The organism is Algoriphagus sp. Y33, assembly GCF_014838715.1.
Taxonomy (GTDB): Bacteria; Bacteroidota; Bacteroidia; order Cytophagales; family Cyclobacteriaceae; genus Algoriphagus.
This window is the reverse complement of sequence record NZ_CP061947.1, coordinates 6,175,482-6,289,679: the sequence shown is the minus strand read 5'-3', so window position 1 is coordinate 6,289,679 and position 114,198 is coordinate 6,175,482. Positions and strand designations below refer to the sequence as shown.

Here is a 114,198-nt window from a genome sequence, read left to right as displayed (position 1 = left end):
GTAGTCTCGGGGCTCTCTCCTTCAAAAGTCACATGGGTCACAGGCCCATGAATCGTCAATTTCTCCTTATAAATTCCCGGTTTGATATAAACCGTGTGCGGCTTGGGAAGGTAAACCCGAATCGCATCGAGTGCTTCCCCAATGGTTTTGAAATGTCCTGAACCATCTTGAGCCACGACTATATCATGCTCGATTTTTCCTTTCATCACTTCTGAGTCCAGAGGCTGGATATCTACATTTTGAGAAAAAGAAGGTAAACAAAGAGTCAAGAATAAACCCAGAATCCATACTGATTTCAAATAGTTATTTCCCATGGTTTCATCTATTTTTCTCAATATTTTAATATCATCATTCCTACAAGTCAGGTGTAGATTAAGCATTATAAGCGATAATTAACTCTAACCTTGAGGCAACTTCGGTCAGTCGCTGTCGGTCTTCCGCCTTATAAAGCAAGGAGAACACTGTTGCTTTCAATGTTAAGTCGCCAAACGAAGCGACGGTTAGTAAGCAGGTATTGTACATTAATTCCCTTTAATGATACCTCTTTCTGAGCATTTAATGAAATTAATGATTTTATCTCTTTCAATTGTTTCCTTAAAATTACTTTCTATGAAATCTAACGCTAGAGATGTATTTCGTTTTTGTTGAAAAATTATTTTATAAATTCCCCTAATCTCGTTAAGTTTAGTTTGTTCGAAGCCTTTTCTCTTTAAACCAACAACGTTTATCCCTGAATAGGTAAGAGGTGCTTTTGCAGCCATTATATATGGGGGGATGTCTTTGATAATTCTGCTCAACCCAGTAACCATAGAATGTTCTCCGATTCTGGTAAACTGATGAATGCCAGTCAATCCACTTATATTTACAAAATCTTCTATTATTACTTCGCCAGCAATCCCAACATTAAAACCAATAATACAATTATCACCTATTGAACAATCGTGCCCGATATGTGTATTTGCCATAATCAGATTGTAGTTTCCGATTTTTGTAATCTTTTTGGAATTCGTACCCTTATTTATAGTTACATATTCCCGAATGACATTATTACTTCCAATTTCCAGAGTTGTATATTCACTGTTATACTTTAAATCTTGTGGGATTCCCGAAAGAATCGCACCAGAATGAATGAAGCAATTTTCCCCGATTCTTGCTCCGTTTAGTATTGAAACATTATTGGCTATAATTGTATTATCACCAATTACAACATCATCTTCTATGGTGGAATAGTTTCCGATCGTTACGTTTTTTCCTATCTGAGAATTATCCCCAATTTTTGAGCTTGTTGAAATCATTTTGCAATTTTTATTTGCAAATCTCATTTAACTGAACGACATTTTTATTGACATAAAGTCAATAAATTCCAGCTCGAATCCTGCTTAATGTTTCTTGGCTGACATTCAATAGCGAGGCTATGTTTTTTTGTTTCGCCCTTTGAATAATTAAAGGAAAATTTTCAATAATATACTTATATTTTTTTTGAGCTGTCATCGAGTCCAACACAAAATGGAACTCATCGAATGCAGCCAAAGAAAATCTTAAGAACTTGAAATGAAATTGAAGAAAAAGAGGGAATTTTAATAATTCTTGTTCCTTTTCCCTAGATAAAAAATAAACGACAGTATCTTGATCTGCTTGTAAGCATTCAAATGATGGCTTATGATTAAAGTAGCTGGCTAATGAAGTTAACCAATGATTATCATGATAAATCCACTTAGTTATTTCTTCGCCATCAATAACATAAAACCTTCTAACCAGTCCAGTTTTTATAAAGAATATCTTAGAACAAGTCTCTCCTTCTTTGAGCAAATAGTCATTCCTTTTGTATAATCTCTCCTGAAAACTATTTTTTACAGCTTCTGTAGTTACCTGATCTAAGTGCTGAAAGTCACCTATAAATTGGATTAGTTCTTTCATTTTTTTAATACTAGCTACTATTATGGCGATTAATCATCTATATATCAATCCTTCAGATATTTCTTCAATTCAGGCAATTCCCGTCTCAATTCCCCGACAGCCAAGTCGCTTACTTTGAAAGCGCCTGTAGGGGACAAATGTGTATCGTCTTCTCTACCTTCGGGAAATTGGGAATAATCACCTGGCCGATAATGCAGGAATAGCTCTTTCGATTTCTCTATTCCAAATTGCTCGATCACTTCAACAGTTTTGGCATGAAGATCGAAAAGAGGCACTTCCATTTCGGCTGCCACTTCTCGTACTACAACAGAGTAACGTCCGTGTGAATCTACCAACACTCCGTTTTCATCAAAACTCCTTCTTGAAATCGGAGTAGCCAATACCGGTTTCCCTCCTTTTTCCCGAACTTCCTTTACAAAACGGATCAGATTATCCCGATAATCTGAATCGGCATTAGCATAGCGGTCTTTTGCGTTGATCTTCTGATCATTGTGACCAAACTCAATTATCACATAATCCCCAGGCTTGAGACGCTTCATTACCGCCTTCCAGCGCCCCTCTGTACGGAAACTCTTCGTGCTTCTTCCATTCTTTGCATGATTTTCGAAGCGGATTCCCTCTTTGAAATACAAGGGAAAAACCTGCCCCCACCCTTTTTCAGGATTACTTCCAGCGTATGGTTTATCTGCCATGGTAGAATCACCGACTAGGAAAACGGTGATTTCTTCCTGTGCTTTTTGGAATGAGACAATACCAAAAAACAGCATTCCCAAAATGATTATTTTAATCTGTTTCATTTAATTCTTTGTTTATTTCGGTCAGAATATTCGCAATAAAAGAAATATCTTACCTGCTGTCGACCATGGACTATTGGCCATTAACTCCTGCCTATTTCAGTTTAACAGCTGATTCCAAAGCCCCGTTTCCAACCGAAATTTCAGTTTCAGATTTAAAGTCTTTTTTATCAAAAGTGATGTCAGAAGTTTTACTTCCCAAAACCCTCACCGGGGCTTTTCCATTCTCTTCGAATAAAAAGCCTCTCACATTCACTTGCTCACTGTTGTAAATCGTCAGCGGAGTATCTTTTGTTCCCAATACTTTTACATTGCGGAGTATCATGCCTGAAGCATCGATAGCCGTGATTCCTTTTTCAGCCTCCAAGACGGAATTTTCCAAGCTCACATTCTTCAGCTTCATCTCAGGAAGTCCCATAAAAAATCCTGCGGTTCCCGATCCGGAAACATAAATATTTTTCATACTGATATTTTGGAAGGAAGGAGTCTCTTCGGTTATAGGAACTAAAGCTTCATCTCTTACTTCGTCATCCGCATTTTGATCATCTTCCAAAATAGGTGAATTGCCACTGTAAAACATATTGAAGCGGATCGCCTCTGCAGGAATATCGATCATATGGATAGTTGAAATCCAAATATTCTCTACTATTCCACCTCTGCCACGGGTGCTTTTAAATCGCAACCCAACGTCTGTTCCGATAAAAGTACAGTTTGAGACATGGACATTTCTCACACCACCGGACATTTCACTTCCGATCACAAATCCCCCATGCGCATGATAGACAATGTTGTTTTTTACGATCACATTCTCCGTAGGCATGTCCCGATCACGTCCATCCTTATCTTTTCCTGACTTGAAGCATATCGCATCATCTCCCACATCAAAGGTATTGTTGTAGATGAGGACATTTTTGCAGGATTCCAGATCCAGCCCGTCACCATTCTGGGAATACCATGGATTACGCACATTTAGATTTCGGATGATCACATCCTCGCTCATCAGCGGATGGATATTCCAAGCAGGAGAGTTCTGGAAGGTGGGGCCGTCCAATAGCACCCGCTTACTTTCACGAATACTTACCATCACCGGGCGTAAAAAGTCTTTCATTTTCTCCAATGTTTCTCTATCCTTGGTGTCAGGCACATTGAAGCTGGAGCTGGCATTGTAGCCATCCAAAGAAGCTTGACTAGGAAACCAAATCTGCCCTTTTGCATCCAAGACTCCACCGGAATTCACCAGCGTTTTCCATTGTCCTTCGGTCAACTTTCCTTTCTTTACAAACCTCCAAGCATCGCCATTTCCATCTATCGTACCTTTGCCTGTTATCGCAATATTTTCTACCTGATAGGCATTGATCGGGGAAATACAGCGAACGGTATTCAAACCCTCGAAACTCGTCTCCACCAGCGGATAATCATCAAAATCCCGGCTAAAAAGGATCAATGCACCATCCTCCAAATGAAGATTGACATTGCTCAACAATGTAATCGGGCCAGTCAACCAAATCCCCCTTGGCACTATGACTCTTCCTCCACCGTCTGAATTCACAGCTTCTATCGCCGCTTTGAACGCTTCGGAGTTTTTGAAGATCCCATCACCTACAGCACCATATTCTAGAATGTTTTTTTCAAAATCCGGAAAACTTGTTTCCTTCACTTTGGGCATATCGAATTCCACTCCTTCGTACATACTTTCCAGCGTATGCTGCGCAAAAGCAGGCAAAATCAGCCAAGTCAAAAGAAGCGACAAAACCGCTCGTGTTACGTTAAATTGCATATTTTGGATATTCATATTTATTGTTTTTCAATCTAATTTTTACTTCTCAATCGAGAATTCTACTTTGGGGATTCCACCCATCCTCTCCTGCCAAAACTGCTTTTGCAGTGTAGATTTCCGCTTCCTCTTCAGTTAATTGATGTGACCAGGAAACCCGCTCAGCTACATTTGCTCCTGGCCCTCTAGAAGCATATTCTGCATAAAAAGCTGTTTGCTCTGCATTGGGTTTGTTCCAATTGTGCCAGCCTTCGGGCTTGATATGATCTCCCATTTCGGTGTTGATAAAGACTGTCTTTGCATAATCTCTCCATGGCCTGCCAAGGTAAACTGAAGCAGGCTCTCCATCACTTGTCAGCTTACAGTCGATAAATACAAAGCCATGTTTTGTGACTTCTCCCGTGGATGCAGCAGTCACGTAGCCGCCTCCTTTTTTGGAGAAAATCTCACAGTTTTCAAACACCACTGTGGACCATCCGAAGATAAAATCGACTGTGCCTTCTATGTAGCAATCCTTATAGTATTGTCGGCTTCGGTCTCCATGGGGATACAGTGTATCCTGAAAACCCAGAAATCTACATTTCTCGAACATAACTTTATCACCGTCCACCCGAACAGCCACTGCCTGTCCTACCGGTCCTGATGAATTCTCAAACGTGATATCTCTGGCATAAAACCCATCCCCAAACACAAAGAAACCGGTGGAGCCGGTGGTACCCATTTCTTCTCCGAACTTATTTTTCTTCTGTGCAAAATCATCGTAAGTCACCAGGGTATTCTCAGCATTTTCACCGATCAGTGACACATTTGTTTTGGAAGTAGCCAGCACTAATTTTTCCTTATAAACACCTGCCTTCAACAGAATCCTTGTTTCATTTTTCCTAAAATCAGGAACTGCATCAAAGGCCTGCTGAATGGTAAGAAAATCACCGGATCCATCTTTAGCTACCACAAAGTCGAATTCTTGACCTTGTGCCGACAAAGAAAAAAAGCCCAATACAAGGATTAATGCTAATCTCATCATCCCTTATTTACTTAGCGCTTCGTATTCTAAAGAAGCAAGGATAAATGGCCCAACTCCTTTCGGATCGTTCACCCGGATTTCTTCCCCTACATAATATTCGAAAGAGCCATCACGGTAAGGATTGCCACCCAATCCGGCAACTCCACAGACATTTGTCAAGCTGATCCCTCCATCTGCATCTTCACGGACAAACTCAGCCAGCATCCCTTCATAAGCTTTTTTGCCTGCGGCAAGATCATCCTGATCCAAATATCCCTTTTCAGCTCCTTTCAAAAGAAAATATGTAAACATCCCCGAGGCTGATGATTCGAGGTAATTCCCCTCCCGTGTACCCTGATCTACGACCTGATACCACACTCCCTCCGGAGTCTGATAGCGTTGAATTCCTTTGGCAAGCTTTTGTGTAACAGCTATTACATCGTTTCTTTTTGGATGATCATTTGGGAGAAAATCCAGTACATCCACCAGCGCCATCGCAAACCATCCTATGCTCCTTCCCCAATAATTTGTAGAGAGCCCAGTCTCCGGATCTGCCCATTTCTGTTCCTTGCTTTCATCCCATGCGTGATGAAAAAGCCCTGTTTCTTCACTGTAGCCATAGTTGTCCATCACTATAATCTGGTTTGCCACATCATCAAAAAGTGCCGGTTCATCGAATGTAGCTGCATATTGTGCCAAGAACGGAGATCCCATATAGATGCCATCCAACCACATCTGATGTGGATAGACTTTTTTGTGCCAAAAACCGCCTTCCTTATTTCGGGGATGGTTGCGCATCTGATCCCGCAATTCTTCTATTGCCAATCTGTATTTTTTCTCTCCTGATTCTTCGTAGAGATTGATCAGAAACTTACCTCCATTGACCCGGTCAATATTGTAATCCGTCTTCTTGTAAGTCAGGATATTGCCTGTACTGTCCACCATGAAATCAGCAAACTTCTTGGTATAGTCATAAAAGCGCTGCTCTCCTTTTTCCTTCCATACAGCCTGCATGGCTGACATAATCAAACCATGGGTGTACTCCCATTTCGGCTTTTTATTGAAATCTATAGTCCATCCTTCCGGATTGCGGACTATTTCAGAATCCGCCATCCAAATGGAATAGGCTTTTTCTGTAGTGTTTTCCGCTTCCGGAAGGTCTGATTCTTGTGATTTTTGATTACAAGAAGAAACCCAAGCTGTCATTATAACAAGTAGGAGTGATCGTATTGGTAGAAATTTCTTTTTCATAGGGAGAACTTCGAAGGTTATATCGGGGAAATATGGCCTTGCAGACAGTCTGCAAGGCCAATAAAGTTATTGCTTAAACAATCGGATATTAGAAGTATCCTTCGTTTTGAAGAAACTCATCCTTATTTGTGATTGCGTCCAGCTGCTGTTGCGGGATTGGTCTCAGATTATGAAAAGACTGGATATTTGGCGCAGCATCAGGATTAAAAGCTCTTACACGCTCCACAAGCTTACCGGTCCGCTTTAGGTCAAACCAGCGAATTTGCTCACCTGCAAATTCTCGTGCTTTCTCATCCAGAATCATATCAATAGTCAAATCCCCCGCAGATACTTCCATCGCTTGCTCTTGTCCGGGAAGAGCTGCTCTTCTTCTTATAGTATTAAAGTATTCCAATGCCTCAGAAACATTCCCTTGGTTCAGTTCTGCTTCTGCCACAGTCATGTACATTTCTGCAAGTCTTATCACAAATGCATCCCGCTTACCTTGTTGCTGAGCAACTGTGGGCCGGCTCGGGTCTAAGAATTTCTTCAGGGAAATGTACCGATCTCTAACACGCGGCGAACCATCCGTGTTATATGTTCTGTTTCGGTCGATCACAGTATATGGAAGTGCATCTTTTTGAGCATCCGTAAGGGCATATTTAGTAGCTAAAATTGCCGTATCCCCTTCGTTAAACGTCACTGATTTGGTTTCCGTACCAGAGGTTAATGGTAAATCATAGGTTCCCGGGTTATTGCTGTACCATGCTGTCTGAAAGGTGACATCATATCGGCTGTCTATTGATTCATCAAATAAATCCAGCAAAAATGCAGTAGGCATAAATCTTGCAAATGGACGTCCATTTTCGATATCACGGACCATTCCAGGCAATTGGTCATAAGTCATTAAATAGAATAGGTGGGAATTGTTCCCCCCATCTCTTATGAGAATGTCGTTACCCGGAGTCTCAAGTTCACGGTTAAAGATCAAATCAGAAGTGAAATTCACAATCCAAACAGCCTCAGAATTTCGCACGTTATTGATACTCCATAGCTGCTCATAACTTTCCACAAGAGAAAAATCATATTCATCAATAACTCTCTTGGCCAGTCTTGATGCTTCGGCATCATTCCCTCTTGTCAAATGCATCCTGGCAGCAAAAGCCTCTGCAGCAGGTTTTGTCGCACGTCCATATTGATCCGGGTTTGCAGTGAGATTATCCATCGCAAACTGAAGATCTTCGAAAATCTGGGTATAGAATTCGTCTACCGAGCTGCGTTGCGCCGTAGTCTGGACCGAAGTCACTTCCTCTAAGGACAAATGAACCCCACCCCATGTCTCCACAATATGCCAAAGGTAAAACGCCCGCAAGAACCTTACTTCTGCCATTCTCAATGTTTTTTCATTTTCAGACAGAGGCGAATCCGGGATTCTTCCAATAGCGGCATTAGTAGAGTTTAATGCTGAATACAATCTGGTCCAATAGAAATTGATTTGCCCATTTTCTCCGCTTAGATCAGCATTATAAAGGGCTACCGCAGGATTTTCCATTCCGTTTGCTCTGGTAAAGATATCTGTACCCATATCAGATAGGGTCATACCATGCTCCTTTCCATACCAAAATCGCATCGGTGTATAACAGGAGTTTACCAATGCCTCTATCCCTTGAAGGGTATTGTAATAGCCGTCAGCCGTCAAGCCTGTTTTATTTTCTTCTTCGAGAAAATCTGCACATGAAGTCATTCCCAAGGAAAGACTCAATGCTAAGATTATTAAGTTTATTTTTTTCATAATTTTCAAATTTTGGGTTTAGAAAAAATCAAAGTTCAATATTGACACCGAACAGCAACTGACGAGTCATCGGAAAACTCAAATTCCCCCCACGCTCGGGATCGTATCCGCCCAAGTCACTCCAGACAAAATAATTTTTGGCAGTGGCATACACCCGAACCCGTGAAATTGACAGATTATCGATCAGTTTCTGAGGCAGATTATAACCAAGTGTGATATCCCGTACTTTCACAAAAGAACCATCCGCATATCTCAAAGTGGAGAAATACCTAGCATTCCCGGTACTGGTACCGGCATTAGGTCTAGGGTATGCATTAGTAGGATTTTCGGGAGTCCAATAATCCACTCGTGGTCCATTTTCACGGGCATCTATCTTATAGGATCCATTTGCCTCACTGACAATCATATTACCCTGCCGTGCAAATACAAACACGCTCAGATCAAACCCTTTGTAAGAGACTCTATTGTTAACTCCCAGATTGAATCTTGGAACATTACTTCCCAAAATAGTTCTGTCATCAGGAGTGATAATACCGTCACCATTCTGATCCCTAACTTTGATTTCCCCCACTTCCTGCTGGTTTTCTCTGGCCTGATCTTCTTCTCCCAACTGCCAAACACCGATTTTCTCATAATCAAAATGAGTAGAGATGGGGTAACCCACAAACCAACCATTTGCCAAGTCACGATCACCTTCTACCAGTTCTAAAATTTCTTCTTTATTATGGGTGAATGTAAAATCTGTACTCCATTTAAATCCGCTCGGCTGATCAAGATTAATGGTACTCAGCAAGAGTTCTATACCTCGATTTCTTGTCTTGCCGACATTGTCCCATGCAGTGGTAAAACCTGAAGTCGCAGGAACTGCACGCTCAATTAAGAGGTCGGTGGTATTTTGTTCGTATATATCAACTGATCCTGTAAGTCTGTTGTTGAACAACCCGAAATCCATACCAAAATTTAGACTGGCAGTCTCCTCCCATCCCAGGGAGGCTGCTATCAGCGAAGGATAATAGCCAAATGCAGCTGCCTCTGAAGTACCCTGATCCCATGCATAGGTACTTTTGCTCAAGCCTCCCAATGTCTGATAAGGCGATACCGCAGAATTGCCTGAAATCCCATAACTCAGCCTGAACTTTAACTCGCTTATTGTGGAATTATCCACCAAAAATCCTTCTTCCTTGGCTATCCATGAAACTGCAGCTGAAGGGAAGAAACCCCACTTATTACCTGCAGCCAAAACTGACGACCCATCTGCTCTCACCACACCATTGAAGATGTATTTATTTTTGAATTTATAATTGACACGGGTAAAAAACGATGCCAGGGAAGTTTCTGTAAGCGAACTATTGATTCGAATCCCATCTTGGGAAGCCCCTAAATTGTGAAAAAGCATCGTAGGTGATAACAAGTCAAGCCCCTCTGCAAAATACTCTTCATTACGGGTAGCCCACATACTTTGTCCCAACAACACCTGAAAATCATGGTCTGTACTGGCTTTGGAGTAAGTAGCGAAATTTTCCCAGGTAATCCTAGAAGCCATATTATTAGTAGCCCTGCCGACCGTACGCCCATCAGGACCGATGTCAATGGTGTTTTCTCCCAAGAACACGCCTCTACGGGAATTTGAATTGTCCAAACCTAGTCTAGAGGTAAAATTGACTGAAGTAACCGGCTTCCACTCCAGACTCACATTTCCAAAGAATCTTCTGTTGATTTCATTGTCCATGTAGTTCCCCGGAATCTGGTCATTGAGGGGATTGACTGTGGTGCCGTCACCAAGGGGAAGGGTTATTATTTCTCCTGCCTCATCGTAAGCGGGGCCAAGAGGGCTGATTTTATTCGCCCAGTTGAGCGGATCTCTTCTTCTATCCTGTTCCCTGACAGTATACATAATATTGGTAGACAATTTAAGCTTGTCACTTGCCTTATAATCCACCGCCATTCTCCCACTGTATCGCTTAAGTTCATCATTTTCAAACAAGCTTTGCTCGTCAAAATACTCCATGGAAAAGTAATAATTCACCTTCTCATCCGCTCCGGCGACACTCACCTGATGATTCTGTTGAGACCCTGTACCTATAACCTCATTAGCCCAGTCTGTATAAACCCCGTTTCTGAAGTTCTCTAACTGGTGAGGAACAAAAATACTTCCATCATCTTCCGGATTATTCCATTCACCTACGGTTCTTCGTGATTCTCTTCTGAAGTTGACCCATTCAGGTCCCGTCATTATGTAATCATAGCCCTCTAAGCTCTGGGTACTATAGTAGCTGTTTATGGAGACTTTTGGCTTGCCTTGAGCACCTCGCTTGGTCGTAATAAGAATTACGCCGTTTGCACCTAACGTACCGTAAATAGCAGTAGAAGCAGCATCCTTAAGTACCTCAATAGATGCTATATCATTTGGATTGACATCCATTGTGCTCCCATAGATTATTCCGTCCACCAGCACTAGCGGGTTATTTCCTGCATTTAAGGACCGGTTTCCCCTCAGCCGGATATTCAGTCCTGCCCCTGCCTGTCCACTGGATTTGGTCAGGTCAAGCCCTGGAACTTTTCCCTGCATTACTTCTAGAGCATTCGTCACCGGTATGGCTGTCAAATCCTCATCTCTTACAGAAACCACTGATCCGGTAAGATCTGACTTCTTGACCGTACCATAACCTACTACCACTACTTCACCTAGATCTTGCATGTCGTATTTCAATTCGACATTTATTTGACTCTGATTATTGACGGCTACTTCTTGGGGAGCAAAACCAATAAATGAAAAAACCAACGTGGCTCCGTCTTCAGATACTTGTATTTCAAATCTACCGTCCAGATCTGTAGTCACACCACGTGTGGTGCCTTTTATCAGTACCGAAACACCGGGTAACGGTGCGGAATCCTGCTCAGTTACCGTTCCTGAAACAGTCCTGTTTTGGGTATGAGCAATCGATTGCACAGCTATACAAAAAATAAGAGCCATTACTACCCGATAATAATACTCCTTGTGCAGGACTCTTACAAATGGCTTTTTAGCCGAATTAATTAATTTTTTAAGCATGGGTTTACTTTGGGTTAATGTATTATAAACTATAATCATCTTACTTAATCTGTTTCCAGAATACCAGCCAATCTGAATTGACACCTTTATCGCTCCTCTAAGACGATAACACTACTTTAGTTCATTTATGAATTATCAAAGGGCTGGACAGTTTTCTGATTTCATCTCTGAGATATATCTCAAACTCTTCCTTATTTTGGATACCCTCTTTTTCTTGTTCCCAAGCTGCCAAGAAGTAATAACTCAACTTTCTCGTCCCGGAATTAAAGACCAATACATGTGACAATTCATCGGCTGTCACTTGGGTCAATCGGTCGGTAGGATATAGTATTGCGATTCCAAGCTTGTCACCGGCCAAACTCTGGGAGCCATACGTCGCCAGATAGCTGTAGGCTAAATCAGTATCGCTTTTCAACAGCTCCGCTTTGCTGTCTTTGATCAATCCGGTAGCAAAATTCGGGATATCGGCTGTGGAACTAAGATCCATTCTGGACAGACGGGTTCCTGCATGTATGGAAATAGCAGACAGAATATCCGTTTTGCCATCGGGCAAGTCCCAACCTGAATATTTCGTAAACACGGAAGAATAGACAGGCCCATTGCCGGTAATCTCAGCATAAAGGCTATCAGTCACATCTACTCTTCGGGCTTTGCCCCCTTCGAATGTCGCAATACTTCCCAACCCCAACGTCTTCCCTACTTTCAGCACGTCCATTCCCCAGGCAGCCGGCTCATGATAAGAGTCAAAACCATCCTGACCCACATCCTGCAATACGGGAGTAGTCACTTTCTTGCCGAATACATCAATGCCATTTCTCCAATCCAGGTAAAAACGGTAGCCGACTAGATCAGACTCCCAGCCGGGGCCTTCATAACGGATAAACCAAGAATGGTCAGTATGCTCAGCCGGCACATGAAGTGAATCCACATTTTCAAAATGCCCGCCTATGTATTCTCTGTCTTTAAATTCACCCCCGAATTTATGGGAGAGTTCCGCCTGGGTAAGTTTCGGGTAATTCGGAATTGATGAATCGGATGAGCTTCTCAGCTCAATATCCAGCCTTTGGTTGGCACCGATTTTAGGCAAAATAAAAATCAATCCTTTATCATTGCCCTTAGTGTTCCACTGAGAAGGAATCTCTTCCTCTCCCACAAATACCCGGTAATTCAATCCCTCAGAACACTGAGATTTGTCCATTAAATCCTCCGGGCTAATTACTATCTTCTCATTAGTCCTATCAATTGAAAGAGGATTTTCTACAGAAAAACGAAAGATCTCGGGCAGATCATCTGAGGTATTATTACTTTTTTGCTGTGCACAACTCAATGCAACAACTACCAGCAATCCCGACAATAATGTGGGAATTTGCAGTTTAGCCTTTTCTAGTATTTTGGGTTGTATTCTCATTATTACACTTAATTCCAATGAGTTGGACAATAACAAAGTTGGTATCTTGACCACAAGATCAAGACACTCAATTCTTTATTGAGCAATCGATTGCATATTAAAAATAAAATAAATAAGAAAAAATTTTTATCTGGATTTATTCTGTATTTAATGGATTTTAGATCAAAATTCATCTCTTTTACGAAATACTAATTTGCAATTTGTTGTTAAACCGATATGGACACCTCAGCTTGATATTCAAAAATAATACTATATTGCGCAAACGATTACATACCCCTTATGAGTACTACTATTGAAATGCGGTATTCCTCGCATCCTGAGGATTTCAAAAACTACCCCACCAAAGAAATTCGGGAAAAGTTTTTACTCGAAAACATTTTCGTTCCAAATCAAATCACCGGTACATACACCATGGAGGACCGGTTGATTGTCGGCGGAATCCACCCTGTGGACAAACCGGTGCATCTGGAAACTGTCGATCAGCTGAAGGCTCCCTACTTTCTGGAACGCCGGGAAATCGGTATCATCAACGTAGGTGAGAAATGCAGGATAGAGATGGACGGAGAATCTATCAGTCTTGGCCGCAAAGAGGCGCTATATATAGGAAAGGGAGTTCAGCAGGTGATATTCCATCCTGCCGCTGAAGGCAAGACCTTACTCTATTTCAATTCCGCCCCGGCACACTGCTCCTATCCTACCCGGAAAATCACACAGGACGATGCCGAAGTAGTCACCCTTGGCTCCTTGGAAAACTCCAATCACCGGACCATTTATAAGCTTTTGGTCAACTCCGTGGTAAAGACCTGCCAATTGCAAATGGGAATGACCGAGTTGAAACCAGGCTCTGTATGGAACACTATGCCTGCTCACGTGCATGACAGAAGGATGGAAGCCTACTTCTACTTTGATCTCAAAGAAGAAAATGTAGTTTCACACTTCATGGGCACTCCTGATGAAACGAGGCATATATGGATGAAAAATCATCAAGCAGTCATCTCTCCGGTCTGGTCTATCCATAGCGGAGCAGGGACCTCCAACTACACTTTTATATGGGGGATGGCCGGAGAGAACATGGACTACGGGGACATGGATATGGTAAAACCTTACGAATTAAAGTAATATGAAATCGAGCATGACTAAAAAGTCACACACTGGAATGATTACAATGCATGCGAGATTCCATGTGGCCGTTGAATAACAAATTATAAACACATGAAACCGAATTTCGAACTAAAAGGTAAAATTGCTCTTGTCACAGGAGCAACTCACGGTCTGGGCATGGCCATGGCAAAAGCGCTGGCTCATCAAGGAGCTACTTTGGTTGTCAATGGTCATACACCTGCTAAAATGGAGGGCGCAATTGAAGAATATGCTTCTGAAGAAATTATAGCGCGCCCTTATCTGTTTGACGTCAGTGATGTAAAGGCAGTAGATGCTGCCATCACCAAAATAGAAGAGGAAATAGGGGATATAGATATCTTGGTAAACAATGCGGGGATGATCCAGCGCATACCAGCATTGGAAATGGATCCTGAAGACTTTCGGAAAGTAATTGATATAGATCTTGTATCGCCATTTATCGTCTCTCAGCGAGTCGCCAAAACCATGGTGAAAAACGGAAAAGGAAAAATCATCAACATCTGTTCTATGATGAGCGAACTTGGACGCAATACGGTAAGCGCTTATGCGGCCGCAAAAGGCGGTTTGAAGATGCTCACCCGCAATCTAGCTACCGAATGGGCAAAATACAACATCCAAGTCAACGGCATTGGCCCAGGCTATTTTGCTACTGAACAAACTGCTCCCATCCGGGTGGACGGACATCCGTTCAATGATTTTATCGTGGGACGGACTCCCGCAGGTCGATGGGGTGACCCCAATGATCTGGGAGGAACAGTTGTATTTCTGTCCAGCCAAGCCAGCGACTTCATCAACGGTCAAATTATCTATGTAGACGGAGGAATTCTTGCTACCATAGGCAAACCAGCCGGTGAATAATTATCTTAGAACTTCCAAAACCATTTTTCCTTAATATTAAACAAGGCAATGAGAAACGGGAAAGCCACCATTCATGACATCGCTGAAAAGCTTCAAGTAACTGCTTCTACTGTCTCTAGGGCACTAAATAACAATCCTAGGATCTCAGATGCCACAAAGAAAAAAGTTTTAAAAGCCGCCAAAGAACTTAATTATCAACCGAACAATATCGCATCTGCGCTGAGAAGCGGGAGAAGCAGACTGATCGGAGTGGTAGTCCCCACTGCCAACAGAAATTTCTTCTCCTCCGTAATCCGTGGGATAGAAGAAATAGCCAATTCCCTGAATTACAAAGTGGTGATCACACAATCCTACGATGACTATGAAAAGGAAGTGCAGACTGTTGAAGCCTTGCTTAATGCGCAAGTAGATGGGGTAATAGCATCGGTAGGCAAGGCCACGGAGAATGTGGACCATTTTAAGAAAATCCTTAAAAAAGGAATCCCTCTGGTACTTTTCGACAGAGTAACCAATGACTTGGACGTAAGCCAAGTTGTGATTGACGATTATTATGGAGCATTTGAGGCCACAGAGCATCTGATCAATGAAGGCTGTAGGCGAATCGTGCATTTTTCAAGTTCCCAAAACATCAATATTTACAAAGAACGAAAAAGAGGCTATGAAGATGCTTTGCTGAAGCACGGAATGGCTATAGACCCCAAACTGATCCGCTTCAGCAAGATGCAACTGGAAGACGGAAGAGCATCCATGCAAGAGTTGATTGATGAAAAAATTCCATTTGATGCTGTTTTTTCGGCCTCAGACTACTCTATTATGGGTGCAATGCAGGTTTTGAAAGAAAATGGATACACACTTCCCCAGGATGTAAAACTGGTGGGTTTTGGAGATGAGCCATTCACTTCTTTCACAGAACCCACACTTACTACAGTCAATCAAAAAAGTATTCCAATGGGCAAAATTACCGCCGAGACCTTTTTTGAAATCCTTAGTCAAAAAGATCAAACAAATAACATCCCAAAAAAGACCATCCTTAAACCGGAGTTGATCATCCGCAATTCATCGATCAACCAAAAGAAAATCTAACCCTTTTAAGCCTCTTTACCTCAATGCAACTTCTTTCCCGATCCACCTTCCCCCCTTCTCAACGTCCAGTAAGAATCCTTCAGTTTGGCAATGGAAATTTCCTTCGGGGATTTACAGATTGGATGGTTGAGAAGTCAAACCAAGCCAATGTATTTGACGGAGCTATTCATATCGTCCAAGTACATAGTAAATCCGCAAACAATCCCATGAAAGATCAAGATTGTCTTTTTCATGTGATCGAGCAGGGCTTGAAAAAGGGGAAGTTGGTTCAGGAATCTACACTGGTCACCTGCATAGCAGGCATCACCAATATTTTCGAGGAATACAATGAATACCTGAAACTGGGAGAAAACCCGGATTTGCGTTTTGTGGTTTCCAATACCACGGAAGCAGGAATTGTCTTCGACCCTACAGATTCTTCTATAGACCGTATTTCCAAAACATTCCCAGGCAAACTCACTGCCTTACTTTACCATCGGTTCAAAACCTTCAACGGAGATGACTCAAAAGGACTGGTATTCCTTCCCTGTGAATTGATAGAAGGCAATGGAGAAGCACTGAAAGAATGTATCCAGAAATACATTTCCTTTTGGAAATTGCCAATGGATTTTTCCGAATGGATTGACTGGAAAAACATCTTCTGCAATACGCTGGTGGATAGAATTGTTCCCGGATTCCCTAAAGGGTCTATTGAAGAACTACAGGAGAAAATCGGGTACAAGGATGATATGGCTGTCATGGTAGAGCCTTACCATTTTTGGGCAATTGAAGGAGCTGGCACGATACAAGAGGAATTTCCTTTGGACAAAACCGGCCTAAATGTCAAGTTTGTGGACAACCTTGCTCCCTTCCGTACCCAAAAAGTAAGAATCTTAAACGGAGGTCATACGGCAATGGTACCTTATGCGTACCTCAAAGGTTTGAGAACGGTAAGAGAGGCTGTGGAAAACCCTGAAATCGGTACTTTCCTGAACGAAGCTATTTACGACGAGATAATTCCTACGCTCGATATGCCCCGGGAAGAATTGGAGCAGTTTGCCCATGCTGTATTAGAGCGGTTTGCCAATCCGTTCATCGTGCACGAGCTTAAGTCGATCGCTTTAAACAGCATCTCCAAATTCAAAGTGCGTGTGCTTCCTTCCCTCCTAGCCTACCATGAGTTGAAGAAAGAATGGCCGGAGAAATTAATTCTTTCTTTTGCAGCACTTTTAGTCTTTTACAAAGGGAGTTACAAAGGAATGGAAACTCCTATCAATGACAGTCCCGAGCTGATGTCCGAATTCAAAGCAGGTTGGGGACTTGGTTCTACCGAAGCGACGGTGACCAAACTATTGAGCGAAAGAGCATATTGGGGAGAGGATTTGAGAAGATACGATGGACTGGTAGAATCTGTATCAGAAGCAGTAGATCAACTTCTTCAAGGATAGCCTTTTCTTTTTAGTGGAAACCCTTATAATGGCATATCCTGTGGCGTGGTAGTCGGCCCATGGACTATCAAAGTGCCGTCAGGTTTGATTTCCATTTTATCCAGAAACACTACGCGCTCCTGCCCAGATTCTTTGGTACGACCATGGTATACGCAATACATCTCTCCATTGTCCATAAAGACGATATTATTGTGTCCCGTTCCAGTCACCTCCCCGCCTTTGTGTGTGTTGAGTTCCAAAACAGGATTATTCGCCGCTTTGGTAAATGGACCTAACGGGCTTTTAGAGGTGGCATATCCAACAGCATAATTTTCACCAGCATAATAGTTGCCAGAATACATCATGTAATAGGTTTCTTCATGTTTGAAGATCACAGAACCCTCCGTCCACCGTCTATTTATCTCCTGCTTAGTTACAGATCTGCTTTCCCATTCGGCTTGTTCATCATCCATTTTCACTGGAGGACGAAGGCAAAGTACAGGCTCTCCGATTACTCCAGAGAAATCAGGTTTCAGTTCCACACCATATACCCAGCTCTCTTCTATCTCATCATACCAGTCTTTTTCTCTTGCCCAGTCTGCCACTTCGCTTTCTACAGGATGCTTGTAGCATGCTCTAGAATAATAGAGGTAATATTTACCATCTTCCCAATAGACATTTGCATCAATAACCGGATAGCCAGGGTCAAAAATAGGCTTGTCGTACATCTCTGTAAAAGGTCCCATTGGACTATCCGATTCTGCCACGCCAATCATGAAATTCTCCTCTTCGTTTGTTGGATTGACTTTCCACTGGGCACTGAAAAACATGTAGTATTTTCCCTCAATTTTATAGACTTCCGGAGCCCAGAAGAATTTGCTTGCCCAGCTTTCTTCCGTGTTGCCCTGATAGACCTGACCTTCAAATTCCCAATCAACCAGATTAGCTGAGGAATAAGCCGCAAAGCCATCCTTTGCTCCTCCACCTGTTCCGTACATGTAGTACATTCCTTCTCCATCGTTCAATATAAATGGATCACCAAATGCTACATCCAGAGGATTTGAATAAGTTTCTTTGTCCGAAACCGTAGATGCCCCCTCTTTCTGCTTCTCCTTGGTGGTACAGGATACTAATCCAACCAAAGCTAGTAAGACAACCCCTAGATAAGTAAGCGACACTCTCATATATCGATTCATAATAAAACGTTCAAATCGCCAAAGTACATTTTTTTGTTAAAAACAGATTGATTCAGCTTAATTAAAGCAGGGTATAAACCACCTATTCGGTGTCCTCTGTCAAAAAGTTTAAGATATTCCTTTAACCCAAACCCTAGGATCCTGCTGCATCAGCCGAACCAAAGAACCGTAAAGCTCGGGATTGTATCCAAAAAACTCATGAGGCTTTTCAAAGAATGTCTCCAAAGCTACCGCAAAAAACTCATCCTCATTTATTCCTCCATTTGACCTAAATACGGTAATGTCCCCAGCATTAATTCTTATTACTTCCTCTTTAGCAGCGTTCTGAAAAGAACGGAAAGCTTCAGGATTGAAAAATTCAAATTCATCGTTGTAGTGAATCTGGTTCTCCAGTTTCAGCGCATGGGCTACCTCATGTATACCTAGATTCACTCCATCCTTCTCGTTTTCCATTCCATCTAAAAAACAATTCCATGACAACACTATCAAGCCATGTCTTGGATTTACTTCACCCCTATGATATTGCTTTGAAATATTACTGTAGTAGGTATCGGGATAGATTAGAATTTTGCTGAAATGGGAAAGTCGCAAATTCCTCCAACCAAAAGTCACCATTACAATCGTAGCTCCTATAAGTATTTTCATCTCCTGAGTCACCACCCTAACACCTGCCCTGCCAATGAATGATTTTACAGTGAGGATTACTTGGAGTTTTTCTCTGAATTCCCTTTTATGCTTTTCTGATAGTCTGCCATAATACGGGAATTGTTGCTCAAGAATCTGAACCTCCAGCTTTGTTAAGCGAATTCTCCCAAACAATATCCGAAGTTCCATGATCAAACTTGCAAGACTGTTCATCCTGTATAAAGGCATCATAAGCTTAAAATAAAAATGGCAGAAACCCGAAGATATCTGCCATTTCACTATTGATCAAGTTATTATTTTATGGACACCCACTTTTCTTCCAGCAAAGCAAAAGCATCATAGTGTTCAAATAACAATAGCTTAAAGGCTACTTCGGTCTTCCGCCTGCTGTCTTCCAGTCTCTATTTATCTTGCGTAATTCACCGCTCTCATTTCACGGATTACCGTGATTTTGATCTGACCGGGATACTGCATTTCCTTCTCTATTTTCTGGGAGATATCAAAAGAGAGCTTACCCGCAGTAGAATCATCCACGTTATCCGCATCCACTAATACCCGAAGTTCACGTCCCGCCTGCATGGCAAAGCATTTATTCACTCCATCAAAGCCCAAAGCAAGCTCCTCAAGGTCTTTGAGTCGCTTGATATAGCTATCCATCACTTCACGTCTTGCCCCCGGTCTTGCTCCCGAAATCGCATCTGAAGCCTGTACGATCGGGGAGATCATGGAAGTCATTTCGATTTCATCATGGTGGGCACCGATGGCATTACATATTTCCGGATGCTCCTTGTATCGCTTAGCCAACTCCATCCCCAATACAGCGTGGGGAAGTTCCTGTTCTTCATGCCATACTTTTCCTATATCGTGCAATAAGCCCGCACGCTTGGCCATCTTTGCGTTTAATCCCATCTCAGCAGCCATCGTAGCGCAAAGCTTAGCCACTTCTCTGGAGTGCTGAAGAAGGTTTTGACCGTAAGAAGATCTATAACGCATACGTCCTACCATTCTTATCAGTTCAGGATGAAGTCCATGGATACCGAGATCTATACAGGTTCTCTCGCCGATTTCGACGATTTCTTCTTCTATGTTTTTCTCGGTCTTGGCGACTACTTCTTCTATCCTAGCCGGGTGGATACGTCCATCCTGCACCAGTCTGTGAAGTGATAGTCTAGCCACTTCCCTTCTCACCGGATCAAAACCGGAAATGATGATTGCCTCAGGGGTATCATCCACCACGATCTCCACTCCCGTAGCAGCTTCCAGCGCACGGATGTTTCGGCCTTCTCTACCGATGATTTTGCCTTTGATATCATCGCTTTCGATGTTGAATACAGACACGCAGTTTTCTACCGCATGCTCAGTGGCGGTACGCTGGATCGTATCCAACACGATCTTTTTGGCCTGCTTGGTAGCAGTAAGTTTGGCTTCGTCAAGAATATCCTTTATCTGGGAAGATGCCCTGGATTGGGCTTCTTCGGTAAGCATAGTCACCAATTGCTCACGCGCTTCTTCACGGGTAAGGTTTGCGACTTTTTCCAAGTCTGCAATTCTTTGGTTAGTCACCCTGTCAAGTTCCTCTTTTTTGACTTTTACAGAATGTAATTGAGCGTTTAAGTTCTCTGACTTGCTATCCAGTTCAGCTTCTTTTCTTTTCACCTGCTCCAGTTCTTTGGAGACTTGCTGTTCTCTTTGCTTGACTTTATTCTCATTGGTGAGGATAATATTCTTCTTATTGCTCATCTCCTCATCAAACTCGGATTTCAGTTTGAGATACTTTTCCTTTGCTTCCAGAATGCGGTCTTTCTTGATAGCCTCCGCATTGATTTCCGCTTCGCGAAGCATGGATTTCACCCGCTCCCGGGTTTCTTCTTCCAGTTTAGAATTTTTATTTTTTATTAATGCGCCGGCAATAGCCGCTCCTGCACCAGTCCCAACTAGGGCTGCGAGGACAATATATAGCATGTCTCCCATAGGTATTTTGGATATAAATTAAACCTGGGGAATCTGAAAAATCTTCCGAATTTTGTGTTATAAATAATTACAAAGCCTTAGACAGCAAAGCATTGATATGAGAAATACTGGATTTTATATGCTCGGAATCTTCCGTATTCACCTGATTGGTTTCCAATGATTCCACCATGCAATCAAAGGCTACCATAGCCAGCAAATCCTGGTTGTCGTCCAGTCCGTACTCCTCTTTATACTTTTTTAATTTTTCATTAATCAACTTGCCCGCATGCCGGATTTTGGATTCATCCTCGATCTTCACGCGCATGGGATATTCTCTATCCCCTATTTTTAAACGGATGGCAAGTGTCTCCATATCACTCAGATAAGTAGGTGATTAAATGATCGATTTCTTGTATATAATTATTGATTAGGTCACTCATTTCAGTTGACTGTTCCGGATTCACCGGTTGGTTGTCTACAATGTTACTAATTTTAATTTTATTTTTAAAATGTTCGATTTCCTGCTCTTTTTTATCCAAAGCCGTGCTTATTTCAGATAATTTTTGCTTCAATTGCCGGTTTTCCTCACTTACCTCAAGCAATTTACTACTAGTTTGTAGAGCTAGTTTCTCTAATTTTTGCAGTTCCTCTTGAATCATTTCTATGTTCTTATCAAAGCACCTACCTCTTTCTCAAAGGCTTGAATCAATTTACTCATAGTTTTGTCAATTACCTTATCAGTCAATGTATTTTCCTGATCCTGTAGATGAAAACTTAATGCATAGGCTTTCTTGCCCGCATCAATTTTATCTCCTTGGTACACATCAAAAACCCCAATTCTTTTTAATAATTTTCCTCCAAACTCCACTGCGACAGATTTCACCTGGTCATAACTCACCGTTTTGTCTATCACCAGGGAAAGATCCCTGCGAACTTCCGGGAATTTTGAGATCTCCTCAAATTTCTTCAAACCCGAAGCTTTTTTGCAAAGCAGATCCCAATTCAACTCAGCATACCAAACTTCCTGCCGTACTTCCGCTTGCTTCAAAATCTTATCGTCAAGCAAACCTATAGTGGCCAGTTCCTTTTGTCCCAGCATGATCTTCAAGCCATAGGCATACGGCGCAGTCTCCACCATAGAAAGATCGCCCGGCTGCACATTTAGCTTTTCCAGAATCCCCTCCACTGTAGCGTACAAATCCGTGAATGCGAACCCTTTGGTTGGTTCCACCCAGCTTTCGGCTGTTTTCTTACCTGTAAGGAAAAGTGAAAGTCTCTTGCTTTCTGCATATCCTTCTTCGGACTTATGATAAACGGTGCCAAACTCGAAGTATTTCAAATCAGTCTGACGTCTATTGATATTCCTAGCCAGCACTTCCAAGCCGGAGTAAAGTAAACTCTGACGCATCACATCCAGATCTTCACTAAGCTTATTGTAGATGACTACGCTGTCCTTTGGATCCAAGAAACCGGATTTCTCCGCATAGGTAGATTTCGTCAAACTATTCGTAATCATCTCATAATAGCCCTGACCCGTCAAAATCTCTGTCAAGCGATACTGCAGCTTGCTCAGGTCTTTTGCAGGATGCTCTGCAAGGTAATCCGTTCTGAGATTCTCGGAAAGGGCCACATTGTGAAAGCCGTAAACCCTCAAAATCTCCTCAATAATATCCGCTTCACGGGTCACATCTACACGGTACGGCTTGGCAATCGCGGTAAAACCTTCTGCGGTTTCATTTTCAACTTTGATTTCCAAACTTTCCAAAATCGATCTCACCTGTGAGGGCTCAATTTTCTTTCCGATCAGTCGATTGATATGGCCATAATTCACCTCGATCACAAAATCCTCAATCGGCTCCGGGTAAATATCCGTCAACTCAGAACATACTTTTCCTCCTGCGATTTCCTTCAAAAGCTTGACCGCCATTTTCAGCGCATAAACAGGCATATTTGGATCAGTTCCTCTTTCAAACCGGAACGAAGCATCTGTCTTCAACCCATGAAACTGGCTTCCTTTTCTTACTATATCAGGAGAGAAATAAGCCGACTCCAAGAAAATAGTTGTAGTACTATCAGAAACTCCAGAATCTACTCCTCCAAAGACACCGGCGATGCAAAGTCCGCCTTTTGCGTCTTTGATCATCAGCTCTTCACCGGAAAGCTTGCGTTCTTTCCCATCCAATGTCACAAACTTGGCATCCTTTGGCATTTTGCCTACGATAATTTTTCCTCCGGAAATTTTCGCTGCATCAAACGCATGAAGAGGCTGCCCAAGATCATGTAAAATAAAATTGGTGATATCCACCACATTATTAATAGGCTCCAGGTCAAGCGCTTTCAAGAAATTCTGAAGCCAAGCGGGAGAAGGCCCAACCTTCAAACCGGTCATCACCACACCTGCATAGCGCGGACAATCGGCAGTACTTTCCACCTCCACCTCAATGGCAGGGCCTGAAGCCTCCACGTTCAATTCAGGAGCTGAATCGATCGCTAAATCTCGACCCAAAAGTGCTTTCAAATCACGGGCGACACCTAAATGCGAAGCTGCATCAGCCCGGTTTGGGGTCAAGCCAATTTCCAAAACCCTGTCTTGCCCTACTTCGATAAACTCAAATGCGGGAGTACCATTTGGCAAATCCGTGTCCAACACCATAATCCCTGCATGGCTAGAACCAAGGCCTAACTCATCCTCAGCGCAAATCATCCCTTCCGAAACTTCACCTCTGATCTTTGCTTTCTTAATCTGAAATGAATCGCCTTCGGAGGGGTAAAGCGTAGCTCCAACAGTTGCAACCAATACCTTTTGACCTTTGGCTACGTTGGGAGCTCCGCAAACTATGGGAGAGATGCCGCTACCAATATCAACCGTGGTCACACTTAATTTATCGGCATTCGGGTGTTTTTCACAGGTAAGCACCTCACCGATCACAATACCTTCCAGTCCTCCTTTGACTGAGACGAATTCTTCTATGCCCTCCACTTCCAATCCGGACTGAGTCAGCAAGGCAGCGATTTCCTCAGCCGATTCGGTGTGGGGTATATATTTTTTTAATCGATTTATTGAAATTTTCATGTGTTTATAATTTCTTTTTTAGCAGTCACCCCCGATTAGTCGGAGCAGGCTACGGAACCCCTGCCTGCCTTCAGTCAGGTCGCAAGATTATCATCTCAGTATGTGACACTTGAGTCATGCCTGTATGCCTCAGGCAGGCTCGATTTCATAAGTCATTCCTAATAAAGCAAACCAAATGATCTGCGAGATATACAAAAGGGGTTCGAAAACCCCTTTTTATTTAATAGTACGTACAAATTTAAGAGATTTGAGCTAGGCGGAAAGGCTATTTCCCGTAATTTTTCTCGCCCACGGGAATTGGGATCTCCAGTAAGTTTTCTTTGGGGGGGAGTGGACAGGCGTAATCCGGATTATAAGCGCAGTAAGGATTATAAGCCATGTTAAAATCTAGGGTAATGCTGTTTTTACCATCCTGACGGGCATTGATATATCTGCCGCCACCGTAAGTTTCCCCCGCACTGGTTTTGTCCGCAAATGCCAAAAAGAAATTTCGCTTATCCGGTTCATTGATTGCCTGCAATAGCAAAAGCTTTTCAGTCTTACCGCTCAGTTCAAACTCTGCCCAAGAATGCTCAATGTATTTCTCCTTACTTCCATCCGTCAATGGCACCTCCCTCACTTTCCTTTCTTCGATCGGCAAAAGTCTCGCTTTCACTTTGTAGGTAGGGTCAATCGGATAAAAATTCAATTTTGCAAAATTCAATTTTTGCTCTTCTGTCAGAGGCGAATCAAATTCAAAACGGAGGAATTTAAACTGCTTCTCACGTTCTTTCTCAATCCTTTCAATGTAATCCTCGGGACTCTCAGCACCTGTCAGTGTATAAACCACCGCAGCTAAAACCACCACGGAGACAATCAGAAGTATAATCGTGTTATTTTTCATGTGTTGATAATTTCTATTTCCAGGCCATAATCTATCCCGTGACGAAGAAAATGGGGATAGCCTCGGGCAGGCTCGATTTTATCGCATCAGAGTATGCCCTCATCGGCGAAGCTAAAGTAGCCAACATCTGTAAAAATCACATGATCCAACACCGGCAAATCCAATTCCCTGCCTATTGTGACCAACCGCCGGGTAAGCCGTTTGTCTTGGTCCGAAGGACCAAGGTTGCCACTTGGATGATTATGAACGAGGATGATGGACTGTGCCAGATGCTCAAGCGCAAGTTTGAAGACTATCTTGACATCCACGACGGTACCCGCAGTACCTCCTTGGGAAATCCGCTGTTTTTTGACGACTTGATTGCCCCTATTGAGCAAGATGAGATAAAAATGTTCTATTTGTTCGTCCAGCAAATCAGATCTCATCAGTTCATAAATATCCTGAGAAGAGGTAATGCGTGGTTTTGTTACGGGCTCCGAATCTTTCCTTCTTCGTCCCAGTTCCATGGCGGCAATAATGGAAATAGCCTTAGCTTCCCCTATCCCCTTAAATTTTTTCAAATCTTGGATGGAGAGCTTTGCTAGTGCTCTCAGGTCATAATTTATACCGGCAAGAATATGCTTGGAGAGATCCACAGCACTCACTGAAGGAGTGCCGGAACCGATTAATATGGCAATAAGCTCCGCATCAGTCAGAGCCGATCTACCTTTGATGAGAAGTTTTTCGCGAGGCCGGTCTTCTTCTGCAAGCTGGGAAATTTTGATCGAAGAGTAAGTATTCATAGTGGTCAAAAAAAGTGAGCTATGAATTTAATTACTTCAAGGCATAAAAAAAACCCCGTCTAGCAGGGTTTTAGAGAAATAAAATCTTAAAAGATCAACCTAGTGCGGATACGAACTTTGCCAATCTTGATTTTTTGTTACTTGCGTTGTTCTTGTGAATCACATTCTTCTTAGCCAACTTGTCCAACATAGAAGATACTTTTTTGTAAAGCTCAGAAGCTTCTACTTTATCAGTAGTTGCTTTCAATCTTTTGATGAAAGTTCTAGTTGTTTTAGCCTGATATCTGTTTCTCAAACGCTTAGCTTCGTTAGCACGAATTCTCTTCAGAGCTGATTTGTGATTTGCCATATCTTGATATTAATTGAATTTCTTTACGTGTCCCTATTCCGAATCGGAGTGCAAAGTTATTGTAATTTATTAATACTGCCAAAGGAATTTTAAACATTCCTATGGTAATCAGTCTTCTTTGGATTCAATAATTTGGCGTTTGCTCCTATATTTGCGCAAATATAGCTTATATTGAAGTATATACATCCTAAACATTTTGATTATTTTTAAGAATGAGATTTTTTCTAATCTGGATATTTTGGCCTTTTTTTATTTCCGATTCTACAGGTTACTGGGGATTCTACGCACATGCCTTGATAAACAGGCTTGCCGTCTTTTCACTTCCGGAGGAAATGATTGGGTTTTATAAACCTCAGATCCAATACATTACTGAAAATGCAGTAAATCCTGACCGAAGAAGATATGCGGTAAAAGGTGAAGCTGAAAAGCATTTTATCGATCTGGATTTTTATGGGGATTCTGCGCTTCAGATTTTGCCAAAATACTGGAATGAGGCAGTAGAAAAACTCACAGAAGACAGTCTTCGGGCAAATGGAATCGGCCCATGGTCTGCTTATTTCACCTTCCTAAATCTTACAAAAGCCTTCGAATCAAAAAACTCAGCCGCTATTTTGAGGCTCTCTGCTGACTTGGGGCATTATATAGGCGATCTGAATGTCCCGCTACACACTACGGTAAATTATAATGGCCAGCTGACCGATCAAATCGGAATACATGGTTTCTGGGAAAGCCGTGTTCCAGAGCTTCAGGCAAAGGATTATCCGCTATGGGTCGGGCAAGCGGAATATGTGGAAAAGCCCCAGTTGGCACTATGGGATGCCGTGGCGGAAGCCCATGGAAAAGTGGATAGCGTGCTGATGGTAGAAAGGGAATTGACGCAAAACTTTTCCCCCGACCGGAAATACAGTTATGAAGAACGGAACAATTTAACCGTTCGCGTTTATTCGCGAGAATTCACAGAGGCCTATGCTCTTGCTCTAAATGGCCAAATTGAACGTCAAATGAAAAAATCCATCAAAATGATTGCGGATTTTTGGTTTACCGCCTGGGTAAATGCCGGGCAGCCTGATCTGTCAGTTTTTCCTAAAAAAACTTTAGAAGAAGAAATCATCATCCCGGATGCAAAGATTAAAGTGAGAGACCATTGAAAGGAAGAAAGACCCTTCAAGGGCTTTAAGTCCCTTGAAGGGTTATCAATAATTATTCAGTTTAGTAACTTTTACTATGCCAAGACCTACAATACCATTTGAACCAGGTGGATATTACCATGTATGGACTCATGCAAATGGGATGGAAAACATTTTTCGAGAAGATGAGAATTACTATTTTTTCCTGTCGAAGTATTCCTTCTATTTATCCCCCGTAGTAAAGACTTTCGCCTATTGCCTCATGCCAAATCATTTCCACTTTTTGATTCAGGTAAATGAAGACCCAGCATCATCCACGAGCAAAGCCTTTTCTAATCTTCTTAATTGTTACTGCCAATCCTACAATAAGAAATACCATAGAAAAGGGAGCTTATTCATGTCTAATCTGAAAAGAAAAAAAATAGACAGTGACTCATACTTTACGAGATGTGTCACTTATATTCATCAAAATCCATCTCATCATGGATTTGTGAAAGATTTCTCTAAATGGCACTATAGTTCCTGGAATGCCTTTTTTTCTGAAAAACAAACCTTGCTGGAAAGAGAAAAAGTCATAGAATGGTTTGGAGGAAAAGAAGAAATGATTTCTGCTCACAAAACATCAATTGAATTAAAATTTGACACCGCTGAAAAATAACTAATTTTACAACCCCCCGAGGGTTTTAGAACCCTCGGGGGGTGGGTATCAAGACCTCAAATAACTCTCAATCGCCCTGCCAAGTCTCCTGAAAGTACTCTTAAACACCTCCTCATTTTCCTCCAAGAGCGTCACACGGAATCCCCTCAGATCTGAACAGAAGGAAGAAATAGGCACCACGCAAATCTGCTCGGCAGCCAATAGATTATAAACAAAGCGCTTGTCCAAAGGCATGTCCCTTTCTTCCAACCAAGAATCCAACAATCCTTTCAGTTTCTCATCTTTTATGGACAGAAACTGATCTTGCTTCAACACCCCTTCTTCAAATACTATGGTATTATAAAAAGCTCCTTGCGTGGGATTAAACTTGATTCCCGGGATATCACCCAAAATCTCCCGCATCCAGTCGCTTCGCTTTCCGATCTGGGCATTTGCTTCCTCTCTATACTTGAAGTAAGCGGGGTGCTTCATGATTTTAGGTATAGCCAGCTGCGGCAAAATAGTAGAGCAAACCTCGATCATTTTGGCATTTTCCAGTGTCTGGCAAAGCTTGGAAAACTCCTTGGAAGATTCCCTATTATAAAATTCCATCCAGCCACATCTAGATCCAGGCCATGGGAATTCTTTAGAAATTCCTTTTAGGGAAATCGCAGGTCTATCGCCGATTACCTCAGCCAATGGAACAGCTGTAATTCCATTATAAGTAATATTCCGGTAGATCTCATCTGTGATCAAAAGCAGGTTAAATTCCTCTGCAATTTTCACAAAAGCCTCCAAAACCTCTCGAGGATATACCATCCCTGTAGGATTATCCGGATTGATAATCAAGATTCCGACTATGGACGGATTATACCTGACTTTCAAATACAAATCCTCCATATCCGGAAGCCACTGATTGTCCGGATCAAGCTTATAGGTAATCGGGGCAGCATTGGCATGTGCTGCCTCGGCAGAACTATGGGTACTATATGCAGGAGAAGGGCCAATAATCCTAGCTGTAGGAATCAAAAACTGGTATAACTTGGCGATAGCATCCCCTAGACCATTAAAGAACAGAATATCTTCCGCTGTGATCTGCGCGCCTCCCCGTTCGTTGGTAAGATCCGCGAGGAACTTACGTGTTTCCAGCACACCTTTAGAATCCGCATATCCATAGGTCTTATCCTCCTTCAACAGATCGGCAATGATCTCCTTCATCCAGTCCGGCACATGGTTGCTCTTTTGGATAGGATCGCCGATATTTTCCCAGGTCATTGAGTAGCCCAATGCTTCTACTTGACGTGCTTTCTTGACGATTCCACGAATCTCATAGGATAATTCTTCCGCTCCGGGTCTGAGGAGTAACTGTCTCATAGGTATGTTAGGCTGACTTCCAACTATTTCAGGCGCAAAGAAACAAAAAAGAGAAATGAAAGTATCGTCAGGAGTTGAAATAATGAAATATATGATTGTCCCAAACGATCCCAGTTATCATAATTCCTTTGCTTACCCGGCGTCTTCCCCACCTGCCCGAAAGACAGGAGTAACCTCAATGCAGTGTTTACCCGATAGTGTATTGCAGTAAACTTTTTACTAGCCGATAATCAATTATTCTTCATAAAAAGAAATTAGACTATAGCATCAAGAATGACTACCCTGCCTATCCACTTTTGATGCAGAAATTCTTGCATCTATTTCAGCCAAGAAGGTGGTTTTTACGTACAGGGTTTATCCTAGTAATGTGTTAAGTCAAAACCTGTCAGGTTTACCCCACACATTTTACGCATAGCACTAGTTTGCCTTAGCTCTCGGCTAGTCATCTTATATTTTCTGGTTTTAAAAAATCTTCCGCCATTGATCCGCATTGTAATCCTCCTAGTCTTCGTATTTCTAATCGACTGGTATTCTTATCAGGCTTTTAAAACCGTATTTCCCGAGCAAAACTGGATTAAGATCGGATTTTGGATCTTTTCTGTTTTCGTTTATCTCTTTGTAGCCTATGGATTTCTGATCTTCAGCCGGGGTAATCCCGGTCCGAACTTCGGAAGAATGATCTCCCTATTGGTTTTGTCATTGATCCCAAAACTCATCGTTCTGGGCTTTATGTTTGGAGAAGATATCTTACGTTTTCTTACGGGAATATTTTATTCTGTCGCCGGCAATCAGGAAGGCGATTTTCTTCCGGATCGCAGAAAATTTGTCAGCCAAGCCGCCTTAGCACTATCCACAGTTCCATTTCTGGGAATCCTGCACGGGGTTTTGGTAGGCAAATACCGCTACCGAGTAATCAATCATACCCTGGAATTTGACGATCTGCCAGTAGAATTTGACGGCTTTACGATCACCCAGATCTCAGACATCCATTCCGGAAGTTTTGACAATAAAAAGAAACTGGAATACGGCATTGATCTGATCAACCAACAAGCATCAGATGTGATCCTATTTACCGGAGATCTGGTCAACAACCAAGCGAAAGAAATGGAACCCTGGATTGACACGTTCAAAAAGCTGAAAGCCCCCATGGGAAAGTATTCCATTTTAGGAAACCATGACTATGGGGACTATATATCTTGGCCAAGTCAGGAGGCCAAAGAAGCGAATCTGCAGCGTCTCTACGAAATCCAGGAAGAATTAGGCTTTACCCTCTTACGCAACGAACATGTAAAAATCACAAAATCCGGAGCCAGCATAGACCTGATTGGTGTAGAGAATTGGGGAAAGGGATTTGGGCAATACGGAGACTTACAGAAAGCCGCAGCAAATCTCAGCGATAAAAGCTTTAAAATCTTGATGAGCCACGATCCTTCACATTTTGATGAGCAGGTGAAAAATTTCTCCCAACTCATCCATCTCACCTTGAGTGGACATACCCACGGAATGCAGTTTGGGATCGAGATCCCCGGTTTTATCAAATGGAGCCCGGCTTCTCTTCGCTATCCGAAATGGGCTGGACTGTATGAAGAACTAGGCCAATACTTACATGTCAACCGTGGATTTGGATTCTTGGCCTTCCCTGGTCGGGTTGGCATTTGGCCTGAGATTACGGTGCTGAAACTTAAAAAGAAATAAAAGCTACATTCCTTTAGACTCCTCTGACTGTCCATATTTGCTTCCCTAAGCATACATCAAGGATTACAGATTCAGGTATATGAGATAAAAGCTTAGATAATTCCCATGCCCAAATCAAGTGGGATTCCCAATTCCATCCCAACACTACGCAGACTAAGGATGGCTATCGCCCAACTATCATTTGCCCTGACTTTGTTACGAAATTTTATGAAAAATGCCCTTACTTTGAGACAGTAATTACTAAATTTACCATTACTTTGTTACAAAAAATTACAAAAAATACCTTTACTTTGTGACAACACAAATCATAAATGAGCTTCAATAGACAGATTTACAACACATTAATATCCTGGAAATCAAAATCAGAAAGGAAGCCACTTATTATACGGGGCGCCCGACAGGTTGGAAAGACAACTCTGGTCAAGCATTTCGCAAAAAGCTTCCCGAATGCGATTTTGCTAAACTTCGAAAAAATGAGTGACCGGTCTTTCTTCGAAGACTTCGATGATGTCAAAACAATCGTTGAGGCGATATTGGTCAGCAAGAATTTACCATCAACCAATCTTTCTAATACGTTACTTTTTCTAGATGAAATTCAGGAATCTCCCAAGTCCATACAATTGCTCCGCTATTTTTATGAGGAAATGCCTGAAATGCCCATCATCGCAGCCGGATCACTTTTAGAATTCGCCTTAAAAGAAGTCAAGAGTTTTCCTGTGGGAAGGGTTGAATTTCTGTATCTCTACCCGATGAATTTCCATGAGTACCTCGAGGCCATTGGCCAAAAAGCTGCATTGGAACAATTCACACAAGTACCGTTAAAACCCTTTGCCCATAAGACGTTGATGAATTTATTTCATCGTTATGCCATCATAGGCGGGATGCCCGAAATCATCAAAGCAGATGTAGAAAAGCAAAATCTTGCCGACTTGCCGCCCATTTATGAAAGTATTTGGAGTGCTTATAAATCAGATATTGAAAAGTACAGCAGCAATGAAAATGAGCGTAAAATCATCCGCCATTTGATGAATTCGGCATATGTAGCCTTAGATCAACGTGTCAAATTCCAAGGCTTCGGCAATTCCAATTACAGGTCTAGAGAAATCGGAGAATCTTTCCGCATTCTGGAAGAAGCGAAGGTCATGCGGTTGATTTACCCAACTACAGATCTAGCTCCACCGCTTCAACCCGACTTGAAAAAATCTCCCCGAATCCAATTCCTTGACACTGGCTTGATCAACTATTCCCTAGGTATACAGGGGCAGATGCTGCGGATGGAAGACTTGAGCCAAGCCTATAAAGGTGCGCTGATTCCCCATCTTATCACGCAAGAATTAATCTCGACCACCCACCTGACCGATCACAAACCTAACTTTTGGGTGCGTGAGAAAAGGCAGTCCAGTGCAGAAGTAGATTTGGTAATCCCATATCAAGGCTGGGCTATACCTATTGAAATCAAATCCGGTGCCACAGGTTCTCTTCGCTCGCTACATCAATTTATCGATGCCTGTGACCATGGTTTTGCCATAAGGATCTATGGAGGTGAATTGAGAATCGAAGAGACATCTACTCCTTCGGGTAAAGCTTATAGACTGCTTAATCTACCCTATTATCTAGGGACGAGAATCAAAGAATATTTGGATTGGTTTATTCAATAAAGCTTGTAGATAGTTCAGAAAACCACTTATTCCCTAATCTTTACATGTAAACCGTGGGGTTGGATTTTTGGCCTTTCCAGGCAGGGTTGGGATTTGGCTGGAGATTACGGTGCTGAAGTTGAGGAGGAAGTAGTATCTGTTGGTTGGAATTTGTAATCCGTGTCACCTAGGAGGTGTCTAAAATCTGTATACTTTTTTAGGACGAATCAGGCTATCCCACTACCTTACCCCGAATCTCGGGAAAGAAGTACGTGTTAAAACCTTTAAATAGTTTACATATAACGAAATTGAGAAAGCCGACAAGATTAGAACGAATTACCTAAAAAGTAAAAAGAGATGAAGAGCTACAAATTAGACGAAGCAGAAGACCTTTTAATCGGGGAAAAGGGCGCAAAAGAAAGAGATGAATATGAGTTTGAATTAAAACTTGAACTCATAGGAGATATGATTAAAACTGCCCGTAAAGAACGAAAACTAACACAAGAACAACTGGGAGAGTTGGTAGGTGTAAAAAAAGCTCAAATATCAAGATTGGAAAATAGCACCGGAAATGTAACTTTTGAGACCGTGATGCGAATCTTTAATGCTTTGGGAGCTAAAATCAATTTGAGTCTTCAGATGTAAAAAACACTTTGCAGGTAGAATGGACGACAGTGAGCTGTAAAGCTCACGCTGCGCCTCACATATTTATGACCACCGTCTCCTGCTTCTTGGCACAGGCTGCATACAGCCGTTCGTAAAGCAAAGGATTATTACCCGGATTTATCAAGAGGGGAAAGGCTTATCTCCAATACCCAAAATGTGCCAGACTATACGAAGAACTAGGCCGCTACCTCCATGTCAACCGTGGGTTTGGTTTTTTGTCCTTTCCTAGTCGGGTCGGAATCTGGTCAGAGATTACGGTGTTGAAGTTGAAGAGGAAGCAGTAGTCTAGGCTTGAGGGTATTTTTAGGTGAGGTTAGTATGAAGCTTTGCTGGAGTCTTGGCCTTTTGCCTACCCGACAAGACGGGGTTATTTTCGGCTAAGCCAAACTGGCACAATTATCAAAATGTTAGATTCAATGCGACCATAAAAATAAACAGTGGAAGATGAGCTTTATTTATCGTCATAATGGCCATAAGCACCTAAAACCGTTACTACAATCTTAGAACCGTCTATGAGGTAAACAAGCCTGTGCTTTCTGTCGATCCTTCTCGACCAGGTGTTCTGCTGGTAGTATTTAAGTTTTTCGGGTTTACCCTTGCCTGTTTCGGGGTGTACTTTTAGTTCTTGGATTAATGTGAACAGCTTCTTTATTAGAATTTTGTTGCCAGTTTTCTTTAGTTTCTCAATATCTTCCAATGCTTCTGAAGTGAAAACAATCTCAAAAATCATAAGCCAAGAAGTTCCTTCAATTGATCGTCAGTTAACTTTACCGTTTTACCTTCATTGTAGGACTGAATGCTTTTTGATATCCGCTCTTGAATTGCAGGATCATCAAAGAAGCGATCATTTTTCACATTGTTTGATAGTTCATAAATTTTATCCTTGCCTCTCTGAATGATAACCCGCTCATTCTTATCAATCAAATCCAAATATTTTTTGAGATTTTGGCGAAATTCTCTAGTGCTTACTACAACCATGGTTTTTAATATTTGTATACACAATAAGATACACAAATATAAGCATTAGAGTTCAAAAATTATCTTGAAAAATTGACCTGATCGGGGTGGAGAATTGGGGTAAAGTATTTGGGCAATACGGAGACTTACAGAAAGCCGCAGCAAACCTAAGCGATAAAAGCTTTAAAATCCTGATGAGCCACGATCCTTCCCACTTTGATGAGCAGGTGAAAAATTTCCCCAAATTTATCCATCTCACCTTGAGTGGACATACCCACGGAATGCAGTTTGGGATCGAGATCCCCGGTTTTATCAAATGGAGCCCGGCCTCCCTTCGCTATCCTAAATGGGCTGGACTGTACGAAGAACTAGGCCAATACTTACATGTCAACCGTGGATTTGGATTCTTGGCCTTTCCTGGCCGGGTGGGGATATGGCCGGAGATTACGGTATTGAAGTTGAATAAGAAATAAAAAACATCCTTTGTTTAGACGCAGCGGCTCATAAGATTTTAAATCCGAGTAATTGTGATAAAAATTTGATTGGAATTATTGCTTCATAGGTATCTCCTCCTTACAACCAAAAAAGAATTTTGGACGATCCATCTGAGCAAAAAGTCTTAGCTCTCAAGAATATCGACACGACTACTTACTTCTCAAAAATGCTTAGCACTTGGGATGCATATTACCTCATCTTGTACTCTTAAAAGGCCATTCATTATTCCGTTTTTGGTGAAGAGGTCTCAGGGAATTTACCAAGAAAAAAATATTCAGGGCATAGAGTGCTAAATAATGAAGATTAATGATAAATTGAAACCACTAGCCAAATACAAACTGGGAGGAATAGAAGAGTATAGTTGAAAACTAACACACCCCATGCATTAACTTGACTACGTCGAATTCGGGGATGCCCTCGACATTTGCGTTCCTTGATGGAGGAATAGAGGTCTGTAATTTAATCAGAAATAAAAAAACTATCATGACAACTAAGAAAGATTTAATTAACCTTGGATATAATACTAAAACTATATTGGAGAATAACTCTGGAAAACTAATATCAACTGATTTTAGATATGGCAAGGTTGGGGAAAGGCCATATCTTGTTAATCTTTCTTTAACTGGAGAAGTAGATATAATTTTTCCTAATAATGCTAAAAACACAGGGGTATTAACAACCTCTGATTTATCTAAGTTTATAGATTGGCATAATAGTCAGTAATATCAATCAAATTAATCCAAAAACCACTTAAAATGCAACTACTACAACTGGAACCATCTATAATACTATCATTTCTTACAGAACCCGAAAATTAAAAAGCATTCCAGACTCGTTAATTACAAACATATGGAGGATTTAATGTATTACAATGAGATATCAAATATTATTGAAAAGGTTGAGAGAGGCCAAGATCCATATTCCTCTTCAAACGGATTTGCTATTCTCTTAAACTCTGTTGGAACAAACATTCACAAAGAATTATCTAACTCTTGTTTCATAAAGACTGATTATGCTTGTAAATTAGTACTAGAAAACTATCATAAGATGAATGTCATAAATAGCTCTTCAGCTATCAATGATGAAAATAAATGGAAAATAACGAGTGAGTTTACATACATGTCTTTTGCAAAAATATTAGACGCTATAGACTTTACACACCATGAGTATATTAGCAAAACAAAAACCTATTCATATAAATCAATAAACTCTTTTTCCTTAAAGTCAGAATACACAAAAATTCTAAGTAGAATTATAGAAATTATCTTGATTCTAAAAAAATTTTACAATCTAGTAGATATTAACAATCAACTATATAAAGAAAGTCAAAAGATATTTGAGCTTGCTCAATCCTTAGACATAAAAATCAATTCGAGAGAAGAAAATTTAGAATATTACTTATCAGTTAATATTGATGAACTTTCTAAAATTGACACTACTGATTCCGTAAAGTATTACAAATGTTTCGACTACTCTGTTATTTTTTCGTCATATACTGACTATTCATTTCAAGAAGCAAAACAATCTTTAGATAATGTTAAATCTTGGAAACCCTTTAGATCAAAACTTAAAAAAATGCATGAGATAGATGCTGCTACTCAAAATCTAAATAATGAACTCAAGAAGTTAAAATACAAAAGAGATAATTTAAAAAGACAGATTGAAAACGAAATTGTATTAATGAAGGAAGAGATTGACAGACTTATATCTTTTTCAAATGTTCAAAATATTGATTATCCATCCAATTCAATGGATAATTCCAATATTCTAGAAGTTAAAAAAATTGCCACTGCAAAGATTCGAAAAGCATTAGATAAAAAGGTAAAAGAAATAGATGGACCATTTGATCTATTCAATATTCAGATGGCTCAAAATGAATTGGTTTTAATGATTAATAATTACAAGGAAACGTTTAAAAGAAATCAACATAGGTTAAAATTATCAGAAATTGAAATTGAAAACCTTTTCAATGGTTTATTTAACGATTTACACGAAGAATACTTTAATTAATAAATCTATGCATTGAGTCCCCAAACACATAAGTAAATCACTTTTTGACAATAACAAATATTGACTCAAGAAATTCAGTTTCGTTTTTCTAACTATCAGGGATAATTTTCATTGACACAAAAACACTAAAACATCAAATAAACCGATCCTTCAAAATTAAGATTGTAATGTATTCCAACTAAATAAATTGAAACTTAAAATGCTAATAATTTTAATAGGAAACATAGCTACTGGAAAAACTACATACAGAAAAGAGAAATTCAAAAATAAAGAAATAATCATTTGCCCAGATGAATGGCATCAACTATCAAGTGAAGACCGAGAAGAAAAGTTTTATTCAGAATTGCATAAACATCTTTCCAAAGGAGAAATGGTGGTTATTGACGGAAATAACATTTGTAGAAACAGTCGAAAGAAATATAAGTCCTATGCGAGAACCTATGGACAGAAATTAGTCGCAATTGATTTTGGGCAAGGAAATGACGAAACTCTCAATAGACCACTATCACAAAAACCACAAGGGGAACATTCAAAATGGGTCATTTCTCATGAAGGTTATTTAAGCCGTTATGAAAAACCATCACTGGAAGAAGGGTTTAATTGTATTTTAGATGCAATTAATTACAAATAACCAAGAATCTTATTTATTAAACTTCTACTACCAACAGATTTTTATCTCCATAAATATTTTCTATTATCATAGCCATTTAATCCCACAAAATACAAGTAATTACCTATTTCAGCATTTTTACTAAATAGCTCAGATAGTTCAAATACAGAATCTATACTTTTTGATAAAACCAGACTAGACAAAAGAATTCCATCCACATTAAAAATCTCCATTTTCCTTTCATGAAAATCTATAAGGTTTGAAATTCCCTTAAAGGATTCATACCAGTCCTTGAAAATCAAATTTTCCATAATTCTCAAATCTAACAGTAGTATATTTTTTCTCGATCAGTTACCAAATTGGCGTCGGATTAGGCTTTGTTGTACACCCTCCAGCTTTCAAATCACAGAAGTATGAAGAAAACTCACTTCCCCACTATCCCCTTCAAAATTTCTACCTTTTCCCTTTCTGATTCCAAAAGCCGCTCATAGAGCTTCTTATTTTCCTCCATCGCTTCCATTAATTTATCCAATGGATTGAAGGAACAATAATTATTCACCGCATTCAAAGTAGAGCTATCGTGACTTTCAAAAGAATTATTGAAAATATGCATTGCTTCATCTTCAGAAAAGTTTTTCACAGCCTCAGCAGGAACCTTCAAGATCTCAGCCACCTGGCGAAGTAACTCATCCTCCACTTCCTCCTTTTGCTCGAGTTGGCTGATTTTCTTCTGGGACCAGTCCTCCCCCAGCTCAAAGGCCAAGGCCTCCTGCTTGATGCCCATCATTTCCCTGAAGCGCTTGATATTTCTGCCGTGGTGGATCTTTTCGTTCATTAGGTGAAGTGTTTAGAAAGGGAAATTAAGAATTTCTGCCGAATTCACTAAACTAAGATATTCTGCTGGATGATTATATCCAAGTATGTCCACACGAATCAAGACATTTGCTGTCTCTAATTCTTTTACCATTTCGGACTTTGTTGACGCTGCGGCGCAAAATTATTGCAGCGATGAGGGTTTGCCAGCCCCTGCTATATCGGCCATGCCTACGGCATTTACTGGAATTCTCAATCAATCATTCTTTCCAGCCATTGAAATGGCTGGCTATAGTATCGGTCATGCCTACGGCATTTTTCCATTACAGTCCCAGCGGGACGATCCATCTTCTTGCCAGAGGTTTCAACCTCTGGGGAATTTGATGTTAACCCAGTCTGGCAAAGTCCCATCGGGACGGACGATATAGGTTTATCTAATCATATGAGTTGACCGTAGTCCGTGGCCTGTAGACGAAAATCTGCATGAGCTTTCTAACCTAGATTTCTCTTCATGAAAGAATTGTAGATGTTTTTTTTGCAAGAATAATTTATTCCAAATCCTTTCTAAGCTATTCTTTCTTAGAATACCCTATCCCACTGAAGATCATCAATTTGGATGCACAATTCCTCCGAAAGGAGCGACCAAACGCACAAAAATGATCGAACGATGGAAAACACATTCAGCACCTGCCGCAAGGCCTTTCGATGTAAAAATCAGCACCAGGCTTTTGTCACTTTAAACTATGTCCTTCAAAGTGTAGCTGACATCTCTTACTGGATTAAAAAAATCGAAGAAATACAACTGGCTGTATTTGAACATGAAATTGATTTCGAGAAAACTCCTCCCAACGCACTGATCTATTCCGGTCAACTTATACTCCAAGTCATCTATGCCGGCATCCACCTGCAGGAATTCCCTCCAATAGACAAGAAGTCGCTTTGCTGGAGCCATCTAGCCGACTCCTGTATTCAAGGCCGGTGCAAAAAAGAATCCGAAACCCTCCTTCCTCTACAAATCCTCGAATACGGGCCAAAAAATCTAAGCCTAGAAGAAATCCTCGACCCCTCGGCTTTCATCAAGGTATTTTTCCAGAAACAGTCTCTAAAGAAATGGATTTTACGCTGGAATCAGCTCCGTGAGATGGCTTTTTATAGCTATTCCATCTTTGACGGAGACGAAGGAGAATACCTGGAGGACTTTACCTATTTCAAAAAGCTACTTGAAGCCTGCTACCTGATTCATGTTCGTTATTCTCCCCTTTAACCCCCAAATCCCATGCAAGTCAAAATCTCAAGAACCGATCAAGACCGTGCAGAGCACTTCAGAAACTTTCTGCAGTTGCTGGTCGAAAAATTCCAACCTACCCGGATCATCTCTTTTGGAGCCCAAACGCTCAAAAATGAGATCACAGGATGCTTCGCCAACAAGCAAGTTATTCACCAACACCATTGTCTGCTGGTCTGCACCGAATCCTCAGCCCGCATCGAGTATGAGGTACAGGACTTTGCCAATACCCACTACCACAACGGTCAGGTCACCATCCTATGTCATGGAGAAGCTGCCGTCCAAGAAGGAATCGAATCCAACAACCGCTTCTTCTCCACAGTATTGGCGCATGGTAAGCCGCTCTATACCAGAGACGGTTTCTTTGATCTCGAATTCAAACCCTCCCTTGACCCTGCCAAAACTCTTGAGAAAGCGGAAAAGCATTTCTTTCACAGGACTGCTTTGGCCAGAGGATTTTTGGAGTCAGCACATGCCAGTCTTCAAAAGGAACAGTATAACGTCGCAACATTCCTCATGCATCAGGCAGTAGAGCAGTCCAGCATTCTTCTGATCCGAGTTCATATCGACTACCGCTCCGAATTTCACAACCTCCACCGACTTTTGGGACTGACCCGTTGTTTTTCTGATACTCCTCACGAGCTGATGATCGGAGATCGACCTGAGGACAAAAAGCTGTTCAGCCTTCTCACAAGCAGCTATGGACAGGCTCGCTATGCCCCCAACTTTCAGGTTTCCCAAAATGACGCCGAAAAACTCTACAAAAAAGCCTCCGCTCTTTTTGAGTTGACCAAGACCATGTGTGCCAACAAGATGGAAGCTATGGCCACTGAGGTCCCCGATTTCAATTCCCAAACCGCAAACGACTGAAACCATGACAAAAGCAAGCCAAATTCCAAATCCAAAAAACTTCTATCGTCTGCCCTTTGAGAAGGGCACCTTTGAGCTGACTGAACAAACCCTTAACCTGAACTCCGATTTTCGAAAACCGAATTACTTTTACAGCATCAAGGTTCGAAATATCCATTTCCGAAATGAGATCCTAACGCTAGGAGTCAAGCTGGAGGATGAGCAGGAAAAGCTGATATACCTAAAAGTCACGCAACACGAGCTCTTGGTCAGCTGCAATGTGGACACCGATTCGGGTTACCTAAGTCGCTATGCCTACTTTGGACTTCTTTCCCTCCTTGACTTTGGACGCAAGAAATGCTTCAAAAAGTACTATTGGCCTGATTTCTTTGATCCCAAAACCGGCAAAAGCAAATTCCTCAAAATATACAATGATCGTATGGGATTGGATATCTATATCAAACCCAAGTATCCCCACTTCTACAAGCCGGGCGATAAACTGATCAAATGGCATAGAGGAAATGAAAATTCTAAAAGGAAGCCCGCTACCCCACTTTTGACGGATGAACTCCCTTCTTCTGAACCGGCTATTGGTTATTTTATTGCCGATGTGAAGTTATCCTCCATTCACTCCAATCATTATCCGTTTCTCGTTCCATTTCTCGGCATTCCTACCAAGGATAAGCAACGGATAAAATCCTACGTCTCGATCTTGCTCAGTGAGAATGATCTCCAATCCATAGATATTACTCCTACTCAGCAACAGCTTAATGCGATCTGCTTCAGAATGCGCAAACTGGCACCGGTTGAATCAAGAAATTGGCAGACAGAATTCTCTCCCAATTCAGATGAAAAGGAAAACGGAAGCCTGCTTATGGAGCTGTGGCATGAGGCAAAGCCTATTATCCAGTCACAAAAATATATCCACTATTATAATACCCATGGTCTTGTATATCTACCAAGAAGGCCGTCACGAAATTGGGTTCGCTCTTGTGCAATACGGACGGAATCACCTAAACTAGTCATCCTACTGATTGACAAAGGAGAATATTATCTATTGGAACTTAGATTTAGAGTAAACAAAAAACTACACATTCCGGAGAAAACAGACATTGCCTTTTTCATTTGTGGAACTACCGATCCAAAAAAACTCTATTTGCTAGATAGATTTACAGACTATCAACTAACCTCTTATTTTGCGATGTACAAATACAGACTCGCCGTACTAAAATGCCACTATCGGGATGAACTAAAGGACTTTGTCGAGAAACTGGCAACAGATTTTGAGCTTATTAAAAACCAATAGACTTCTAACTGTTCAGGGATTTGTAATTCTGAACCAAGCTCGTAGGATTTCAAATCGGAGTAATTCAATAAATAGATCTAATGATGAAGATTTCAATTCTCCAGGTGCTTCGAAATCCCGAAGAGTGAGATTTCTAAGCGATACTAGCCTAAGTCCCAAGCAGTCAAAATCTTATCGAAAAGTATAGAGGAGTCTTACTTTATACAGGGTTTATCCAAGGTTAATACAGGGTTTAAGCAAATTTTATACATTTTGAACTTGCTTTTATCTTGTAAAAGACCTGATAAAACACTGACTATTAATTGCTTTACTATTTGCTTTTCACAAAGTTTTAATTACTTTGTCTATAGTTCAACTTTTAACTATAACAGCTATGGCTATTATTTCAGATTCAAGTATAATCCAGCCTCAAGGAAAAGTGGGAGGTTTTACATTTTACAAACTCAATGGCAAAATCATTATGAGAAGTTTGCCTCGGGCTCCTCATAAGAATGCAACGAACCCTACCCCTCTTCAGAAGGTCTATCAAAATCGACTGGCAGAAGTAAATGACTATCTCAGACCCCTTTCACGGGTTTTGGATTTTGGTTACCAGAACTATCTAGACAAAAAAACCGGAGTGAATTGGGCTCACACCGATGTGTCCACTAAGGGGTATAACCATACAGCTAATCCAAGGATCAATCCTGCCTACTTACAAATCAGCAGAGGTAGTCTATTGGGAGCTGAAGCCCCTTTGGCTGTGCGTACTGCAGATGGAATCTCTATCTCCTGGATAGATAATTCTGTGGAAGGAAATGCCTGTGAAGGAGACAATGTGATGATCTTATTGAACCAGCCGGAATTACAAAAGCATACTTGGATAAAAGAGGCAGGTAGAAGAAGAGACTTGCAGGTAATTGTGCCGCTGGATGGCGAAAATCCGGAACAGGAACGCGAAGTGTACTTAACTTTTTACAGGCCTCTGAATACCAAAAAACTACTAATTTCTGATTCTATTTACTTGGGAAGAATATAGGGATTTTATGAAACCCGCTGTTCAAGCTTTGTTATCTGGAAACCTTTGAGGTTTTTAAAACCTCGAAGGTTTATAACACAAAATTTTGATAGGCTTGACCATTTTATTTTTCATTCCCTAGTTGTTGGTGGAAGCCTCAGGAAAAAGCAACACTGCTTAAATTTCAACTGCTGCCCCCCTATCAATATGAAGCTAATCCAGAAATCAACAATGCCCGTGCATGGTGAATTCTTTCCATCAAAAACATCGCCTGCAAATCAGAATCCATATTTTCCTCTAGCGCGATAGTCACCTCCCCTTTGCCAATAACTGTCTTCAATTCAACGCCTGTTTTTCCCTCAGAAGACCAACTAATCCCATTCTGAGAGAGCATCTCTCTTTTCCATAGAAGTCCCCCATCTCGACTGTCTTGTATTTTAGTCATAGATGCGTTTAAAGTAATCCCAGCATTAGTCGATCCTGAAGTTTGATACACTCCATCTATTTTATCCACGATCAGGCCATCCATTGAAATACCATCCTTTCTCAACTCAATCTTACTAAGGACTTGCCCATCACCGTTCACTAACTCTGAGCTCCCGCTCATATTCATGATATCTTTAATATCAAATGTGACGGAATAGCTTTCAGCTTGCTCCTCGGCTCTTGACGAAAAAAGCATAAGCGTGCAAAAAACAAATAGCTTTACCATATTCTCTGAAATTTAGATTTAACAAATGATTTAGAATGAACCACAACCAATCGGTGTATTTTTTTTTAAATTTTGGATCAACAGGTCTATGACTATCAAGTAATTAACTCCTAATAAATACGGTTTTTTTTACCACATAGTTTGATTTTATTTTTCATTCAAGCCTTCTTTTATTACTCCAATCTCCCTCTGATTCTACCCAAAACCTCTTCTGGATATCCCATATCCCGCAAAACAAATACAGCATTGGTGCTCTGCAACACTCCAGTCCTGAGCTGGAAATCGTATTGATAGTTACCAGCCAGATCCTCTCCGGTAAAGTAGAAAAACATAAAATCAGGGAGCCCATGCACCAACTCCAAGTCATGAGTTGTGGCAATCACTATAGAATTCCCTCCGGCGAGTGTCTGCAGGACTTCTGAAGAGATCACCAGCCGCTCCCGACTGTTTGTCCCCTTAAAAATCTCGTCTATTAACAGCAAATTAAAACCTTCCTCCTTATCTACAGCAAGCATTTCTTTCATCGTCTCCGCCTCACTGTAGAAATAACTTTTATCACTTTCCAGCTCATCAAACGTCTGGATAGAAGAATAAATCCGCAGCTTGGGAGTTGTCATACTCTCCGCAAAGACAGAATTAATCGTCTGCGCCAAAAGGCAATTCAACCCTACAATCCTAAGAAAAGTACTTTTACCTGACATGTTTGCTCCCGTGATCAAAACGCCATTGCGGTCAATACGAATGGAATTCCGGATAGCATCTGAAAGCAAGGGATGAACCATTCCTTTGCCATCAATCTGGAGCGAAGCACCCTCCTTGGGCACGGTAATAGAAGGATCTGATTCCCTCAGTTGCACAACGGATAGCGCAAAATCTAGGTAAGCAACGTAATCAAAATTCTCTTCGATCAGACTTCGCTTCTCCCGTATGTCTTTGAGTAGTGAATAATAGAGGAGGGTTTCTATCAGGAAAGCAGCCTTAATCAACTCCAAAATATACCCAGCCAATTCTGCCAATTCATTAAACCCTTTCATTCTAGGTTTAAGCACGGATGCCTTAAAGATGAGTGACCCTACTTTTTCGATTTCGGGCTGTTTGGGCAAGAAAATTTCATGTTTTTTTGATTCTTTCAAAATGAGCTGCGACATGTCCAACATTTCCCCTAGCTGGCCAAAAGTCCTTGACTCAAGAGACACATTCTGTTTGCTCCAATAATGGATAAAGAAATTGCAGGTGATCACCAGTATTGCCGGTAAAACCATCCATTGCATGAAAAATGACGAGATCACGCAAACAACAGAAAGTCCCGAGAGCATGTAAAACAAGAAGATAAACCATGGATTTTGAGGTGTCTCTCTTTGGAAAACATTACACAAAAAATAAGAATCATTCTTTGCCAAGCTTTCCAGCTTGCGCCTCACAAAAGATTCAAAACCTGGGTTATTCTCAAACGTCTGAATTGTTGTTTCTAAATCTTCATTTAGCAAAGACCCCTGTTTCACCAATCGAAAGGAAGAATACAGGTATTGCTCTCCGTATTTGGTAAGGGTATGATCAATTCTTAGAAACACCTCGTCCATCCCCAGATCATTCCAAAGCTTAGAAGAAATATTCTGAAAGAATCCAGCCTTAGCAATTTGGTTGTAGTACTTGCTGATCCTATCAAAATCCAGATCGCTTGATTTCTTCATTAAAAGCCCATTGAGGTTAGTATTTTTGATTTCAAAAGTCAAAAGATAAAAATTTTATGATAAGTATCTTGCTCTAGCTGTTCAGGGATTTACAATCCTGAACCAAGATCGTATCCACGACATTTATCGATAGTCGAAGAAATCCCCCTTGCCCCCTTTAAAAAAGGGGGAATTCCCAAATTGAACCTTTAGCATTAATTTAAAATATATACGTGCAGGTTATCTAGCTGCTCAGGGATTTGCAATCCTGAACCTAGATAGTAGGATCTCAAATCTTCAGGTCAAACTTCGAGATTACAAATCTCGAAGAGCGCGGGCCTCTTCCGCCTTCTAACCACTAAAGCATAGAAAATATGGCTACTGACATCATTGCGGATAATCCGATGCGCAAAAATGCTACCCCTTCTCTCTCAACTCAAAGATATAATTACACTGATAGTCCTTTTCATAGTCATGAAGTTCGGCTTGATCTCCAGTCTGCAAGTACCTCCTTGGTCCAACATTTAGTTTTAGCCTTCCGGGAAGTGTCCATTGTATCGGTTTGCCCAATTGCTTTCCGTCCTTGATATAGTAGAAAAACCGCTTCTTTGAAGCTGCCTCTGTCTCTCCTTGTTCTATAGTAGGGTTTTCAAAGTGCAACGTTGGATCAGCCCCTGTCCTATACCCCACAAGCATTTCATCCCCATAGCCCACGATTTCATCAAATGCCCCGCCCATGGTATGGTTCTGTGTCCGGTATTCTTTCACCGTAGTATAAGATGCATCAGTCATTGGGATGTCTATCAATTGATCAGGTTTGATACGACCCAACTTTATTTGGTTGACTGTTTTAAAACCATCGTTTGGATCTAGCTGATACAACGTAGTATCCCCATACAAAATAGTAGAAATGTAACGGGACTTGGAATCTGAGAAAAACACAGGCTTATCCATAGAAGGATAGAACTGCCCTGACCTAAACTTGCTGTTCTCATCCAACTTCCCGCCCTTCTTCACCTGCCCAGTCTGAATATCCATCAGATGGACCAGGTTAAGCGTATCGTAGTAATCCACAGGATAAGGCTGCAAATATCCATCATTCAGATTGGCAACTGCACTTAATTTTCCATCAGTAGACATGAACGTACTGAGATTGTCCAGTGAAAAGTGTACCAAACGGGCCCTGACTCCCTGCACAAAAGGAAACCGCCTTTTTTGCTTCAGATTCAAATCATAAACAAAGGCCTCCCCCTCAGAAATAAATAGAATCTCATCTTCTACAAACCCCGCCCTTACCAGCACCAGCCCAAATGCATCCTGTCCCTCGGAGAGTTTATTTTCAGCCAGAATCTTTCCTGAACTATTGACCACGAAATAATGCCCGTCCATACTGACTTGTTTCACCAGCAGGTAAAGTTCTTTTTCGTGATGGTAATCAAGCACACGTACAGGCTCCAGAATATCCAGGATCAACGAGTCTACTTTTACCAGTTCGAATTCGCGACTTTCATCAGACTTTACAGTTCTTTCATTGCATGAAAAAATAAATAACAACGTGACAATAGAAAAAATTGAGACCTTCATATAATTGTTTTTTAGCTAAACTACTAAAATTTCGTAATAATACAACTTATTCTACCGTTGTAATAAATCTCATCCAAGTGGGATCAAAGGGTTTAAAGGAAACATTACGTTATATAGTAAACCTAACAAGACATGCATTTAGACTTGGTTAGAAAAAGCATCCCAATCCTAAAATCATTATATTTGATTAAACTCTTTCAATATGTTAACTAAAACATTGGTAAAAAAGCAATTAGAAAAACTTCCAGAGAAGTTTTCTTTAGACGACTTGGTAGAGCATTTAATTTTAGTTCAAAAATTAGAAAGTGGGCTCAAAGATTCCGAGGAAGGTAAAGTGATTTCAGAAGAAGAACTTGATCAAGAAGTAAACAAATGGTTCGAGTAAATTGGACAGATCAAGCAGTAAACGATCTGAAAGAAATTGCTGAATACATCAGCAAGGACTCCAAACGCTATGCTAAAATTCAAATCCAAAGAATAAGACAGAGAACCCATATTCTGAAACAATATCAACTCGCTGGCCAAAAGCTAGAAATTTTCGGTGAGTTAAATATCCGACAACTTGTCTAGGGGAGTTATATAATCCTATACCGTACAAAAGGAGATACTCAGGTAGATATTTTGACCGTTCACCATTCAGCTAGGGATTTAAATCGAAGAACTATACTTTTCTGAAATTGAACTAAAAAACCCTCAAAACCTTATTGATTCTGAGGGTTTAACTAATAAATTTTCGCAGGAATAAACCTCCGAAGTCTTCCCAACTCCGGAGGTTTTCTTTTAGACTGCTTCGTGCCTCGCATTGACGAAACAAGTTCTAGTAGCTTGAAAATTAAGTTTTCCTGCCGCTCCAATGAACACTGATCACTGAGACTGCCTATCTTTCCAAACTAAACCTTCGAGGAGACCCTTCGACTTCGCTCAGGGTGACACCTCAAAGGTTACTTCAAATTCTTATATCGGATCCTCTTCGGTTCTACATCTCCAAGTCGTTTCTTTTTATTCTCTTCGTAGTCGGAGAAGTTTCCTTCAAACCACACCACCTGAGAATCTCCTTCAAAGGCCAGAATATGCGTACAGATTCTATCCAAGAACCACCTGTCGTGGGAGATTACTACTGCACAGCCGCCGAAGTTTTCCAAAGCTTCTTCCAGCGCACGAAGCGTATTCACATCCAAGTCATTGGTAGGCTCATCGAGCAGCAATAGATTTCCACCCTCTTTCAGTGTCAATGCCAAGTGAACTCTGTTGCGCTCCCCACCGGAAAGCACACCGACCTTCTTCTCTTGGTCTCCTCCACCGAAGTTAAACTTGCTCACATAGGCGCGTGCATTCACTTCTTTATTGCCCAGCATCATCAGTTCATTCCCTTCGGAAATTGTCTGATAAACTGTCTTATTTGGATCCAGAGAATCATGGCCTTGATCTACATAAGCCAACTGAACCGTTTCTCCTACCTCGAAATTCCCGGCATCCGGTTTTTCCTGTCCCGTGATCAATTTGAAAAGTGTGGACTTACCTGCACCGTTTGGTCCGATCACACCGACTATGCCGCCTTGAGGCAAGGCAAAAGTCAGATTTTCGAAAAGCAACTTATCTCCAAAAGCTTTGGAAACGCCATTCACTTCGATCACTTTTGCTCCCAGACGAGGTCCCGGAGGGATAAACAGTTCGAGTTTTGCTTCTCTTTCTTTTGATTCCTCTCCCACCAGTCGATCATAAGCACTCAAACGTGCTTTTCCTTTAGCCTGACGGGCTTTTGGTGTCATTCTGATCCACTCTAGCTCTCTTTCCAAAGTCTTCTGACGCTTGGATTCGGTTTTCTCTTCCTGCTTCAACCGGTTTTGTTTCTGATCCAGCCAAGAGGAATAATTTCCTTTCCATGGAATTCCTTCGCCACGGTCCAGTTCCAGAATCCAACCTGCCACATTATCCAAGAAATATCTATCGTGAGTCACCGCGATTACGGTTCCTTTATAATTCTGCAAGTGTTGCTCCAGCCAGTGCACCGATTCAGCATCCAAGTGGTTAGTCGGTTCATCAAGTAGCAATACATCGGGTTCCTGCAGCAATAAGCGACAGAGTGCCACCCGTCTCTTTTCACCACCGGAAAGATTGGCGACATTCGCATCACTAGGCGGCAGTCTAAGCGCATCCATCGCTTTGTCCAGCATCACGTCAAGCTCCCATGCGTTGGCAGCGTCCAGCTTCTCCTGCACCACTCCCTGCTTCTCGATCAGCTTATCCATCGCATCAGGATCTTCCATTAGTGCCGGATCCATGAATTTCTCATTGATTTCTTCAAATTCCTTCAACAAAGCGACGGTCTCAGAAACCGCCTCTTCCACTACTTCTTTTACTGTTTTGGTGGGGTCGAGTTTTGGTTCCTGCTCCAGCATTCCCACGGTGTAGCCCGGAGACCAAACTACTTCCCCCTGAAACTCCGTATCCATTCCCGCAATGATTTTCAAGAGGGAGGATTTACCGGAACCATTCAAACCAAGGACTCCAATTTTGGCTCCATAAAAAAATGAGAGGTAGATATCTTTGAGGACTTTTTTCTGTGGCGGATAAATTTTTGAAACTCCTGCCATGGAAAAGATGATTTTTTCTGAACTCATGCGTTATATTTTTACTTTAAAATTGCACTTAGACATCAAAGATGGCAAAAAAACCGCTTTCTTAGGATAAGTGCTTTTGAATTAATTAATTTGCGGAAATTTGAAAACCGCCACCTAACCTACTGTAGAACAATGGAGCATCCGTATGGATATATCAAGGACAACAAAGTTTATTTGAGGGGTTTTTTGGGACAGGAAGATAGGGTAATCGGTGAAGTAAAAGAAGATGAGGCCTCTACGCTCAAGTATTTTGAAGAAAGATTTGAACAACTCAAAGAGAAAGTAGCCAAACTCAAGAATGATATTCAGGAGAATCAGAACAAAGGTTCTTTCCTGATGAAACTCATTCACCTCAGAGAGTCCCTTATGCATTCCGATGCATTGGGAGATTTTGAGCCGCTGATCAACGACCTAAGCCAGCAAGAGGAATACTTGAATGAGATTATTCAAGTAAATCGAGCCAAAAACCTTGAAGTCAAAAAAGGGTTGATTCTAGAAGCTGAAGCCAGAAAAGACGATACTGACTGGAAAGAGACCACCGAGTTTTATAAAGAGCTCAAGCTTCGCTGGATCAAAACAGGTCCTGTGGATAAAGAAAACCAGGAGGAAGTCGAGAACACCTTCAATGCACTAGTGCAGCATTTCTTTGAAAACAGAAGACATTTCTTCGAGGGTCTTGCTCTTCAGGCAGAGGAAAACATCAAAGTGTACGAAGCGCTGGTAGTCCAGGCCCGGGAAGCACATGATTTTCCCGATGCTAAGATCGCCTTTGATATCTCAAAAAAAATCCAAAGGCAATGGAAAGAGGCGGGCAAGGTACCTGCGGAAAAGAGACAGCCGCTTTGGGATGAATTCTCCAGATTGAATAACCGGATATTCTCACGATATAAAAGAACACTCCAAACCGGACCTCAGATGAACCCTCGGGAACTAATGCGGAAGATAGACACTTTGACAGAAGAGATCAAAGGATTGGCAGCTAAGCCCACCTCCTATGAACTCATCGGTAGAGCCAAAGCGATTCAGGAAGAGTGGCGAAAACTCCCTCCGCGTAAACCAAGAGAGGCAAACCTGACCGTCAGGTCATTCCAGTTCTTCTCCGATATCGTATTTGAAAAAGCGTTCCTAGAGAAACTTGTTCATGGTAAATACCCGGACTTTGACGAGAAACCTGATGCAGAGCAATCCCAAATAAAAGTTGCTCTGTTGAAAGATTTGCTACGTAGAGATCAAACAGAGCTGGAAGCGGCACAAAGCAATACGGAGAATTTCCGCGTTCAGTCAGCTGATTTTGATATTATGATGAAGAAAAAATTATTTGCTGTGAAGAGGAAAGTTGATGTCAAAAATTATATTTTAAAACAACTTTCTTTTAAATAGTCTGTACACCGCTGAATATTTCAAAAAAAGAATAATTTTGCAACCCTTAAACTCCGGAACTCCTTTAAAATAAACATTATGTACTGGACACTCGAATTAGCATCCTATTTAGAGGACGCACCCTGGCCAGCCACCAAGGATGAATTAATTGATTATGCCATCCGATCCGGCGCACCAATGGAAGTAGTAGAAAATCTACAAGAATTAGAAGACGATGGCGAACCTTATGAGACCATCGAAGAGATTTGGCCTGATTATCCTACCAAAGACGACTTCTTCTTCAACGAAGACGAATATTAAATTTAAAGCCCTGAGCAATTCAGGGCTTTCTTTTTTGTAATTTGATGATTTTAACCGCAAAGCTTAAGTCTGGTTCTGAGCCTCATGACTTGGACCTAAAGTATTGCAGTCTTCAGACTGTCCATCAGTGATTATAAGGTTATTCAACCATAGCAGTCTGAAGATTGCATTTCAAAAGGCACAAGCCTGAAGACTCCGCCAATCCAGCAAATGGAAATCCTTTTCACGTCATTGCGAACGACGGAGGAGTGAAGCAATCCCTTATCATGAAACAGATTGCTTCGTCGCTCATGCCTCGCTCCTCGCAATGCCGCCTAACTGAATACTTCGACTGATAGCTGTTGACTTCCACTTCTTACAAACCAAGAACCTGCCTCAGCCTAGAATACCCTGCCTTACTCACGGGCACTTTCTGCCCACCCCGAAGTATCACTAGGTAATTATCACGCTCATAAGGCTCTATTTTGGTGATTCCATTCAAATTAATCAGGTAAGACCTATGTACACGGACAAACTTGGCAGGATCGAGTGCTTCCTCTAAGGATTTCATCGTCATTTTCTTCAAAAATTTCCCCGTAGGAGTATGAATGGCCATGTAATCATCTTCGGCTTCGAAAAAACTCACCTCATGCGTTGGAATGATTTTTATTTCATTCTTGACACGTACGACAAGACGGTTTCGCTTCTCTGCCAACTCATTTAGCTTGTGTGTGGATTGATCCGCCACTCCTTGCTGCTGTGCCATAAACCGTTCTATCGCTTGGGAAAATCGCATCTGAGAAAATGGCTTGAGTAAGTAATCAATTGCCATCGAGTCAAAAGCCTTCAGGGCATACTGGTCAAAAGCCGTGGTAAAGATCACTGCAGGAGGCTCATCAAGGAGTTCCAGCATCTCAAATCCGGTGATTTTAGGCATCTGAACGTCCAAAAAAATCAAATCCGGCTCATGTTCATGGATAGCTTTAAGCCCCTCAAACCCGTTCTGACATACTGCGACAAGTTCAAACTGAGGGAAACCCGCTAAAAACTCCTGTACAATACCCGCGGCTAAAGGTTCGTCATCTATGATTAGAGTCTTGATCATTTCTGTTGGGGGATTTTTAAAATTACGATGAAAAATGAGCCCAATGACCTAGACTCCAGTAAATCCTTTCTGCCGAAAAGCAAAAACAGCCTGCGGTCCACCGAGCTCAATCCGAAACCGGTACCCTTGGGCACAGCTACCTCCGGATCAAAAGGGTTTTCGATTTGAAGCATCAAATAATTTTGTTCTTTGAAGGCATGGATCGTTATTTTCACGTCCTCTGTGATGCCATAAAGGCCGTGTTTTATTGCATTTTCAAGCAAGGGCTGAATTAACAGTTGAGGCAAACGCATCTGTTTTACTTCATCTGACACTTCAAACACCACTTCCAATCTATGCCCGAAGCGAACGTGCTCGATATCGAGATACATTTTCAGATAACTCAATTCTTCTTCTAGGCTAACCCACTGCTGATGATCTTTCCGGATAGTGCCCCGGAGGAAATCCGAAAGCTGAAGCACCATCTCTCTGGCCTTAGCAGGCTGTGATACCGTAAGGGCACTGATCGAATTGAGGCTATTAAATAAAAAATGAGGTTGGAGCTGCTGCCTTAACTGGGTCAACTCCGCTTCTCTGGAGAGTTCATTCATCATTGACTCTCGATTTTTGATTTCTTTTTGTTCTTCGAGCTTGGAAACTGCCAAAGCCACTATAGCCACCAAAACTTCAGCTATGCCCAGAACAGCCCATCGTAAGAGAAAGTTGCCGCGAAGAAAACTCCAATAAGCCTCATCAGCATCAAAAATCCACTTAATAAGATGGTAATGAAAGTAAGTTGCAACAAAACTGTAAAGCAAAGGAAAGATTAAAAGCATGCTGTTGTTACGCCCTGTTGGAACATAAAAATTGAATGTCCGATCTAGGATATTTACTCCGAAAACAAAGAGAACTGCGTAGAAAAAAGCATCTACTATCGCCGTCGACTGTGCAATACCATAATAGATGAGCAATCCGAATGTTCCAAGGAACCAGATTACTCCGGATCCCTGGATGATCCAATTACTTTTTGAAGGATTTGAAAATGCTCTTGAAAACAAAAGTCAGGGGATTTGAAAGAAGGAATTTCGTTAATAAGATTTGATTTCCAAACCGCCGAAGAATACTGTCCCCCTTATCACCATAACTTTGTCAGAATCTACCTCAGACTGGCGATATACTCTTTTATCCTCTACTCCCGCAGCTATATTGGTTACTTCTACCCGTACATCCCAATGCGGAGGCACCACCAATTTAATGGCCCCGAATATCACGTCCACCTGAAGTGTCACCATCCCTGAAAAATCAGACTGTGTAAGATCCAGATCTATCCCGCCAAAAGCAGCAGTTAGTTTTCCTCCCTGGAAATTCTTAGTAAGCATCCTCTTATTGATCCCACTCATGATAGAATCAATGGAAACACTGTCCGAATAGCTTGTGCCTGAGACTCCCGACATTCCCGCATAAGATTTTTCACCGGCAGGTTGCTCCGTAAAAGAAGTCTTTTCGTCTTTATTGTAGTCTTTGCCCGGAGTAAGTGAGGCAGTTGATCTAGCTTTTATTTTTTCCTGAATATCATCGAGCACCTGTTGTTCCTTTCGCTTCTTTGTGATCAGGTAGATCCCCACCAAAATCAAGGCAATAGGGAATATGAATCGCTGAACACCAAAATGAAAATTGAATTCCCGCTCAAGCAAAAAGAACATCCCTAAGCCGAGCATCATAACTCCAAAGAAACTTTTGAACTCATGCTTAACCAGAGTAATAACTCCGACGGCAATTAATATCATAGGCCATGAAAGCAACCAATCAGGATAAAAAACATCAAGTTTCCTAAGTAAGATTAAGACACCCACAGCCAGGATTATAAACCCGAAGATCATCCCTCCGTCATTATTGTTGATTCTATGATTCCGTTTCATCTTTTAGATTGTTTTAAAATGATAGCCGAAAGTATGGGAAGCCATTGCATTCCAAAACAGAAAAGAGGCCAATTGAGCCAAAAAGTCGGTGAAGCCCCAAAAAAAGTCGGTGAAATTTCACGGAGAAATCTAACCGGTTCTAGAAATCCTTACTGGCGATGAATTCTGCGTAATCCATATCTTCAGGAGAGGTTAGCTTTATATTTTCGGGGTTTCCTGAGATCAGTGCCACCTGCCAGCCTTGATTTTCATAGACTGTAGCATCATCTGTAAACTGCTGAAGTTCAGTCACAGCAAATGCTTTCTTGATTTTTTCTACCAGAAATGTCTGGGGAGTCTGGACCATTCGGAAATACTGCCGTTCTTCATAAAATGACTTGCCGTCATCAGTCAGCTTTCTGATCGAATCCTTTAACGCAATCACAGCAACGGCACTTCCTGCTTTAGCCGCTACTTCAAAGCTTTCTGAAATAACACTCGCTGCAACAAACGGCCTGACTCCGTCATGGATAGCCACCAACTTAGTTTCTGGATTTAGAGAATTCAGCCCATTTCTCACCGATTGAAATCTAGAATTCCCTCCGGAGACCAAGCGATGTGGAATGGTGAATTTATATTCCTTACAAAGTTCCTTCCAGTACAAAAAGTCATTCTCAGGCAATACGAGAATCAAATCCGTGGATGGATCCACCCTATAGAAAACCGAGAGTGTACGCATCAATACAGGCTGTCCCGCTACGGGTAAATATTGCTTGGCAACTGGCCCGCCCATTCTAGTTCCTTTTCCTCCTGCCACCAGGATTGCCGCTTTATCTGTCATAATATTTTCCCGCAAAAGTAAAAACTCAAACCTTCCCAAGTTTTATTGCAACGTTATATCTGTGTGAATATACAAACTATGGTGACTAGGTCTGCAATAACGGTGATTAAAGTAAGCTGCTTAAACAAGGCTTCGACTTCGCTCTTTCTGCCATCAAACTCTACGAAAACCTCCATGCACTCCCCGGCTAAAAGATACCCACTAAAACCGCTCATGAATTGGCAACTTCACTACCCGGGATGAAAACCCCGCTAAATCCAACTTCTGGAGAAGCAGGACCACCGCCACCTTTGCGAAACCTTTCTACTCTCTGGGGTTAAACAAAAAAAGCTCCGTTTCGGAGCTTTTAGTATTAAAGGATCAACATCGCGTCTCCGTATGAGAAGAATCGATATTTCTCTTTGATGGCTTCTTTGTATGCCTTCATGATCAGATCATAGCCTCCGAAAGCCGCTGCTGTCATAAGCAATGTTGACTCCGGCAAATGAAAATTAGTAATCAGCGCATTTGCAATTTTGAATTCGTATGGAGGAATGATAAACTTGTCAGTCCAGCCGGCACTAGCTTTTAACCTTCCGTTGGCAGTCACAGATGACTCGATCGTCTTCAGAGAAGTAGTGCCTACAGCTACAACTTTCTTTTTGGCATCCAATGATCTATTGACCAACCGCACCGTTCCATCGGGAATTTCATAGTTCTCCGAATCCATCTTATGTTTAGTCAGATCTTCCACGTCTACCTGACGGAAAGTCCCAAGGCCTACATGCAGTGTAATAGGGGTTACATCCACACCTTGAAGTTCTAATCTTTTCAGCAAGTGAGGGGTAAAGTGCAACCCGGCTGTTGGTGCAGCTACCGCTCCCACATTCTTAGCAAACACCGTTTGGTATCTTTCCTTATCTTCTGCTTCTACTTTTCTTTCTATAAATTCCTTCAAAATCGGAGTTTCTCCAAGCGTATCGATCGTCTTATGGAATTCCTCTTCTGTCCCATCAAACAGGAAACGAATGGTACGCCCTCTGGAAGTAGTATTGTCAATCACTTCTGCCACTAGATCAGAATCACCAAAGTAAAGCTTATTACCCACTCTGATTTTACGGGCCGGATCTACCAACACGTCCCATAGCTTCAATTCCGCATTTAGTTCTCTTAACAAGAAAACCTCGATTTCTGCACCGGTTTTTTCTTTATTCCCATATAGCCTGGCTGGGAAAACTTTAGTATCATTGGTAACAAAGACATCACCCTCACCGAAGTATTCGGTAATATCTTTAAAAACTCTGTGTTCAATTTCACCTGTATCCCGATGGATAACCATCAATCTGGATTCATCCCGATTTGCTGCAGGATAAAGAGAGATTAGTTTTTTTGGAACGTCAAATTTGAAATCCGATAATTTCATAGGTAAGTTTTAGATGTCTTGAGTGATTTAGAATGACTCTAATAGAATAACTCTAAAAAATGCAAAGATACTAACAATATCAGGCAATTTCAGCTAACTTAACAAATTGTTTTAAACCAACTACAAAGGCATGCTCTTTTTCAAACTCTCATGGGAAAGTTTTCGCTTCGCGATATCAGCATTGAAAACTAATCTGACCCGTACCATATTATCCCTTCTGGGAGTCACAGTGGGTATTTTCGCTATTATCGCCGTATTTACATTGGTCGATTCTCTGGAAAATAACATAAAATCATCTTTTTCATTTTTAGGAACTAATGTGATGCGGGTTGACCGGTTCCCATTCGCAAATGGCCCTCAGGATTATCCATGGTGGAAATATTTCCGCAGACCTCCCGGTACCGTCGATGAGTATGAATTCTTGCAGCAAAGACTTACTTCAGCTGAAGCAGTTACCATATCGGCATCAGCCAATACTACCGTCAAAGCAGGGAGCAATGCCTACCAAGGCATGTCTCTTACAGGTGCAGTATATTCTTACCAAGACGTATATGAAATCTCTCTGGAAGAAGGGAGATATTTTACCCAATCGGAAATCAAAGCTTCTAGAAACTTAGCCATTGTGGGGAGAAAAATTGCAAATACACTATATCCACAGCAAGAAGTGATCGGGAAATCCATCAAAATAAAAGGGATGAAATTTACCGTGATCGGGGTATTTGAAGAAGAAGGCGAAGGACTATTTGATGCCCCTTCCAAAGATGAGGCCTGTCTTATCCCTTACGGGGCTTTCAATAAAATGTACTACACAGGAAGAAACGGCATGGAACCAACAATTGCTGTCAAAGGATTGGAAGAAGACATAGGGTTGGTAGCACTAGAAAACGAAATGACGGGTTTACTTCGTGCCAAAAGAGGCCTAAGGCCTCGGGATGAAGATAATTTCGCTTTGAATAAAACCGAGTTTATTCAGAATGCTATCGGTTCTATTTTTGACGTGATTTCTGTCGCAGGATGGGTAATCGGTGGCTTTTCAATTCTCGTTGGCGGTTTTGGTATCGCAAACATCATGTTTGTATCAGTCCGTGAGCGGACCAATATCATTGGGATTCAAAAATCTTTGGGAGCTAAAAACTACTTCATTTTATTTCAATTCTTATTTGAGTCTGTGTGCTTAAGTCTGATCGGGGGAATCGCAGGGATATTCATTGTCTTCCTGCTAACCTTCATCCAATTGGGCAGCCTGGAAATAGTACTTTCCTTTGCAAACATTATCCTTGGGCTCGGAGTATCTACTATCATCGGGGTAGTTTCCGGGATTGTACCCGCGACGCTCGCGGCACGGATGGATCCTGTAGAGGCGATTAGGACTACATAAAACCTGCGTTTTTCTCTACCTAACCATAAAAAGGGGGTGGTCAATAATTGACCACCCCCTTTTCTGTGTGTATCATCTGTGCAAACTCCCGTTATTTATTCCTTCTCGATCACTTCACCTGCACTTGCTGCCTTGGGGGAAGATAAGCCTGAGGCAGCTTTGATCTTCACCTCCAGCTCTTCCATCAGTTCCGGGTTATCAAGAAGTAAGGTTTTCACAGCCTCCCTGCCCTGTCCAAGCTTCTCTCCATTGTAAGAAAACCATGATCCTGCTTTTTTGACAATGTCCAACTCCACACCCAGGTCAATTATTTCTCCCACTTTGGAAATTCCTTGCCCGTACATGATGTCAAATTCTACAACTTTAAATGGTGGAGCTACCTTATTTTTCACCACTTTCACTTTGGTTCTGTTGCCTAGTATATTATCAGCGCTTTCCTTGATCTGACCGATTCTGCGGATATCAAGTCTCACTGAGGCATAGAATTTCAAAGCATTACCACCGGTAGTAGTCTCGGGATTACCGAACATTACACCGATTTTCTCACGCAGCTGGTTAATAAATATACAAGAACAGCCGGTCTTGTTGATCGCACCGGTAAGCTTACGCAAAGCCTGAGACATCAATCTAGCCTGTAAGCCCATTTTGCTGTCTCCCATTTCACCTTCCAACTCACCTTTTGGCACCAAAGCAGCCACTGAGTCAATTACTATAATATCGATAGCTCCAGAACGGATCAAATGCTCGGCGATTTCAAGCGCCTGCTCCCCATTGTCCGGTTGAGAGATGAGAAGATTTTCTGTATCTATCCCCAGTTTCTCCGCATAGCTCTTATCAAAGGCATGCTCCGCATCAATAAAGGCAGCCAAACCACCCGCCTTCTGCGCCTCAGCTATACAATGTAAAGTCAAGGTAGTCTTTCCTGAAGATTCTGGACCATAAATCTCTATCACACGACCGCGGGGAATCCCCCCCACTCCCAGAGCAATGTCCAGCCCCAACGAACCGGTAGAGATAGCCGGGACATCCACAACCTTATTATCGCTTAACTTCATCACGGTGCCTTTGCCGTAAGTTTTGTCCAGCTTGTCGATAGTCAATTGCAGGGCTTTTAATTTTTCAGCGTTATTACTCATGCTTTTATTTCGTTAGAATTATAGTTATATGAAAGTAATTAAACAGCTGTCTATAAGCAAGACGGCCGGTACTATTGTTTTGGAAAGGCAAATTCGTAATTTTAATCGCCTTTCGGCACGTTTTTTCGTAATACCTATAGAATACAGCTCTTTTCGTCAGGTATTGTCATTAAAATTTATGAAATCGAGCATATCGAAGGCAACACACACCGGAATGATTATTTACCATGCGAGATTCTCCCGATCCGCCGAGGCGGACGGGATAGGCTATCTGTCTTCTAAAAATCAAAAACCAATCAGATGAAAAGAATCTCCGGATTACTTATACTCCTTTTTTTCCTTACCCTACCCGATCTATCAGCACAAGATCCGGTAGGCAGCCCTCCCTTCACTTTTGGCGAGGAGTTATCATTTGAGGTTTCCTATGGTTGGCTAAATCTTGCCGATGCAAAAATGCATATATCCAAACGAGCGCAAGATCAGAATGACAAGCCCCACTATAAGATAGATGTATACGGCAAAACCAAAGGAGCAGCAACTATATTCGGAAAAGTGAATGACAACTGGGGAACATACCTCGATATGGAAACACTTCTGCCAACCACATCTTATAGACATATCGAGGAAGGAAAATACAGAAAACACGAATTTGTCCACTTCGACCAAAAAAACAAAAAAGCTACAATGAAGCTTTTTGACAAAGAGAATAGAAACCTGAAAGAGACGAAAGATTTTGACTTACCTGGCCAAGTTCAAGATTTGGTCAGCGGCTTTTATCATTTGAGATCGCAAGATCTACGGAATTTAAAGCAAGGAGAGACAATAGTAATCAGAGGATTCTTCGATAAGGAAATATATAACATAAAGTTAATCTATGAGGGCACAGAAACCCTCGACACCAAGCTTGGAAAGAAAGAAACTTACATTTTTTCGCCGCAGCTGCCTAAGAATAAACTATTCAGGGGAGAATTCCCCGTGAAGGTATGGGTCACAAAGGATCAGAACAAAATCCCAGTAAAAATCAAAGCCAATCTCTTCATTGGGTCATTGAATCTGGATATTATTTCTGCGAAAGGACTAAAAACGCTTTAATTGAGGTGTTCATAATATAGCGGTAACATTGTCCTTTGAATGCGAAACAAAATGTCACTATTAGCACCAAAAGACAAGCACTTCCCATCTTTTATTTGGCTTCAATCCTTAAATATTCATTAATTTTAATGCAAACATTAAGAAATCACTGATGAGCGACAAGCAAAAAATCAAAGTTCTGGTAGTTGACGACGAACCTGATATTGTTGAAATCCTGAAATACAATCTTCAAAAAGAAGGCTATGATGTAGCTACAGCTGAAGATGGAATGAAAGCGGTAAAGACTGCTGCAAAATTTTTACCCGATGTGATTCTTCTAGACATCATGATGCCTCACCAAGATGGCGTAGAGACATGTCTTCAGATCCGACAGGTCCCAGAACTAAAAAACACCTTCATTATTTTCCTCACTGCCCGTATGGAAGAATATTCCGAAGTAGCCGCATTTGACGTGGGCGCCGATGATTACATCACCAAACCTATCAAACCCAGAGCGCTGATGAGTAGGATTTCAGCCTTGTTCCGGCGTGAGTCAAAAAAAGAACAAGAGCAGATTCAGATCAAAATCAGAGACCTGATTATTGACAGGGGAAGTTATACAATCGACAAATCCGGAAAGACAATCACTCTTCCCAAGAAAGAATTTGAACTTTTGTATTTTCTATCCAAGAATCCCAATATCGTTTTCAGCAGAGATGAACTTCTTCAGAATATATGGGGAGCTGATGTGTTTGTATTGGCCAGAACTGTGGATGTGCACATCCGAAAAGTGCGTGAGAAAATCGGAGAAGACTACATCACAACAGTAAAAGGCGTAGGCTATAAATTCGAATTAGGGCTATAAATGTTTACCACTTCCAGAGGAATTTCCTTGATCTTGGCTGTAGCTATCTCGGCTCTGGTGGCTGCCTTTCTATCACTGGTGAATGGAGCCACCCCCATCCTGCTTTTTGTAGCATGGGGTGTTTCTTTTTCATCAGCATACCTATTGATCTCATTTATGTTGGAATTTCTCATCTTCAAGGAAATAGGAGACATTTACTCTCTTTTGGAAAAAATCCAGCGAAAAGACCTGTCTGAGATCAGTGAAAAAAGAAGAAAAGGCTCTATTTCACCTTTGCGGAAGATCAATAAAGTAATCAACTCCTATGCAATAGCCCGGCAGAAAGAAATTGACACTCTCCAAAAAAACGCCGAATTCAGAAGAGAATTCATCGCGGATATCTCACACGAGTTAAAAACTCCGATTTTTGCCACTCAAGGTTATATTCACACACTATTGGATGGAGCCATCGATGACAAACAAGTTCGCATGAGATTTCTGAAACGCGCTGCCAAAAGTCTGGATTCGCTGGATATATTGGTTCAGGATTTACTTACCCTGAACCAAATGGAAAGTGGTGTGATTAAATTCAATTTCACTGAATTTGACCTCCAAGGCCTCTTAGAAGAAGTTATTGAAGAGCTTGAGCACAAAGCTTCAAAGCGCGAAATACACATACAATTTGAGTTTGAACCCAACAAAACGTATATCACTTCCGGGGATCGGCAGAAAATCTATCGGGTATGCCAAAACCTCATTTTCAACGCCATGAAATACAACCATAATGGAGGAGAAGTGAGAATAGCCATGAAAACCATGAAAAACACTATTCAGGTGGAAGTGCAGGACGATGGCCAGGGGATTCCTCCTGAGGATCTGAAGCGAATCTTTGAGCGTTTCTATCGAGTGGAGAAAAGTAGAAACAAAAAAGAAGGAGGTACAGGCTTGGGTTTGGCCATAGTCAAGCATATCATGGAAGGCCACAGAAGCAAGATTTCTGTGAGCTCTACGGTAGGCAAGGGATCCATTTTCAGTTTTTCACTTCCACTGGTTAAAATAGATTCCCCTGAGGAAAAACTAAAAGCGGTAACTCTCTAAGAATAAAATTAGGAGAAGTTTTTTAGCCACCCTTTTTTATCCTACTTTTGCAGCCTCAATTGAAGAGGCAGGAGAATCCATGAAGAAAGTAGATTTTGAAAATCTTATTCTGTTTGAAAACGGGGATTACCTGGTAATCAATAAGCCACCGTATCTGTCAAGCTTAGACGATAGGCACGAGGCGCAGAACATCCTAGACCTTGCCAAGACACACACCCCCGATTCCCAACTGTGTCATAGACTGGACAAGGAAACTTCAGGATGTCTAGTGGTTGCCAAGAATCCAGTGGCCTACAGGCATTTGGCGATGCAGTTTGAAAGCAGAAAAGTAAATAAAGTCTATCATGCAGTGGTGGAAGGGATCAAGGAATTCAGCGATGAGCTGGTCGACCGCAATCTCTTAGCCAACAACAAAGGAATCGCCAAAGTAAGTAAAGAAGGGAAGCCGGCGCAGACAATCTTCAACACATTGAAGACTTACTATGCGCACACCTTGGTCGAATGCAAACCCATCACTGGAAGATTGCACCAGATTAGGGTTCATTCGGCATATCTGAAGTCCCCGATTTGTGGAGACACCTTATACGGAGGCAACCCTTTATACCTTTCTTCTATCAAACGCCGCTTCAATTTAAAAAAAGAGACAGAAGAATTGCCGATTATGCAGCGGGTTTCGCTTCATGCTTATTCGATTGGATTTCAGGGCTTGGACGGCACGGAAATATTCGTGAATGCGCCTTATCCGAAAGATTTCAAGGTTTTGGTCAATCAATTGGAAAAAAACAGCTAAGATCATCCAGACCAAAAAAGCAAGAAACACCCGATTTGTATTGGTCGTAAAAAGCTAATCCTGTGAAAATTAGGACTTAGTATTGGAAATATTTTGCATCAAAAATAAAATACTCCTATCTTTGTGTCCCTTTTTGAGGGTGAAATAAATTTAACAAGCTAAATATTAAACAGTTACACAGTGGATACTTTGAGCTATAAGACCGTATCAGCCAATGCCGCGACTGCAGATAAGCAATGGGTGGTAGTGGATGCCCAAGCAGCAGTTTTGGGTAGATTGGCTAGTGAGGTAGCGAAAATCTTGAGAGGTAAGACGAAGCCAAGCTTCACTCCTCACGTTGATTGTGGTGACAACGTCATCGTAATCAACTCAGACAAAATCAGACTAACCGGTGACAAGTGGGACTCCAAAGTTTATGTGAGACACACAGGTTATCCAGGTGGACAGCGTATTTCTACACCGAGATTATTGAAAGAGAAATCTTCCACTATCTTGATCGAGAAAGCTGTACGGGGCATGTTGCCTAAGAACAGATTGGGAAGAAAATTATATGGCAACTTGTACGTGTATGAAGGATCTGAGCATCCACATACTGCACAACAGCCTAAAGCCATCACTCTTTAATCGTCTATTATGGAAATGATTAACAAAATCGGTAGAAGAAAAACCTCTGTAGCCAGAATTTACATGGCTCCTGGTAAAGGTGAGATTACCGTAAACAACAGATCTCTAGAAGTTTACTTCCCATTTGAGCTTCACAGAATTGTAGTAAAACAACCATTGACTCTAGTAGGAGTAGATGGTAACTACGACATCAAGATCAATGTAGATGGTGGTGGAATCACAGGTCAGGCAGAAGCAGCCCGTATGGCTATTTCCCGTGCGTTGTGTGAGTTCGACATAGAGCACAGACCTGCATTGAAAAAAGAAGGCTTCCTTACCCGTGACCCTAGAATGGTAGAACGTAAGAAGCCAGGACGTAGAAAAGCAAGAAGAAAGTTCCAGTTCTCTAAACGTTAATCTGGAGATTCTTCCTTATATAGAAAAACACATTTTATAATGGCCAAATTAGAATATAAAGACTTACTAGATGCTGGTGTTCACTTCGGACACTTGACGAGAAAGTGGGATCCGAGAATGGCTCCATACATTTTCATGGAGAAAAATGGTATCCACATCATCGATCTTAACAAAACGCTTGCTAGCCTCGACGAAGCATCTAATGCTATCAAGCAAATCGTACGCTCCGGCAAAAAAGTGATGTTCGTTGCTACTAAAAAGCAAGCGAAAGACCTTGTAGCTACTGAAGCGAAAAGACTGAACATGCCTTACGTAACCGAAAGATGGTTAGGCGGTATGTTGACCAACTTCGCTACTATCCGTAAATCATTGAAGAAAATGTCCGGTTTGGACAAATTGATGAAAGAGGAAGCTTATAAAAACCTTGCGAAAAAAGAGCGTTTGATGGTTTCCCGTCAGAAAGACAAAATGGAAGATGTTCTTGGCGGTATCGCTGACTTGAGCAGACTACCTGCTGCACTTTTCGTAGTGGACATCAAAAGAGAACACATCGCTATTGCTGAAGCAAAAAAGCTTGGTATCCCTGTTTTCGCATTAGTAGATACGAACTCCAACCCTAACGAGGTTGATTTCGCAATCCCTGCCAATGACGATGCTTTCAAGTCCGTTTCTTTACTAGTTAAAGCGTTCGGTACAGCTATCGAAGAAGGTCTTTCAGAGCGCAAGAAAGACAAAGAAGATGCTAAACTTTCTGAAGAGGAAGAAGCTAAGAAAGCTGTGGACGCTGAAACAAAAGAATAATCCACAACTTGATTTGAAATAAATTAAAAATTGAACATCAGGTTTCGGCCTATGTTCAATTTTTTTGTTTTACCTGCATTTGCCCTTTGAGATTTCTCATCTGTGTCAAATGCTTTCCATTACCTAGTAGAAAACCTCGAAGGTCTAGTTCAAGATCCAGAAGTTTTTTCAAATAAAATATACTCTGTTTAATTTTAAACTGACAATACAATGGCAATTACTGCACAAGAAGTAAACAAATTGAGACAAATGACCGGTGCCGGTATGATGGATTGCAAAAAAGCACTTACCGAATCAGAAGGTGATTTCGAAAAAGCTGTTGACATCCTCAGAAAGAAAGGTCAAAAAGTATCTGCTTCCAGAGCTGATCGTGAGACTAAAGAAGGTGTAGCCGTGACTAAAGTGACTGAAAATGGCGCTAAAGGAACATTGCTTACCTTGACTTGCGAAACTGACTTTGTTGCTAAAAATGAAGAATTCGGTGCATTTGCAAACACACTGCTTGATCTAGCAGTAGAAAAAGGAGCAACTTCTGTAGAAGAAATCCTTGCGCTTCCTTTCGAAAACATCACTGTAGCTGAGAAAATCACTGAGATGACCGGCAAAATCGGTGAGAAACTTGAGATCTCTCATTACGAAGTAATCACTGCTGAAACTGTAGTTCCTTACATCCACTCAAATGGCAAATTAGGTGTATTGGTAGGACTGACTAACACTAGCGGTTCTGACGTTGAAGAAGCCGGAAAAGACGTAGCAATGCAAATTGCAGCGATGAACCCAGTAGCTTTGGACAAGGACGGAGTGGATTCTTCTGTAGTAGAAAGAGAAATCGAAGTGGGAAAAGAGCAAGCAAGAGCTGAAGGTAAGCCTGAAGAAATGCTTGAAAAAATCGCTTTGGGTAAATTGAACAAGTTCTATAAAGAGAATACCTTGTTGAGCCAGTCTTTCGTAAAAGACAACAACAAAACCATCGCTCAATACCTTGATTCTGTAAGCAAAGGCATGACTGTATCTGCTTTCAAAAGAGTTTCTATCGGGTAACCCGATACAGATTCCATATCATATAAAAACCTCTTCAATTGATTTTGAAGAGGTTTTACTTTTTATGACTTCTTGGTTTTCTGTCAATCAGAAATGCTTCCAGCCCTGAGCTTTTATCTGAACTGCAGTTCCGCTTTTGGTGACCAGGAATTTACCCTCTTCAGCTTTAGTTATATGACCGATAAAGTGGATATCAGGATGCTTTTCCAGCTTCGCAAAGTCTTTCTGATCAATCGTGAATAACAATTCGTAATCCTCCCCTCCATTCATCACACAGGTAATGGGATCAAGGTTCAACTCCACGGCAGTATCGAAAGTTTGTTTGTCAATTGGTAACTTATCCTCATAGATAGTCGCTCCAACACCCGACGCTTTACAAATATGGAAAATTTCCGAAGCCAGCCCATCTGAAATATCCATCATACTCGTAGGCACCACTTCGATCTCTCGAAGCTCATGGATAATATCCACTCGGGCATCAGGTTTAAGCTGACGTGCAGTAACCAAGGTATATTTGCCCAAATCGGGTTTCATTTCAGGGTTGGCAAGAAAAACTTCCTTTTCACGTTCTAAAACCTGCAACCCAACCAAAGCCGCCCCCAGATCACCTGTCACACAAAGGATATCATTTTCCTTGGCACCCGATCGATAAGAAACTTGCTCAGATTTGGCTTCGCCGATGGCAGTCACAGAAATCACCAAGCCACTTCTAGAAGCTGTGGTATCACCGCCAATCAGATCAACACCATAATGGGCACATGCCGCATGAATGCCCTCATATAACGCATCAATGGCCTCTACCGAGAATCTGTTGGAGAGCGCTATACTCACCGTGATCTGCTTGGGAATAGCATTCATAGCTGCCACATCGGATACATTCACCGCCACAGCTTTAAACCCCAAATGAGGCAAAGGAGCATAGGAAAGATCAAAATGAACTCCTTCCACTAATAAATCAGTCGTCAGCACCTTTACATGATCCCCGGCTTCGATCACCGCGGCATCATCTCCAATACCTTTTAGCGTGCTGGAATTCTTAATAATTACTTTTTCATTCAGATGATCGATCAAACCGAACTCACCCAAATCACTTATTTCTGTTCTCTTTTCTGACATAATATTTTTTCTCGCGGCGACGCAGCGACGCTACGGTTTTAATTCATATAACTTTTGGTATTTCCTGATAATTCAGATTTACGAATTACGATTTGCGAGATTTAGAAGTTAGTGTTCTTCTGCAAACCTCTCCACCTTTCAACCTTACCACTCCAGCCTATCTTCTCTATCCAATTTTCCAATCAGTAATATCGAATAATGAAGGACCAATAATGAATGTTGAGGTTTCTAAATCTCCTGACACAACTCAACCAAAACACCATTTGTGCTCCGAGGATGCAAAAATACCACTAATTTATTGTCTGCCCCAAGTTTGGGAGTTTCATTCAGGATTTCGAAGCCTTCTTCCTTCAGCCGGCTCACTTCAGAGTCTATATCATCCACATCAAATGCAATGTGATGAACCCCTTCGGATTTTCTATCCAAATATTTGGCAATCGGACTACTTTCATCAGTTGCTTGAAGTAGCTCAACTTTAGTTTCTCCTATTTGGAAAAAGGAAGTAGCTACTTTCTCTCCATCGACTTCTTCAGTTTTGAAGTGTCCCTTTCCCAGAAGTTTGGCAAAAAGCGCATTGGATTTCTCCAGATCTTTCACAGCTATCCCTATATGCTCGATTTTCCTCATGTTTAAATTTGCTATATTTGCAATGAATCTTTTCGGGAGTAACACTGTTTTTCCCATACTTCAACATAAGACAAAGTAATAAATAAAGATATGATAATCGTTTCTGACAAAGCCAAAGAGCGTATCCTACAGCTCAAAAAAGAGGAAGGACGCGCAGAAAATGAAAATATCCGTGTTTCGGTGAAAGGTGGCGGCTGCTCAGGTCTGATGTATGACTTGGGATTTGATGGCGCTCAAGTGGAAACAGACCACGTTTTTGAAGATAAAGGAGTAAAAATCTTAGTAGACAGAAAAAGCTTACTTTATCTGGCAGGTACTACGCTTGAATTCACAGATGGACTGAATGGCAAAGGCTTCCAGTTTGTGAATCCAAATGCAAGCAGAACCTGCGGGTGTGGAGAAAGTTTTTCCGTTTAGTCTGCAATTCTTAATAATCATTTCAAGGCAACCTGATCAGGTTGCCTTTTTTAGTGCATTTTTCACCTCAATCCTTACCTTTGCCCACTAGAAAATCAACCCAGATTATGGAAGAGCAAATCAAAAAAATCCAACTCAATGACTTGCACGTTGCCCTTGGTGGCAAAATGGTGCCTTTTGCAGGCTATAACATGCCGGTACGATACAGTTCTGATAATGAAGAGCACCTTTGTGTAAGAAATGGCGTTGGCGTTTTTGATGTCTCTCATATGGGCGAATTTATGGTAGAAGGCCCTGAAGCGCTTAACCTGATCCAAAAAGTCACCTCAAACGATGCCTCCAAAATCGTAAACGGACAAGCACAGTACTCTTGCTTCCCCAATGAAACAGGCGGAATCGTGGATGACCTAATCGTTTACAAATTTGAAGAGGAGAAATACATGCTTGTGGTCAACGCTTCAAACATTGAGAAAGATTGGAATTGGGTAAATACCCACAATACCATGGGAGCTAAGCTCACGAACATCTCAGACGAGATTTCGCTTTTTGCTATTCAGGGTCCAAAAGCTATAGAAGCAGTACAAGCTTTGACACCGGTTAATCTAGCTGAGGTAAAATTCTATCATTTCACCGTTGGAGAATTTGCAGGAGTTCGGGATGTGATTATTTCCGGAACGGGCTATACAGGAGCCGGTGGATTTGAGATCTATGTGAAAAACGAAGATGCCGAGAAGGTCTGGAAAGCAATTTTCGAAGCTGGAAAAGACTTTGACATCAAGCCAATCGGCCTAGGTGCAAGAGATACACTTCGAATGGAAATGGGTTATTGTCTATACGGAAATGACATCACTGACACGACATCTCCATTGGAAGCAGGTTTGGGCTGGATTACCAAATTCACCAAAGATTTCACCAATGTTGAAGTGCTCAAAGCTCAGAAAGAAGCCGGAGTTTCGAAGAAATTGGTAGGATTTGTCATGCAGGAAAGAGGTATTCCAAGATGTCATTATCCTATTGTAGATGCCACGGGAGAAGTAATCGGAGAAGTAACATCAGGCACACAATCTCCAAGCATGGGTGTGGGAATCGGCTTAGGCTATTTGAAAACCGAATTCAGTAAAGCCGGGACAGAGATTTTCATTCAGGTAAGAAATAAAAACCTTAAAGCTCAGGTGGAAAAACTTCCTCTATTGAAAAAATAAATGAAGTCGAGCCTGCCCCCAAAATGCGTTCGCAGGAAATATTCTGCATGCGAGATTCCACGCGACTTTTAAAATCAAATTATTAACAAATGAAACAAGTAGAAATCTGTTTCAGTCCAGAACTCATCCACCTTCATGACTTGCGAGGAAAAATTGTGGTGGTAGTCGATATTTTCCGTGCCACTTCCACCATGGTGGCAGCGCTGGCAAACGGCATCTCTGAAATAAAAACCTGTGCAGACCTAGAAGAATGTCGGGCAATGGCGGCACTTGACTATCTGATTGCCGGAGAAAGAAATGGCATTACGGCGGATGGCTTCCAACTAGGAAACTCTCCCCTAGCCTACTTGGCAGGTAAGTACCATGGCAAAAAACTCGCTATGACTACCACAAATGGAACTTTGGCTATTTCAAAATCAAGAGGGGCGGATGAAATTCTGATTGGAGCTTTTCCAAATCTCCAAGCTACGGTGAGTTATATTCAATCAAGGAATATAGATGTGCTTATTCATTGTGCCGGATGGAAAGGAAAATTCAATCTAGAAGACTCTCTTTATGCGGGAGCCTTGGCAAAAGCACTTGAGTCTACTCACGAAGCAGAGGATGATGCTGCAATAGCGATGAAATCTCTGTATGAAAAAGAAGGTTATGACTTGAAGGGTTTCCTTTCCCAAGCTTCACATGCCAAACGACTCCAAAATCACAATATTGACTCGGACATTGATTTTTGCCTGACATTGGATCTTTTTTCCCTAGTGGGAAAAGTAGAAAATGAAACATTAATTGCATTGGACAACTTGTAAAACCACCCACTTGCTTAACCTTAAACCTTACAAAACCCGATGTAATTTCTATCGGGTTTTGTTTTTTCCGGACTATTTTTCCCCAATGTGATTCTCAAAATCCCGCTTTAAAATAGTTTAAACCATAGTTATAATTTGGCGTTTACCGTTTAAACCAAACCACTAACAAACGAACCTCTAGCGATGAAAAACGGAACTATGATGCAATTTTTCCATTGGTATTCCCCTGAAGACACCCTTTGGAAAGAAGTAAAAGAGAAGGCAGAATACTTGGGTCACCTCGGGATAACCAGCGTTTGGTTGCCTCCAGCCTCTAAAGGAGAACTCGGAGGAATGAGCGTGGGATACGACTCATATGACTTATTTGACTTAGGGGAATTTGATCAAAAAGGAAGTGTCCGTACAAAGTATGGCACTAAAGAGGAATTCATCGAGGCTACCCAAGCACTTCATGATAGAGGAGTTCAGGTAATAGTTGATTTTGTTTTCAACCATAAAGCAGGCGGCGACGAATCCGAGCTGATGCAAGTCGTAAAAGTCAGTGAAGAAAACCGGCTCGAAAATATCTCAGCCCCTTATGAAATCGAAGCCTTCACTCGATTCACATTCCCTGGAAGAAACGGTCAATACTCTGAATTCATCTGGGACAAACATTGCTTTAGCGGAGTAGATTATGATCATCGCAATCAAGAGCATGGCATATTCAATCTTATGAGCGAATATGGAGACGACTGGGAGAAAATGATTTCCAATGAAAAAGGCAACTACGATTTTTTGATGTTTTGTGACATTGAATTCAGAAATCCAGCAGTACGTGATGAGCTGATAAAATATGCGACTTGGCTACAGGAACTTACTTATTACGATGGGGTAAGACTGGATGCTGTGAAACACATTCCACCGGCATATTTCAAAGAATTTCTATACTTGCTTAGGGAACGGACTGGCAAAGACATTTTTGCTGTAGGAGAGTATTGGGCACCTGGCCATGTCGAATTACTTACAAAATATATAGACTCAACTGATGGTGCAATGAGTCTATTTGACTCGGCTTTGCAGCACAATTTTCATCTAGCCTCCACTTCAGGAAGTAGTTTTGACTTGCGCGAAATCTTTAACAAAACACTAGCTACACAAAATCCTGAACTGGCTGTAACCTTAGTGGATAATCACGACACGCAACCGCTTCAGGCGTTGGAAGCCCCCGTAGAGGCATGGTTCAAACCATTGGCATATGCGCTGATTCTGCTTCGGGAAAACGGCTACCCATGTGTCTTTTATCCCGACCTATTTGGAGCTAGCTATTGGGACAAGGGTGAAGATGGTCAGGATTATGAGATTTTCATAAACCGTGTGGACGAACTTGAGGCATTGTTATATGTTCGAAAAGATTTTGCCTTTGGTACCCAGCGCGATTACTTCGATCAGCCAAATGCGGTGGGTTGGACAAGAGAGGGAGACGAAGAACACTCTGGGTGTGCAGTAGTGATGTCAAACGGAGATGGGGCCACCATTTCCATGGAAATAGGAAGTAGGTATGCCGGAAGAAGTTTCCGGGACACATTGGGTAAAATCCAGGACAAGATATGGATTAATGAATCAGGATGGGCTGATTTTCACTGTGCACCCGGTTCAGTATCGGTGTGGACTGAGGTAGTTTAACCCGAAATATGCATTAGCAATTCTACGCCACGGCCAAGTTACTACAGCCATTAATTACTTCAAAATCAGCCATTAAATTGCAGTTTTCAAGTTCACCATATCCGCCGAGGCGGACTCAGTTTCCAAACAACCTGATTTCTTACAATTATTGCCTTCATAGCGAAATCTAATACATAATCCGGGTTTAAAATATTCAATGAAGCCAGAACTTGATTTTCAGTTCTGGCTTTTTCTAAAAACCCCAAAGATCGCAAGCTATGCCAAGCTTCTAATGTGGGGAGAACCTATTGTCATAGACAGGTTTTTCTTATTTCAATTTGTCGTTATTCATGTGTCTATCTACATCCCGGATATTCTTCTTCTCAAAATTCTTTTTCATAGCTTCGGTAAGATTAACTCCGGTCTGATTTGCCAAACAAATAAGCACCCAAAGCACATCAGCCATTTCATCACCAAGATCCCTATCCTTATCTGAATCCTTGAAAGATTGCTCGCCATACGTCCTTGACATGATTCTAGCCAATTCGCCCACTTCCTCCATTAAGATGGTCATATTGGTCAATTCATTGAAATAGCGCACTCCGACTGTCTGGATCCACTCATCTACTTGCTTCTGGACTTCGGCAAGGGTAATATCCTCTTCCATGTATTTATATTTGGTTTTTAGCGGTCACATAGAATCCTAGACGATTAAAATAATCATTGACTTGTCTGTTTTAATGATGATTTTAATCGTGTCGATTTCATGTGTTTATATTTGATTTTTAATGGTCATAACCTATCCTGTGACGAATGAAAGGGAATAATCTGTCCCAAACTCGATTCGGGAGAATCTCGCACGAAGAATAAGCATACCTGTGTGCCACTCTCGTGCATGCTCAATTTCACAATCTTTTATTGCAGTTAATCAAAATTAACATTCTACGGAATTACATTTAGATAAAACCTGAAGTAAAAGGATCGGTTATTGCAGAATTTATCTTTAGACTTTTAGCAAAAAACTTGAAACTCTTTAAGCCTTTATCTGAGCTAAAACATAGTGCATGAACAATTATTTCGAAGCTATCCGAACTTCAATTATTTATTTTCCACTGGTTGCGTTGTTAAGTATTGTCCCATTTGCCTATTTTCAGTACAGGAAAATGGGGTATGTACAGTTTAATAGAAGTTTGGTTTTCTACATTTTTGCTTTTTACGGGATGACAGCTTTTTTCCTGACAGTTCTTCCACTTCCTGAGATTACCGATGGTTTTTGTGATCGAAGAATTGGTAAAGTCGTTCCGAGCTTTTTCCCATTTCGATTTGTAAAAGACACTTTCCGGGAGGTTCAAGGCAATATCTCTCTTTTCAGCATTGTGAAAAGCCACACCCTTATGGTGACAGTTTTTAATGTATTACTTCTTATGCCGCTTGGTTTTTTTCTCAAATATTTGTTCCAAATTAAAAGCGCCGTAATAGCAACTTTGATTGGACTCCTAACTTCACTCTTTTTTGAAATCACACAGCTCACAGCACTTTATGGATTGTATCCATGCCGCTACAGACATTTTGAAGTGGATGATCTGATTACCAACACGTTTGGATGTTTTATTGGTTTCGTAATTGCACGATATTCTAACCTCCTGCCCAATGTCTCCAGCAAACCTCTATTAAACCGTACTGAAGTCACTCTTACGCAGCGATTTTTGGCAATCTTTCTTGATTCCTTAGTCGTAATCCTGTTTACATCCTATATCATTGAAGGTCTTTCACAAAATATATGGCTACTGTCTCTAATGAAAGTTGCGCTGATTTTCTTCTATTTTATTTTCGTCAGCAAGGCCACAAACGGGCAGACTTTTGGAAAAAAATTACTTGGAATTCAAATCATCAGAATGGATGGGCTTAAGTTGACCTATAAAGATCTGATAGCGAGATATGGCATATTCTTGATTCTTCCCTTCCTGGTAGGAGAGGTTTCTAAATTCCTAATAGACACTCGATTCGACGACAAGCTCTATTTATTCTTATATCTATTTTTCTTGGCTATCTGGTTTTTTGGTACGGTCATGGTCACTTTCATCAGAAAAGATCACAGAGGTTGGCTGGATAGATTTGCTCATACTACGCAGGTGCTTGCAAATCAGAAGAGTAATGACAAGTAGTGCTTATAAAAAATATTGAGTTACAATCGAGTAATTCTTGGAATTTTTTGGTTAAGTTTCGATATACACCCTTAAATCGAACCTTGAGCTAGTGATGACACCCATTCACTCCAATTTAAAAATCACCCCTTCAGCCATGAGAAATTTTCTTTCATACCTTTTCGTATTCTTAATTATTATATCCTGCTCTTCCAAAGAAAATTCTAAACCGCTTCCGCGAGTAGCCATAGCAGGCTTGGCTATAGAGTCAAGTACTTTTTCCCCTGCGACCAGTGATGTAGCTGCCTTTCGTACCAGAGAAGGAGCCGATATTTTCAATTATTACCCATTCTTGGATTCAGCTTCTATCGATAGAGGAAGAGCAGAATGGTTTCCTACGCTAAGAGGACATGCCATCCCCGGTGGGATCGTAACCAGAGAAGCTTACGAAGAACTTGTAGGCAAAACGCTGAATATGCTAAAAGAAAACCTGCCCTATGATGGGCTATTCTTTGATATCCACGGTGCCATGAGCGTAGTAGGCCTGGATGATCCAGAGGGTGATTTCATTATTCGCGTTCGGGAGATTGTAGGGCCGGAGACGTTGATCTCTACTTCCATGGATTTGCATGGAAATGTATCCTGGAGACTGGCTGAAAACACAGACCTCATCACTTGCTATAGAATGGCTCCGCATGAAGATGCGCTAGAGTCGAAACAACGTGCAGTGGAAAACTTGCTGGATCGGTTGGAGAGCGGGAAGGGAAAGCCTGCATATAAGGCTTGGATTCCTGTTCCAATTTTGCTTCCAGGCGAAAAGACAAGTACCAGAATTGATCCGGGAAAAAGCCTTTACGCCAAAGTGGATCCCATGACCAAAAAAGACGGAGTAATCGATGCGGCAATTTGGATCGGCTATGCGTGGGCAGACGAACCCAGAAATCATGCTGTGGTAATGGTGACGGGAGATGATGAACAGGCTGTGACGGAGTCTGCTGAGGAACTTGCACAAAGCTTCTGGGATGTTAGGAATGAATTTGAGTTTGTAGCTCCCGTCGCTTCTTTGGAAGAAAGCCTGAATATGGCCCTTGCAAGTGACAAAACCCCATTTATGATCAGCGACATGGGAGATAATCCCACGGCGGGTGGTGCAGGCGATGTGACTTGGACGCTGACAGAAATCCTGAAAAGATCTGAGTTTAAATCCGAAGACGGGCCAACGTTGATCTATGCATCTATCCCAGGTCCTGAGTTTGTGGAGAAAGCCATAGCAGCAGGTGTGGGCGGAAAAGTGGAAGGCACAGCAGGTGCGGCAATTGATGACAGATTTGCTCCGCCGGTCATGCTGAAAGGAACTGTGGAAGCAATCAAAGAAGGTGACGGAGCTGCAGAAGTTGAAGTTGTAGTGAAAGTCGGTTCAGTACATGTGATCGTGACAAAAAAACGCAAGCCTTACCATAACGAAAGTGATTTCACAAACCTTGGACTCACACCAAGAGAAGCGGATATCGTGGTGGTTAAAATCGGTTATTTAGTTCCTGAGCTTTATGATATGCGGGCAGATTGGGTCATGGCATTGACTCCGGGTGGAGTAGATCAGGATCTGGAACGTTTGGGTTACAAGCGAATCAATCGACCAATGTTTCCGTTAGACAAAGACATGGAAGATCCGGACTTGAGCACTAAATTGGTACCTGCAGCGGATGAACTAGATTGATGAAAGTCTTGGATCTTGTATCTAATCTCTAAATTCTTCACAAAATGATGAACGCAAAACCTTCCTCGGTAGAAGAATATCTCAGCTGGCATTCTCCTGAAGTTCGGACAAAGCTTGAACAAATGCGGTCGACTATCCTGAAAGCTATCCCTAAAGCAAAAGAAGTGATTAGCTACAGTATGCCTGCATATAAAACCACCGAGGTGTTGGTTTATTTCGCAGCTGCAAAAAAACATATCGGCTTTTATCCTACCAATAGCGGCGTAAGTGAATTCAGGAAAGAGCTTGAACCATATGTTACTTCAAAAGGTGCAATACAATTCCCCTTGGACAAGCCTTTACCCCTAGATTTGATCGCAGCCATCAGTCAATTTAGATTTCTTGAAGTTGAATAAAAGTGAAATTTAAAAAGCGAAAATCTTAACTCAACACCTTTTTTGTCACTTCTAGAAAGAAGTCTATTTCTCCTTTACTGTTGTAGATATGTGTTGAGATTCGGATCGCATCCAGTCTGCTCTCCGGAACTTGGCGGATCCGAAAACCTTGCTGACTGATCATGCCGGCAGCTAGCTGATAATCCATATTCCTCGGCTTAAAAGTAATCATACTTATGCGGGATTCCGGCTCAGAAGAACTTAGAACATCCAGTTGCGAATTCATTTCAGCCAGTCCCTCAAACAGATGTTGGTTCAGTTCCCGTACTCTGTTTTCTATCTTCCCTTTGCCTATCGCTTCATGGAAATCCGCGGCTGCTACAGCTCCCCTCATCATAGGCAAACTTTGGCTTCCATAATCAAAGCGGTGTGCAGTGGGTACATAGCCTTTAAACTCAGGCGGGTTTTGGTACATATCCCATCCCAAATCCGAATACGCCCCAACATGATAAGCTTGGACCTGTTCTAAAATCTCCTCCCTCACATATAGAAATCCTGTTCCATTGGGCCCTAAAACCCATTTATGATAGCTGCTTGCATATAAGTCACAACCCAGTTCTTTCAGATTAAGATCAAATACTCCCGCTCCATGTGCTCCATCGATCGCAGTAAATATCCCTTTTCTTCTAGCAAAAGCTGAAATCTCTTTGATCGGTAAAACCAACCCTGTGGTGCAAGTGATATGTGGTATTGCGATCACTTTTGTTTTGGGAGTCACAAGACTTTTGATAAAGTCCAGATTCTCTGCTTGTGTAGCTTTGGGTTCAAAAGGCTTCAGAACAATTCCATGCATTTTTGCTCGATTTAGCCAAGGCAATGCATTCCCCACATGCTCATGCAAAGTGATAATCACTTCATCTCCCGTTTGCAGCGGAAGTCCCCAAGCCATAATATTGATACCCTCAGTAGTATTATGGGTAAGTGAAATCTCAGATGTTTTGATTCCCACAAATGCAGCCAACTTCTCCCGCTCAGACTCAATATGACCATATTCCCCGCTTGTATTTGTCTCGACAAAGGAATTTTGCAAAGCTTCCAAAACCACAGTTGGAGAAGGTCCAAAGGTTCCGTTGTTCAAGTAAACCCTATTGCTTTGTAAGGGGAATTTTTTCCGTAAATCTCCCCAAAATTCCTCCCCATGCAGAAAGTGGTTTATTGATTTCGAAGTAATTTGAGTTGGAGAATTAAAGGAAACTAGGCTTGGAATGGCTATTCCCGCACTGAGTTTTTGGAGAAATAATCTTCTGCTTGTCATAAGGCTGAGGGCTTTTTTATGAATTAGGAAATGATTTCCAAAAAATCAAACGAAAAACTACCAGCTAGTCAAAAAACCGGTTTATCGGAGAATCTCGAGGGGACTCTAAAAATGAAATCCCTTTTCTGTGCCAAACAGATCTTCCAAAAAATAGTTTGTAGTATCTCCTTTACACTGAAGTCAACTACGGTTTATAAATTCTGTTATAACCCGGAAAAGCTAAGATCTTGCGATCAAGAGTCCAAATCTCCAACCCAAATCTCTCAGCTGAATGAATGATCACCGCATCGATCAAACCAATTCCACGATTGATTAATCCAGCTTTTCTAGAAAAATCTCCAGATTCAAAAATCAATCCCGGCTGATCCAAAATCCGAAGTTGGCGATAGAAATCTTTGATCAAATTTAATTCTCTGGTATTCTTTACCCCTTGAAGCAACTCAGCAAAGATCAATTCCAAAGAATATATTTCGCCTTTCTCCATCAAATCTATCATCGGAGCGAAGAAATCCGGATTACCTTTTAGAAACTCGATCCACACTGAGGTATCGACAAGAACCTGCTTCATTGCTGATTGGCATCTCTCAATTTGTCAGCTCCATACGTGAAAGCTATTGGCTCCGCTACTATTTGATCAGCCAATTCACGTAACTTTTTACGAGACAAGTAGTCGCGAAGTGCTATCCTCAATGCTTCAGTAATATTTTTAGCTCCTGAGATTTCCATCACATCTTGGATCAATTCATCTTCAATTAAAGCAGTGACTTTCATACCCTTATAGTTTATACACAAAAATACGAAAGACTATCGTATAAATAATCACTAAATAGTAATTGAACGCAACTTTGTTAGCTATTTTTAAAGCATTTGATTAATTTAATACTCTACAAATCATATCTTCCAATGAAAATCATCAAGGGAATTGCGGGATCAGTTGGTTTTTTTCTACCTCTGCTTATAGGTAGTTCTATCGAAACTCCAAGAGATATGGGACTAATTTTGATATATTTTTTTTCATTTGGATTTACCTCAAAGCTTCTATTGCAGATTTTTGAAGGACCATTTCTGAATATTTCTTCAAATACAAAAGCCATAGATCGTCATGAAAGATTTTTAGATTTCATTAGCTCATTTATATTATTTCTTGCTGTAGGTGCTTTAGTGGGTGAACTTGCCTTCTATCAAAAAATAGGTGCTATACCAATTATTTTAATTGTCTTTGGAATTTCCATTTATTTAGGCACCCATTATATCAATAAAAAGGGTTGGTTTTTTAATCAGTAATAATGGAGCTGACCACTCAAAACAGCTCTGCATAATGAGTCAGAAATCCGAACTCATCCATGCCTTGTGATGCTACTTTTTGATGACACCCTTTCAGGGCTAAGATGAAAACGAAACACTCTTGATCTGATCACATCGATGGGCTACACCCATCGCCGGGGTATTCAGCCCTTTCAGGGCCGAAAAATATAAGCTGTTCATTTTGCTACAAGTGTTACTATTCTCTGTCTTTTACAGTCCATTCTCACCACCGTGGTCTGCGTCCTTTCAGACAAACCCACAAGAATTGATTTGACTTCCTAAATCAACTACAATGCATTTAGCTGAACGCTAAATTAAATTCGAAAATCAGTATATTCACTATCCCGGAAAGGGCAAAACAGTAAAGCAACGGTCGCTAGGCCGTTGTAGAGATAGAGATAAGCAGTTTTCATTTTTTAAAGCACTGAAGGGGCGCAATAAACTATGGGACAATCGCTCGTGAAAAATTATGTGCACATTATTTTCAGCACGAAAAACAGACAGCCATTTATCAAACAGGAATATGAAGACGAACTCTTTAAATACCTCGGTGGCGTTTGCAAAGCCTATGACTGTACTCCTATTCAAGTAGGAGGATATTTAGATCACGTACATATCCTTTGTCTCCTTGCTAAGAACATGACAATTGCTAAGTTAGTGGAAGAGATAAAAACAGATTCTTCCAAATGGATGAAAAAGCGCGCAGATGAACTGAGCAATTTCTATTGGCAGGATGGGTACGGGGCATTTTCAGTTAATCCAAGTCAGGTCGATACTGTCATTTACTACATTCAAAACCAGCGTAAGCACCATGAAAAGAAATCATTCCAACATGAATACAGGGCTTTTTTGAAAAAATATCAGGTGGACTATGATGAGCGGTATGTGTGGGGGTAACTCCGTTTTTTTGTATTACGCCCTTTCAGGGCTGGGAACTAAATGATAAAAATCATAATATCGATGGGCGATGCCCATCGCTGGCTATTGAGCCCTTTCAGGGCCAACTAATGAAAAGTAAAATCTTCTTACTAGAACTTGGTATGTATCTGCCAAGGAAAATTAGATCTTCAACAAATCACCGAATTCGATAAACAACTGCAAATCAATTGTTTGAAACACCTTTTTTAGATCGGAAAACCTTATATTTATTAGCCCTGAAAGGGCAAAATAGCTTAGCAACGTTCGCCAGGCCGTTGCTAAAGGGGCGGAATAAACTCCATGGCGATTAATCTGTTTTCATGCAGAACATCATCAGACCAATCATACTATTACCCACCCAGCTCAATCACCTTCCCCACCGCCTCAGGCACATCCTCGGCATAGTGGCTGACATAGATCAGGGTGATTGTACTTCGCTCACAGATTTGCTGTACAGTATCCTTGAAAAGTCTGCGCTGAAACTCATCCATACCCTGTGATGCTTCGTCGAGAATCAGCAATTTGGGCTGCTTGATCAGCGCCCGGGCTAGCAAAGTCCAGCGTTGGTTTTCCAAAGAAAGTCGATTGATGGGGATATTCTCAAATGATTCCAGATGAAAAAGCTTTATCCAAGATTCGGCTAGGGCTACCTGCTCCTCATTTACCTTTTTAAACAAACCCATGGTATCAAAAAGGCCTGACAGAATCACTTTTCTGCAGGTTTGGTTGGCAGGGAAGAATCGGCTGAGTTCCGGTGCCACAAAACCCGTAGGCCGCTTCACGTCCCATATGCTTTCACCTGTTCCCCTTTTGCGCCCAAAGAGCCAAAAATTCTGGGAATAGGCTTGGGGATTTTCTCCGATCAGCAAACTGATCAAGGTGGATTTCCCAGATCCATTGGATCCTTTCAGTAGCCAGCGTTCACCGGATGTGACTTCCCAGTTTAGATTCTTTAGAATCTGTTTATCTCCATAGTTAATACTAAGGTTTTGCAGTCGAATTACTTCGTCGTTTTTATTAAGTCTTTTAGGCAAAAGCGAATCTAAAAGCTCCCAATCGTAAGACAACTTTTGCTCATGCTCAGCCGTCAAATGAAAGTTTTTTGCCGGCCAATCTCCTCCAATTCCTACACTGTTTAATTTGGCTACGTGGGTGATTCCTTCAGGAATTTCATTAGCAGAAGTAGTGAGCAACACATGCACACCCTCAGAAATTATCACGTTCAAAATCTTTCCGAACTCCGCTCTACTTTTCACATCCAATCCTGTCATCGGCTGATCCATTAGGTAGATTTTCGGCTGTCGCATCAGCCCCAGAGCAAGTGCCAGTCGTCGAGTTTCCCCATTGGAAAGCAAGAGCAAAGATTTATCCAGCAAGTGCTCCAAATGCAGCAATCCGGATACTTTCTCCAAAGTCCAGACTCCCTCAACTTTTGCTTTTACCTCCAATAAATATTCCTGCACGGTGGCAGTATCCTCAGATTCAGAGGAATTGAAACGCTGCTGGAAATAGAAGTTTTGCTGATTGGATTTATTGCGGATTTCATACCGTTGGGATACGTATGCGATCAGATCCCGAAAAGAATTGATCTCCCCTGCCTTGGTCTTCTCTTCGGTATAGTCCTTCGCAAAAGGACGGACAATTTCACCCGTTGGAATTACCGTATTCCCCCGAATAGCTTCTATAAAAGCTGTCATCTCAGCCCCGTTGTTGCCGATGATGGCCCATTGCTGCCCTTCTTTCCAATTAAAATCCAAGGATTGAAAAACTTGTTTTCCTTTGGCAAGAACCTGGGCGGAAGTGATTGTTATGAGGGAATTCAAAATGGATAAATACAAAGGTTATAAAACTGAAAGATTGAAAAATTCATTGATGATTACACCCTGTTCTTACTATCAATCAAGATGGTGACAGGCCCATCATTCACCAAGGAAACTTTCATATCTGCTCCAAATTCTCCTGTACCGATTGGCTTGCCCAGTTCAGATTGTAAAGCACTGATCATTTTATCATAAAGCGGAATCGCGATATCAGGTTTTGCGGCCTTAATGTATGAAGGGCGATTCCCCTTTTTGGTACTCGCATGGAGCGTAAACTGAGATATCAGGAGAATTTCCCCATCCACATCCCGCAGACTTTTGTTCATTACTTCCTTTTCATCCGGAAAAATCCGAAGACTGGCAATCTTATTCGACAACCAGACAATATCTTCCTCAGCATCACTTTCTTCTATTCCAAGTAAAATCATCAATCCCTTTCCGATTTCGGATTTGACTTTTCCTTCAATTTTCACGGAAGCTTCAGATACTCTTTGGATTACTACTATCATTTACCACTTAAGTCTTGCATATCTCCAGAGGAGATGATTTCTACAGAATCGGATTTTTTCGCCAGTGCCGTCTTCACTATGGCTTTGGCCACTTGATAATCATAGATTGGTCTGAGATTTTTAAAAAGCTTCAGCCAAACGAGAGGCTTCATCACGATGGATGCCACCTGCTCCCCTAGCCTGAATTCATTTCTATTTCCCAACAAAAGAGATGGTCTGAACAGCCCCAAATAATCGAATCCCATTGTCTTGAGATCATCCTCCGTTTTGCCTTTGGTCCGGCTATAGAATACAGAAGAGTTTGGGTCGGCACCGGATGCAGAAACATAAAGAAACTTGGATGCCCCTAATTCTTTAGCCCAGTTACCAAAGGTAATCACCAAATCATGGTCAATGGCAAAAAAATTCTCCTTAGAACCTGCCTTCTTTATTGTCGTTCCGAGGGAAGAAAAAGCATGCATTTCAGCTGATTTTTCCATTAGACTATTGACAAGAGAATTGTATTCACCTCCCAAACTCTGGGAAGTGACTTTTTCTTCCCAATTCCATTGGTTCAGCTTGCTCAGGTCTCCATCAATCTGTACTAACTTGTGGTGTTTTAGGGCCAGCTTTCTCCTCCCCACAGAAATCACCGTATCGTATGCTGTATTTTGCAGGAGTTGGTGAAGCAATTGCATGCCTACCAAACCTGAGGTCCCTGAGATTAACGCAATTTTCATAGTATTAGATGGTAGAAGCTATCAATGGCAAAAGTTCGTTTGACAAAGATTGATTCTTATCTCTGGCGTACCAAAGATGAGTACCATCGGCAAATTCCTTGGGCGTAATATTTTGAGGATCGAGCTTATACGCCTTTAGGCGGTTTTGAAGAAATTCAGGTCTTGGTCCCCATACAAAAAGCTCTTTGCTAAGATCTCCATTCAACCCTATTAAAATCGGAATCGATCTCGCACCTTCCGTAAGATAGGCATCCATTAAGTCAGGATTTTCATCCCGAAGCACAAATTTCAACTTTATCAGGGGATTCAACTCGGCCAGTTTTGCGATGAATGGCAAACTTTGCGCAGCATCTCCACACCAAGCTTCGGTAATCACAAGCCAAGTTTGCGGAGAAGAAACAGAGGCAACCACTTTATCCAGTTTCTCCGAAACCTTAGCCGTTTTGTCCCAGCGATTCATCCGCTGGACATTCATTTTAGTATAATTAAGATAGCTCTCGGAGTGATTATTTCCTGTGGTTTTATCTTTTGCCAACAGTAGATTGATCATTTTTCGATACTCCGAATAATTTTTTCCCGAATCAATAAGTTCAGGGGTAATCAACGTAATTTCTTGGTCTAGCATTACTTGGGATTTTGGCAGTAAACAGCCTTATTTAAACTTGAGTTCTCTCCCAATCCAAAAAGTCGGCTATCTCATCTTGGATTTTGGCATATATAGCCAAAACTACGCTTAAGTCGTCCGCATAGCCAATGAGGCCTAAAAAGTCGGGAATGATGTCTATGGGCGAAACAAAATAAACCAATGCCAAAAGTATCAATCCCAACGTACTGTTGGCAAGCTTATGTGAACCGTTGAAATGGGCTTTGACCATTCTTATAAAAACAGAAACTGGCTCGATTAGCTTTTTCACCCGTGGATTGTCTCCGAATCGGGAAATCTTATTTCCCACGCCGGCTATCAGCTCACTGACCTTCTCCTTTTGCTTGCCAAGCATATCTACCTGTTTGCCAAACATGGATTTTGCTCTGTCTATGGTCTCGGATGCCTTGGATTGAATAGTCATACTAAAAGTAAATTTGAATCTCTGATTTCACTTGTTTCAACGCATATCCTATAGGATCGTTTATTCTATCCAGAGCTTGTGCGAAAATTGCCTTTGCCATATCCAAGCCAGTGGCTTCTTCATTGAGCATTTGTCGGCTTTGATTAATAATCGTAGTGACTTCCTCCACCGCTCGCTTTACCGCTTCCCAGGTTTCTTCCGAAAAGTACACCTGCTGGGAGAAATTATGGTTGAATTCCTCTCGAACTTCGGCAAGCAACAGCGAATGCAATTCACCTGAAGTCATTCCACTGGGATTAGATCTCCGCACCAGATTATTCGGAGTGATTCTTTCCAGAAATAAACAAATCCGCTCGGCCGCTTGCAATCGAATCGGAAGTATGGTTTGAGAATTTTGGGTTTTCAATTCTACAAGCATTTTTTCTCTTTCCTTTGAAAGAAAAGAAACAACTACGAGATACATGCCATAAAGCACGATACCTGCCGGTAAAAGAATTTTCAATAAATCAACTGTGTATTCCATTTTTGGGGATTAAACTCGAATTTGCACAAATTATCTCCGTTAGAAAACTTCGAGGAATGTAAATTTGAATTCAAGCGAACCAATTTCCTGCCAAAAACATTTCTCCCACATGATTATCCCCATCAAGATCACCGAAAAGGCCGAAGCTGAGATCAAAAATATCATGGCCAATAAAAATATTCCTGCTGATTATCACCTGCGTGTAGGAGTGAAAGGTGGTGGGTGTGGCGGAATGTCCTATGCTTTGGGTTTTGACAAACCAAAAGACGAAGATCAGCAATTCGAGATTTTAGGCATTCCAGTGTTAATAGAGAAAAGACACTTCATGTTTCTGATGGGAATGGAAATTGATTTCTTTGAAGGAGATGAGGCCCGTGGATTTACATTCATCAATCCAGAAATCCCAAAGCGTCACGATCTGTAAATTCGCCAGATGTACAGTTCAACCAAAAAGGTCACAGAGGTTTTCGCAGAGGACACAACTTTATACAGTTGTCCAGCTTCTCCATAAGCTGGATCTAATTAGTTCGTGGATTTGTATCCCAAAACTAATTCACAGATTTTTTCTAAATTCCAGAGGTCTAAACAGGTTACTATGAAAAAGTCGTTTCTTTCGTTAATTCTGCTCTTCATCAGCTTCATCGCTTTTCCTCAGGTCAAACAACTCGAAAAGGATCAGGAACCGGGAAAAGGCAAGGTTTCTGATTTGGATTGGCTGGTAGGTTTTTGGACAGGGGAAGGATTCGGAGGCGAATGCGAGGAAGTCTGGATGCCTGTCGTGGATGAAAATATGATAGGAACCTTCCGCTTTTGGAGTGAAGGGAAACTTATATTTTCCGAATTCATGAATATAGTCCAAGAGGGAGAAACTTTTTCCCTGAAGCTAAAACACTTTAATCCAGACCTTTCCCCTTGGGAAGAAAAGGAAGAATGGACAACATTCAGATTAATCGAGACTGATGAGAATACCGTCTATTTTCACGGCTTGACCATGAAACGGGAAGGAGGTGAAATCAAACTGTGGCTAGCCCTCACTGAAGATGGAGTAAGGACAATAGAGGAATTGAATTACGTAAAGAAGGATTTTTAGGCAGAGATATCTGATTACGATTTTTGCATTGGTTCCTGGCTTTCCAGCTGTAGGAACAACCACCCGAACCTACTCTGAAAACCAACGATAACCCGATATAAGGATTCTTCCGCCCTTACCTTTAGCCATTCATAAGATTAATATGTTCTCTATGAAAGCATAGTCCCCACATCTAAATAGGGCTTGCTGAAAAAGTCTCAGGCATTCCAGATTCAAGGCGGCCGAGTGAAGATGTATGCTTATACCTCGAATGAGGCCAACATAGAAGATGGTATGCGTGAGGCTAGCTTGAACCCAAAATATGCATTAGCAATTCTATTACAGCCATTAATTGTTTCAAAATCAGTCATTATATTGCTGTTTTCAACTTCACCATAGCGGTGCTATACCTCAGTTTCCTAAAAACCTGATTTTCTTGCAATTAATGCCTTTCCCGACTTATCGGGAAAGGCATTAACGAAACCTAATGCATAATTCGGGTTGAAAATCTCGATTTTGAGATTTTCTGATGCATGGATAAAGACCTATTGTCGTCCATAAGTTTGCATCTGCTGAAAAAACCGTTCGCAAGAAAAGCGGGTTAATCAGTCAAAATGATGGCTTTTGATATATTACCGGCGTTTTACAGCACGCTCTAAATATCAAACTTAATCCCTTGCGCCAATGGCAAAGTGGATGAATAATTAATCGTGTTGGTCTGCCTTCTCATATAAGCCTTCCAGGCATCTGAACCTGACTCCCTTCCGCCCCCTGTTTCTTTCTCACCCCCGAATGCTCCTCCTATTTCCGCTCCGGAAGTCCCTATATTCACATTCGCTATTCCGCAGTCAGATCCGGCCACCGAAAGAAACACTTCAGCTTCTCTCATATTGGTAGTCATGATTGCGGATGAAAGCCCCTGAGGCACGCTGTTTTGCATCGCTATAGCTTCTTCAATTGTCTTGTACTTCATCAGGTAAAGGACTGGGGCAAAAGTCTCGTGCTGAACTATATCAAAGCTATTCTCCGCTTCAAATATCGCAGGCTTCACGTAGCAACCGGATTCAAACCCTTCTCCGGAAAGCACCGCACCTTCTACCACGGTCTTACCTCCTTCTTCTTTTACTTTCTTGATAGCCTCTTCATACATTTTTACGGCATCCAAATCAATCAAAGGTCCCACATGGTTCTTTTCATTCAGCGGATTTCCGATAGCTAATTTATCATAAGCAGAGGCTAAGCGGGATTTTACTTCTTCATATACATTTTCATGAATGATCAATCGCCTCGTACTGGTACATCGCTGTCCTGCTGTTCCCACTGCTCCAAACAATGCTCCACGGATCGCCATATCCATATCAGCATTTTCTGTTATGATGATAGCATTATTTCCTCCCAGCTCCAACAAGGATCTACCCAGCCTTCGACCAACTGACTCTCCTACGAGTTTTCCCATTCGGGTAGAACCCGTAGCTGATATCAGAGGAATTCTGGAGTCATTTGACATTAGCTCTCCTATTTTATAATCCCCTACCAAAAGCGATGAAATCCCCTCTGGCATACCTTGTTTTTCAAATACTGTTGCCGCAATTTTCTGGCATGCGATAGCCGAAAGCGGAGCCTTTTCCGAAGGTTTCCACACACAGACATCTCCACAAACCCAGGCGAGAGCCGCATTCCATGACCATACAGCTACAGGAAAATTAAACGCAGAGATAATCCCCACTATCCCTATAGCATGCCACTGCTCATACATTCGGTGACCAGGCCGCTCAGAGTGCATGGTCAAGCCATACAGCTGCCGGGAAAGCCCTACAGCAAAATCGCAGATGTCAATCATCTCCTGAACCTCTCCAAGTCCTTCTTGATAAGATTTACCCATTTCGAAAGAGACCAGCTTTCCCAAGTGCTCCTTAGCTTCTCTGAGTGCATTGCCAATTTCCCTCACCACTTCCCCGCGCAGCGGAGCCGGTACAGTGCGCCAATGCAAAAATGCTTCTTCTGCCTGATCTATAACTTGCTCAAAGGTCTCCGCAGTTGCCATTTGGACTTTAGCGATCACCTTACCATCCACGGGAGAAAAAGAAGCAAGCAAAGATTCTCCGGAATCTATCCAACTTGAGCCTGTGGATACTCCTAAATTATCTGATTGGATGCCTAGTCTCCTTAATGATTCCTGAATGCCGAAATGATCTGCCATTGTAGTTGGGTTTTTATTCCTTCAAATCTAATTTTTTCATTTGCCTAGCCAAAATATAGAACTGATTAATCTTTAATAACAATCCTAATAGGATTTACTTTATTGAACCCTTTTTTAAACCTTTTGCCGGGCAACACCTTATAGATAAAATTTATTCTGAAATTGCCCGTATTCACTGCCACGTTATAAGGCCCACCGTCTATCAAATTGAGGTTTTTATAGACATAACTGGTATTGATAGAAATACGGGAACCATTATATCCCAAAAAACCCCTCAGATGGTAGGTAGGAACCACACCCCATTTTTTAAACTCTTCCCCGCTAGTCCATTTAGAGTATCCTCCACTTAAATTAACTGAAGCCACCCCTGTCACAAAAAAACCTTTACCAAAAACCAAAGTCCCTGCCATTCCTGCATTTGGGCCTGCCAAAAAATACCCCGCTCTCTCAAAATTAACAGGATCAGTAGCCGGAGAATCCGGTAATAAAAGTGAGTCTCCTTTCATAAATCCTCCATACCCCTCAAACCCAACAAATGGGGAATAGGCTGACTTCTTCTGGATAGAAGACTGATTGTGGGAAGCTGCAATAGAAAGCTTATCCCCAAAAAAAAGATAGTTCATATTCAGTCCTAACGAAACTTGGCGTAAATCTTCCCGCAGATAGTCTTCGTCTGAATTTTTTCGATTTTCTGATTTTATTTTGTACCCGTTATAAAATTGCCCGAAAAAATCCACAATGATTTTAGGTGCATAGATATGGGACTGCAAATCCAAATTTCCCCGCCAATCTTCTATCTTATCCGGGTAAAGAAGCTTTACCGGAAAGGAGACATTTACAGTCAATCGCTGATAATTGAACCCAAGCCCCATTTTCAACCCTGTATTTGGGACCAGGGTATATTTCTCATTTCCATCAAGAGATCTCGTTGTTAGCCTTGTGTATTTTTGGGAGAAAAATAGCCTTGAAGCAAATAGTTCATGGGTAGTCTCCACATAGCTGGAGTCATACTGAAAGTTTGGATTCTGTCCAAAGGAGTACTGGCTGATAATTAATATCAATAAGATAAGGTAAGCCCTTGGCTGTGTCATTGGTGGTAAGGTGATTTAGGCCTAAGTTCACTAAAAATTACTCAAAAAAAAATATAGCCTTTATTCTGATTTTTTTATACAAAAAAATGAATCTGAAAAAATTAGGCATCCCAATATCCGCACTCAGGAAAGACAATTATTTCTAAAAAGAAATTTAATCTCCAGTTAAAAGCCATAAATTAACCGCAATAAAACAAGCTATTATTTGAATTTTTACACCTATCCCAAACAATCCCTTACCCTTTATTGGATTCCTGCAACATTCTTTATATTAGAAAACTCACACTCTATTAAATAACTTGCGACGAAGTTCATACATCCAAAAAAAGTCATTGAAACCCCTCATTTCCATAATCATTCCTTGCTACAATCAGGCAAATTATCTTAGCGAAACGGTTGAATCTGCTCTGCAAACTAATTATCCAGAGCTTGAAATTATCATCATAAACGATGGATCTACTGATAGCAGCCAGGAAATTGCCGAAGAATTAACAGAGAAACACAGGAATATCTATTTGTTAAATCAGCTAAACTCAGGTGTCACTATAGCCAGAAATACAGGTATAGAATTCTGCAATGGCAAATACATACTCCCCCTTGATGCAGACGACCTGATCTATCCTTCCTATATACCTGATGCAATAGAAATCTTAGAAAATAGACCCGAAGTAAAAGTAGTTTATTGTAAAGCTGTGAAGTTTGATGAGAAATCAGAACAAAACTGGGATTTAAAGCCTTTCAGTTTAAAGAGTTTGGCAAGGGACAATATGATTTTTGTGAGTGGGATTTTCAGAAAAGCCGATTGCTTGGCTGTCGGTGGATTTGACGATAAGATGACTATGGGACGAGCAGATTGGGAGTTCTGGATCAATTTGCTTAAAAATGGCGGGGAAGTAGTTCAACTCCCTTACGTGGGCTTCAAATACCGGCTGACAAAATCAGGAAGTATGCGGAAAAGAACCGGATCGAGTGAGCTAAAAAGAAAACGTATAGCTTTTCTAAACGCCAAACATAAGGACTTTTTCGAACGGGAACTAAACGGTCCATTGCGGTTTCAACGAACCTGGTCCAAGCCTTACAATACCTTGATGAAATTCCTTGGTAAATTCTGATCAGATTTTATCCATCCCTTTCCAAAATTTCAGGAAATAATATTTTAGCGGATTGCTATATTTGAGTTGCTTCCATGGTCTGCTTGCATGAGGTCTGTGCCAGACAGGAGCATTCATCAGCACATGATTTTTAAAGCCGAGTTCGACTGACTTCTTGGAGATAAAAGTATCGTACCAATCTTTGGCTTCATCCAATCCCATAAAGTCATAGGCTTCTAAAAATGCAGTAGAAAAAAGTGTGCAGCAAAAACTCAAACTCCTTGATGTATCAATCACTGGCTCTTTCACTCCTTTGAATTTCAGGTAAGGGAAATTCACCATGCCATTTTCATCTACAGTCACCGAACCGACTAAGCCGGATTTTATGGTGTTTTTTTGAAATTCCAGCAAGTCCTTAATAGTTTCCGGCTTTACAACCACATCGGATTCAATAACCAAAAGTGGCAGTCTCTCCTCCTTTGCCTTCTTCTGAGCCATTTGTAGCACGAGCTTGTAATTAGGCGAAGGATGATCCGTATGCTGTTCCAGATGAACAAGCCCGTAGCCGATTTCAGTTTGGCTTTGCTCAAGTCCTGCCTTGGTTTCTTCAGTACTGAAGTCGTTAAATATTATATGATTCACCCTTACTGACGAAGCGGATATTGCTCTAGCTGTATCTAAGGTGGTCTCAAGGGAATTTTTAACAGGTGTGATTACGATTACTTCAGCCATAGGGTAATTTTTTCCAAAAATAAGCCTTTCCGGTTAGGCAAAAAATAACCCCGGCATTTGCCGGGGTCAAGTATTGATTTATTAAGCTAGTTCACCGAGAGCTTTTTTCATTCTGCCTAGTGCATCCACCAGTTCTTCATCAGAAGCGGCATAAGAAAGCCTGATACAATCCGGTGCTCCAAAAGCAGCTCCGGTCACTAGAGACACGTGAGCTTCAGCCAATAGGTACAGACAAAGGTCATCCGCATCTTTGACAGCATGGCCTTTAGCACCTTTACCAAAGAAAGCTGTAACGTCTGGAAAGAAGTAAAATGCCCCTTCAGGCACGTGGGTTTTGATTCCGGGAATATCACGAAGCAAGTCAAGCACCAACCCTCTTCTCCTCAGGTAAGCATTTGCCATTTCGGTAGTTGGGGTTTGATCTCCGGAAATACCTGCCAAAGCAGCTCTTTGGGCAATACCCGTTCCTCCTGAAGTAAACTGGCCTTGGATTTTCTCTACAGCTTTAGCCATCCATACCGGTGCACAGATATAACCAACTCTCCAGCCAGTCATCGCATATCCTTTAGAAAAACCGTTTACCGTGATTGTTCTTTCAAACATTCCCGGAAAAGAAGCAATGCTGTAATTTCTTCCAGCAAAATTGATTTTCTCATAGATCTCATCAGCGATCACCATGATGTTTTCATGCTTTTTCACCACATCAGCAATTGCTTCCAGCTCTTCTTTGCTGAATACTGATCCTGTAGGATTACAAGGAGATGAATAAATAACTCCTTTTGTTTTTGAGGTGATGGCAGCTTCCAATTGAGCCGCGGTAGCTTTGAAATTATTCTCCAAGGTGCCTTCGATCAATACAGGAACCCCACCGGCCAATTTAATGATCTCAGCATAGCTCACCCAGTAAGGAGAGAAGATCACTACCTCATCCCCTTCATTGATCATGCACATGAATACATTGGCGATGGAATGCTTAGCACCTGTAGAAACCACGATGTTTTCAGCTTTAGCTTCAGAGATTTCATTTTCCTCACGAAGCTTTTTGGCGATAGCTTCTCTCAGATCCTGATAACCCGCAACTGGAGGGTATGAAAAGTACTTTCCTTCGTCGATTGCATCTTTTGCAGCCTCTTGGATATGCTTGGGAGTCTTGAAGTCAGGCTCGCCCAAACTAAGGCTGATGATGTCAATTCCTTGAGATTTCAGCTCTCTTGCTTTTTTTGCCATGGCAAGAGTGGCTGATTCCTCCATATTGATTATCCGGTCTGATAAAATAGAATTCATTGTTTGAAAGATTTTTTTACAAATTCCACAAAAATAGAGAGAAGATTATAAAATCTAAACAATCGGCTGCTTTTGATCTCGAAATGTTATTTTTGGATAAAATACACCGAAGTATATTGCGTTTTTCTTATCGATGAATAGATATTATATCAGTTTTATATTCCTCTTATTTCTTCCTAGGGTTTCTTTTGCCCAACAAGAACCCAAATCGGATCCTGATTCCAGCGGTGTGGTCAATTCCAGACTACTTCCTACCACTATGCCTTTGCTGCTTTTTGATGACTCAAAGGAAAAGGAAGAAAAAAAAGAGAAGAAAAAGAAAGCGCGAAAAAATGAATGGTTTGGGATCAAAACCCGAAAGGGCTACACCCGACAGCAAATTCGAGACCAACAGATCTTTGAGTATTTCAATTATACTGACGCTACGCACAAGCCAGACCCATATATCCGTGACATCTATTGGTTTGATTCTCAAAATAGAAACATCAAAACAAAGGACTATGAGACAGGAAAAGGCTACTTACTTCATGGCCCCTATGAACGGGTGATCAACGATGTAGTGGTAGAGAGCGGTATGTTTTACTATGGCACCAAGCATAAGACATGGATGCTCTTTGATTCGAAAAATGTACTTCAGGATAAAAATCACTTTGAAGCAGGCTGGCCTAAAGAATCACGCACCCGATACTTCAATCAATCTACCAAGACAATCCAAGAGATCATCCCTGTACAGTATGGGCTGGAGGAAGGAAACTACTTTTACTTCTATGAAGACAAACAGGTGGCTGTGACCGGTGAATATCAGTATGGAGAAAAAGTAGGCCTTTGGACAGAGTATTGGGACACAAACAACACCAAAGCCATCCGAAAAAGAGAAATCCAATATCAAGAAACAGCTTATACAAAAAATTTCCGCCCTTACATCCGTGCTGAATGGGATAAGGACGGAAATCTGGTCTATCGAAGAGACAATTAATTCTTAGTTTTCTCTGAACTTAAACTGTTGGCCGCCTACTGAAGCTTCATACATCAATCCGCCTTTGGTGCGTGTAAATACAGCTACTCCCTCCACATACTTTGCATTCAATGAAGCCCCGGAAGCGGCAGCTACAGCTGATACCTGAGCGGACATTTCCACCTTGCTGTTCTTGAAGCGATCAAATGCTTCTTTGTTTTCAAAGAACACAACCTCAGAATAAGCCTGTCCACCAGCCTGAAAACCAATAGTGACCTGAGTCATTCTAGCGTAGCCTACTTTGCCCCCTCCTTGGTAAGCCACTCCGTTACCTGAGGCTCCACCTATTCCCAGTCCACCTTTGCCCACGTTCGGTAAGATAATGTAGCCATATGAAGAGTCGAAAAAACTCTCCATACTTGGATCGTCTTTCAGAAACGCCGCTTTGGCCTCTTCACTGTCTTCTACTATTCTTTGATCTTTCTTCGTGTCTTGCGCAAAAGCGACAATTGCCAATAAGGCAAAAAAGAAAGTTACTGTTACTTTTTTCATGTTTTTTCTAAAATTAAAACGTGGGTGATTGTTTAGTAAAATGCATCCTCAAAATGCTTGAAATTAATATTTCCAGTTCGATCCTTATAAACGCCAATGATATCAAAGCGGATATCATTATGCCAGTCTTTTTCAAAAATGTAATGATCCGCAGCTTTGATAAGAAGTTTTCGTTTGGTAGAATCCACAAACTCTTCTGCAAAACCAAAGCCGGTACCGGATCTAAACTTAACTTCAACAAAAATTAACAATCCCCGGTGTTTCAGAATTAAATCAATCTCGGCATGCCTATGTCGATAGTTTGTTTCGACAAGTTCATACCCTTTTCCTATTAAAAAATCAGCAGCCAGCTTCTCTGCAAGTTTTCCGGAATCATTGTGTTCTGCCATCTTGGATATTTGTTTAATTTTGAAAAATCAATGAACGAACCCGTTGGAAGTTCAGTTGAAAAGTAAATCTTTCGGGACTATCCGATGAATGAAATTATCAATAAAAAAGTAGAATTCCGAGATCTCGGACAGCTTGATTATCAACAGGCTTGGGATTATCAGGAAGAATTATTTGCAGCTACGGTCGCTTTGAAAATCAAAAACCGCACTTTAACAGCAGAAGACCAGTCTCCAAGTGACAACTTCATTCTCTTCGTAGAGCATCCTCATGTATATACTCTGGGCAAAAGTGGCAGGGAAGAAAATTTACTTTTGGATGAAAACGGACTGAAAACCCACCACGCTCAATACTATAAAATTAATCGCGGTGGCGATATAACATATCATGGTCCTGGACAGCTTGTTGGCTATCCGATCTTGGATCTTGACAATTTCTTCACGGACATTCACAAGTACCTCAGATTTCTTGAAGAAGCAATCATTCTGACTTTAGCCGATTATGGTATTGAAGCAGGAAGGATTGATGGTCTTACAGGTGTATGGATTGATCATATAAAGCAAACCAATCCCAGAAAAATCTGTGCAATGGGCGTGAAATCCAGCCGATGGGTGACCATGCACGGATTTGCTTTCAACGTCAATACGGATATCAACTATTTCCGACATATCGTCCCTTGCGGCATAGATGACAAAGGTGTCACTTCCCTAAATCTCGAACTTGGTAGAGCTGTGGATATGCAAGAAGTCAAAGTGAACGTAAAACGGCATTTGATTGAATTATTTGAAATGGAGAGCATAGAAGCATAATGAAGAAGGACATAGAATTCCAACCGGTGACCGGAGTAAAACTCGCTATTGCGAAGCATGAAACTGCCACGGGGACAGCGTGGTCGGTATATATTATCAACTTGAATTTGATCGAGTTGAAAAATGTGATGATCACTTCCAAAGGATACGGGGAAATAAACGGAGAGGTAAAAAAAACATCTACCCTCCGCCACATGATCGATGAACTGGCAGAGCAGTCTGTAGCCAAAGTCGAACCGATTGATCCTTCAGTTTTTGCCTTAACCAATGAGTTTTGGGTGAGTTATTATATAATGGATCAGATTTTTGATAAAAAGTTTATCTTTACTTCAGGCAGTTTTGATTCGGGATTTATCAAAATGATCCCAGAGCTAGGCCTTGAAGGAGTTCTACACGCATAAAGAAAGCTTATGGCAGACTTTTTTGATCAACTGAACGACATCCTGTTTCTGGATATTGAGACGGCTTCATTGACTGAGAAATATGAAGAACTGCCCGAGCGGATTCAAGAAGAATGGATAAAGAAAGAACGATTGATCCAAAGTCCTGAAAACAATCAGAAACCCGGTTCATTATATTTTGACCGGGCTGGAATTCATGCCGAGTTTGGTCAGGTAGTCTGTGTGGGAGTAGGTTACTTTCAGTGGAAAAAGAAAGACAAAAAACTGACCTTCAGATCGAAATGTTATGCGAATGAAGATGAACGGGAACTTCTTTTGGAATTCAAGGGGTTGTTAGAGAAGAAAAAATGGATTCTTTGCGCCCATAATGGTAAAGAATTTGATTTTCCTTACCTCTGTCGTAGAATGCTCATTCAGGGAGTCGCTTTGCCGGAGCCTTTACAGATCTCAGGGAAAAAACCTTGGGAAGTCCGCCATCTCGACACGATGGAGCTTTGGAAGTTTGGAGACTACAAACATTACACCCGCTTGGAGCTTTTAGCTTCAGTTTTTGGAATTCCATCTTCAAAAGATGATCTTGACGGAAGTCAGGTCAATACTACTTTTCATGTGGAAAAAGACGTGGAAAAAATCAAAAAATATTGCCTGAGAGATGTGGAAGTCACAGCTCGGGTATATATGGCTATGCATCCGCAGTCGGATGACTTAGAAATTGAAATTATCCATTCAGAAGAAACAAAAAAAGATCACAAAGATTAATGGGCGCAGGGACATAAATCTTTTTACCTTAACATTAATCAACAACCCAAATCATGGGAAGAAAATCAGACAGAAAACAAACAAGCAAAACTAGAGGAGGAAAACAAACAGACGCTGCCAGCCTGGCCCGTCGTATCCTCCAATTTTTGGATGCACACTACGGCGAAGAATTCAACTCCAAACAAATTATCAAGAAACTCGAAATTCGGGATGCGCTTACCAAAGGAGGTGTAGAACCTGTGCTTAGCAAACTGGTAGAAGCCGGTTCAGTATCCCGTAATCCAAGGAATTATTATTCATCAACCCAAGATCCTGAGTTCATAGAAGGCATCGTAGATTTTGTAAATCCACGGTTTGCGTTCATCGTTCCCCTAGACCCAGAAAAAGTTGATGGGGATATCATGATAAAAGAAGCAGATCTCAAGCAAGCGCTTGATGGAGATAAAGTCCGCGTAATGGTCTATCCGCTCAAAGGTAAAACCGGACGTGTAGAAGGGAAAGTATTAGAAGTAGTGGAACGAAACCGCGATGAATTCGTGGGTCGTGTAGAAATATCACCACGCTTTGCATTTGTAGTACCTGACTTTAAGAAAATGCACAAGGACATCTTCGTGCACCGTGGCGGACTCAATGGCGCAGTGCATGGGGAAAAAGTAGTAGTCAAACTTACCGAATGGAGAGAGGGAGACAAAAACCCAACAGGAGAAGTGACCCGTGTATTGGGTAAAGCCGGAGAACATGAAGTAGAGATTCACTCTATCATGGCGGAATTCGGTTTACCATTTGAGTACCCGGAAGAGCCGGAGAAAGAAGCAGAAGCTATTTCGGAAAAGATCACTGCAAAGGAGATCAAAAAGAGAAAGGATTTCAGAGATGTATTGACATTCACCATTGATCCGGCAGATGCAAAAGATTTTGACGATGCCATTTCCTATAGGAAATTAGAAAATGGCAATCACGAAATCGGAGTACATATCGCTGATGTTACTCACTACGTACAGCCAAAAACCGCTTTAGAAAAAGAGGCTTACAACCGAGCCACCTCCGTTTATTTGGTAGATCGCACGATCCCTATGCTCCCGGAGCGCTTGAGTAACGGGCTTTGCTCACTTCGCCCACATGAAGACAAACTGACTTTTGCCTGCGTTTTCGAAGTGGATGATGAGGCTAATGTAAAGAAACACTGGATCGGTAGAACCGTAATCCACTCTGACAGAAGATACGCCTACGAAGAAGCACAGGAAAACATAGACAATCAATCAGGGGATTTCTATGAAGAACTGACATTGCTAAATGTGATGGCAAAAAAAATCCGCCAACGAAGATTCAAGCATGGCGCGGTTAACTTTGAAACTGTAGAAGTGAAATTCAAGCTAGACGAAAAAGGCACACCGCTTGGCTTGATGATCAAGGAGCGAAAAGATATTCATAAGCTCATCGAAGAGTTTATGCTTTTGGCGAACAAATACGTGGCGGAGTTTATTTTCAATAAGAACAAAGGAAAAGATACCTTTGTGTATCGTACACACGACTCGCCGGATATGGATCGCTTAGATACATTCTCCGGATTTGCAAAACGGTTTGGTCATCCTTTTGACATAGAAAATGAGAAAAATATTTCCACTGCACTGAATAAGTTAATGGAAGACATACAGGGTAAACCTGAGCAGAATGTGCTTGAGCAGCTTGCAATTCGCAGCATGGCAAAAGCCAAATACACCACCGAGCCAAAGGGGCACTTTGGACTTGCTTTTGCCCATTACGCTCACTTCACCTCCCCTATCCGCCGCTATCCCGACATGATGGTTCACAGATTACTGGAGCTTTATCTTGATGGAGGAAAATCTCCTGACGCAGAAGACTGGGAACAAAAATGTGTTCACTCCTCGGAGCGTGAAAAACGTGCTGCGGATGCGGAAAGAGCTTCGATCAAGTACAAGCAAGTGGAATTCATGTCTCTTGCAGAAGACAAAGATTATGAGGGTATTGTAGCAGGGGTCACAGAATGGGGAGTCTTTGTGGAGATTACAGAAACTAAGTGTGAAGGCATGATCCGTGTCCAAGATATGGATGACGACTACTACGACTTCGACCAAAAAAACATGCGCTTAGTGGGTTCGAAGACAAAAAAAATGATCACTTTGGGCGACAAAGTGAAGGTCCGGGTAGTTAATACCGACATTGACCGTAGAACAATTGATTTGGAATTTGCAGATAATGACAGAAAAAAGCCACGCACACGCGCTGTTAGGTAAGCTGGAAGATTACATCCGGAATGAGTTTCCGGTAGATGCGGGAATAGGAAAGTCGCCACGAGAACTTTATGAACCCATTACTTATATATTAGGTCTGGACGGAAAGAGAATCCGTCCATTGCTTAGTTTATTAGCCTATGGAATCTATAAGCCTAATCCCGAGTCAATCCTAAGCCAGGCAGCAGCTATCGAAGTTTTTCACAACTTCACGCTGATGCATGACGATATTATGGACAATGCTCCCCTACGCCGGGGGAAAAAGGCTGTCCACATGAAGTGGAATAACAATGTCGCTATACTTTCTGGAGACGTAATGCTGGTAAAAGCGTATGATTTGCTCTTACCCACTGCGTCAGACAAACTGGGAGAAGTCATTCGATTGTTCAACAAAACAGCATCGGAGGTCTGTGAAGGGCAACAGTTCGACATGAATTTTGAATCTTTGGAGTCTGTACACGAAGAAGAGTACCTGAACATGATCCGTTTGAAGACAGCAGTACTCCTGGGATTTTCCTTACAACTTGGTGCTTTATTAGCCGGAGCGGAGAAGAGTGATGCGCAGAAATTGTATGATTTCGGCGTGAATATCGGAGTGGGTTTTCAGTTGAAGGATGACTTGCTCGATGTATTTGCAGATCAGGAAAAATTCGGAAAACAGGTTGGTGGGGATATCATTTCCAACAAAAAGACCTTTCTACTGATAAAAGCGATGGAACTGGCGAAGGGTGAGGATGCCGAAGCATTAAACTATTGGCTATCGCTGACTGAATTTGACAAAGAAGAAAAAGTAAAGGCTGTTCACAAGATTTACGAAAAACTGGGGATTAAGGCATTTACAGAAGCCAAAATGAATTCCTATTTCGAAGCAGGATTTGCACAATACGAAGCGATCCATTACAAAAATAAAGACTATTTCCACGAACTCAAGAAAATAACTCAGGACTTAATACACAGAGAAAAATAAATGAACTTATCAATAACAGTTGTCCTGATTATCATTACTTCCATTAGCAGTTTTTACGGGATCAATAATGCAGCGTTTATGGACCGTTGCATGTTTATTCCTTTTAAAATCAAGCGGAATGCCCAGTGGGATCGTTTTGTCACCTCAGGCTTTATTCACAAAGACTATATCCATCTACTTTTCAACATGTTCACTTTCTACTTCTTTGGAGGTGCGGTAGAGCAAGTTCTAGCCTATAAATTTGGCGCAATGATAGGCGGCACGGTATATGTCCTATTCTATCTTCTGGCAATTGTCATTGCCGACATACCAACATATCTCAAAAATAAGGATAACAGTTACTACAGAGCATTGGGGGCTTCAGGCGGAACTGCAGCAACGGTGTTTGCCAGTATCATTATCCTACCACTTTCAAATATCTGCCTATTTGGGATTCTTTGCTTACCGGGATTTGTATTAGGTATTCTATTTCTGATTTATTCTGCGGTGAAAGCCCGAACAGACTCAGACGGAATAAATCATGATGCCCATTTTTACGGGGCCTTATTCGGCATTGCCGTTATCCTAGTTATTTTTCCACAAAGTGGGGTAGATTTTATTCAAGAAATCAAGAACTACCGTCCCTTTTGACGGTAGTTCTTTTTTAACTTTCACTTATATTATTTCAATTTTTGGAGCTGCCTGATATTTTTATCCGTAACGGATTTCAGCATCCCTATCCAATTATCCCCATCCTCGTCTGCGTATACATCCGGACCTGGAATCGCCACACGCATTCCCAATTTAGAGACCGCGGCTCCTCCTTGCCCCTCTTTATTGATATATAGGTTCACTTCATTGATATCATTGGCAAATCGTGTAAGCTTGTCTATGCACGATCTTAATTCTGCCTGAACTGTTTCGTCCACTTCCATATGGGGTGCCTGAACATCAATTTTGATTCCTCTGTAGTTTTCCGTGTAATTCATAATAGCAAAATTTAGTTTGTATTTATAGCATGGCTTCCTGTTTGTAGGAAAATAGCATACCATCCTTATTTAGATGGAGAAATAAATTACAACCTAAAAACCATGAAAATTTTTGATCGCAAAAAGTTCGTGGATCTTTCGAAAAAATCCGCTCATCCCTATATTTCTATAACGGGTATAACGGGGCATACTGCCTGATAGATGAAGCTGCAACCACAGTCATCCAATCCAATGGAAACGTCTATATGACTGATCCTGAAGAAATGCCGGGGTAGGCCCGGATCGCAGGAATATTACGCTATCCACTTACAACACAAGCTTGATTGTAAAAAGTTTTTCATCAATGCGGATAAGTGTAGGCTTGAGAAATACGAAGTGAACAAGTTTGAAGATGATTTTATGATAAGCGCCCTTGCAGCAATGATACCTATTCCCAAATAAAAAGAAATACGATAGAGTCAGGGTGACCATACTTAAAAAAACATGGGTACGGCAGGGATTATGCACTTACTAGAATTGTGTCTGGTTCTTACCTGGAAAAATCCCTCCATGGCAGTCGTCCGGACAGGCTTTTGCCCTCCGGGAGGACGGGTATTGCCTAATAAGCATTAATTCAAAGCACATACGTGCAGTTAAGAGGATACACATATAAAATAAAAAAAGAGAGGTATCTTCCGAACCTCTCTTTTTTTAAGTTTTACTGAAAACTTATATTAAGCTTCAGCAGGTAATACACTTACGTATGATTTACCGTCATATTTCTTTTTGAAGGTAACCACACCGTTGGAGGTAGCAAACAAGGTATGATCTTTACCAAGTCCTACATTCAGACCCGGATGATGCTTAGTGCCTCTTTGTCTTACAATAATATTTCCGGCGATTACTGCTTCGCCACCAAATTTCTTCACACCCAATCTCTTGGAATGTGAATCTCTACCGTTTTTGGAACTACCGACGCCTTTCTTATGTGCCATGGTTTTATTCTTTTATGTTTTCAGAAGAGAAAACTTAGATTGAAATACTTTCTATCAATACTTTGGTGAAGTCTTGTCTGTGACCGTTCTTCTTCTTGTAGCCCTTACGGCGCTTCTTCTTGAAGACGATGACTTTATCACCTTTTACATGATCCAGGACCTTCCCGGATACCTTCGCTCCTGCCAAAAGGGGAGCGCCTACAGACACAGATCCATCAGCTTCTGCCAATAGTACCTGGTCGAATTCCACGGAAGCGCCAGTTTCTAAGTCTAGCTTTGGAGCATAGACGAACTGATCTTGTGTTACTTTGAACTGCTTACCTGCGATGTTTACAATTGCGTACATAATTCTTGATTCTTTTGAAATCGGAGTGCAAATATAAGGAAGTTATACAAAACAAAAAAACAGGCTTCTGAAATATTATTTGGGATTAAAAGTAAACCTTTGCAAATCGTCTTTTGGAGGACAAATCGCCTTAATTAAATCCCCTTAAAAAGACAATTTTATTCAGAAATGATTTAAAATCTTTCAGCAGATTTTCATTCAACACATTGACCGTCAAAATCTTGAAAAGCAAAATTATTTATACCAAATACTTGACTATAGTTCAATTCCTGTCTTGAATTTTGGTTGAAAATCTTTTTTGAAATTATTTCAAAATATTTCAAACCCCTAGAAATAGCCCATTCAATTAATTTAAAGCTATACTGAAGTAGATTTAACCCACTGAATAATTGACCAATATACAGTTATTGAACATAGGTCAATACATACATTAAACTATTCCTTCACAGGTTTTATTTCCCGATTTTGATTTACATATTTGTTCAAAGGCTGTTTTAAAAAGGCAGACTTTCCTATCCCCCGGCTCTCAAAATCATCTATTTAAATAAGAGCAAATTCATTACGATTAAAACAACTAAGTAGCAATGCAGAACGAACCAATATTAGAAGAGAACAAGAACCGCTTTGTTTTATTCCCCATACAGCACAATGACATTTGGCAGTATTATAAGAAAGCCGAGGCAAGCTTTTGGACTGCTGAAGAAATTGATTTAGGCCAAGATATGGTGGATTGGAAAGCATTAAATGACGGAGAGCGCCATTTTATATCCCACGTTCTGGCATTTTTTGCAGCCAGTGACGGAATAGTAAATGAAAACTTGGCTGAGCACTTCGTCTCTGAAGTTCAATATACAGAAGCTAAATTCTTCTATGGCTTTCAGATCGCCATGGAAAACATCCACTCAGAAACGTACAGCCTCCTTATCGATACTTACATCAAAGATGCTGTAGAGCGTGACAAGCTACTACACGCCATAGAGCACATTGACTGTGTAAAGAAAAAGGCAGACTGGGCACTTAGGTGGATTGACAACGGTAACTTCCAAGAGCGTCTCATCGCTTTTGCCGCGGTAGAAGGAATCTTTTTCTCAGGTTCGTTTTGCTCTATTTTCTGGCTCAAGAAAAGGGGCTTGATGCCGGGACTTACCTTCTCCAATGAATTAATCTCCCGTGATGAAGGTTTACACTGTGACTTTGCTTGCCATCTGTATACAAAGCACCTGAACAATCAACTGCCGAAAGAAACGGTCCGGGAAATCATTCGGGATGCTGTAGAGATTGAAAAAGAATTTGTAACCGATGCATTGCCTGTACGGCTCATCGGAATGAACGCTGAACTAATGTGTCAGTACATTGAATTCGTAGCAGATAGACTGCTTGACGAATTAGAATGTGAAAAAATATGGAACAGCACAAACCCTTTTGATTTTATGGATATGATCTCACTTCAGGGGAAAACCAATTTTTTCGAGAAAAGAGTTGGGGACTACCAAAAAGCGGGAGTCATGAAATCTAACGAGGGCTCTGATGATTCACCAAGATTCTCCATTGGTGAGGACTTCTAATTAACCCAATCTATTCCATCAACCTAAAAATCCCAAAGAAATGCTAGTATTAAAAAGAGACGGAAGGCGAGAATCAGTACGATTCGACAAAATCACAACCAGAATTGAAAACCTCTGCTATGAGTTAGACCAAAAATTCATTCAGCCAATTGATGTTGCCAAAAAGGTGATTGATGGCTTATATGATGGTGTTTCCACTACAGAACTGGATAACTTGGCCGCAGAAGTCTGCGCCTCTCTGACGGTGAAGCATCCGGATTACGCAATATTGGCTGCGAGAATCGCTATCTCCAATCTTCACAAGACTACTAGTCAGTCTTTTTCAAACACCATGAAAAGACTATATACTCACGTAAATCCAAAGACCGACGAAAATGCAGCTTTGCTGGATCCGGAAGTCTATGGCATCATCAAAAACAACGCAGCCAAACTAGATGCGGCAATTGATTACAAAAGGGATTTTGGATATGATTATTTCGGATTCAAGACTTTGGAGAGAAGTTACTTGATCCGGTTGAATGGAAAAGTAGTAGAACGTCCCCAGCATATGCTGATGAGAGTGGCTGTTGGGATCCACAAGGAGGACATGGAATCAGTGATTGAAACGTACAATCTTCTTTCCGAAAAGTGGTTTACGCATGCTACTCCTACACTCTTCAATGCCGGCACGCCAAAACCCCAGCTTTCCTCCTGCTTCTTGCTTACCATGAAGGATGATAGTATTGACGGAATCTACGATACCTTGAAACAATGCGCCAAGATCTCCCAGTCTGCCGGGGGCATAGGTCTTTCTATTCACCATGTAAGAGCCAAAGGTTCCTATATCAAAGGTACAAACGGGGTGTCCAATGGGATCGTACCGATGCTTAGAAACTTTGACATGACAGCCCGCTACGTCGATCAGGGTGGAGGAAAAAGAAAAGGAAGCTTTGCGATCTATCTTGAGCCTTGGCACGCAGACATCAAAGATTTCTTGGAACTTAAAAGAAATCACGGAAAAGAAGAGATGAGGGCGAGAGATTTGTTCTATGCACTCTGGATTCCGGATTTATTCATGAAGCGTGTGGAGCAAAATTTGGAATGGTCACTATTCTGTCCGCATGAGGCTCCGGGGCTTTCTGAGTGTCATGGAGAAGAATTCGAAAGACTCTATGAAAAGTACGAAAGAGAAGGCAAAGCACGTGAGACTATCAAAGCACAAGAACTTTGGTTTGAAGTACTGGAATCCCAAATTGAGACAGGTACACCATACATGCTTTACAAAGATGCAGCAAACGGTAAATCAAACCAGAAGAACCTTGGAACCATCAAATCATCCAATCTGTGTACCGAGATTATAGAATACACAGCACCTGATGAAGTAGCGGTTTGTAACTTGGCTTCTATCGCACTTCCAAAATTTGTAACCCAAGGGCCGGATGGAAAACTGTTCTTTGATCATCAAAAACTATATGAAATCACTAAAGTAGCCACCAAAAACCTGAACAAGGTGATTGACGTAAACTACTATCCTGTGGAAGAGGCGAAAAGATCAAATTTCCGCCACCGTCCGATCGGTCTCGGAATCCAGGGACTGGCGGATGCATTTATTCTGCTACGTATGCCTTTTGATTCTCCGGAAGCCAAAGGCCTAAATGAAGACATCTTCGAAACAATGTACTTTGCAGCCGTAGAGACTTCCATGGAACTTGCCAAAGTTCAAGGCACCTACGAAACCTACGAAGGTTCTCCGGCATCCAAAGGAGAGTTACAGTTTGATCTTTGGGGTGTGACACCAAAGTCCGGAAGATGGGACTGGACCGGGGTAAAAGAAAAGATCAAGAAATACGGAATGAGAAACTCGCTGTTGATGGCTCCCATGCCTACTGCTTCTACTTCTCAGATTCTGGGCAATAATGAGTGCTTTGAACCTTACACTTCCAATATCTACACCAGAAGAACACTGTCGGGTGAGTTCATTATTGTGAATAAGCACTTGATGAAGGACTTGATTGCGCTTGGTCTCTGGGATGACACCATGAGAAACAGATTGATCTCAACCAACGGTTCTGTACAGAATGTGCCTGGAATACCTCAGCATATCAAAGACATTTACAAAACCGTGTGGGAGATTTCACAGAAAATCATCATTGATATGTCCGCTGACAGAGGCGCATACATCTGTCAGTCTCAAAGTATGAATGTCTTCATGCAAGATCCAAACTTCGGTAAATTGACTTCCATGCATTTCTACGCTTGGAAAAAAGGGTTGAAGACAGGTATGTATTACTTGAGATCTCAAGCAGCCACAGCAGCTATTAAATTCACGTTGGATAAAACAGGATTTGAACCTAAAGTTGAAAAAGCCCAGCAAGAAATAGTAGAGGTAAAATCCCAAAAACAAGATGCCATTGCATGTTCTCTCGACGATCCTGAAGGATGTGAAATGTGTGGAAGTTAAGTCTTCAAAGTTCAATAAGCACCAAAAAGCACTTGATCTCTCAAGTGTTTTTTGGTTTTATGTTATCAAAAGCATAGATCCAACGATCCGCCCGCCATACAGTTCACTTTCCCCTGATTTTCATCAAAAGATACGCAACCCCAAATCCCAGAACACCCAAGACAAAAGATAAAATCACAGCCCCGACCAAATACTGATAAAGCTGAAGATAAATTGTCTCTAAGGTTATTTCAGAAAAATCAGGAATCAGCACTTTCTCTTTTACAAAGAAGCTTCCAAAAAAGTAGCTCGACAATATAATCACAGGAATCAAAGGAGGCAGACTAATATTCGAAAAAGTAAGGACAATGACCCGATTGAGTTTCAGCAGGCTTGCTACAAAAAATGCCACAATCATCTGAAATCCCCAAATCGGAAACACTCCAAAAAACAATCCCAACCCCACCGAACCTGCCATATGGATAGGGTCGTCTTGATGTCTCTGAAACTCTCTCCTAATCTGTTTAAATATATTACTGTCCCCTTTTGTGAACAATAGACGCTTGGGTGCATAATAAACCAAGGCCAATGCAAACAGCACCGTATTCAACACGGAAATTCTACTGAAATCGGTAAACGGGCGAAAATGGCTGACCCTATCTTCTGGGTAACTGACATGGATAGGCACTTCCTTGATTGGAATCCCATCCCATGCCAGTCGGACAATTGCCTCTATCTCAAACTCAAACTTCTTGGTAAACCATCTCTTATCCATAACCGCAGCTAATGGATAAGCCCTAAACCCAGTCTGCGTATCAGAAAGCTTAATTCCTGTATCCACCCAAAACCAAAAATTACTGAAGTTATTGCCGAAACTGCTTTTCTTAGGAATACCTGCTTGGGTCATATTGCGAGAGCCCATCAGAACAGTTTCCCTTTCCAAGAACTGAATCTGATCCAGAAGATCTTGGATATTTTCAGGCTCATGCTGGCCGTCCGAGTCCAAGGTAATGGCATAATCAAACCCCAGTCCGAAAGCATGTTCAAATCCTTTTCTCAGTGCATATCCCTTACCCTGATTAATTTCATAGCTAATGAAATCCAATTCAGGAAAAGCCTGCAGAATTGATTCTGTACTATCTGTAGAGCCATCATTTACCACCAATAAGTCAGGACAAATTGACAAGACTCCGGATATTACTTCACTGAGCGTGGCTTCATTGTTATAAGTAGGGATGATGATGCAAACTTTCTTTTCCATCAAACCTGCGTGTAAACACCTTTCATTTTAAAGAAAACCGTATCTTCAGAAAATAGGTTTGCTTCTATTTTCAGCCCATCTTCTACTTCTGAGTGCTTTATTCCCAAATGCACAACTGCATTTTTAGATGGATTCAGAATTGACAGAAATTTGATGCTTAGCGCTGTCCTAAGATGAAATTCTTTCCCAAAGAGTCTTTGTAGTGACGACCTGACCGCCTCCACCATAATCACCCCAGGCAAAATTGGGTTTCCGGGAAAATGTCCCTTGAAAACAGGACTATCCTCCAGAACCTGTACTTCCATCACTGACTCAGCATCATTTTGGGATAGTATTGCGATATCAAGAAGTTGATCTAAAGCTACCTGTTGCATTTTATTGGAAAATTGATGCGGGAATCTTAGTATTTAATTCCTGGTTTGTAAAAATAATTTCCGTGAAATCGTTCTGATTCTCGTGCATTTTCAGCTGATCGAGCAGCAACGTTTTCTCATCAAAGACCAGTTCTATCTTCGTCAACCGCTTCGCCATCCGCTTATCCATAGGCACTAGTGTGATGGACATTTTGCCATTCTTGCCCAGAAAGCTCTTATCAAATGAAGGATCATTCAGGATAGACCCATCCACAGTACTCAGGATAAACTGCCTGAAAATGCTCATCTGCATATTCAAGCCCGTTGATTTTTTAATAGCTTCCCCATCAAACTGAATTACCTCATCCTTATTCAGGATAAAATAAGTAGCACTTGGGTCTTGTTGTTCCCAGCGGATTTTGTCAGGTTTTTCATAATAAAAAAGACCGCTGGACACCAGTGGCTCATCAAATAGCAAGCTCTGTTTTCGCTGGGTAAAATCAGCCGTTATGGATTTTACAGTCTTGTAGTGTTCCTGTAATCCGGTGGCAAAAGCTGCATCCTGATTCTGGGCAAAAACAGGAGCGGACAGCGTAACAAACAATAGGAGCGTAAGTAGAAATTGCATTTAATTCAATTCAGCTTTTAGGGTCATTTTTTTTCTTTTCAGTTCCACTATCAAAGATTCCACTATCGAGACTGTGTAAGCTTGTGTATCATGCAAGAGTACAATATCTGATCCTTTTATTTTCCGCTTCAAACTTTCAAGCAATTTTTCAGGATCTTTTTTGACGGTATCATAGCTTCTCACCGTCCATCCTACAGCGTGCAATCCGCATTTTTGGAGTGCAAAGGCGATGTTTGGATTAGTAACTCCAAATGGAGGTCGATACCAGTTGCCCGCCTCAGGAATTATAATCTGCAACGCATCATGTCCGTCACCGATATCCAAGGTCGTCTTCTTTCTGCTCCAAAGACCGATCATAGGATCATGACTATATGAATGACTTCCGAGTAAATGCCCTTCTGCATGCATTCTCTGAATAAGTGCTTCATTCCCCTTCACTTTTTCCCCGATCAGAAAAAACATGGCGGTCACCTTATGCTTTTTCAGAATATCCAACACCAAAGGCGTATTCACAGGATCGGGTCCATCATCAAAACTAAGCAAAACATTATTTTCAGTCGTCTTCAACACATACTTGACAAAAAATTGCGGTTTGATAAGCATGGCCATGGCAAACAAAAAAAATGAAAACCCTACAGCCAAAGCAATCAAGTATAAGTTGGGAATTGAGGTCGTCAAAATCACAACCGCAAGCAGCACGGCTATTCCCAAAGCAACCTGAATTTTACTCATGGCCAAGCAATGTTAAGCCTAAACCGGTAGCTGAAGTGGCACAGATCAAGATATGCCGATACGCTTTCTCTGATAAATACGAACATCCCAAATGCATCGCTAAGCCTGAGCTGGTCATATATCTTCCCGCTAATCCTGCCACAGATCTTTGATCCATATCGCAGTTGCTTTTCAAATCGGCCGTGGTAAGAAGCAAACAGAATTTCTTATCAACCTGATTTTTCATTAAAAAAGTATCAATTTCTTCAGAAAAGCTCTCAGCTTTCGTCTTGATCAAGATATCCTTTACAAAAATCTCTGAAGGAATATTGGCACTCATCTGAAAAAACGACGCTCCTTCGCCTAATTGGGAAATGTCCGCTTCCCCGTAACCCGCCTCTCTCGCCAAACTATCAAGCAAGGGAATATACTCATCTGCTACCCCTAGTAGAATGTTATTCATTCCGGATTGGGACTGAAGGGTTGCATCTTTCAAGGCATTTTCAAAAGAAAAATTTCGCTGCACATGTGTCATATTATAGCCGTGATTCTTCAGTTGCAAAGCAAGCTGCCCGGAAAGCGTATTATGGCTGGACTGAGTAAAGGCAGTCGGGGAATTCAAACCTGCTGCAGAACCTGAAATAAGATTCAAAAACTTCTCCGTATCCGCTAGATTCCCAAGTCCCGTTCCCACAATTATCGCATCCCAATCCAAGGCAGCATTTTGGGAAATTGTCAAACCACACATCAAAGCCATTTTGGTGCTTTTTGACATCCTTCGCAATGTCATTACCGGAATCACTGTTTTGTAGTCCGGATCAAAAGCCCTGAATTCTTGCAGATCCTCCTTCAAATCCGACAGACAAAAACCTTCCCAAAAGCCTTGGGCAGAAATCGAAACCGCATGATGGATGTATAGCTTTCTCATCAATTCTTAGAAAAAATCAAAGAGGTGGAATTCCCGCCAAATCCGAAAGAATTTGACATGACGTGATGAATGTCTTTTGAAACAGCTTTTCGCAAAAGTGAATGAGATGCTGTCATGGGCTCAGTAATACTGAAGTTTCCAAAAGCGCAGTTTTCAAGTAAACTTTGCACCGCAAAGACAGCTTCTATCGCTCCCGAAGCTGCCAAGGTGTGTCCCGTTGCTCCTTTGGTAGAGCTGAATGCAGGGAGATTATCTCCGAAAACAGCTTCCATGGCTACCAATTCCGATGAATCGTTATTCTGGGTTCCAGTACCATGGGCATTGATGTAGCTGATTTGATCAGGCTTAAGATCTGCTATTTCGAGGGCTGTACGCATGGCTTTTTGCGCGCCGATTCCTTCAGGAGAAGTCCCGGTGTTATGAAACGCATCGTTGCGATTGGCCCAGCCTGTAAGTTTTGCAAGGCTTCGATTCCCGCTTTGCCTTACACTCTCGTCACTTTCCAAAAGCAAACAGCCCGCTCCTTCACCCAGATTTAGGCCACGCCGATTTGCATCAAATGGTTGGCATAAGTGAGGATCATAAACCATCAAAGATCTAAATCCTTCGGTTGTAAAGTTGCACAACGCATCAGTTCCGCCTACCAGCACACGGTGATATTCTCCCGAATGGATCAATTGCGCCCCTAACATGATTGCATTTGCAGCTGAAGAACATGCAGTAGAAATTGTACTTACATACTCAAAATCACCAATATTTTCCGCAATGTACGCTGAGTTGGCACCTAAGTCATGCATTTGAAAAAGAGCTGCATCTCCCTGCTCACCTTTGGCTTTTGAAGAGAAATATTTCTCACTGAGATCCATTCCGCCTACTGTGGTTCCATTGATAAATGCAGCAGGCATTCCAGAGTCTACAACGGTTCTACCCAGGGCTTCTTTGGCAGCCAAAATCCCCAATAGTGCCGTTCTTGAGGTATATTCTGAAAAAGCAACTCCACCTAATTTTGATAGTTGTCTATTGTTAAAAGGTACTTTTCCGGCATAGAAATACTGTCCATCACGCTGATGATGACTTATGCCTATCATCCCCGATCTGAGTTGATTGAAGTGATGCTTTGCACTGATACCCAAAGCACTCACCACTCCTAGTCCGGTAATATTAATCTTAGTCAAGACCGACTTTTTACAATATAATCTGCAAGTGTATTCACTGACTTAAAAACTTCCCTTCCCAACTCCGGATTTTCCAATACTACTCCGAAATGATTATCCAGGATCACAATAATCTCCAGTGCATCAATTGAATCCAACCCTATGCCTGCGTCCCCAAAAAGCGGCTGATCATCTGCAATATCCTCAGGAGCCAGATCTTCCAGATTCAACTGCTCAATCAAATGCTTTTTTATTTCTTCCTGTAAACTCATAGTTATATACTTAATGTAGACATTTTAACTCCCTCAGCTTCCACCAGATAAAGTTGCAGCTGATAATTCTCCTGAAATACATCTATCCAGCCTCCAAGACAATAGGTGGCTTTTTCGCCGGAAATCAGCAAATCAGCTTCCATCGTCCATTCTTCGAAATTAAAACTTGGCTTCAAAATAAGCAGATTTTCTCCATACCATTTATTTCTGATGGCTATTTCCCCCATCATAATGTTCGGCAAGGTATATACAAAGACCGCCGGGCTGACTTTCGCCCTTTCATAAATTAGCTGTTGATGTTTTGAATCCGTATCCAAACTGGATTGCCCGTTATAAAAAACCAAGGCAACTTCATCATCTCCGAAAGTTTGCTTTGTCTGTTTCAACAAATATTCTGATCCCAAAAATGCCAGTTGGCATAGCTTATCCATCTTGTAAAACTTCGGGTAGATAGAATCCAGCTCCTTAAACGCTGTCTTCAAGAACTCGGAAAAGTCTCCGTTTTCAAGAGAAAACACAGTTTTCCCGTTGACGGTTACATTGCCATTTTCAATACTACAGGAAGAGATTACGTGTATTGCCATTTCTTACTGTTTTTCTATTAAAACCGCCGCATTACAGCCGCCAAAACCCGACGCCGTTTTCAGTGCAAGTTTTACGTCAATTTCAAGATTTTCCTTTAATACATTGAGTTCAGTTTCTGTCCCTGTATCCAAACATCCAAATGTCTTTAGCAGCAAGCCCACTCGCATGCTCTGCATAGTCATTGCGAGCTCGATCAGACTACTCGCTCCCAGTGTATGTCCAAAATAGCCTTTCAAACCATTCAAAGGCGTTTTCCCCAAGCCCAATCGGTTAAAAGCCTTAGCCTCCATTTCATCGTTGTACAATGTCCCGGTTCCGTGAGCTGATACAAATTGAATCTGATCAGCCGATAAATCACTGTTTTTAAGCGCCCTTGAAACTGCCCTGTAAAGACCTTCTCCCGTCCGGGAAGGCCCCGAAATATGATTAGCATCATTGCTTGTAGCTCCGCCCTGATACCGGAAAGGTTCGGATTTGAAGAGACTTTTATCCTTCGACAATACAACACTTGCTGCTGCTTCTCCCAGATTCAATCCATTTCTATGTTTGTCAAAGGGTTTGCATTGTGCTGTGTCCAGTGCGAAAAAAGACTCGAAACCCAGTGTGGTAAATTCGCTAAGTAGATCTGCCCCAACTACAAGCGCATGATCTACTTGATCAGCGGCAATCTTGTCCGCTGCATAAATCAATGCAGACAATCCTGAAATACAGGCACATGAAATCACCTTTCCTTCAGAAGGAAACGGTAATTCCTTCTGAAGCTGTTGCATCAAATAATAGGGATTTGCACGCTCCATATCGCCATTTTTCAAATGGACAATATCACCCTTTGTAGTACTCAACACAAACAGCCATCGCTCTTCCAATTGATGTGCGAAATGCAACTCTCCCAAACTTCCATAGCAACTTTCTCCGGCAAATTCCGCTATTGCTGAGTCAGTAGAGAAGGAAGAGTCATCAAATTTAGCCGCATTCAATTTTGATATCCCCTGAAATGGCTGCTCCAATTCCTTGAGACCGGTTCTTCCATTCTTTGCATTGGAAAAAGCTTCCTGCACCCCCCATCCTAATGGTGAAATCACATTTTCCCCTCCTACAAAAACCGTTATTTTTCCAGCCATACTTGATTAGACTTCCAATTTTCAAAAACCGGAGGAGTATTCAACTGCAATTCCATTTCTTCATTCACAAAGACTTGGGTAGTTTCTCCCACAGCTGCCAGCTTACCGGTGGTTTCATTATAAACTGTGTATTTGTAAATAACTTTGGCAGCTTGATTATACTGCAGTCGCGTGACGAGACGAGCCACATGACCGAATTTCAACACCGATTTAAACTGCAACCTAGTATCGACTATTGGCAAAATCAGCTTGTTCTCATAGAGATCATGGTACGACATACCATACTTCAGTCCGAGATTTTCGCGACCATCTTCAAAAAACTTTAAGTAATTTCCGTGCCAGACTATTCCCAAGGAATCTACTTCGGAAAAACGGATATTAACCAGTATTTCGTCCTCTATATATTTCATGTGTTTATAATTCTTCTCTATTGGCCACATGGAATCTCGCATATGGGATAATCATACCTCTGTGTGTCGCCTTCGAGATACTCGATTTCGCGTGGTTATAACTGTTTTCAATGGTCAGAAACTGTCCCGTGACGAAGGATACGGGATAGAATCCCTGCTCCTCATAATATAATCGGGACGCAGGATTTATAATCATCCCGCTGTGTGTCGTGGGTACGGGATCATACCTGTTTGCCTCAAATGGGCTCGATTTCATGTGGTTATAACTGTTTTTCAATAGTCACATGGAATTTTGCATGGCTTATAATCATCCCAGTGTGTGTTGCTTGCGTCATGCTCAATTTCACGGATTGATTACAATTTTCATTTCACATTCCATCAGCAATTTATCCAAGATAAAGCATTTACCTCTGATTAGCGTAATATTAAACACTTCCTGCAGGATTTCCACTTGAGTGGTAATCGTCTGGGAGACTGTCGCAAAACCGGTTACTTTCACTTTATTAATTCCTCCAATAACCCCTAAAGGCACTTCTTCTCCTAACTCTCTAGCTTCCAATCCCACCATTCCCGCCGCTGTCTGAGCGATATTCTCCAACATTCCCGATTCTGAAAAAAGATTTTGATTCACAAAGATATTCTCCGCTTCAATATCAAATTCCGATTGGACTTTCCCCTTCGAATAGGCTGTAATTCTACTGATCATCACCATTGGTGAACGCTGAGGAATTAAGGATATAACAGGAATTCTATGTAATTGTTGGGCTGAAGGCATTAAGATGGATCTTGATAAAAATCGTAGTAATTAAACCACTGCTCTGGATGTTGCTTCACTTTTTCCTCCAGAGCAACCACATAATTCTCTACAATTTCATGGATGTCGGTATCCGCTTTACGTGGTGTGGTTGCACTGAACTCATATCCAAATTTACTGTACTTCACCGCAAAAATGAAGGTATATTCAGCTTTTAACTTATTTGCTATGGAAAAAGGCCCTTCGGGAAAGTGTGCTTTTGAGTTCAGAAAATTAGCCGAGATGGTTTTCGATCCCGGTAAAAAACGGTCCGCATTGATGCAGATCAATTCCTTCTGTTTGTAGTGTTTGTAGATTTTCACTAAATGTGACATATCTTCTTTGATCGGAATAATATTAAAACTTGGTTTTGATCCAATTCTCTCCAAGTAGCTATTGATTTTTTGCTCCTCATTTTCGAACATTACCACATTGAGTGGTACATCCAGATTTTGAAGCAGATTACCTGCAATATCCCAATTCCCCACATGGGCAGAAAAAACAAATCCACCCTGTCCTGATTTCGCCATTCGTATCAGTTGATCCTCACCATCCTGCCGGTAGAAAATATCCTCTCCCAAATCCATTGCCAGTGCGATCTTATCGAGGATACTTTGAGCTAACAAAAAAAAATTTGCTTTGCATAGAGCTTTTGCCTTGTGAGCAGAAAAGCCCATGTGATTTTGATAGAAATCAAGAATATGCTCCTTGGGATCCCCCGCAAAAATATAGTAATAAAAGGAAATTACTTTAAGCAAAATGTACGTATTGGACAGGCCAAAGATGCGGAGAGAACCTACTACTATTTTGTACCCAAGAACATTCCCCCTACTTCTACCCGTCCATGAAGCCATTACTTCGCACTCACTTTATCAAAAATCAGATCGTAAAAATCCTGATAAGTACTTACAGACTTAAAATCTTCTCCGGTCACTTTAAATCCAAAATTATTTTCAATCACTACTACCAAATCCACGTAATCCAAACTGTCCAATTCCAATGTGTCTTTTAAACTGGCATTAGGTTCAATGACGCTTTCATCCACCTCAAATTCTTCCACAAGGAAGTTGTTTATCCTCTCTATTACGATTTCCTTCGTCATACTTTCTTTATAATTAAAGTTGAATTAGTGCCTCCAAACCCAAAAGAATTAGAGACTATATGGCTTAACTCAGCTTTCTTTGAATGTGCAATAATATTAAGTTCCGAAGAAACTTCATCTGGATTTTCGAAATTAATGTTAGGCGCAATGAAATTATTATGCATCATCAGCAAGCAATAAACAATCTCACTGGCACCTGCCATCCAGCATTCATGGCCTGTCATAGACTTAGTAGAACTGATGGGGGTTTGCGATCCAAAGACCTCTTTAAGTGCCATTCCCTCAAATCTGTCACCCACAGGAGTAGATGTAGCATGTGCATTTACATAGTCGATTTCTTCAGCATTCAGACCTGCTGCTTTAAGTGCCATTCGGATAGACCGTACCTGCCCGTCTATG

121 protein-coding genes and 1 pseudogene (2 of these 122 running past the window's edge) are annotated in these 114,198 nt (G+C 41.4%); 52 read left to right on the top strand and 70 right to left on the bottom strand.

Annotated elements, in window-relative coordinates:
* The 10 genes from ID165_RS26100 to ID165_RS26055 all read right to left on the bottom strand — a co-directional run.
* Positions 1-380 carry the 5' portion of a pectinesterase family protein gene (locus ID165_RS26100; RefSeq protein ID WP_225586907.1) on the bottom strand. The gene continues 1,582 nt to the left of window position 1, outside the view, so only the first 380 of its 1,962 coding nucleotides appear in the window; the start codon lies at positions 378-380; its stop codon lies beyond the left edge, outside the window.
* A gap of 141 nt (positions 381-521) precedes the next feature.
* Positions 522-1,322 (bottom strand): acyl-ACP--UDP-N-acetylglucosamine O-acyltransferase, encoded by an 801-nt coding sequence (lpxA, locus tag ID165_RS26095; protein ID WP_225586906.1) that lies wholly within the window; start codon positions 1,320-1,322, stop codon positions 522-524.
* A 31-nt stretch (positions 1,323-1,353) separates the two neighbouring features.
* Positions 1,354-1,917 carry a Crp/Fnr family transcriptional regulator gene (locus tag ID165_RS26090; RefSeq protein ID WP_192348302.1) on the bottom strand — a complete coding sequence of 188 codons (564 nt, stop codon included), beginning with the start codon at positions 1,915-1,917 and terminating at the stop codon, positions 1,354-1,356.
* 44 nt (positions 1,918-1,961) lie between these two features.
* Positions 1,962-2,714 carry a rhamnogalacturonan acetylesterase gene (locus ID165_RS26085; protein ID WP_192348301.1) on the bottom strand — a complete coding sequence of 251 codons (753 nt, stop codon included), beginning with the start codon at positions 2,712-2,714 and terminating at the stop codon, positions 1,962-1,964.
* Between the two features lie 91 nt (positions 2,715-2,805).
* Positions 2,806-4,488, bottom strand: a complete 1,683-nt coding sequence (locus tag ID165_RS26080; RefSeq protein ID WP_192348300.1) for a glycoside hydrolase family 28 protein — start codon at positions 4,486-4,488, stop codon at positions 2,806-2,808.
* A 46-nt stretch (positions 4,489-4,534) separates the two neighbouring features.
* Positions 4,535-5,506, bottom strand: a complete 972-nt coding sequence (locus tag ID165_RS26075; RefSeq protein ID WP_370539720.1) for a pectinesterase family protein — start codon at positions 5,504-5,506, stop codon at positions 4,535-4,537.
* Between the two features lie 6 nt (positions 5,507-5,512).
* Positions 5,513-6,739 (bottom strand): glycoside hydrolase family 105 protein, encoded by a 1,227-nt coding sequence (locus tag ID165_RS26070; RefSeq protein ID WP_225586905.1) that lies wholly within the window; start codon positions 6,737-6,739, stop codon positions 5,513-5,515.
* Between the two features lie 88 nt (positions 6,740-6,827).
* Positions 6,828-8,510: a RagB/SusD family nutrient uptake outer membrane protein gene (locus tag ID165_RS26065; protein ID WP_192348298.1), complete on the bottom strand. Its 1,683-nt coding sequence runs from the start codon at positions 8,508-8,510 to the stop codon at positions 6,828-6,830.
* Between the two features lie 28 nt (positions 8,511-8,538).
* The gene (locus tag ID165_RS26060; protein ID WP_225586904.1) at positions 8,539-11,562 is read right to left on the bottom strand and encodes a TonB-dependent receptor; all 3,024 of its coding nucleotides are present in this window, start codon (positions 11,560-11,562) and stop codon (positions 8,539-8,541) included.
* A gap of 121 nt (positions 11,563-11,683) precedes the next feature.
* Positions 11,684-12,970 (bottom strand): DUF4861 domain-containing protein, encoded by a 1,287-nt coding sequence (locus ID165_RS26055; protein WP_192348297.1) that lies wholly within the window; start codon positions 12,968-12,970, stop codon positions 11,684-11,686.
* A 279-nt stretch (positions 12,971-13,249) separates the two neighbouring features.
* Between ID165_RS26055 and kduI the strand changes: the two genes are divergently transcribed.
* From kduI to ID165_RS26035, 4 genes are all read left to right on the top strand, one after another.
* Positions 13,250-14,089 carry a 5-dehydro-4-deoxy-D-glucuronate isomerase gene (gene kduI / locus ID165_RS26050; RefSeq protein ID WP_192348296.1) on the top strand — a complete coding sequence of 280 codons (840 nt, stop codon included), beginning with the start codon at positions 13,250-13,252 and terminating at the stop codon, positions 14,087-14,089.
* A gap of 93 nt (positions 14,090-14,182) precedes the next feature.
* Entirely contained in the window at positions 14,183-14,968 is a 786-nt protein-coding gene (locus tag ID165_RS26045; protein ID WP_192348295.1) for a gluconate 5-dehydrogenase, read from the top strand.
* A gap of 48 nt (positions 14,969-15,016) precedes the next feature.
* Positions 15,017-16,051, top strand: coding sequence for a LacI family DNA-binding transcriptional regulator (locus ID165_RS26040; protein ID WP_192348294.1), 1,035 nt, complete (start codon positions 15,017-15,019; stop codon positions 16,049-16,051).
* 23 nt (positions 16,052-16,074) lie between these two features.
* Entirely contained in the window at positions 16,075-17,478 is a 1,404-nt protein-coding gene (locus ID165_RS26035) for a tagaturonate reductase (protein ID WP_192348293.1), read from the top strand.
* Between the two features lie 23 nt (positions 17,479-17,501).
* Here the strand turns inward: ID165_RS26035 and ID165_RS26030 are convergent, their stop codons facing one another.
* The 9 genes from ID165_RS26030 to rpsT form a co-directional block, all read right to left on the bottom strand.
* Positions 17,502-18,653 (bottom strand): glycoside hydrolase family 43 protein, encoded by a 1,152-nt coding sequence (locus tag ID165_RS26030; protein ID WP_225586903.1) that lies wholly within the window; start codon positions 18,651-18,653, stop codon positions 17,502-17,504.
* Between the two features lie 108 nt (positions 18,654-18,761).
* Positions 18,762-19,529 (bottom strand): zinc-dependent peptidase, encoded by a 768-nt coding sequence (locus ID165_RS26025; protein ID WP_192348292.1) that lies wholly within the window; start codon positions 19,527-19,529, stop codon positions 18,762-18,764.
* Between the two features lie 174 nt (positions 19,530-19,703).
* Positions 19,704-21,269 carry a ribonuclease Y gene (rny, locus tag ID165_RS26020; protein WP_192348291.1) on the bottom strand — a complete coding sequence of 522 codons (1,566 nt, stop codon included), beginning with the start codon at positions 21,267-21,269 and terminating at the stop codon, positions 19,704-19,706.
* 67 nt (positions 21,270-21,336) lie between these two features.
* Positions 21,337-21,621: a cell division protein ZapA gene (locus ID165_RS26015; RefSeq protein ID WP_192348290.1), complete on the bottom strand. Its 285-nt coding sequence runs from the start codon at positions 21,619-21,621 to the stop codon at positions 21,337-21,339.
* Between the two features lies 1 nt (position 21,622).
* Positions 21,623-21,907, bottom strand: a complete 285-nt coding sequence (locus ID165_RS26010; protein ID WP_192348289.1) for a hypothetical protein — start codon at positions 21,905-21,907, stop codon at positions 21,623-21,625.
* A 2-nt stretch (positions 21,908-21,909) separates the two neighbouring features.
* Entirely contained in the window at positions 21,910-24,321 is a 2,412-nt protein-coding gene (gene pheT, locus ID165_RS26005; protein ID WP_192348288.1) for a phenylalanine--tRNA ligase subunit beta, read from the bottom strand.
* Positions 24,322-24,586: 265 nt separating this feature from the next.
* A complete protein-coding gene (locus tag ID165_RS26000) occupies positions 24,587-25,204 on the bottom strand; it encodes a DUF1684 domain-containing protein (protein ID WP_192348287.1) in 618 nt (205 codons plus the stop codon).
* Between the two features lie 86 nt (positions 25,205-25,290).
* Positions 25,291-25,986 carry a DNA repair protein RadC gene (gene radC / locus ID165_RS25995; RefSeq protein WP_192348286.1) on the bottom strand — a complete coding sequence of 232 codons (696 nt, stop codon included), beginning with the start codon at positions 25,984-25,986 and terminating at the stop codon, positions 25,291-25,293.
* A 94-nt stretch (positions 25,987-26,080) separates the two neighbouring features.
* Complete coding sequence (gene rpsT, locus ID165_RS25990) at positions 26,081-26,335, bottom strand: 30S ribosomal protein S20 (RefSeq protein WP_057937416.1); 255 nt, start codon at positions 26,333-26,335, stop codon at positions 26,081-26,083.
* 212 nt (positions 26,336-26,547) lie between these two features.
* Between rpsT and ID165_RS25985 the strand changes: the two genes are divergently transcribed.
* Both ID165_RS25985 and ID165_RS26820 read left to right on the top strand, forming a co-directional pair.
* A complete protein-coding gene (locus tag ID165_RS25985; protein WP_225586902.1) occupies positions 26,548-27,483 on the top strand; it encodes a zinc dependent phospholipase C family protein in 936 nt (311 codons plus the stop codon).
* Positions 27,484-27,859: 376 nt separating this feature from the next.
* The gene (locus tag ID165_RS26820) at positions 27,860-28,120 is read left to right on the top strand and encodes a hypothetical protein (protein WP_225586901.1); all 261 of its coding nucleotides are present in this window, start codon (positions 27,860-27,862) and stop codon (positions 28,118-28,120) included.
* Positions 28,121-28,168: 48 nt separating this feature from the next.
* Here the strand turns inward: ID165_RS26820 and ID165_RS25975 are convergent, their stop codons facing one another.
* On the bottom strand, positions 28,169-29,473 hold the full coding sequence (locus ID165_RS25975) for a pyridoxal phosphate-dependent aminotransferase (RefSeq protein WP_192348284.1): 1,305 nt from the start codon (positions 29,471-29,473) through the stop codon (positions 28,169-28,171).
* 480 nt (positions 29,474-29,953) lie between these two features.
* On the opposite strand from ID165_RS25975, the gene ID165_RS25970 reads away from it, so the two are divergent.
* The 3 genes from ID165_RS25970 to ID165_RS25960 all read left to right on the top strand — a co-directional run bounded on the left by ID165_RS25970 (position 29,954) and on the right by ID165_RS25960 (position 33,450).
* On the top strand, positions 29,954-31,168 hold the full coding sequence (locus tag ID165_RS25970) for a metallophosphoesterase (protein WP_192348283.1): 1,215 nt from the start codon (positions 29,954-29,956) through the stop codon (positions 31,166-31,168).
* A 311-nt stretch (positions 31,169-31,479) separates the two neighbouring features.
* A complete protein-coding gene (locus ID165_RS25965; protein ID WP_192348282.1) occupies positions 31,480-32,826 on the top strand; it encodes an ATP-binding protein in 1,347 nt (448 codons plus the stop codon).
* Positions 32,827-33,162: 336 nt separating this feature from the next.
* Positions 33,163-33,450 (top strand): helix-turn-helix domain-containing protein, encoded by a 288-nt coding sequence (locus ID165_RS25960; protein WP_192348281.1) that lies wholly within the window; start codon positions 33,163-33,165, stop codon positions 33,448-33,450.
* Between the two features lie 472 nt (positions 33,451-33,922).
* Here ID165_RS25960 and ID165_RS25955 read toward each other — a convergent pair whose 3' ends face one another.
* Both ID165_RS25955 and ID165_RS25950 read right to left on the bottom strand, forming a co-directional pair.
* The gene (locus tag ID165_RS25955) at positions 33,923-34,201 is read right to left on the bottom strand and encodes a Txe/YoeB family addiction module toxin (protein ID WP_192348280.1); all 279 of its coding nucleotides are present in this window, start codon (positions 34,199-34,201) and stop codon (positions 33,923-33,925) included.
* Positions 34,198-34,449: a type II toxin-antitoxin system Phd/YefM family antitoxin gene (locus tag ID165_RS25950; RefSeq protein ID WP_192348279.1), complete on the bottom strand. Its 252-nt coding sequence runs from the start codon at positions 34,447-34,449 to the stop codon at positions 34,198-34,200. The genes ID165_RS25955 and ID165_RS25950 overlap by 4 nt, the downstream gene beginning before the upstream one ends.
* A gap of 71 nt (positions 34,450-34,520) precedes the next feature.
* On the opposite strand from ID165_RS25950, the pseudogene ID165_RS25945 reads away from it, so the two are divergent.
* The 4 genes and pseudogenes from ID165_RS25945 to ID165_RS25930 form a co-directional block, all read left to right on the top strand.
* A pseudogene (locus tag ID165_RS25945) lies at positions 34,521-34,901 on the top strand (metallophosphoesterase); the annotation flags it as partial.
* Between the two features lie 505 nt (positions 34,902-35,406).
* Entirely contained in the window at positions 35,407-35,646 is a 240-nt protein-coding gene (locus ID165_RS25940; RefSeq protein WP_192348278.1) for a hypothetical protein, read from the top strand.
* A 126-nt stretch (positions 35,647-35,772) separates the two neighbouring features.
* On the top strand, positions 35,773-36,933 hold the full coding sequence (locus ID165_RS25935; RefSeq protein ID WP_192348277.1) for a hypothetical protein: 1,161 nt from the start codon (positions 35,773-35,775) through the stop codon (positions 36,931-36,933).
* A gap of 187 nt (positions 36,934-37,120) precedes the next feature.
* Positions 37,121-37,564 carry a hypothetical protein gene (locus tag ID165_RS25930; protein ID WP_225586900.1) on the top strand — a complete coding sequence of 148 codons (444 nt, stop codon included), beginning with the start codon at positions 37,121-37,123 and terminating at the stop codon, positions 37,562-37,564.
* A gap of 41 nt (positions 37,565-37,605) precedes the next feature.
* Here ID165_RS25930 and ID165_RS25925 read toward each other — a convergent pair whose 3' ends face one another.
* A complete protein-coding gene (locus ID165_RS25925) occupies positions 37,606-37,854 on the bottom strand; it encodes a hypothetical protein (protein WP_192348275.1) in 249 nt (82 codons plus the stop codon).
* Positions 37,855-37,967: 113 nt separating this feature from the next.
* Entirely contained in the window at positions 37,968-38,378 is a 411-nt protein-coding gene (locus tag ID165_RS25920) for a helix-turn-helix transcriptional regulator (protein WP_192348274.1), read from the bottom strand.
* 85 nt (positions 38,379-38,463) lie between these two features.
* Here ID165_RS25920 and ID165_RS25915 point away from each other — a divergent pair, with 85 nt between their 5' ends.
* From ID165_RS25915 to ID165_RS25895, 5 genes are all read left to right on the top strand, one after another.
* Complete coding sequence (locus tag ID165_RS25915; protein ID WP_192348273.1) at positions 38,464-38,784, top strand: hypothetical protein; 321 nt, start codon at positions 38,464-38,466, stop codon at positions 38,782-38,784.
* 239 nt (positions 38,785-39,023) lie between these two features.
* Entirely contained in the window at positions 39,024-39,620 is a 597-nt protein-coding gene (locus tag ID165_RS25910; protein ID WP_192348272.1) for a hypothetical protein, read from the top strand.
* A gap of 12 nt (positions 39,621-39,632) precedes the next feature.
* Complete coding sequence (locus tag ID165_RS25905; RefSeq protein ID WP_192348271.1) at positions 39,633-40,511, top strand: HEPN domain-containing protein; 879 nt, start codon at positions 39,633-39,635, stop codon at positions 40,509-40,511.
* Between the two features lie 4 nt (positions 40,512-40,515).
* Entirely contained in the window at positions 40,516-41,796 is a 1,281-nt protein-coding gene (locus tag ID165_RS25900; RefSeq protein ID WP_192348270.1) for a hypothetical protein, read from the top strand.
* Positions 41,797-42,169: 373 nt separating this feature from the next.
* Entirely contained in the window at positions 42,170-42,814 is a 645-nt protein-coding gene (locus ID165_RS25895) for a DUF6266 family protein (RefSeq protein WP_192348269.1), read from the top strand.
* A 181-nt stretch (positions 42,815-42,995) separates the two neighbouring features.
* Here the strand turns inward: ID165_RS25895 and ID165_RS25890 are convergent, their stop codons facing one another.
* The 3 genes from ID165_RS25890 to ID165_RS25880 form a co-directional block, all read right to left on the bottom strand.
* Positions 42,996-43,505 (bottom strand): hypothetical protein, encoded by a 510-nt coding sequence (locus ID165_RS25890; protein ID WP_192348268.1) that lies wholly within the window; start codon positions 43,503-43,505, stop codon positions 42,996-42,998.
* Between the two features lie 173 nt (positions 43,506-43,678).
* On the bottom strand, positions 43,679-45,196 hold the full coding sequence (locus tag ID165_RS25885; RefSeq protein ID WP_192348267.1) for a hypothetical protein: 1,518 nt from the start codon (positions 45,194-45,196) through the stop codon (positions 43,679-43,681).
* 396 nt (positions 45,197-45,592) lie between these two features.
* The gene (locus ID165_RS25880) at positions 45,593-46,759 is read right to left on the bottom strand and encodes a hypothetical protein (RefSeq protein WP_192348266.1); all 1,167 of its coding nucleotides are present in this window, start codon (positions 46,757-46,759) and stop codon (positions 45,593-45,595) included.
* Positions 46,760-46,961: 202 nt separating this feature from the next.
* Between ID165_RS25880 and ID165_RS25875 the strand changes: the two genes are divergently transcribed.
* Together ID165_RS25875 and ID165_RS25870 are read left to right on the top strand one after the other, a co-directional pair.
* The gene (locus tag ID165_RS25875; RefSeq protein ID WP_192348265.1) at positions 46,962-47,144 is read left to right on the top strand and encodes a hypothetical protein; all 183 of its coding nucleotides are present in this window, start codon (positions 46,962-46,964) and stop codon (positions 47,142-47,144) included.
* Positions 47,132-47,329, top strand: coding sequence for a type II toxin-antitoxin system RelE/ParE family toxin (locus ID165_RS25870; RefSeq protein WP_192348264.1), 198 nt, complete (start codon positions 47,132-47,134; stop codon positions 47,327-47,329). Before ID165_RS25875 ends, ID165_RS25870 begins: the two co-directional genes overlap by 13 nt.
* A 371-nt stretch (positions 47,330-47,700) precedes the next feature.
* Here the strand turns inward: ID165_RS25870 and ettA are convergent, their stop codons facing one another.
* The gene (gene ettA / locus ID165_RS25865) at positions 47,701-49,380 is read right to left on the bottom strand and encodes an energy-dependent translational throttle protein EttA (RefSeq protein ID WP_192348263.1); all 1,680 of its coding nucleotides are present in this window, start codon (positions 49,378-49,380) and stop codon (positions 47,701-47,703) included.
* A 132-nt stretch (positions 49,381-49,512) separates the two neighbouring features.
* On the opposite strand from ettA, the gene ID165_RS25860 reads away from it, so the two are divergent.
* Together ID165_RS25860 and ID165_RS25855 are read left to right on the top strand one after the other, a co-directional pair.
* A complete protein-coding gene (locus tag ID165_RS25860; protein WP_192348262.1) occupies positions 49,513-50,760 on the top strand; it encodes a DUF349 domain-containing protein in 1,248 nt (415 codons plus the stop codon).
* A 78-nt stretch (positions 50,761-50,838) separates the two neighbouring features.
* Positions 50,839-51,060, top strand: coding sequence for a DUF2795 domain-containing protein (locus ID165_RS25855; protein ID WP_024284896.1), 222 nt, complete (start codon positions 50,839-50,841; stop codon positions 51,058-51,060).
* A gap of 355 nt (positions 51,061-51,415) precedes the next feature.
* Here ID165_RS25855 and ID165_RS25850 read toward each other — a convergent pair whose 3' ends face one another.
* The 5 genes from ID165_RS25850 to queA all read right to left on the bottom strand — a co-directional run bounded on the left by ID165_RS25850 (position 51,416) and on the right by queA (position 56,264).
* Positions 51,416-52,144 carry a LytTR family DNA-binding domain-containing protein gene (locus ID165_RS25850; RefSeq protein ID WP_192348261.1) on the bottom strand — a complete coding sequence of 243 codons (729 nt, stop codon included), beginning with the start codon at positions 52,142-52,144 and terminating at the stop codon, positions 51,416-51,418.
* A complete protein-coding gene (locus ID165_RS25845) occupies positions 52,141-53,181 on the bottom strand; it encodes a sensor histidine kinase (protein ID WP_225586899.1) in 1,041 nt (346 codons plus the stop codon). Before ID165_RS25845 ends, ID165_RS25850 begins: the two co-directional genes overlap by 4 nt.
* A 30-nt stretch (positions 53,182-53,211) precedes the next feature.
* A complete protein-coding gene (locus tag ID165_RS25840) occupies positions 53,212-54,042 on the bottom strand; it encodes a LiaI-LiaF-like domain-containing protein (RefSeq protein ID WP_192348260.1) in 831 nt (276 codons plus the stop codon).
* A 139-nt stretch (positions 54,043-54,181) separates the two neighbouring features.
* The gene (locus tag ID165_RS25835) at positions 54,182-54,862 is read right to left on the bottom strand and encodes a 2-C-methyl-D-erythritol 4-phosphate cytidylyltransferase (protein WP_192348259.1); all 681 of its coding nucleotides are present in this window, start codon (positions 54,860-54,862) and stop codon (positions 54,182-54,184) included.
* A 352-nt stretch (positions 54,863-55,214) separates the two neighbouring features.
* Positions 55,215-56,264, bottom strand: coding sequence for a tRNA preQ1(34) S-adenosylmethionine ribosyltransferase-isomerase QueA (queA, locus tag ID165_RS25830; protein WP_192348258.1), 1,050 nt, complete (start codon positions 56,262-56,264; stop codon positions 55,215-55,217).
* Positions 56,265-56,394: 130 nt separating this feature from the next.
* On the opposite strand from queA, the gene ID165_RS25825 reads away from it, so the two are divergent.
* Positions 56,395-57,642: an ABC transporter permease gene (locus ID165_RS25825; protein ID WP_192348257.1), complete on the top strand. Its 1,248-nt coding sequence runs from the start codon at positions 56,395-56,397 to the stop codon at positions 57,640-57,642.
* 95 nt (positions 57,643-57,737) lie between these two features.
* Here ID165_RS25825 and recA read toward each other — a convergent pair whose 3' ends face one another.
* Positions 57,738-58,778: a recombinase RecA gene (gene recA, locus ID165_RS25820; protein ID WP_192348256.1), complete on the bottom strand. Its 1,041-nt coding sequence runs from the start codon at positions 58,776-58,778 to the stop codon at positions 57,738-57,740.
* A gap of 300 nt (positions 58,779-59,078) precedes the next feature.
* On the opposite strand from recA, the gene ID165_RS25815 reads away from it, so the two are divergent.
* The 8 genes from ID165_RS25815 to tsf all read left to right on the top strand — a co-directional run bounded on the left by ID165_RS25815 (position 59,079) and on the right by tsf (position 65,443).
* Positions 59,079-59,870 (top strand): DUF3108 domain-containing protein, encoded by a 792-nt coding sequence (locus ID165_RS25815; RefSeq protein WP_192348255.1) that lies wholly within the window; start codon positions 59,079-59,081, stop codon positions 59,868-59,870.
* A gap of 151 nt (positions 59,871-60,021) precedes the next feature.
* Positions 60,022-60,714, top strand: a complete 693-nt coding sequence (locus ID165_RS25810) for a response regulator (protein WP_192348254.1) — start codon at positions 60,022-60,024, stop codon at positions 60,712-60,714.
* Complete coding sequence (locus ID165_RS25805; RefSeq protein ID WP_192348253.1) at positions 60,715-61,791, top strand: cell wall metabolism sensor histidine kinase WalK; 1,077 nt, start codon at positions 60,715-60,717, stop codon at positions 61,789-61,791. It abuts the gene before it with no gap.
* Positions 61,792-61,870: 79 nt separating this feature from the next.
* The gene (locus ID165_RS25800; protein ID WP_192348252.1) at positions 61,871-62,581 is read left to right on the top strand and encodes an RluA family pseudouridine synthase; all 711 of its coding nucleotides are present in this window, start codon (positions 61,871-61,873) and stop codon (positions 62,579-62,581) included.
* A gap of 180 nt (positions 62,582-62,761) precedes the next feature.
* Positions 62,762-63,205, top strand: coding sequence for a 50S ribosomal protein L13 (rplM, locus tag ID165_RS25795; protein ID WP_192348251.1), 444 nt, complete (start codon positions 62,762-62,764; stop codon positions 63,203-63,205).
* 9 nt (positions 63,206-63,214) lie between these two features.
* Positions 63,215-63,601: a 30S ribosomal protein S9 gene (rpsI, locus tag ID165_RS25790; protein ID WP_192348250.1), complete on the top strand. Its 387-nt coding sequence runs from the start codon at positions 63,215-63,217 to the stop codon at positions 63,599-63,601.
* Positions 63,602-63,640: 39 nt separating this feature from the next.
* Positions 63,641-64,402 (top strand): 30S ribosomal protein S2, encoded by a 762-nt coding sequence (rpsB, locus tag ID165_RS25785; RefSeq protein WP_192348249.1) that lies wholly within the window; start codon positions 63,641-63,643, stop codon positions 64,400-64,402.
* Positions 64,403-64,612: 210 nt separating this feature from the next.
* Positions 64,613-65,443, top strand: a complete 831-nt coding sequence (gene tsf / locus ID165_RS25780; protein WP_192348248.1) for a translation elongation factor Ts — start codon at positions 64,613-64,615, stop codon at positions 65,441-65,443.
* Between the two features lie 87 nt (positions 65,444-65,530).
* Here tsf and thiL read toward each other — a convergent pair whose 3' ends face one another.
* Both thiL and mce read right to left on the bottom strand, forming a co-directional pair.
* The gene (gene thiL, locus ID165_RS25775; protein ID WP_192348247.1) at positions 65,531-66,559 is read right to left on the bottom strand and encodes a thiamine-phosphate kinase; all 1,029 of its coding nucleotides are present in this window, start codon (positions 66,557-66,559) and stop codon (positions 65,531-65,533) included.
* Between the two features lie 228 nt (positions 66,560-66,787).
* Positions 66,788-67,186: a methylmalonyl-CoA epimerase gene (gene mce, locus ID165_RS25770; RefSeq protein WP_192348246.1), complete on the bottom strand. Its 399-nt coding sequence runs from the start codon at positions 67,184-67,186 to the stop codon at positions 66,788-66,790.
* A 90-nt stretch (positions 67,187-67,276) separates the two neighbouring features.
* Between mce and ID165_RS25765 the strand changes: the two genes are divergently transcribed.
* The 4 genes from ID165_RS25765 to ID165_RS25750 all read left to right on the top strand — a co-directional run bounded on the left by ID165_RS25765 (position 67,277) and on the right by ID165_RS25750 (position 71,270).
* Positions 67,277-67,603 carry an iron-sulfur cluster assembly accessory protein gene (locus ID165_RS25765; RefSeq protein ID WP_192348245.1) on the top strand — a complete coding sequence of 109 codons (327 nt, stop codon included), beginning with the start codon at positions 67,277-67,279 and terminating at the stop codon, positions 67,601-67,603.
* A gap of 107 nt (positions 67,604-67,710) precedes the next feature.
* A complete protein-coding gene (gene gcvT / locus ID165_RS25760; RefSeq protein ID WP_192348244.1) occupies positions 67,711-68,805 on the top strand; it encodes a glycine cleavage system aminomethyltransferase GcvT in 1,095 nt (364 codons plus the stop codon).
* Between the two features lie 89 nt (positions 68,806-68,894).
* Positions 68,895-69,608, top strand: a complete 714-nt coding sequence (locus ID165_RS25755; protein WP_192348243.1) for a 2-phosphosulfolactate phosphatase — start codon at positions 68,895-68,897, stop codon at positions 69,606-69,608.
* Positions 69,609-69,791: 183 nt separating this feature from the next.
* Entirely contained in the window at positions 69,792-71,270 is a 1,479-nt protein-coding gene (locus ID165_RS25750) for an alpha-amylase (protein WP_192348242.1), read from the top strand.
* Between the two features lie 307 nt (positions 71,271-71,577).
* Here ID165_RS25750 and ID165_RS25745 read toward each other — a convergent pair whose 3' ends face one another.
* Positions 71,578-71,916, bottom strand: a complete 339-nt coding sequence (locus ID165_RS25745) for a nucleotide pyrophosphohydrolase (protein WP_192348241.1) — start codon at positions 71,914-71,916, stop codon at positions 71,578-71,580.
* Positions 71,917-72,313: 397 nt separating this feature from the next.
* Between ID165_RS25745 and ID165_RS25740 the strand changes: the two genes are divergently transcribed.
* The 3 genes from ID165_RS25740 to ID165_RS25730 all read left to right on the top strand — a co-directional run bounded on the left by ID165_RS25740 (position 72,314) and on the right by ID165_RS25730 (position 75,505).
* The gene (locus ID165_RS25740) at positions 72,314-73,414 is read left to right on the top strand and encodes a VanZ family protein (protein ID WP_192348240.1); all 1,101 of its coding nucleotides are present in this window, start codon (positions 72,314-72,316) and stop codon (positions 73,412-73,414) included.
* Between the two features lie 136 nt (positions 73,415-73,550).
* Complete coding sequence (locus ID165_RS25735) at positions 73,551-75,110, top strand: M81 family metallopeptidase (protein WP_192348239.1); 1,560 nt, start codon at positions 73,551-73,553, stop codon at positions 75,108-75,110.
* Between the two features lie 44 nt (positions 75,111-75,154).
* Positions 75,155-75,505, top strand: coding sequence for an iron chaperone (locus ID165_RS25730; RefSeq protein ID WP_225586898.1), 351 nt, complete (start codon positions 75,155-75,157; stop codon positions 75,503-75,505).
* A gap of 25 nt (positions 75,506-75,530) precedes the next feature.
* On the opposite strand, the gene ID165_RS25725 is transcribed toward ID165_RS25730, so the two are convergent.
* The 3 genes from ID165_RS25725 to ID165_RS25715 form a co-directional block, all read right to left on the bottom strand.
* Positions 75,531-76,799 carry an aminotransferase class V-fold PLP-dependent enzyme gene (locus ID165_RS25725; protein ID WP_192348238.1) on the bottom strand — a complete coding sequence of 423 codons (1,269 nt, stop codon included), beginning with the start codon at positions 76,797-76,799 and terminating at the stop codon, positions 75,531-75,533.
* Positions 76,800-76,983: 184 nt separating this feature from the next.
* On the bottom strand, positions 76,984-77,367 hold the full coding sequence (locus ID165_RS25720; RefSeq protein WP_192348237.1) for a PIN domain-containing protein: 384 nt from the start codon (positions 77,365-77,367) through the stop codon (positions 76,984-76,986).
* The gene (locus ID165_RS25715; protein WP_192348236.1) at positions 77,364-77,570 is read right to left on the bottom strand and encodes a type II toxin-antitoxin system VapB family antitoxin; all 207 of its coding nucleotides are present in this window, start codon (positions 77,568-77,570) and stop codon (positions 77,364-77,366) included. The genes ID165_RS25720 and ID165_RS25715 overlap by 4 nt, the downstream gene beginning before the upstream one ends.
* Before the next feature lie 132 nt (positions 77,571-77,702).
* On the opposite strand from ID165_RS25715, the gene ID165_RS25710 reads away from it, so the two are divergent.
* Both ID165_RS25710 and tnpA read left to right on the top strand, forming a co-directional pair.
* Entirely contained in the window at positions 77,703-78,083 is a 381-nt protein-coding gene (locus tag ID165_RS25710; protein WP_192348235.1) for a hypothetical protein, read from the top strand.
* 465 nt (positions 78,084-78,548) lie between these two features.
* The gene (gene tnpA / locus ID165_RS25705) at positions 78,549-79,001 is read left to right on the top strand and encodes an IS200/IS605 family transposase (RefSeq protein ID WP_192348234.1); all 453 of its coding nucleotides are present in this window, start codon (positions 78,549-78,551) and stop codon (positions 78,999-79,001) included.
* Between the two features lie 371 nt (positions 79,002-79,372).
* Here the strand turns inward: tnpA and ID165_RS25700 are convergent, their stop codons facing one another.
* The 6 genes from ID165_RS25700 to ID165_RS25675 are packed head-to-tail and all read right to left on the bottom strand — an operon-like array spanning position 79,373 to position 83,660.
* Positions 79,373-80,845, bottom strand: coding sequence for an ATP-binding cassette domain-containing protein (locus tag ID165_RS25700; protein WP_192348233.1), 1,473 nt, complete (start codon positions 80,843-80,845; stop codon positions 79,373-79,375).
* A 53-nt stretch (positions 80,846-80,898) separates the two neighbouring features.
* Positions 80,899-81,351: a D-aminoacyl-tRNA deacylase gene (gene dtd, locus ID165_RS25695; RefSeq protein ID WP_192348232.1), complete on the bottom strand. Its 453-nt coding sequence runs from the start codon at positions 81,349-81,351 to the stop codon at positions 80,899-80,901.
* A complete protein-coding gene (locus ID165_RS25690; protein ID WP_192348231.1) occupies positions 81,348-82,070 on the bottom strand; it encodes an oxidoreductase in 723 nt (240 codons plus the stop codon). Before ID165_RS25690 ends, dtd begins: the two co-directional genes overlap by 4 nt.
* A gap of 4 nt (positions 82,071-82,074) precedes the next feature.
* Positions 82,075-82,695: a thioredoxin family protein gene (locus ID165_RS25685; protein WP_192348230.1), complete on the bottom strand. Its 621-nt coding sequence runs from the start codon at positions 82,693-82,695 to the stop codon at positions 82,075-82,077.
* A gap of 31 nt (positions 82,696-82,726) precedes the next feature.
* The gene (locus tag ID165_RS25680) at positions 82,727-83,137 is read right to left on the bottom strand and encodes a YkvA family protein (RefSeq protein WP_192348229.1); all 411 of its coding nucleotides are present in this window, start codon (positions 83,135-83,137) and stop codon (positions 82,727-82,729) included.
* A gap of 1 nt (position 83,138) precedes the next feature.
* Positions 83,139-83,660 (bottom strand): hypothetical protein, encoded by a 522-nt coding sequence (locus ID165_RS25675; RefSeq protein WP_192348228.1) that lies wholly within the window; start codon positions 83,658-83,660, stop codon positions 83,139-83,141.
* A 109-nt stretch (positions 83,661-83,769) separates the two neighbouring features.
* Between ID165_RS25675 and ID165_RS25670 the strand changes: the two genes are divergently transcribed.
* The gene (locus ID165_RS25670) at positions 83,770-84,084 is read left to right on the top strand and encodes an iron-sulfur cluster assembly accessory protein (protein ID WP_192348227.1); all 315 of its coding nucleotides are present in this window, start codon (positions 83,770-83,772) and stop codon (positions 84,082-84,084) included.
* 171 nt (positions 84,085-84,255) lie between these two features.
* Complete coding sequence (locus ID165_RS25665) at positions 84,256-84,750, top strand: DUF6265 family protein (protein WP_192348226.1); 495 nt, start codon at positions 84,256-84,258, stop codon at positions 84,748-84,750.
* Between the two features lie 634 nt (positions 84,751-85,384).
* Here the strand turns inward: ID165_RS25665 and ID165_RS25660 are convergent.
* Positions 85,385-86,929, bottom strand: coding sequence for an aldehyde dehydrogenase family protein (locus ID165_RS25660; protein ID WP_192348225.1), 1,545 nt, complete (start codon positions 86,927-86,929; stop codon positions 85,385-85,387).
* A 65-nt stretch (positions 86,930-86,994) separates the two neighbouring features.
* Positions 86,995-88,020: a DUF4421 domain-containing protein gene (locus tag ID165_RS25655; RefSeq protein WP_192348224.1), complete on the bottom strand. Its 1,026-nt coding sequence runs from the start codon at positions 88,018-88,020 to the stop codon at positions 86,995-86,997.
* Between the two features lie 332 nt (positions 88,021-88,352).
* Between ID165_RS25655 and ID165_RS25650 the strand changes: the two genes are divergently transcribed.
* On the top strand, positions 88,353-89,132 hold the full coding sequence (locus ID165_RS25650; RefSeq protein WP_225586897.1) for a glycosyltransferase family A protein: 780 nt from the start codon (positions 88,353-88,355) through the stop codon (positions 89,130-89,132).
* On the opposite strand, the gene ID165_RS25645 is transcribed toward ID165_RS25650, so the two are convergent.
* Together ID165_RS25645 and ID165_RS25640 are read right to left on the bottom strand one after the other, a co-directional pair.
* Entirely contained in the window at positions 89,133-89,843 is a 711-nt protein-coding gene (locus ID165_RS25645; protein WP_192348223.1) for a glycosyltransferase family 2 protein, read from the bottom strand.
* A gap of 81 nt (positions 89,844-89,924) precedes the next feature.
* Positions 89,925-91,127, bottom strand: a complete 1,203-nt coding sequence (locus ID165_RS25640) for a pyridoxal phosphate-dependent aminotransferase (protein ID WP_192348222.1) — start codon at positions 91,125-91,127, stop codon at positions 89,925-89,927.
* Positions 91,128-91,260: 133 nt separating this feature from the next.
* Here ID165_RS25640 and ID165_RS25635 point away from each other — a divergent pair, with 133 nt between their 5' ends.
* A complete protein-coding gene (locus tag ID165_RS25635; RefSeq protein WP_192348221.1) occupies positions 91,261-92,103 on the top strand; it encodes a hypothetical protein in 843 nt (280 codons plus the stop codon).
* 3 nt (positions 92,104-92,106) lie between these two features.
* Here ID165_RS25635 and ID165_RS25630 read toward each other — a convergent pair whose 3' ends face one another.
* Both ID165_RS25630 and ID165_RS25625 read right to left on the bottom strand, forming a co-directional pair.
* On the bottom strand, positions 92,107-92,634 hold the full coding sequence (locus tag ID165_RS25630; RefSeq protein ID WP_192348220.1) for a YSC84-related protein: 528 nt from the start codon (positions 92,632-92,634) through the stop codon (positions 92,107-92,109).
* Positions 92,635-92,666: 32 nt separating this feature from the next.
* The gene (locus tag ID165_RS25625; RefSeq protein WP_192348219.1) at positions 92,667-93,023 is read right to left on the bottom strand and encodes a YraN family protein; all 357 of its coding nucleotides are present in this window, start codon (positions 93,021-93,023) and stop codon (positions 92,667-92,669) included.
* Between the two features lie 84 nt (positions 93,024-93,107).
* Here ID165_RS25625 and lipB point away from each other — a divergent pair, with 84 nt between their 5' ends.
* From lipB to ID165_RS25595, 6 genes are read left to right on the top strand one after another with little or no spacing between them, the layout of a single operon-like run.
* On the top strand, positions 93,108-93,830 hold the full coding sequence (lipB, locus tag ID165_RS25620; protein WP_192348218.1) for a lipoyl(octanoyl) transferase LipB: 723 nt from the start codon (positions 93,108-93,110) through the stop codon (positions 93,828-93,830).
* Positions 93,830-94,231: a hypothetical protein gene (locus ID165_RS25615; protein WP_192348217.1), complete on the top strand. Its 402-nt coding sequence runs from the start codon at positions 93,830-93,832 to the stop codon at positions 94,229-94,231. The genes lipB and ID165_RS25615 overlap by 1 nt, the downstream gene beginning before the upstream one ends.
* Before the next feature lie 9 nt (positions 94,232-94,240).
* Complete coding sequence (locus tag ID165_RS25610; RefSeq protein WP_192348216.1) at positions 94,241-94,990, top strand: 3'-5' exonuclease; 750 nt, start codon at positions 94,241-94,243, stop codon at positions 94,988-94,990.
* 53 nt (positions 94,991-95,043) lie between these two features.
* On the top strand, positions 95,044-97,245 hold the full coding sequence (gene rnr / locus ID165_RS25605) for a ribonuclease R (protein ID WP_192348215.1): 2,202 nt from the start codon (positions 95,044-95,046) through the stop codon (positions 97,243-97,245).
* Positions 97,208-98,209: a polyprenyl synthetase family protein gene (locus ID165_RS25600; protein ID WP_192348214.1), complete on the top strand. Its 1,002-nt coding sequence runs from the start codon at positions 97,208-97,210 to the stop codon at positions 98,207-98,209. The genes rnr and ID165_RS25600 overlap by 38 nt, the downstream gene beginning before the upstream one ends.
* Entirely contained in the window at positions 98,210-98,839 is a 630-nt protein-coding gene (locus tag ID165_RS25595; RefSeq protein ID WP_192348213.1) for a rhomboid family intramembrane serine protease, read from the top strand.
* A gap of 29 nt (positions 98,840-98,868) precedes the next feature.
* On the opposite strand, the gene ID165_RS25590 is transcribed toward ID165_RS25595, so the two are convergent.
* The 3 genes from ID165_RS25590 to rplU all read right to left on the bottom strand — a co-directional run bounded on the left by ID165_RS25590 (position 98,869) and on the right by rplU (position 100,497).
* Complete coding sequence (locus ID165_RS25590; RefSeq protein WP_192348212.1) at positions 98,869-99,177, bottom strand: HPF/RaiA family ribosome-associated protein; 309 nt, start codon at positions 99,175-99,177, stop codon at positions 98,869-98,871.
* Positions 99,178-99,890: 713 nt separating this feature from the next.
* Positions 99,891-100,151 (bottom strand): 50S ribosomal protein L27, encoded by a 261-nt coding sequence (rpmA, locus tag ID165_RS25585; RefSeq protein ID WP_192348211.1) that lies wholly within the window; start codon positions 100,149-100,151, stop codon positions 99,891-99,893.
* Between the two features lie 34 nt (positions 100,152-100,185).
* Positions 100,186-100,497 carry a 50S ribosomal protein L21 gene (gene rplU, locus ID165_RS25580; protein WP_057939980.1) on the bottom strand — a complete coding sequence of 104 codons (312 nt, stop codon included), beginning with the start codon at positions 100,495-100,497 and terminating at the stop codon, positions 100,186-100,188.
* 584 nt (positions 100,498-101,081) lie between these two features.
* Between rplU and ID165_RS25575 the strand changes: the two genes are divergently transcribed.
* Positions 101,082-102,062, top strand: coding sequence for a ribonucleotide-diphosphate reductase subunit beta (locus ID165_RS25575; protein ID WP_192348210.1), 981 nt, complete (start codon positions 101,082-101,084; stop codon positions 102,060-102,062).
* 40 nt (positions 102,063-102,102) lie between these two features.
* Positions 102,103-104,502, top strand: a complete 2,400-nt coding sequence (locus ID165_RS25570) for a ribonucleoside-diphosphate reductase subunit alpha (protein WP_192348209.1) — start codon at positions 102,103-102,105, stop codon at positions 104,500-104,502.
* A gap of 103 nt (positions 104,503-104,605) precedes the next feature.
* Here ID165_RS25570 and ID165_RS25565 read toward each other — a convergent pair whose 3' ends face one another.
* The 15 genes from ID165_RS25565 to ID165_RS25495 form a co-directional block, all read right to left on the bottom strand.
* Positions 104,606-105,742: a DUF2062 domain-containing protein gene (locus ID165_RS25565; protein WP_192348208.1), complete on the bottom strand. Its 1,137-nt coding sequence runs from the start codon at positions 105,740-105,742 to the stop codon at positions 104,606-104,608.
* Positions 105,742-106,116, bottom strand: coding sequence for a hypothetical protein (locus ID165_RS25560; protein ID WP_192348207.1), 375 nt, complete (start codon positions 106,114-106,116; stop codon positions 105,742-105,744). Before ID165_RS25560 ends, ID165_RS25565 begins: the two co-directional genes overlap by 1 nt.
* A 1-nt stretch (position 106,117) precedes the next feature.
* Positions 106,118-106,723, bottom strand: coding sequence for an outer membrane lipoprotein carrier protein LolA (locus ID165_RS25555; protein WP_192348206.1), 606 nt, complete (start codon positions 106,721-106,723; stop codon positions 106,118-106,120).
* Positions 106,724-107,455, bottom strand: a complete 732-nt coding sequence (locus ID165_RS25550) for a polysaccharide deacetylase family protein (protein WP_192348205.1) — start codon at positions 107,453-107,455, stop codon at positions 106,724-106,726. It lies immediately after the preceding gene.
* Positions 107,448-108,362: a beta-ketoacyl synthase chain length factor gene (locus tag ID165_RS25545; RefSeq protein ID WP_192348204.1), complete on the bottom strand. Its 915-nt coding sequence runs from the start codon at positions 108,360-108,362 to the stop codon at positions 107,448-107,450. Before ID165_RS25545 ends, ID165_RS25550 begins: the two co-directional genes overlap by 8 nt.
* Positions 108,362-109,537: a beta-ketoacyl-[acyl-carrier-protein] synthase family protein gene (locus ID165_RS25540; protein WP_192348203.1), complete on the bottom strand. Its 1,176-nt coding sequence runs from the start codon at positions 109,535-109,537 to the stop codon at positions 108,362-108,364. Before ID165_RS25540 ends, ID165_RS25545 begins: the two co-directional genes overlap by 1 nt.
* Positions 109,534-109,788 (bottom strand): phosphopantetheine-binding protein, encoded by a 255-nt coding sequence (locus ID165_RS25535; RefSeq protein ID WP_192348202.1) that lies wholly within the window; start codon positions 109,786-109,788, stop codon positions 109,534-109,536. Before ID165_RS25535 ends, ID165_RS25540 begins: the two co-directional genes overlap by 4 nt.
* A 2-nt stretch (positions 109,789-109,790) precedes the next feature.
* Positions 109,791-110,372, bottom strand: coding sequence for a 3-oxoacyl-ACP synthase (locus ID165_RS25530; RefSeq protein ID WP_192348201.1), 582 nt, complete (start codon positions 110,370-110,372; stop codon positions 109,791-109,793).
* A 3-nt stretch (positions 110,373-110,375) separates the two neighbouring features.
* Complete coding sequence (locus ID165_RS25525; protein ID WP_192348200.1) at positions 110,376-111,494, bottom strand: beta-ketoacyl synthase; 1,119 nt, start codon at positions 111,492-111,494, stop codon at positions 110,376-110,378.
* Positions 111,479-111,904 carry a thioesterase family protein gene (locus ID165_RS25520; RefSeq protein ID WP_192348199.1) on the bottom strand — a complete coding sequence of 142 codons (426 nt, stop codon included), beginning with the start codon at positions 111,902-111,904 and terminating at the stop codon, positions 111,479-111,481. The genes ID165_RS25525 and ID165_RS25520 overlap by 16 nt, the downstream gene beginning before the upstream one ends.
* A gap of 4 nt (positions 111,905-111,908) precedes the next feature.
* Entirely contained in the window at positions 111,909-112,160 is a 252-nt protein-coding gene (locus ID165_RS25515) for a hypothetical protein (RefSeq protein ID WP_192348198.1), read from the bottom strand.
* Positions 112,161-112,247: 87 nt separating this feature from the next.
* Positions 112,248-112,679, bottom strand: a complete 432-nt coding sequence (locus ID165_RS25510) for a pseudouridylate synthase (protein WP_192348197.1) — start codon at positions 112,677-112,679, stop codon at positions 112,248-112,250.
* The gene (locus tag ID165_RS25505; protein ID WP_192348196.1) at positions 112,679-113,551 is read right to left on the bottom strand and encodes a lysophospholipid acyltransferase family protein; all 873 of its coding nucleotides are present in this window, start codon (positions 113,549-113,551) and stop codon (positions 112,679-112,681) included. Before ID165_RS25505 ends, ID165_RS25510 begins: the two co-directional genes overlap by 1 nt.
* Positions 113,551-113,799, bottom strand: a complete 249-nt coding sequence (locus ID165_RS25500; protein ID WP_192348195.1) for an acyl carrier protein — start codon at positions 113,797-113,799, stop codon at positions 113,551-113,553. Before ID165_RS25500 ends, ID165_RS25505 begins: the two co-directional genes overlap by 1 nt.
* Positions 113,796-114,198 carry the final stretch of a beta-ketoacyl synthase gene (locus ID165_RS25495; protein WP_192348194.1) on the bottom strand. 812 nt of this gene lie beyond the right edge of the window, so the window shows 403 of its 1,215 coding nt (coding positions 813-1,215); the start codon falls outside the window, past its right edge — the gene reads right to left on this strand; its stop codon occupies positions 113,796-113,798. Before ID165_RS25495 ends, ID165_RS25500 begins: the two co-directional genes overlap by 4 nt.

Excerpts from the sequence above, each read along its gene's own strand:
- ID165_RS25570 (WP_192348209.1), top strand. The coding sequence starts at position 102,103 with ATGCTAGTATTAAAAAGAGACGGAAGGCGAGAATCAGTACGATTCGAC.
- ID165_RS25765 (WP_192348245.1), top strand. The coding sequence starts at position 67,277 with ATGATAATCGTTTCTGACAAAGCCAAAGAGCGTATCCTACAGCTCAAA.
- ID165_RS25675 (WP_192348228.1), bottom strand. The coding sequence starts at position 83,660 with ATGGAATACACAGTTGATTTATTGAAAATTCTTTTACCGGCAGGTATC.
- ID165_RS25960 (WP_192348281.1), top strand. The coding sequence starts at position 33,163 with ATGAAGAGCTACAAATTAGACGAAGCAGAAGACCTTTTAATCGGGGAA.
- ID165_RS25505 (WP_192348196.1), bottom strand. The coding sequence starts at position 113,551 with ATGGCTTCATGGACGGGTAGAAGTAGGGGGAATGTTCTTGGGTACAAA.
- ID165_RS25685 (WP_192348230.1), bottom strand. The coding sequence starts at position 82,695 with ATGCTAGACCAAGAAATTACGTTGATTACCCCTGAACTTATTGATTCG.
- ID165_RS25915 (WP_192348273.1), top strand. The coding sequence starts at position 38,464 with ATGTCCACACGAATCAAGACATTTGCTGTCTCTAATTCTTTTACCATT.
- ID165_RS25575 (WP_192348210.1), top strand. The coding sequence starts at position 101,082 with ATGCAGAACGAACCAATATTAGAAGAGAACAAGAACCGCTTTGTTTTA.
- ID165_RS25690 (WP_192348231.1), bottom strand. The coding sequence starts at position 82,070 with ATGAAAATTGCGTTAATCTCAGGGACCTCAGGTTTGGTAGGCATGCAA.
- lpxA (WP_225586906.1), bottom strand. The coding sequence starts at position 1,322 with ATGAGATTTGCAAATAAAAATTGCAAAATGATTTCAACAAGCTCAAAA.
- ID165_RS25565 (WP_192348208.1), bottom strand. The coding sequence starts at position 105,742 with ATGGAAAAGAAAGTTTGCATCATCATCCCTACTTATAACAATGAAGCC.
- ID165_RS25635 (WP_192348221.1), top strand. The coding sequence starts at position 91,261 with ATGAATAGATATTATATCAGTTTTATATTCCTCTTATTTCTTCCTAGG.
- ID165_RS25755 (WP_192348243.1), top strand. The coding sequence starts at position 68,895 with ATGAAACAAGTAGAAATCTGTTTCAGTCCAGAACTCATCCACCTTCAT.
- mce (WP_192348246.1), bottom strand. The coding sequence starts at position 67,186 with ATGAGGAAAATCGAGCATATAGGGATAGCTGTGAAAGATCTGGAGAAA.
- tnpA (WP_192348234.1), top strand. The coding sequence starts at position 78,549 with ATGGGACAATCGCTCGTGAAAAATTATGTGCACATTATTTTCAGCACG.
- ID165_RS25810 (WP_192348254.1), top strand. The coding sequence starts at position 60,022 with ATGAGCGACAAGCAAAAAATCAAAGTTCTGGTAGTTGACGACGAACCT.
- rpsT (WP_057937416.1), bottom strand. The coding sequence starts at position 26,335 with ATGGCAAATCACAAATCAGCTCTGAAGAGAATTCGTGCTAACGAAGCT.
- ID165_RS25520 (WP_192348199.1), bottom strand. The coding sequence starts at position 111,904 with ATGAAATATATAGAGGACGAAATACTGGTTAATATCCGTTTTTCCGAA.
- ID165_RS25745 (WP_192348241.1), bottom strand. The coding sequence starts at position 71,916 with ATGGAAGAGGATATTACCCTTGCCGAAGTCCAGAAGCAAGTAGATGAG.
- ID165_RS25590 (WP_192348212.1), bottom strand. The coding sequence starts at position 99,177 with ATGAATTACACGGAAAACTACAGAGGAATCAAAATTGATGTTCAGGCA.
- ID165_RS25905 (WP_192348271.1), top strand. The coding sequence starts at position 39,633 with ATGCAAGTCAAAATCTCAAGAACCGATCAAGACCGTGCAGAGCACTTC.
- ID165_RS26030 (WP_225586903.1), bottom strand. The coding sequence starts at position 18,653 with ATGAATCGATATATGAGAGTGTCGCTTACTTATCTAGGGGTTGTCTTA.
- ID165_RS25890 (WP_192348268.1), bottom strand. The coding sequence starts at position 43,505 with ATGGTAAAGCTATTTGTTTTTTGCACGCTTATGCTTTTTTCGTCAAGA.
- ID165_RS25515 (WP_192348198.1), bottom strand. The coding sequence starts at position 112,160 with ATGAAATCGAGCCCATTTGAGGCAAACAGGTATGATCCCGTACCCACG.
- rpsI (WP_192348250.1), top strand. The coding sequence starts at position 63,215 with ATGGAAATGATTAACAAAATCGGTAGAAGAAAAACCTCTGTAGCCAGA.
- tsf (WP_192348248.1), top strand. The coding sequence starts at position 64,613 with ATGGCAATTACTGCACAAGAAGTAAACAAATTGAGACAAATGACCGGT.
- ID165_RS25975 (WP_192348284.1), bottom strand. The coding sequence starts at position 29,473 with ATGAGACAGTTACTCCTCAGACCCGGAGCGGAAGAATTATCCTATGAG.
- ID165_RS25880 (WP_192348266.1), bottom strand. The coding sequence starts at position 46,759 with ATGAAGGTCTCAATTTTTTCTATTGTCACGTTGTTATTTATTTTTTCA.
- ID165_RS25670 (WP_192348227.1), top strand. The coding sequence starts at position 83,770 with ATGATTATCCCCATCAAGATCACCGAAAAGGCCGAAGCTGAGATCAAA.
- ID165_RS25985 (WP_225586902.1), top strand. The coding sequence starts at position 26,548 with ATGAGATTTTTTCTAATCTGGATATTTTGGCCTTTTTTTATTTCCGAT.
- ID165_RS25535 (WP_192348202.1), bottom strand. The coding sequence starts at position 109,788 with ATGAGTTTACAGGAAGAAATAAAAAAGCATTTGATTGAGCAGTTGAAT.
- pheT (WP_192348288.1), bottom strand. The coding sequence starts at position 24,321 with ATGAAAATTTCAATAAATCGATTAAAAAAATATATACCCCACACCGAA.
- ID165_RS25640 (WP_192348222.1), bottom strand. The coding sequence starts at position 91,127 with ATGAATTCTATTTTATCAGACCGGATAATCAATATGGAGGAATCAGCC.
- ID165_RS25955 (WP_192348280.1), bottom strand. The coding sequence starts at position 34,201 with ATGATTTTTGAGATTGTTTTCACTTCAGAAGCATTGGAAGATATTGAG.
- ID165_RS25870 (WP_192348264.1), top strand. The coding sequence starts at position 47,132 with ATGGTTCGAGTAAATTGGACAGATCAAGCAGTAAACGATCTGAAAGAA.
- ID165_RS26820 (WP_225586901.1), top strand. The coding sequence starts at position 27,860 with ATGTCTAATCTGAAAAGAAAAAAAATAGACAGTGACTCATACTTTACG.
- ID165_RS26080 (WP_192348300.1), bottom strand. The coding sequence starts at position 4,488 with ATGCAATTTAACGTAACACGAGCGGTTTTGTCGCTTCTTTTGACTTGG.
- ID165_RS25715 (WP_192348236.1), bottom strand. The coding sequence starts at position 77,570 with ATGAAAGTCACTGCTTTAATTGAAGATGAATTGATCCAAGATGTGATG.
- ID165_RS25875 (WP_192348265.1), top strand. The coding sequence starts at position 46,962 with ATGTTAACTAAAACATTGGTAAAAAAGCAATTAGAAAAACTTCCAGAG.
- ID165_RS26045 (WP_192348295.1), top strand. The coding sequence starts at position 14,183 with ATGAAACCGAATTTCGAACTAAAAGGTAAAATTGCTCTTGTCACAGGA.
- ID165_RS25730 (WP_225586898.1), top strand. The coding sequence starts at position 75,155 with ATGATGAACGCAAAACCTTCCTCGGTAGAAGAATATCTCAGCTGGCAT.
- ID165_RS25610 (WP_192348216.1), top strand. The coding sequence starts at position 94,241 with ATGGCAGACTTTTTTGATCAACTGAACGACATCCTGTTTCTGGATATT.
- ID165_RS25600 (WP_192348214.1), top strand. The coding sequence starts at position 97,208 with ATGACAGAAAAAAGCCACGCACACGCGCTGTTAGGTAAGCTGGAAGAT.
- ID165_RS25665 (WP_192348226.1), top strand. The coding sequence starts at position 84,256 with ATGAAAAAGTCGTTTCTTTCGTTAATTCTGCTCTTCATCAGCTTCATC.
- ID165_RS25815 (WP_192348255.1), top strand. The coding sequence starts at position 59,079 with ATGAAAAGAATCTCCGGATTACTTATACTCCTTTTTTTCCTTACCCTA.
- ID165_RS25615 (WP_192348217.1), top strand. The coding sequence starts at position 93,830 with ATGAAGAAGGACATAGAATTCCAACCGGTGACCGGAGTAAAACTCGCT.
- dtd (WP_192348232.1), bottom strand. The coding sequence starts at position 81,351 with ATGATAGTAGTAATCCAAAGAGTATCTGAAGCTTCCGTGAAAATTGAA.
- rpmA (WP_192348211.1), bottom strand. The coding sequence starts at position 100,151 with ATGGCACATAAGAAAGGCGTCGGTAGTTCCAAAAACGGTAGAGATTCA.
- ID165_RS26090 (WP_192348302.1), bottom strand. The coding sequence starts at position 1,917 with ATGAAAGAACTAATCCAATTTATAGGTGACTTTCAGCACTTAGATCAG.
- ID165_RS25860 (WP_192348262.1), top strand. The coding sequence starts at position 49,513 with ATGGAGCATCCGTATGGATATATCAAGGACAACAAAGTTTATTTGAGG.
- ID165_RS26035 (WP_192348293.1), top strand. The coding sequence starts at position 16,075 with ATGCAACTTCTTTCCCGATCCACCTTCCCCCCTTCTCAACGTCCAGTA.
- ID165_RS25805 (WP_192348253.1), top strand. The coding sequence starts at position 60,715 with ATGTTTACCACTTCCAGAGGAATTTCCTTGATCTTGGCTGTAGCTATC.
- ID165_RS26015 (WP_192348290.1), bottom strand. The coding sequence starts at position 21,621 with ATGGAGACACTTGCCATCCGTTTAAAAATAGGGGATAGAGAATATCCC.
- rnr (WP_192348215.1), top strand. The coding sequence starts at position 95,044 with ATGGGAAGAAAATCAGACAGAAAACAAACAAGCAAAACTAGAGGAGGA.
- ID165_RS26025 (WP_192348292.1), bottom strand. The coding sequence starts at position 19,529 with ATGATGCCTTTATACAGGATGAACAGTCTTGCAAGTTTGATCATGGAA.
- ID165_RS25855 (WP_024284896.1), top strand. The coding sequence starts at position 50,839 with ATGTACTGGACACTCGAATTAGCATCCTATTTAGAGGACGCACCCTGG.
- radC (WP_192348286.1), bottom strand. The coding sequence starts at position 25,986 with ATGAATACTTACTCTTCGATCAAAATTTCCCAGCTTGCAGAAGAAGAC.
- ID165_RS25530 (WP_192348201.1), bottom strand. The coding sequence starts at position 110,372 with ATGGCAATACACGTAATCTCTTCCTGTAGTATTGAAAATGGCAATGTA.
- ID165_RS25625 (WP_192348219.1), bottom strand. The coding sequence starts at position 93,023 with ATGGCAGAACACAATGATTCCGGAAAACTTGCAGAGAAGCTGGCTGCT.
- ID165_RS25750 (WP_192348242.1), top strand. The coding sequence starts at position 69,792 with ATGAAAAACGGAACTATGATGCAATTTTTCCATTGGTATTCCCCTGAA.
- ID165_RS25545 (WP_192348204.1), bottom strand. The coding sequence starts at position 108,362 with ATGAGAAAGCTATACATCCATCATGCGGTTTCGATTTCTGCCCAAGGC.
- ID165_RS25900 (WP_192348270.1), top strand. The coding sequence starts at position 40,516 with ATGACAAAAGCAAGCCAAATTCCAAATCCAAAAAACTTCTATCGTCTG.
- ID165_RS26000 (WP_192348287.1), bottom strand. The coding sequence starts at position 25,204 with ATGAAAAATAACACGATTATACTTCTGATTGTCTCCGTGGTGGTTTTA.
- ID165_RS25825 (WP_192348257.1), top strand. The coding sequence starts at position 56,395 with ATGCTCTTTTTCAAACTCTCATGGGAAAGTTTTCGCTTCGCGATATCA.
- ID165_RS25840 (WP_192348260.1), bottom strand. The coding sequence starts at position 54,042 with ATGAAACGGAATCATAGAATCAACAATAATGACGGAGGGATGATCTTC.
- ID165_RS25680 (WP_192348229.1), bottom strand. The coding sequence starts at position 83,137 with ATGACTATTCAATCCAAGGCATCCGAGACCATAGACAGAGCAAAATCC.
- ID165_RS25735 (WP_192348239.1), top strand. The coding sequence starts at position 73,551 with ATGAGAAATTTTCTTTCATACCTTTTCGTATTCTTAATTATTATATCC.
- lipB (WP_192348218.1), top strand. The coding sequence starts at position 93,108 with ATGAATGAAATTATCAATAAAAAAGTAGAATTCCGAGATCTCGGACAG.
- ID165_RS25965 (WP_192348282.1), top strand. The coding sequence starts at position 31,480 with ATGAGCTTCAATAGACAGATTTACAACACATTAATATCCTGGAAATCA.
- ID165_RS25510 (WP_192348197.1), bottom strand. The coding sequence starts at position 112,679 with ATGCCTTCAGCCCAACAATTACATAGAATTCCTGTTATATCCTTAATT.
- ID165_RS25920 (WP_192348274.1), bottom strand. The coding sequence starts at position 38,378 with ATGAACGAAAAGATCCACCACGGCAGAAATATCAAGCGCTTCAGGGAA.
- ID165_RS25895 (WP_192348269.1), top strand. The coding sequence starts at position 42,170 with ATGGCTATTATTTCAGATTCAAGTATAATCCAGCCTCAAGGAAAAGTG.
- rny (WP_192348291.1), bottom strand. The coding sequence starts at position 21,269 with ATGGGAGACATGCTATATATTGTCCTCGCAGCCCTAGTTGGGACTGGT.
- ID165_RS25885 (WP_192348267.1), bottom strand. The coding sequence starts at position 45,196 with ATGAAGAAATCAAGCGATCTGGATTTTGATAGGATCAGCAAGTACTAC.
- ID165_RS26040 (WP_192348294.1), top strand. The coding sequence starts at position 15,017 with ATGAGAAACGGGAAAGCCACCATTCATGACATCGCTGAAAAGCTTCAA.
- ID165_RS26055 (WP_192348297.1), bottom strand. The coding sequence starts at position 12,970 with ATGAGAATACAACCCAAAATACTAGAAAAGGCTAAACTGCAAATTCCC.
- ID165_RS26085 (WP_192348301.1), bottom strand. The coding sequence starts at position 2,714 with ATGAAACAGATTAAAATAATCATTTTGGGAATGCTGTTTTTTGGTATT.
- ID165_RS25910 (WP_192348272.1), top strand. The coding sequence starts at position 39,024 with ATGGAAAACACATTCAGCACCTGCCGCAAGGCCTTTCGATGTAAAAAT.
- ID165_RS25555 (WP_192348206.1), bottom strand. The coding sequence starts at position 106,723 with ATGCAATTTCTACTTACGCTCCTATTGTTTGTTACGCTGTCCGCTCCT.
- ID165_RS25835 (WP_192348259.1), bottom strand. The coding sequence starts at position 54,862 with ATGACAGATAAAGCGGCAATCCTGGTGGCAGGAGGAAAAGGAACTAGA.
- ID165_RS25935 (WP_192348277.1), top strand. The coding sequence starts at position 35,773 with ATGGAGGATTTAATGTATTACAATGAGATATCAAATATTATTGAAAAG.
- ID165_RS25560 (WP_192348207.1), bottom strand. The coding sequence starts at position 106,116 with ATGCAACAGGTAGCTTTAGATCAACTTCTTGATATCGCAATACTATCC.
- ID165_RS26070 (WP_225586905.1), bottom strand. The coding sequence starts at position 6,739 with ATGAAAAAGAAATTTCTACCAATACGATCACTCCTACTTGTTATAATG.
- ID165_RS25500 (WP_192348195.1), bottom strand. The coding sequence starts at position 113,799 with ATGACGAAGGAAATCGTAATAGAGAGGATAAACAACTTCCTTGTGGAA.
- ettA (WP_192348263.1), bottom strand. The coding sequence starts at position 49,380 with ATGAGTTCAGAAAAAATCATCTTTTCCATGGCAGGAGTTTCAAAAATT.
- rpsB (WP_192348249.1), top strand. The coding sequence starts at position 63,641 with ATGGCCAAATTAGAATATAAAGACTTACTAGATGCTGGTGTTCACTTC.
- ID165_RS25725 (WP_192348238.1), bottom strand. The coding sequence starts at position 76,799 with ATGACAAGCAGAAGATTATTTCTCCAAAAACTCAGTGCGGGAATAGCC.
- ID165_RS25630 (WP_192348220.1), bottom strand. The coding sequence starts at position 92,634 with ATGAAAAAAGTAACAGTAACTTTCTTTTTTGCCTTATTGGCAATTGTC.
- recA (WP_192348256.1), bottom strand. The coding sequence starts at position 58,778 with ATGAGTAATAACGCTGAAAAATTAAAAGCCCTGCAATTGACTATCGAC.
- ID165_RS25710 (WP_192348235.1), top strand. The coding sequence starts at position 77,703 with ATGAAAATCATCAAGGGAATTGCGGGATCAGTTGGTTTTTTTCTACCT.
- ID165_RS25925 (WP_192348275.1), bottom strand. The coding sequence starts at position 37,854 with ATGGAAAATTTGATTTTCAAGGACTGGTATGAATCCTTTAAGGGAATT.
- ID165_RS25645 (WP_192348223.1), bottom strand. The coding sequence starts at position 89,843 with ATGGCTGAAGTAATCGTAATCACACCTGTTAAAAATTCCCTTGAGACC.
- ID165_RS25740 (WP_192348240.1), top strand. The coding sequence starts at position 72,314 with ATGAACAATTATTTCGAAGCTATCCGAACTTCAATTATTTATTTTCCA.
- ID165_RS26010 (WP_192348289.1), bottom strand. The coding sequence starts at position 21,907 with ATGATTCAAGAGGAACTGCAAAAATTAGAGAAACTAGCTCTACAAACT.
- thiL (WP_192348247.1), bottom strand. The coding sequence starts at position 66,559 with ATGTCAGAAAAGAGAACAGAAATAAGTGATTTGGGTGAGTTCGGTTTG.
- ID165_RS25720 (WP_192348237.1), bottom strand. The coding sequence starts at position 77,367 with ATGAAGCAGGTTCTTGTCGATACCTCAGTGTGGATCGAGTTTCTAAAA.
- ID165_RS25595 (WP_192348213.1), top strand. The coding sequence starts at position 98,210 with ATGAACTTATCAATAACAGTTGTCCTGATTATCATTACTTCCATTAGC.
- kduI (WP_192348296.1), top strand. The coding sequence starts at position 13,250 with ATGAGTACTACTATTGAAATGCGGTATTCCTCGCATCCTGAGGATTTC.
- ID165_RS25655 (WP_192348224.1), bottom strand. The coding sequence starts at position 88,020 with ATGACACAGCCAAGGGCTTACCTTATCTTATTGATATTAATTATCAGC.
- ID165_RS26065 (WP_192348298.1), bottom strand. The coding sequence starts at position 8,510 with ATGAAAAAAATAAACTTAATAATCTTAGCATTGAGTCTTTCCTTGGGA.
- queA (WP_192348258.1), bottom strand. The coding sequence starts at position 56,264 with ATGAAATTATCGGATTTCAAATTTGACGTTCCAAAAAAACTAATCTCT.
- ID165_RS25525 (WP_192348200.1), bottom strand. The coding sequence starts at position 111,494 with ATGGCTGGAAAAATAACGGTTTTTGTAGGAGGGGAAAATGTGATTTCA.
- ID165_RS26075 (WP_370539720.1), bottom strand. The coding sequence starts at position 5,506 with ATGAGATTAGCATTAATCCTTGTATTGGGCTTTTTTTCTTTGTCGGCA.
- ID165_RS25850 (WP_192348261.1), bottom strand. The coding sequence starts at position 52,144 with ATGATCAAGACTCTAATCATAGATGACGAACCTTTAGCCGCGGGTATT.
- ID165_RS25550 (WP_192348205.1), bottom strand. The coding sequence starts at position 107,455 with ATGAGTAAAATTCAGGTTGCTTTGGGAATAGCCGTGCTGCTTGCGGTT.
- gcvT (WP_192348244.1), top strand. The coding sequence starts at position 67,711 with ATGGAAGAGCAAATCAAAAAAATCCAACTCAATGACTTGCACGTTGCC.
- ID165_RS25940 (WP_192348278.1), top strand. The coding sequence starts at position 35,407 with ATGACAACTAAGAAAGATTTAATTAACCTTGGATATAATACTAAAACT.
- ID165_RS25800 (WP_192348252.1), top strand. The coding sequence starts at position 61,871 with ATGAAGAAAGTAGATTTTGAAAATCTTATTCTGTTTGAAAACGGGGAT.
- rplU (WP_057939980.1), bottom strand. The coding sequence starts at position 100,497 with ATGTACGCAATTGTAAACATCGCAGGTAAGCAGTTCAAAGTAACACAA.
- ID165_RS25660 (WP_192348225.1), bottom strand. The coding sequence starts at position 86,929 with ATGGCAGATCATTTCGGCATTCAGGAATCATTAAGGAGACTAGGCATC.
- ID165_RS25950 (WP_192348279.1), bottom strand. The coding sequence starts at position 34,449 with ATGGTTGTAGTAAGCACTAGAGAATTTCGCCAAAATCTCAAAAAATAT.
- ID165_RS26060 (WP_225586904.1), bottom strand. The coding sequence starts at position 11,562 with ATGCTTAAAAAATTAATTAATTCGGCTAAAAAGCCATTTGTAAGAGTC.